The organism is Bartonella sp. MR100HLJHH, assembly GCF_042194215.1.
Taxonomy (GTDB): Bacteria; Pseudomonadota; Alphaproteobacteria; order Rhizobiales; family Rhizobiaceae; genus Bartonella; species Bartonella grahamii.
In genome coordinates this window covers 1-115343 of record NZ_JBHIMR010000007.1, presented here as the reverse complement: position 1 = coordinate 115343, position 115343 = coordinate 1, and the positions used below count along the sequence as shown (strand labels likewise).

The 115343-nt window shown below is 37.5% G+C and carries 91 protein-coding genes, 4 tRNA genes, 2 other RNA genes and 5 pseudogenes (1 of these 102 running past the window's edge); 61 read left to right on the top strand and 41 right to left on the bottom strand.

What is annotated here, in order from left to right; genetic code table 11:
- Both ACFIJ7_RS05765 and ACFIJ7_RS05760 read right to left on the bottom strand, forming a co-directional pair.
- Positions 1 to 332, bottom strand: the beginning of a protein-coding gene (locus tag ACFIJ7_RS05765) for a Na/Pi cotransporter family protein (protein ID WP_375636142.1). It extends 1360 nt beyond the left edge of the window; only the first 332 of its 1692 coding nucleotides appear in the window; its start codon is at positions 330 to 332; its stop codon lies off the left edge, out of view.
- A 70-nt stretch (positions 333 to 402) separates the two neighbouring features.
- Complete coding sequence (locus ACFIJ7_RS05760) at positions 403 to 1620, bottom strand: mechanosensitive ion channel family protein (protein ID WP_375636143.1); 1218 nt, start codon at positions 1618 to 1620, stop codon at positions 403 to 405.
- A gap of 135 nt (positions 1621 to 1755) precedes the next feature.
- Here ACFIJ7_RS05760 and dnaG point away from each other — a divergent pair, with 135 nt between their 5' ends.
- The 3 genes from dnaG (at position 1756) to ACFIJ7_RS05745 (ending at position 7151) form a co-directional block, all read left to right on the top strand.
- A complete protein-coding gene (gene dnaG, locus ACFIJ7_RS05755; RefSeq protein ID WP_015856663.1) occupies positions 1756 to 3693 on the top strand; it encodes a DNA primase in 1938 nt (645 codons plus the stop codon).
- A 390-nt stretch (positions 3694 to 4083) separates the two neighbouring features.
- Positions 4084 to 6099 carry an RNA polymerase sigma factor RpoD gene (gene rpoD / locus ACFIJ7_RS05750; protein ID WP_273788086.1) on the top strand — a complete coding sequence of 672 codons (2016 nt, stop codon included), beginning with the start codon at positions 4084 to 4086 and terminating at the stop codon, positions 6097 to 6099.
- A 590-nt stretch (positions 6100 to 6689) separates the two neighbouring features.
- Complete coding sequence (locus ACFIJ7_RS05745; RefSeq protein WP_015856661.1) at positions 6690 to 7151, top strand: YcgN family cysteine cluster protein; 462 nt, start codon at positions 6690 to 6692, stop codon at positions 7149 to 7151.
- Positions 7152 to 7179: 28 nt separating this feature from the next.
- Here ACFIJ7_RS05745 and ACFIJ7_RS05740 read toward each other — a convergent pair whose 3' ends face one another.
- Entirely contained in the window at positions 7180 to 7923 is a 744-nt protein-coding gene (locus ACFIJ7_RS05740; protein WP_015856660.1) for an SIMPL domain-containing protein, read from the bottom strand.
- A 172-nt stretch (positions 7924 to 8095) separates the two neighbouring features.
- Between ACFIJ7_RS05740 and ACFIJ7_RS05735 the strand changes: the two genes are divergently transcribed.
- Together ACFIJ7_RS05735 and ACFIJ7_RS05730 are read left to right on the top strand one after the other, a co-directional pair.
- Positions 8096 to 8172: transfer RNA gene (locus tag ACFIJ7_RS05735), tRNA-Ile, on the top strand.
- A gap of 1705 nt (positions 8173 to 9877) precedes the next feature.
- Positions 9878 to 10060, top strand: coding sequence for a hypothetical protein (locus ACFIJ7_RS05730; protein ID WP_015856659.1), 183 nt, complete (start codon positions 9878 to 9880; stop codon positions 10058 to 10060).
- Here ACFIJ7_RS05730 and ACFIJ7_RS05725 read toward each other — a convergent pair.
- Complete coding sequence (locus ACFIJ7_RS05725; RefSeq protein WP_007347852.1) at positions 9984 to 10298, bottom strand: helix-turn-helix domain-containing protein; 315 nt, start codon at positions 10296 to 10298, stop codon at positions 9984 to 9986. The genes ACFIJ7_RS05730 and ACFIJ7_RS05725 overlap by 77 nt on opposite strands.
- 758 nt (positions 10299 to 11056) lie before the next feature.
- Here ACFIJ7_RS05725 and ACFIJ7_RS05720 point away from each other — a divergent pair.
- The 3 genes from ACFIJ7_RS05720 (at position 11057) to ACFIJ7_RS05710 (ending at position 12160) form a co-directional block, all read left to right on the top strand.
- Entirely contained in the window at positions 11057 to 11305 is a 249-nt protein-coding gene (locus ACFIJ7_RS05720; protein ID WP_026500332.1) for a hypothetical protein, read from the top strand.
- A 307-nt stretch (positions 11306 to 11612) separates the two neighbouring features.
- Complete coding sequence (locus tag ACFIJ7_RS05715; RefSeq protein WP_375636146.1) at positions 11613 to 11924, top strand: hypothetical protein; 312 nt, start codon at positions 11613 to 11615, stop codon at positions 11922 to 11924.
- Between the two features lie 53 nt (positions 11925 to 11977).
- Entirely contained in the window at positions 11978 to 12160 is a 183-nt protein-coding gene (locus ACFIJ7_RS05710; protein WP_375644796.1) for a hypothetical protein, read from the top strand.
- Between the two features lie 507 nt (positions 12161 to 12667).
- Here ACFIJ7_RS05710 and ACFIJ7_RS05705 read toward each other — a convergent pair.
- Positions 12668 to 12847 carry a DUF1508 domain-containing protein gene (locus tag ACFIJ7_RS05705; protein WP_015856658.1) on the bottom strand — a complete coding sequence of 60 codons (180 nt, stop codon included), beginning with the start codon at positions 12845 to 12847 and terminating at the stop codon, positions 12668 to 12670.
- Positions 12848 to 13239: 392 nt separating this feature from the next.
- Entirely contained in the window at positions 13240 to 13779 is a 540-nt protein-coding gene (locus tag ACFIJ7_RS05700) for a helix-turn-helix domain-containing protein (RefSeq protein ID WP_375644795.1), read from the bottom strand.
- Positions 13780 to 14140: 361 nt separating this feature from the next.
- Between ACFIJ7_RS05700 and ACFIJ7_RS05695 the strand changes: the two genes are divergently transcribed.
- Positions 14141 to 15193 (top strand): DUF475 domain-containing protein, encoded by a 1053-nt coding sequence (locus tag ACFIJ7_RS05695; RefSeq protein ID WP_375644794.1) that lies wholly within the window; start codon positions 14141 to 14143, stop codon positions 15191 to 15193.
- Positions 15194 to 15653: 460 nt separating this feature from the next.
- Here the strand turns inward: ACFIJ7_RS05695 and pncA are convergent, their stop codons facing one another.
- Positions 15654 to 16262, bottom strand: coding sequence for a bifunctional nicotinamidase/pyrazinamidase (gene pncA, locus ACFIJ7_RS05690; protein ID WP_375636149.1), 609 nt, complete (start codon positions 16260 to 16262; stop codon positions 15654 to 15656).
- 46 nt (positions 16263 to 16308) lie between these two features.
- Positions 16309 to 16845, bottom strand: coding sequence for a hypothetical protein (locus ACFIJ7_RS05685; RefSeq protein WP_375644793.1), 537 nt, complete (start codon positions 16843 to 16845; stop codon positions 16309 to 16311).
- Positions 16846 to 17007: 162 nt separating this feature from the next.
- Between ACFIJ7_RS05685 and ettA the strand changes: the two genes are divergently transcribed.
- The 4 genes from ettA to ACFIJ7_RS05665 all read left to right on the top strand — a co-directional run bounded on the left by ettA (position 17008) and on the right by ACFIJ7_RS05665 (position 23210).
- Entirely contained in the window at positions 17008 to 18657 is a 1650-nt protein-coding gene (gene ettA, locus ACFIJ7_RS05680; RefSeq protein WP_375636151.1) for an energy-dependent translational throttle protein EttA, read from the top strand.
- 676 nt (positions 18658 to 19333) lie between these two features.
- Entirely contained in the window at positions 19334 to 20272 is a 939-nt protein-coding gene (locus ACFIJ7_RS05675; protein ID WP_375636152.1) for an ArsR/SmtB family transcription factor, read from the top strand.
- Between the two features lie 651 nt (positions 20273 to 20923).
- A complete protein-coding gene (locus ACFIJ7_RS05670) occupies positions 20924 to 21184 on the top strand; it encodes a hypothetical protein (protein ID WP_375640432.1) in 261 nt (86 codons plus the stop codon).
- Between the two features lie 1648 nt (positions 21185 to 22832).
- Positions 22833 to 23210, top strand: coding sequence for a hypothetical protein (locus tag ACFIJ7_RS05665; RefSeq protein WP_375644792.1), 378 nt, complete (start codon positions 22833 to 22835; stop codon positions 23208 to 23210).
- 112 nt (positions 23211 to 23322) lie between these two features.
- On the opposite strand, the gene ACFIJ7_RS05660 is transcribed toward ACFIJ7_RS05665, so the two are convergent.
- Positions 23323 to 23478, bottom strand: coding sequence for a hypothetical protein (locus ACFIJ7_RS05660; RefSeq protein WP_375644791.1), 156 nt, complete (start codon positions 23476 to 23478; stop codon positions 23323 to 23325).
- Between the two features lie 1020 nt (positions 23479 to 24498).
- Here ACFIJ7_RS05660 and ACFIJ7_RS05655 point away from each other — a divergent pair.
- The 21 genes from ACFIJ7_RS05655 (at position 24499) to ligA (ending at position 50346) form a co-directional block, all read left to right on the top strand.
- Entirely contained in the window at positions 24499 to 25008 is a 510-nt protein-coding gene (locus ACFIJ7_RS05655; protein WP_375636154.1) for a lytic transglycosylase domain-containing protein, read from the top strand.
- 83 nt (positions 25009 to 25091) lie between these two features.
- An RNA gene (rnpB, locus tag ACFIJ7_RS05650) (RNase P RNA component class A) lies at positions 25092 to 25482 on the top strand.
- Between the two features lie 262 nt (positions 25483 to 25744).
- Positions 25745 to 26743, top strand: coding sequence for a 16S rRNA (cytosine(1402)-N(4))-methyltransferase RsmH (gene rsmH, locus ACFIJ7_RS05645; RefSeq protein ID WP_375644790.1), 999 nt, complete (start codon positions 25745 to 25747; stop codon positions 26741 to 26743).
- Positions 26740 to 27144, top strand: a complete 405-nt coding sequence (locus ACFIJ7_RS05640) for a hypothetical protein (RefSeq protein WP_015856648.1) — start codon at positions 26740 to 26742, stop codon at positions 27142 to 27144. Before rsmH ends, ACFIJ7_RS05640 begins: the two co-directional genes overlap by 4 nt.
- Complete coding sequence (locus tag ACFIJ7_RS05635; protein WP_375644789.1) at positions 27144 to 28886, top strand: peptidoglycan D,D-transpeptidase FtsI family protein; 1743 nt, start codon at positions 27144 to 27146, stop codon at positions 28884 to 28886. Before ACFIJ7_RS05640 ends, ACFIJ7_RS05635 begins: the two co-directional genes overlap by 1 nt.
- Positions 28887 to 28908: 22 nt before the next feature.
- Complete coding sequence (locus ACFIJ7_RS05630) at positions 28909 to 30360, top strand: UDP-N-acetylmuramoyl-L-alanyl-D-glutamate--2,6-diaminopimelate ligase (protein WP_375644788.1); 1452 nt, start codon at positions 28909 to 28911, stop codon at positions 30358 to 30360.
- Positions 30357 to 31778: a UDP-N-acetylmuramoyl-tripeptide--D-alanyl-D-alanine ligase gene (gene murF / locus ACFIJ7_RS05625; RefSeq protein ID WP_375644787.1), complete on the top strand. Its 1422-nt coding sequence runs from the start codon at positions 30357 to 30359 to the stop codon at positions 31776 to 31778. The genes ACFIJ7_RS05630 and murF overlap by 4 nt, the downstream gene beginning before the upstream one ends.
- Before the next feature lie 21 nt (positions 31779 to 31799).
- Complete coding sequence (mraY, locus tag ACFIJ7_RS05620) at positions 31800 to 32870, top strand: phospho-N-acetylmuramoyl-pentapeptide-transferase (RefSeq protein ID WP_015856644.1); 1071 nt, start codon at positions 31800 to 31802, stop codon at positions 32868 to 32870.
- A gap of 4 nt (positions 32871 to 32874) precedes the next feature.
- The gene (gene murD, locus ACFIJ7_RS05615; RefSeq protein WP_375644786.1) at positions 32875 to 34269 is read left to right on the top strand and encodes a UDP-N-acetylmuramoyl-L-alanine--D-glutamate ligase; all 1395 of its coding nucleotides are present in this window, start codon (positions 32875 to 32877) and stop codon (positions 34267 to 34269) included.
- Positions 34270 to 34414: 145 nt separating this feature from the next.
- A complete protein-coding gene (locus ACFIJ7_RS05610) occupies positions 34415 to 35569 on the top strand; it encodes an FtsW/RodA/SpoVE family cell cycle protein (protein WP_375644785.1) in 1155 nt (384 codons plus the stop codon).
- A complete protein-coding gene (locus tag ACFIJ7_RS05605; RefSeq protein WP_375644784.1) occupies positions 35562 to 36698 on the top strand; it encodes a UDP-N-acetylglucosamine--N-acetylmuramyl-(pentapeptide) pyrophosphoryl-undecaprenol N-acetylglucosamine transferase in 1137 nt (378 codons plus the stop codon). Before ACFIJ7_RS05610 ends, ACFIJ7_RS05605 begins: the two co-directional genes overlap by 8 nt.
- On the top strand, positions 36682 to 38109 hold the full coding sequence (gene murC, locus ACFIJ7_RS05600; RefSeq protein ID WP_015856640.1) for a UDP-N-acetylmuramate--L-alanine ligase: 1428 nt from the start codon (positions 36682 to 36684) through the stop codon (positions 38107 to 38109). Before ACFIJ7_RS05605 ends, murC begins: the two co-directional genes overlap by 17 nt.
- Positions 38087 to 39064 (top strand): UDP-N-acetylmuramate dehydrogenase, encoded by a 978-nt coding sequence (murB, locus tag ACFIJ7_RS05595; protein ID WP_375644783.1) that lies wholly within the window; start codon positions 38087 to 38089, stop codon positions 39062 to 39064. Before murC ends, murB begins: the two co-directional genes overlap by 23 nt.
- A gap of 238 nt (positions 39065 to 39302) precedes the next feature.
- Positions 39303 to 40223 carry a D-alanine--D-alanine ligase gene (locus ACFIJ7_RS05590; RefSeq protein ID WP_375644782.1) on the top strand — a complete coding sequence of 307 codons (921 nt, stop codon included), beginning with the start codon at positions 39303 to 39305 and terminating at the stop codon, positions 40221 to 40223.
- Positions 40211 to 41122 carry a cell division protein FtsQ/DivIB gene (locus ACFIJ7_RS05585; RefSeq protein ID WP_375644781.1) on the top strand — a complete coding sequence of 304 codons (912 nt, stop codon included), beginning with the start codon at positions 40211 to 40213 and terminating at the stop codon, positions 41120 to 41122. The genes ACFIJ7_RS05590 and ACFIJ7_RS05585 overlap by 13 nt, the downstream gene beginning before the upstream one ends.
- Positions 41119 to 42420 carry a cell division protein FtsA gene (ftsA, locus tag ACFIJ7_RS05580; protein WP_375644780.1) on the top strand — a complete coding sequence of 434 codons (1302 nt, stop codon included), beginning with the start codon at positions 41119 to 41121 and terminating at the stop codon, positions 42418 to 42420. The genes ACFIJ7_RS05585 and ftsA overlap by 4 nt, the downstream gene beginning before the upstream one ends.
- Positions 42421 to 42483: 63 nt before the next feature.
- Positions 42484 to 44256: a cell division protein FtsZ gene (gene ftsZ / locus ACFIJ7_RS05575; protein ID WP_375644779.1), complete on the top strand. Its 1773-nt coding sequence runs from the start codon at positions 42484 to 42486 to the stop codon at positions 44254 to 44256.
- 212 nt (positions 44257 to 44468) lie between these two features.
- Positions 44469 to 45353, top strand: coding sequence for a UDP-3-O-acyl-N-acetylglucosamine deacetylase (lpxC, locus tag ACFIJ7_RS05570; protein ID WP_375644778.1), 885 nt, complete (start codon positions 44469 to 44471; stop codon positions 45351 to 45353).
- Positions 45354 to 45511: 158 nt separating this feature from the next.
- Positions 45512 to 46405 (top strand): outer membrane protein assembly factor BamD, encoded by an 894-nt coding sequence (locus ACFIJ7_RS05565; RefSeq protein WP_015856633.1) that lies wholly within the window; start codon positions 45512 to 45514, stop codon positions 46403 to 46405.
- A 6-nt stretch (positions 46406 to 46411) separates the two neighbouring features.
- Positions 46412 to 48073, top strand: a complete 1662-nt coding sequence (gene recN / locus ACFIJ7_RS05560; protein ID WP_375636169.1) for a DNA repair protein RecN — start codon at positions 46412 to 46414, stop codon at positions 48071 to 48073.
- A 113-nt stretch (positions 48074 to 48186) separates the two neighbouring features.
- Complete coding sequence (gene ligA / locus ACFIJ7_RS05555) at positions 48187 to 50346, top strand: NAD-dependent DNA ligase LigA (RefSeq protein ID WP_375636170.1); 2160 nt, start codon at positions 48187 to 48189, stop codon at positions 50344 to 50346.
- A gap of 604 nt (positions 50347 to 50950) precedes the next feature.
- Here the strand turns inward: ligA and ACFIJ7_RS05550 are convergent.
- From ACFIJ7_RS05550 to ACFIJ7_RS05540, 3 genes are read right to left on the bottom strand one after another with little or no spacing between them, the layout of a single operon-like run.
- Positions 50951 to 52777, bottom strand: coding sequence for an aminopeptidase P family protein (locus ACFIJ7_RS05550; protein WP_375644777.1), 1827 nt, complete (start codon positions 52775 to 52777; stop codon positions 50951 to 50953).
- A 22-nt stretch (positions 52778 to 52799) separates the two neighbouring features.
- Positions 52800 to 53669 (bottom strand): 50S ribosomal protein L11 methyltransferase, encoded by an 870-nt coding sequence (locus ACFIJ7_RS05545; RefSeq protein WP_375644776.1) that lies wholly within the window; start codon positions 53667 to 53669, stop codon positions 52800 to 52802.
- Between the two features lie 27 nt (positions 53670 to 53696).
- Complete coding sequence (locus ACFIJ7_RS05540; protein ID WP_015856628.1) at positions 53697 to 54278, bottom strand: SCO family protein; 582 nt, start codon at positions 54276 to 54278, stop codon at positions 53697 to 53699.
- 136 nt (positions 54279 to 54414) lie between these two features.
- Here ACFIJ7_RS05540 and ACFIJ7_RS05535 point away from each other — a divergent pair, with 136 nt between their 5' ends.
- Positions 54415 to 55044 (top strand): DapH/DapD/GlmU-related protein, encoded by a 630-nt coding sequence (locus ACFIJ7_RS05535; protein WP_375644775.1) that lies wholly within the window; start codon positions 54415 to 54417, stop codon positions 55042 to 55044.
- Positions 55045 to 55099: 55 nt separating this feature from the next.
- Here the strand turns inward: ACFIJ7_RS05535 and ACFIJ7_RS05530 are convergent, their stop codons facing one another.
- The 5 genes from ACFIJ7_RS05530 to ssrA form a co-directional block, all read right to left on the bottom strand.
- Positions 55100 to 57439, bottom strand: a complete 2340-nt coding sequence (locus ACFIJ7_RS05530; protein WP_375636174.1) for an ATP-dependent helicase — start codon at positions 57437 to 57439, stop codon at positions 55100 to 55102.
- Positions 57440 to 57559: 120 nt separating this feature from the next.
- The gene (locus ACFIJ7_RS05525) at positions 57560 to 57811 is read right to left on the bottom strand and encodes a ribbon-helix-helix domain-containing protein (RefSeq protein WP_273788067.1); all 252 of its coding nucleotides are present in this window, start codon (positions 57809 to 57811) and stop codon (positions 57560 to 57562) included.
- Between the two features lie 10 nt (positions 57812 to 57821).
- Positions 57822 to 58004: a DUF4169 family protein gene (locus tag ACFIJ7_RS05520; protein WP_375636175.1), complete on the bottom strand. Its 183-nt coding sequence runs from the start codon at positions 58002 to 58004 to the stop codon at positions 57822 to 57824.
- A gap of 8 nt (positions 58005 to 58012) precedes the next feature.
- The gene (locus tag ACFIJ7_RS05515) at positions 58013 to 58558 is read right to left on the bottom strand and encodes an SspB family protein (protein WP_015856623.1); all 546 of its coding nucleotides are present in this window, start codon (positions 58556 to 58558) and stop codon (positions 58013 to 58015) included.
- Between the two features lie 197 nt (positions 58559 to 58755).
- Positions 58756 to 59112: a transfer-messenger RNA gene (gene ssrA, locus ACFIJ7_RS05510) on the bottom strand.
- A gap of 97 nt (positions 59113 to 59209) precedes the next feature.
- Here ssrA and ACFIJ7_RS05505 point away from each other — a divergent pair.
- The gene (locus tag ACFIJ7_RS05505) at positions 59210 to 59515 is read left to right on the top strand and encodes a DUF2853 family protein (protein WP_015856622.1); all 306 of its coding nucleotides are present in this window, start codon (positions 59210 to 59212) and stop codon (positions 59513 to 59515) included.
- 74 nt (positions 59516 to 59589) lie between these two features.
- On the opposite strand, the gene ACFIJ7_RS05500 is transcribed toward ACFIJ7_RS05505, so the two are convergent.
- From ACFIJ7_RS05500 to ACFIJ7_RS05490, 3 genes are all read right to left on the bottom strand, one after another.
- Positions 59590 to 60897 carry an MFS family transporter gene (locus tag ACFIJ7_RS05500; protein WP_375644774.1) on the bottom strand — a complete coding sequence of 436 codons (1308 nt, stop codon included), beginning with the start codon at positions 60895 to 60897 and terminating at the stop codon, positions 59590 to 59592.
- 532 nt (positions 60898 to 61429) lie between these two features.
- Complete coding sequence (locus ACFIJ7_RS05495) at positions 61430 to 62737, bottom strand: MFS family transporter (RefSeq protein WP_375644773.1); 1308 nt, start codon at positions 62735 to 62737, stop codon at positions 61430 to 61432.
- Between the two features lie 607 nt (positions 62738 to 63344).
- Positions 63345 to 64652, bottom strand: coding sequence for an MFS family transporter (locus ACFIJ7_RS05490; protein WP_375636179.1), 1308 nt, complete (start codon positions 64650 to 64652; stop codon positions 63345 to 63347).
- Positions 64653 to 64846: 194 nt separating this feature from the next.
- Here ACFIJ7_RS05490 and ACFIJ7_RS05485 point away from each other — a divergent pair, with 194 nt between their 5' ends.
- The 7 genes from ACFIJ7_RS05485 to ACFIJ7_RS05455 all read left to right on the top strand — a co-directional run bounded on the left by ACFIJ7_RS05485 (position 64847) and on the right by ACFIJ7_RS05455 (position 73883).
- Positions 64847 to 65641: a thymidylate synthase gene (locus ACFIJ7_RS05485; RefSeq protein ID WP_015856618.1), complete on the top strand. Its 795-nt coding sequence runs from the start codon at positions 64847 to 64849 to the stop codon at positions 65639 to 65641.
- Positions 65638 to 66147, top strand: a complete 510-nt coding sequence (locus ACFIJ7_RS05480) for a dihydrofolate reductase (protein ID WP_375636180.1) — start codon at positions 65638 to 65640, stop codon at positions 66145 to 66147. Before ACFIJ7_RS05485 ends, ACFIJ7_RS05480 begins: the two co-directional genes overlap by 4 nt.
- A 112-nt stretch (positions 66148 to 66259) precedes the next feature.
- Positions 66260 to 67405 (top strand): FtsH protease activity modulator HflK, encoded by a 1146-nt coding sequence (gene hflK / locus ACFIJ7_RS05475; protein WP_375636181.1) that lies wholly within the window; start codon positions 66260 to 66262, stop codon positions 67403 to 67405.
- 2 nt (positions 67406 to 67407) lie between these two features.
- Positions 67408 to 68343, top strand: coding sequence for a protease modulator HflC (gene hflC / locus ACFIJ7_RS05470; protein WP_375636182.1), 936 nt, complete (start codon positions 67408 to 67410; stop codon positions 68341 to 68343).
- Between the two features lie 133 nt (positions 68344 to 68476).
- A complete protein-coding gene (locus tag ACFIJ7_RS05465) occupies positions 68477 to 70003 on the top strand; it encodes a Do family serine endopeptidase (RefSeq protein ID WP_375636183.1) in 1527 nt (508 codons plus the stop codon).
- Positions 70004 to 70942: 939 nt separating this feature from the next.
- Positions 70943 to 71815: a tRNA (adenosine(37)-N6)-dimethylallyltransferase MiaA gene (gene miaA / locus ACFIJ7_RS05460; RefSeq protein WP_375636184.1), complete on the top strand. Its 873-nt coding sequence runs from the start codon at positions 70943 to 70945 to the stop codon at positions 71813 to 71815.
- 268 nt (positions 71816 to 72083) lie between these two features.
- Entirely contained in the window at positions 72084 to 73883 is a 1800-nt protein-coding gene (locus ACFIJ7_RS05455; protein ID WP_375636185.1) for an acetolactate synthase 3 large subunit, read from the top strand.
- A gap of 628 nt (positions 73884 to 74511) precedes the next feature.
- Here ACFIJ7_RS05455 and ACFIJ7_RS05450 read toward each other — a convergent pair.
- The 4 genes from ACFIJ7_RS05450 to ACFIJ7_RS05435 form a co-directional block, all read right to left on the bottom strand.
- The gene (locus tag ACFIJ7_RS05450; protein WP_375644772.1) at positions 74512 to 74844 is read right to left on the bottom strand and encodes a hypothetical protein; all 333 of its coding nucleotides are present in this window, start codon (positions 74842 to 74844) and stop codon (positions 74512 to 74514) included.
- A 1-nt stretch (position 74845) separates the two neighbouring features.
- A complete protein-coding gene (locus ACFIJ7_RS05445) occupies positions 74846 to 75208 on the bottom strand; it encodes a hypothetical protein (RefSeq protein WP_375636187.1) in 363 nt (120 codons plus the stop codon).
- A 326-nt stretch (positions 75209 to 75534) separates the two neighbouring features.
- Positions 75535 to 76743 (bottom strand): MFS transporter, encoded by a 1209-nt coding sequence (locus ACFIJ7_RS05440; protein WP_375636189.1) that lies wholly within the window; start codon positions 76741 to 76743, stop codon positions 75535 to 75537.
- 234 nt (positions 76744 to 76977) lie between these two features.
- Positions 76978 to 77904: a D-2-hydroxyacid dehydrogenase family protein gene (locus ACFIJ7_RS05435; RefSeq protein WP_375636190.1), complete on the bottom strand. Its 927-nt coding sequence runs from the start codon at positions 77902 to 77904 to the stop codon at positions 76978 to 76980.
- A 1037-nt stretch (positions 77905 to 78941) separates the two neighbouring features.
- Between ACFIJ7_RS05435 and ACFIJ7_RS05430 the strand changes: the two genes are divergently transcribed.
- From ACFIJ7_RS05430 to ilvC, 3 genes are all read left to right on the top strand, one after another.
- Positions 78942 to 80063 (top strand): ATP-dependent RecD-like DNA helicase, encoded by a 1122-nt coding sequence (locus ACFIJ7_RS05430; RefSeq protein WP_375644771.1) that lies wholly within the window; start codon positions 78942 to 78944, stop codon positions 80061 to 80063.
- An 84-nt stretch (positions 80064 to 80147) separates the two neighbouring features.
- Positions 80148 to 80882 carry a pyridoxine 5'-phosphate synthase gene (locus ACFIJ7_RS05425; RefSeq protein ID WP_375644770.1) on the top strand — a complete coding sequence of 245 codons (735 nt, stop codon included), beginning with the start codon at positions 80148 to 80150 and terminating at the stop codon, positions 80880 to 80882.
- A 1154-nt stretch (positions 80883 to 82036) separates the two neighbouring features.
- A complete protein-coding gene (ilvC, locus tag ACFIJ7_RS05420; protein ID WP_375636196.1) occupies positions 82037 to 83056 on the top strand; it encodes a ketol-acid reductoisomerase in 1020 nt (339 codons plus the stop codon).
- A gap of 115 nt (positions 83057 to 83171) precedes the next feature.
- Here the strand turns inward: ilvC and ACFIJ7_RS05415 are convergent, their stop codons facing one another.
- From ACFIJ7_RS05415 to ACFIJ7_RS05400, 4 genes are all read right to left on the bottom strand, one after another.
- Positions 83172 to 84563, bottom strand: coding sequence for an amino acid permease (locus tag ACFIJ7_RS05415; protein WP_375636198.1), 1392 nt, complete (start codon positions 84561 to 84563; stop codon positions 83172 to 83174).
- A 1011-nt stretch (positions 84564 to 85574) separates the two neighbouring features.
- Positions 85575 to 86975: an amino acid permease gene (locus tag ACFIJ7_RS05410; protein ID WP_375636200.1), complete on the bottom strand. Its 1401-nt coding sequence runs from the start codon at positions 86973 to 86975 to the stop codon at positions 85575 to 85577.
- Positions 86976 to 87626: 651 nt separating this feature from the next.
- Positions 87627 to 88127 carry a LysE family translocator gene (locus ACFIJ7_RS05405; protein WP_375644769.1) on the bottom strand — a complete coding sequence of 167 codons (501 nt, stop codon included), beginning with the start codon at positions 88125 to 88127 and terminating at the stop codon, positions 87627 to 87629.
- A gap of 130 nt (positions 88128 to 88257) precedes the next feature.
- Positions 88258 to 88866 carry a fumarylacetoacetate hydrolase family protein gene (locus tag ACFIJ7_RS05400; protein ID WP_375636204.1) on the bottom strand — a complete coding sequence of 203 codons (609 nt, stop codon included), beginning with the start codon at positions 88864 to 88866 and terminating at the stop codon, positions 88258 to 88260.
- Between the two features lie 455 nt (positions 88867 to 89321).
- Between ACFIJ7_RS05400 and ACFIJ7_RS05395 the strand changes: the two are divergent.
- Positions 89322 to 90447, top strand: a pseudogene (locus ACFIJ7_RS05395) (helicase-related protein); the annotation flags it as partial.
- On the opposite strand, the gene ACFIJ7_RS05390 reads toward ACFIJ7_RS05395, so the two are convergent.
- The 6 genes and pseudogenes from ACFIJ7_RS05390 to ACFIJ7_RS05365 form a co-directional block, all read right to left on the bottom strand.
- The gene (locus ACFIJ7_RS05390; RefSeq protein ID WP_375636237.1) at positions 90399 to 90524 is read right to left on the bottom strand and encodes a hypothetical protein; all 126 of its coding nucleotides are present in this window, start codon (positions 90522 to 90524) and stop codon (positions 90399 to 90401) included. The pseudogene ACFIJ7_RS05395 and the gene ACFIJ7_RS05390 overlap by 49 nt on opposite strands.
- A 10-nt stretch (positions 90525 to 90534) precedes the next feature.
- Positions 90535 to 90987 (bottom strand): single-stranded DNA-binding protein, encoded by a 453-nt coding sequence (gene ssb, locus ACFIJ7_RS05385; RefSeq protein ID WP_375636206.1) that lies wholly within the window; start codon positions 90985 to 90987, stop codon positions 90535 to 90537.
- A gap of 171 nt (positions 90988 to 91158) precedes the next feature.
- Positions 91159 to 91397, bottom strand: a pseudogene (locus tag ACFIJ7_RS05380) (hypothetical protein); the annotation flags it as partial.
- A 463-nt stretch (positions 91398 to 91860) separates the two neighbouring features.
- Positions 91861 to 92367 (bottom strand): annotated as a pseudogene (locus ACFIJ7_RS05375) (hypothetical protein).
- Positions 92354 to 92700: pseudogene (locus ACFIJ7_RS05370) on the bottom strand (hypothetical protein). Before ACFIJ7_RS05370 ends, ACFIJ7_RS05375 begins: the two co-directional pseudogenes overlap by 14 nt.
- A gap of 208 nt (positions 92701 to 92908) precedes the next feature.
- Entirely contained in the window at positions 92909 to 93175 is a 267-nt protein-coding gene (locus ACFIJ7_RS05365; protein WP_375644768.1) for a hypothetical protein, read from the bottom strand.
- Positions 93176 to 93700: 525 nt separating this feature from the next.
- Between ACFIJ7_RS05365 and ACFIJ7_RS05360 the strand changes: the two genes are divergently transcribed.
- Positions 93701 to 93853 carry a hypothetical protein gene (locus tag ACFIJ7_RS05360; protein WP_375636210.1) on the top strand — a complete coding sequence of 51 codons (153 nt, stop codon included), beginning with the start codon at positions 93701 to 93703 and terminating at the stop codon, positions 93851 to 93853.
- Positions 93854 to 94108: 255 nt separating this feature from the next.
- On the opposite strand, the gene ACFIJ7_RS05355 is transcribed toward ACFIJ7_RS05360, so the two are convergent.
- Positions 94109 to 94194: transfer RNA gene (locus ACFIJ7_RS05355), tRNA-Leu, on the bottom strand.
- Positions 94195 to 94341: 147 nt separating this feature from the next.
- Here ACFIJ7_RS05355 and ilvA point away from each other — a divergent pair.
- The 3 genes from ilvA (at position 94342) to ACFIJ7_RS05340 (ending at position 97860) form a co-directional block, all read left to right on the top strand.
- Complete coding sequence (gene ilvA / locus ACFIJ7_RS05350; protein WP_375636212.1) at positions 94342 to 95619, top strand: threonine ammonia-lyase IlvA; 1278 nt, start codon at positions 94342 to 94344, stop codon at positions 95617 to 95619.
- A 35-nt stretch (positions 95620 to 95654) separates the two neighbouring features.
- Positions 95655 to 96185: a hypothetical protein gene (locus ACFIJ7_RS05345; RefSeq protein WP_375636234.1), complete on the top strand. Its 531-nt coding sequence runs from the start codon at positions 95655 to 95657 to the stop codon at positions 96183 to 96185.
- A 292-nt stretch (positions 96186 to 96477) separates the two neighbouring features.
- A complete protein-coding gene (locus ACFIJ7_RS05340; RefSeq protein WP_375644767.1) occupies positions 96478 to 97860 on the top strand; it encodes a DEAD/DEAH box helicase in 1383 nt (460 codons plus the stop codon).
- Between the two features lie 1391 nt (positions 97861 to 99251).
- Here the strand turns inward: ACFIJ7_RS05340 and ACFIJ7_RS05335 are convergent.
- Positions 99252 to 99326, bottom strand: a tRNA-Asn gene (locus tag ACFIJ7_RS05335).
- Positions 99327 to 99510: 184 nt separating this feature from the next.
- On the opposite strand from ACFIJ7_RS05335, the gene ACFIJ7_RS05330 reads away from it, so the two are divergent.
- From ACFIJ7_RS05330 to ACFIJ7_RS05305, 6 genes are all read left to right on the top strand, one after another.
- Positions 99511 to 99584, top strand: a tRNA-Cys gene (locus tag ACFIJ7_RS05330).
- 220 nt (positions 99585 to 99804) lie between these two features.
- Entirely contained in the window at positions 99805 to 100479 is a 675-nt protein-coding gene (locus ACFIJ7_RS05325; protein ID WP_375636216.1) for a protein-L-isoaspartate O-methyltransferase, read from the top strand.
- A gap of 108 nt (positions 100480 to 100587) precedes the next feature.
- On the top strand, positions 100588 to 101829 hold the full coding sequence (locus tag ACFIJ7_RS05320; RefSeq protein ID WP_375644804.1) for a TolC family outer membrane protein: 1242 nt from the start codon (positions 100588 to 100590) through the stop codon (positions 101827 to 101829).
- Between the two features lie 260 nt (positions 101830 to 102089).
- A complete protein-coding gene (locus tag ACFIJ7_RS05315; RefSeq protein WP_375619594.1) occupies positions 102090 to 102656 on the top strand; it encodes a DUF2497 domain-containing protein in 567 nt (188 codons plus the stop codon).
- Positions 102657 to 102793: 137 nt separating this feature from the next.
- Positions 102794 to 105517, top strand: a complete 2724-nt coding sequence (locus ACFIJ7_RS05310; protein ID WP_375636219.1) for a valine--tRNA ligase — start codon at positions 102794 to 102796, stop codon at positions 105515 to 105517.
- A 1141-nt stretch (positions 105518 to 106658) separates the two neighbouring features.
- Entirely contained in the window at positions 106659 to 107450 is a 792-nt protein-coding gene (locus tag ACFIJ7_RS05305) for a tetratricopeptide repeat protein (protein ID WP_375644766.1), read from the top strand.
- A gap of 102 nt (positions 107451 to 107552) precedes the next feature.
- Here ACFIJ7_RS05305 and ACFIJ7_RS05300 read toward each other — a convergent pair whose 3' ends face one another.
- The 5 genes from ACFIJ7_RS05300 to xth all read right to left on the bottom strand — a co-directional run bounded on the left by ACFIJ7_RS05300 (position 107553) and on the right by xth (position 111747).
- Positions 107553 to 108299, bottom strand: coding sequence for an amino acid ABC transporter ATP-binding protein (locus ACFIJ7_RS05300; RefSeq protein WP_375644765.1), 747 nt, complete (start codon positions 108297 to 108299; stop codon positions 107553 to 107555).
- A gap of 11 nt (positions 108300 to 108310) precedes the next feature.
- Positions 108311 to 109027, bottom strand: coding sequence for an amino acid ABC transporter permease (locus ACFIJ7_RS05295; protein ID WP_273788550.1), 717 nt, complete (start codon positions 109025 to 109027; stop codon positions 108311 to 108313).
- 2 nt (positions 109028 to 109029) lie between these two features.
- On the bottom strand, positions 109030 to 109782 hold the full coding sequence (locus tag ACFIJ7_RS05290) for an amino acid ABC transporter permease (protein WP_375644764.1): 753 nt from the start codon (positions 109780 to 109782) through the stop codon (positions 109030 to 109032).
- A 141-nt stretch (positions 109783 to 109923) separates the two neighbouring features.
- A complete protein-coding gene (locus tag ACFIJ7_RS05285) occupies positions 109924 to 110829 on the bottom strand; it encodes a transporter substrate-binding domain-containing protein (RefSeq protein WP_375644763.1) in 906 nt (301 codons plus the stop codon).
- A 132-nt stretch (positions 110830 to 110961) separates the two neighbouring features.
- Entirely contained in the window at positions 110962 to 111747 is a 786-nt protein-coding gene (gene xth, locus ACFIJ7_RS05280; protein ID WP_375644762.1) for an exodeoxyribonuclease III, read from the bottom strand.
- A 488-nt stretch (positions 111748 to 112235) separates the two neighbouring features.
- Between xth and rpsL the strand changes: the two genes are divergently transcribed.
- From rpsL to ACFIJ7_RS05260, 4 genes and pseudogenes are all read left to right on the top strand, one after another.
- Complete coding sequence (gene rpsL, locus ACFIJ7_RS05275; protein ID WP_005773262.1) at positions 112236 to 112607, top strand: 30S ribosomal protein S12; 372 nt, start codon at positions 112236 to 112238, stop codon at positions 112605 to 112607.
- Positions 112608 to 112625: 18 nt separating this feature from the next.
- Positions 112626 to 113096, top strand: coding sequence for a 30S ribosomal protein S7 (gene rpsG, locus ACFIJ7_RS05270; RefSeq protein WP_015856589.1), 471 nt, complete (start codon positions 112626 to 112628; stop codon positions 113094 to 113096).
- A 24-nt stretch (positions 113097 to 113120) separates the two neighbouring features.
- Positions 113121 to 115205, top strand: a complete 2085-nt coding sequence (gene fusA, locus ACFIJ7_RS05265; protein WP_015856588.1) for an elongation factor G — start codon at positions 113121 to 113123, stop codon at positions 115203 to 115205.
- Between the two features lie 62 nt (positions 115206 to 115267).
- Positions 115268 to 115343 (top strand): annotated as a pseudogene (locus tag ACFIJ7_RS05260) (elongation factor Tu); the annotation flags it as partial.

Below are 115343 nucleotides of genomic sequence, written 5' to 3'. Positions count from 1 at the left end.
ACAACAAGTGTGAGATCATAGGTGAGAATTTTAACAACGATTGCTGATCCTAATTCTCCTCCGCGTACAGCCATAAGTCCCGCTACTCCAGAGACAAAACCAGATTCAACGAAAGAACCAACAAGGAGCGTTATTGCTGTAGAGCTTTGTAAAATCATTGCTGTAAAAAGCCCAAAACTTACCGCAAACAATGGTTTTGAAATGACGTGGCACATTTTATATTTAAGTCTGTCACCATAGGCGCGTTCAATTCCTGTGCGCACCATGCGTGTGGCCCAGAGAAGTAAAGAAATAGCGCCGGCAAGATGAAGGAGTACCAATGAACCATTCATGATACTTTATTCTTTCTCTGTTGTTATGAGTATGTTTGCCTCAAAATTGATAAATTAAAGTTTATCGTTTTTATTTCGTTTTTGCTTTTAATACTTGATTAAAATCATAACCGCTTGGATTTTGAAAAACCTTTAGACCAAAACAGGGAAGAATGGAATAAAGGTGATCAAAAATATCACCTTGAATTTGTTCGTAGTCTATCCAAACGGTGGTGTTCGTAAAGCAATAAATTTCCAATGGTAAACCATTTTCTGTAGGAGGTAATTGCCGTGCCATAAAGGTCATATTAGGGTTGATGTTTATATGTTGTTGTAGATAAGCAAAAACATAAGCACGAAAAGTTCCAATGTTGGTTAAACGGCGCGTATTGGCTAAGACATCATGATTTTTATCTAATTGAGCATTCCATTGGTCAATTTCTGCTAATTTTTGCGTGAAATAATTTTCTAATAAATTAAATCGGGAAAGATATTTTTGTTCTTCTTCTGTGAGAAAATGGATACTTGATTGATCAATAAAAAGGGAGCGTTTGATGCGTCTTCCACCCGATTCTTGCATTCCACGCCAATTTTTAAAAGGGTCGGTCACAAGTTTACGGATAGGAACTGAGGTGATGGTATTGTCGAAATTTTGAACTTTGACAGTATGCAGGGCAATTTCAATAACATCACCATCGGCACCGAGATTAGGGATTTCAATCCAATCACCAACGCGAACCATATCAGTGGATGAAATTTGAATACCGGCAACGAGAGAAAGAAGCGTATCTTGAAAAATTAACATGAGAACCGCGGCCATTGCACCAAGACCGGAGAAAAGAATAAGAGGGGAGCGGTCAATCAATGTAGCGACCATTAAAACTGTCGCAACAGCAAAAAGTGCAATTTTAGCAATTTGAATATAACCTTTTATTGGTTTTAACCGTGCTGTTGGTCGTTGTTCGTAGAGGATGTTAATGACATTCAGACAGGCAGAAATTGTCAGAACAACAAAAAAGATAATGAAGGCGTTAGCAACATTACCGATGATAGTACTGAATGCATTGGGCAATGTTGGTATAAAATTAACACCAACCGAAATAATAAAGGCTGAAATGATATCCGCTATGTATTGAATAGCATTATTAATATCGATCGTTGTATTTTTGGGGAGAAAAGAAGAGAGTTTTTTGGCTCCGTGAATAAGTAATTTTCGTCCTAGAAAGTTGACTAAAAGGGCAAATATAGTAAGAATAATAAGCCAAGAAATAGCCTCTAACCACGGATATTGAACAATAAATTCGATCACTTTTCCACTCTCCATTTCTAAAGTTATATGCAGTTAAGAGTTTAAAATTTTACAACTACTTAAGAGGAAGTATTGGAATTATGCTCTAAAGTCGTTAAATATGCAAAAAAGAATTTTCAAACTCTGTGAGAGATAATGCGTTTCCCGCCCGATTTCCTTAATGAACTGCGTACTAGACTCCCAATTTCAACAGTGATTGGTCAACGGGTGGATTTTGATCCTCGAAAAAGTAAGCCTTCACGGGGAGACTTTTGGTGTTGTTGTCCATTTCATGGTGAAAAAACGCCAAGTTTTCATTGTGATGATCATAAAGGGCGCTATTATTGTTTTGGTTGTGGTGTAAGTGGAGATATTTTTACCTTTTTGTGTGAGCTTGATGGATTGCACTTTTCAGAAAGTGTAGAGCGTTTGGCTGATTTTGCGGGAATGAAACTCCCTATTTTGGATTCACAAAGTCATAAACGTCAACTGGAAAAAGCTGAGCTTTATGATGTAATGAAAATTGCTACAGATTTTTTTCAATATAATTTACGCGATAAAGGAGGTGTGCAAGCACGTCGTTATTTGGATGCACGTGGTGTGACACCAGAGCTCGTAGAGCGTTTCCGCATTGGTTTTGCACCGGTAAGGCGTACAGCTTTGAAAGAAGCTTTGAGTGCACGGGGCATTTCAATAAAGCAAATGGAAGAATGTGGACTTCTCACAGTGCGTGAGGGGAGTGCGGATTCTTATGACCGATTTAGAAATCGCATTATGTTTCCTATCGAAGATTTGCGCGGACGTGTGGTGGCTTTCGGAGGGCGTGCATTAGAGAAAGAGACACGAGCAAAATATCTCAATAGCCCTGAAACAGTGCTGTTTCATAAAGGAAATATACTTTATAACGCGGTAGCAGCTCGCAAAAACAGTCGCTTTGTTGGCGATGAAAAAAATCATTCACTCCTTGTTGTTGAGGGGTATATGGATGTCATTGCATTGACTAAAGCTGGTTTTGAAGGAGTTGTAGCGCCCTTGGGGACAGCATTAACGGAAGCGCAAATTGAGCTTTTATGGCAGATGGGGAAGGAGCCCATTTTGTGTTTTGATGGTGATGATGCTGGTTTAAACGCTGCTTTTCGTGTTGCTGATCGTGTGTTGCCTCTTTTAAAGGCTGGGGTTTGTGTACGCTTTGTTTTGTTGCCACAAGGAAAAGATCCTGATGAAATTGTTTGTGCTGGTGGAGCACAACTTTTTTCTTCTTTTTTGCAAAAAGCAATTCCTTTGAGTGAGCTTTTATGGTGGCGAGCTACCTATGGAAAGCATTTTGAAACTCCAGAGACACGAGCAGCGCTAGAAAAACAACTAAAACAACAAATTTTTACGATTAAGGATGAAGATGTCCGTCGTTATTATTTGCAAGATGTAAAAAAACGTCTTTTTGATTTTTTTCGTCCCTCTTTTTCGAAAAAAAAGGGAGAAGGGCGATATGATCAATCTTCATCAAATAGGATCTTTAAAGATCAATCCTTTTCTCTGTTAGCAAATTCTGAAATAGTACGAAATTCTTCGCAATCTATTCCTTTGCGAGAAGCAGTGATTTTACTCACTTTAGCTTACTATCCTGAGTTGTGGTATGAAAATTTTGAAATTCTTTCTGAGTTAGAATTAAAAAATACTCAATTGATGTGCTTTCATCAAGCTATGTTGGAAATTCTTGGGAATCAACAGCTTCATGATAAGGAGACGATGATTGCGCTCTTAGAAAAAAGAGGGCAAAAGGCTCTGTTAGAGCGTATGAAACATCTTGTGCAAAATATTGGTATGCGTATTATCTTTGGTAGAGCTTCTATAGAGGATGCACGTGCGATATTAAAACAAGCTGTCTACTTGCATCTTCAAGAACACCACCTACATAAGAGATTACAGGATATTAAAGAGCAACTTGTAGAAAATCCTAAGAGTGAGGTTTTTGATCTGCTTCGTGAGGTAAAAAATGAGCTGGAGCAGATGCAGGCAACAGAAGCGTTAATTGAAGGGTTTGGAAGTTGGTTGGATGAAAAAATAGACGGGAATACACAAGATACGATAAAATGATTCGCTTTTTTAATGCGAATCAGTCACTTAAATTTTAGATGAGGAAGTTTATGGGAGTGACATTTTCATAAAGATGGCAATTAAATTTTAGGAAAAGCGGGTAAATTTTAGGAAAAGCGGGAAATTGGTTCTTACGATAGGGTACAGAGATTATCTCAGAAGGGCTGAGAGGTGTCGGGGAAACTTCTGGAGTTTTCCCGCGTTTTTGTCTGGATGTCAAGCTTGTCTGGATGTTAAGGCGTATACAAAATGTATTCTTTCCAATAGTAATCTCTTAAAAGGAAGTCTATATGAGAAACTATTGGTAGATTTTAGTGAGAGCAAAAAAAACTGGTCACATGGAAACTATGGTTACATGGAAACTGTGAAGTGGTCGAGTGGAGTTATGGTATGGCAACAAAGGTTAAACAGAAAGATAATGCAGAAGTAACAAGCCAAGCAAGTTTGGATGGTCCTCTTCTTGATTTTTCTGATGATGCCATCAAGAAAATGATTAAACTTGCCAAAAAAAATGGCTACGTAACAATGGATGAACTCAATGCTGTTCTTCCTTCTGACGAGGTTACATCCGAACAAATTGAAGATATCTTGGCGATGTTCTCTGAGATGGGGGTTAATGTTGTGGATGATGAGGATGAAGTTGAGTCTGAAAATTATGAAGAAGAAGTTACAGTAGAGGGTGGTGATTTAGTAGAGGCCTCTAGCCACGCAATTGCAACGACAACGAATAAACGCGAAGTAACAGATCGTACGGATGATCCGGTGCGTATGTATTTGCGTGAAATGGGAGCTGTTGAGCTTCTTTCACGGGAAGGTGAAATTGCCATTGCTAAGCGTATTGAAGCAGGGCGTGAGACAATGATTGCGGGACTTTGTGAGAGTCCTTTAACTTTTCAGGCTCTTATTATATGGCGTGACGAGTTAAAAGAACAGCGTATTCTTCTTCGTGAAATTATTGATCTTGAAACGACTTATGCTGGTCCAGAAGCAAAGCAGGCTCCTGTTATTGAGCGAAGTGAAGTGAATAAGACAGAAGAAGAAAAAATGTCTTCTGGTATACGTAATATGGGGGAGAGCGCAGGAGAGAGAAACATTGAAGACGATGATGAAGAAGACGATGACGATGTTAACTTATCGCTTGCTGCAATGGAAAATGAACTTTGTCCTCAAGTTATGGAAACATTGGATTTTATTGCTCAAACCTATGTGAAATTACGAAAATTACAAGATCAGCATGTTGAAAGCAGTTTGGCAGAGCGTAAAGAGGGGGCCCTTACATCTTCTCAGAAGAAGAAATATATTCAATTAAAGGGTGAGTTGATTCAAGCAGTAAAATCTCTTTCTTTAAACCAAAATCGTATCGAAGCTTTGGTTGAACAGCTTTATGACATCAATAAGAGATTGATTCATAATGAAGGTAAGCTAAAACGGATTGCCAACAGTTATGGCATTGGCCACGAGGATTTTTTAAAAGAATACCAAGGGCGTGAATTGGACGCAGATTGGATGAATTATATTGCTGCTTTGCCTACACCTGGTTGGAAAGAATTTTCGATGCGTGAAGCAAAAGAAATCCAAAAACTGCGAAGTGAGATACAAAATCTTGCGCAAGAAACGGCTATTTCGATTGGTGAATTTCGTCGGATTGTTATGCAGGTGCAGAAAGGTGAACGCGAATCAACAATTGCGAAAAAAGAGATGGTAGAATCTAATTTGCGTCTTGTCATTTCAATTGCAAAAAAATACACTAATCGTGGTTTGCAGTTTCTTGATCTTATTCAAGAGGGTAATATCGGTTTGATGAAGGCTGTGGATAAGTTTGAATATCGGCGCGGCTACAAGTTTTCAACTTATGCAACATGGTGGATTCGTCAGGCTATTACACGTTCAATAGCTGATCAGGCGCGTACTATTCGTATCCCTGTTCATATGATTGAAACAATTAATAAAATCGTTCGTACATCGCGTCAGATTCTCCATGAAATTGGACGAGAACCAACACCAGAAGAATTGTCTAGCAAGCTTTCTATGCCGTTGGAAAAAGTACGAAAAGTTCTTAAAATTGCAAAAGAACCCATTTCACTCGAAACGCCTGTTGGTGATGAAGATGATTCCCATTTAGGTGATTTTATTGAGGATAGGAATGCGTTATTACCAATTGATGCAGCTATCCAAGCTAATCTGCGAGATACGACGACACGCGTTCTTGCTTCATTAACACCGCGGGAAGAACGTGTTTTGCGGATGCGTTTTGGAATAGGGATGAATACAGATCACACGTTGGAAGAAGTAGGACAACAATTTTCAGTTACAAGAGAGCGTATTCGTCAGATTGAAGCAAAGGCACTTCGTAAATTAAAACATCCTAGCCGTTCACGAAAATTGCGTAGTTTTCTCGATTCTTAAATAAAGAAATTCGTGTGTATTTTAATAAATCCCTCTTTCTTCTTAATGAAGGGGAGGTGTGTCACATTGTACTTTGATGCTTTTTTGAGAAAATATGGGAAGAATTTGAATAATCCAGAAAGTTTACGATGTTTAATGTTTTTCTTAGCTTTTGAATTTTGTATTTCTCTTTCTGAAAATAACAGATGTAGGGTAAATACTGGTGTGGTAGTCATTTGAAAAAATGAACGAAAAACATTATCTTGCGTGTAGCGGCTCGTTTATTAAGAAATAGGATCTATTAAGAATAAACTTATATTGCAACATACGGACTTTTTGATGAGAAATGTGTATTCGTTGCGGAATTTTTATCATTTTAGGTGACGCATTTTATTCTTCGTCAGTTTATAAAGGAATGTTTCAATAGATTATGTTCATTTATATGCGCTATTTTTTGAATATTCTCTTTTTATTCAGATAGATTTTAAGAAAACGGTTTAAAGCATACATTGAGTTGAATCTTTTTAAGAGACAGAAATAGATGAAATTATAGAAATTAAACGTTTCATTTTTTATAGATCGTCTTAATTAAAAAAGGTGTGTCTGAGTTTATGAGTGGAGAGCTTCCCTTTTGGAAAGTAAAAAAATTAGAAGAGATTTCCATTTCTGAGTGGGAGAGCCTTTGTGATGGCTGTGGTCGTTGTTGTCTCCATAAAGTTGAGGACGATGATACGGGTGACCTTTATGCAACCAGTATTGCTTGTCGTCTTTTAGATGGGGAAACTTGTAGGTGTCGAGATTATGCTCATCGCAAATCAATTGTACCAGATTGTATATCGCTAGACATTACGACAGTTAAAACAGCGCGTTGGCTTCCAGAAAGTTGTGCTTATAGATTAATTTATGAGGGAAAAGATCTTCATTGGTGGCATCCATTGGTATCAGGAGATTGCCAGACGGTACATACAGCGCATATTTCTGCACGCGGACAGATAGAGGTTTACGAAGACGAATTATTATCTGAGGAAGATTATCTTCATCACATTACTGGTCTTCTATGTAAAGGCCAGTAATATGATTTTTTATACAACAGTTGGCGACTTAATCGATCGCAAAGACGACAGTGACGCTCACATTATAAGTTAATTCACCACCTGCAAAATTTGTATTTTCGTAGCTTGCATCTGCTGCTCTACTCATGAGACGTGGTGTTGGGTGGTAGTAATCATCCCTTTCATTGATTTCAATAATTTTTCCTAATTTTAAATCGGCTGCTTGCGCTATCGTTTGCGCTTTTTCAATGGCTTCAGTAATGGCTTTTTTACGTGCTTCTTGATAAAACGGCTTTGTATCTGCGTTGGTAAAAGTAATGCCGTTGACTGAATTAACACCTAGAGTCATCGCTTGATCAAAGATTTTACCAGCATTATTAAGATCACGAATGCGCACGGTTAAAGAATTTGAAACATGATAGAGTTTTTCATTATTCTTTTTTTCGTGGTGTTTATCAGAAGTCGACTGATAAATGGATAAACCTGATGTTTGCAAATCATTTGCTTGGATGCCATCGTTTTTAAAAGCTTTTATAATATCATTGATGGATTGATTATTGGAAGCTAATGCCTTTTGGGCAGTTTTGTCATAGGTAACAACGGCTAGATTAATAATTGCCATATCCGGTGCAGCTTGACTTTCTCCGATTGCAGTCACTGTAATAGTTGCATTTTTCATTTTATTTTCTTCAGCATAAGCACGTACAGTCAACGATGTGGCTAAGAGTGTAAATGCTAATATAACTGCTTTAACCAGAGAACCCTTCAGTGGTTGAATTTTCTTTTCTATCATATCTATACCTTTATATTTGTCAGTTAACTATTCTCTCATTTTTAAGAGTTCTTGTAAAGAAATTAGGGCACTGAAAAAAAAACCAATAGAAAAGAGAAAAAGATGGGTTATAATCTTCGTCAGCTCTTGTATCATAGGGCATTTTAGTTTAGAGAGAAACAACCTATATATGGGGCCTGTAGCTCAATTGGTTAGAGCCAGCGGCTCATAACCGCTTGGTTGGGGGTTCGAGTCCCTCCGGGCCCACCAATAGGGAAATGGCCAATAGAAAAATGGGTAGCTTATATAAAAATTTTGGGATTCTACCTTTTTCGTTTTTTATTTATTTTTCTGTTTGTTCTAAAATCCTTTGTCATTGTTTATTGCTGTTTTTTTCTATCAGTCGCTTTAATATAAAGTGATAGTATGTTTTTTAGTCTCATTAAAGAAGTGCTCTCATTTGAAACATTGTAGCATTTGGATTAACTGATATGTGGCGCTATTTACTTTCTTAATTCATATACTGTTTTGTACTTTTTCTGTATGATGTTCTTCATAAAATAGAAGACTAAAAGCTTCATTGGATAAGTTTATTTATGCTTGTTCTATAAATAAACAGATCCCAATAAAACCAATTTTAAAGATTGTATCTGTTTAGAACAAATGGCTCAAAAAACATTTAGTGTAAATTTGCTTTTTTCTGAGTGATGTTAATGTCTTTTAGACGTTCGAATAGCATTATCGTGATGAAAGGTTGTATATAAGAGGATGTAATCCATAGGTGCTCATATGTATCATGGGGTCAACGATAATAACATTTGTTGATATTTTCTTTTTCCCAAGAGAGGAGTTCTATTTGATTTTTGAGAAATATTGTTCATAGTGACGTTGGCGTGTTCTCTGAAAAGAATCTCATCAATTGTTCTTTGAAAAGTCAATTGAGTGGTTTTTTCTATCGCTTTGCATCATCCAGATTTTATTGTAATAAGCATTTTATTTATTCTGTAAAAAATGTTTTCTATGATATTGGAAAATTCGTTAAAATGCCATTTTCTGTTTTTGTGTATTTTTCGCTTAATGCTCAAATTATAGAGTTTTCATGTAAGCCAAATTATTATTGAAGAGCAGAAGTCTTTTTTGATTTTACTCTCATAGGGGATTGGCAATATTTAGGTCAACCTAGCACTTTTGGGTATTGCTAACATTTTTCTCGTATTGATTGTGTAGAGAGTTTTATCTTTGTTGTGAGTTTTCTCTCTTATGAAAAATTATTGGCAGAGAGGGTAATTTTTTTTGGAAAAGTATACTTTTCTTCAAAATCATACTTTGAAAATATAATTCTTCATTTACATAAGGGAATTTCTCTCTTGTTGTAAATCTGCAATACAATTTACGTACAAGGATTATGCGTGGTGATTCGTTTTATTTTTTAATAGTATCATTTTTGCTTATGATAGAGACTTAATATTAGTATTTACAAGGTGCGTTTAGAGGGGAGGTTACCTATAAACGTGTTACAGAGTTTTAGGTAGTGTGGCTCTGTTTATAAGAATTTATTCCTATAACATTGTTATATTCTTGCTTTGCAATATTGTTTAAAAAACATAGACGGTGCTATGTAGAATAAAATTGTGATATATTTTTTTTCAAAAAAGCTTTTTCGTGTTCTCTTATATAGAGTTCAGGAGTGTCTTCAGGGATATTTTCACATTAGTTTGTTACTGGTCCGAATCACAAGATATGCGTAACATTATTCGCATTTTTGATAGATTATACCAATTTTCATAAGAAGATCTGGATCGTGTGATGCTTTCTGTTTCACCATGGTACATGACTAATAGAACTTCATCTGATTTTGTAAAATAAGTTTGTACACAATTGCTTCCATACTGCCTATTGCAAATATTTTTTTCTAAGGTATGAGATATATTTAAACGCTTTAGCGTTATATAGTTTGACTACATGGAGTATGACTATGAAGAATGATAAAAAATTTGAAACAACTTTATCTGATATTATTGTAAAATGGGAGTCTTTATCGACGTCTCAAAAGCAAGCGATATTGGATAGAGTAGAAAATTCTACAGATTCTGCTCATTCAACAGAACATTTAAGGCTTCAATCTTCTTTTTATCTCCAGACGAAATCAAAGTTATGAGTTTTAAGTCTTCATCGGAGATGTTGAAACCAGTTATTACATATATGGCACTAGCATTTCCCAGTGTGTTCAAAATAGCCATGAGTTTATCTACTGAAGGCCTCTTTCCTCCATTTATCATTTGTTGGACGTAATTTTGTCCACAGCCTGCAGCTCTGCTTATTTCAATCATTGTTCGTCCGTCACTTTTAATCAATTCAACTAAGCGTTGGAACCAATCTTTTTCAGTCTTTGTCATTTTTAGACCTTTACATATTTACGCTATAGCGTTAATATTGCGTTGCGAATCCAGAATATATGATACAAGGAGCGTGAAAATATCCATGTGTAGCTCTTCGCTAATGAAGCATATAGAGTTGTTTTTAACTAATAACAAAATGTCCCCATACACTTTCAGATTCGAATCAATAAAAAATGGTTGCTTAGTTCCACGGTTGTGAAAAAATAAACGTGTATACCAGAAATGGCGATACACACTCGTATGTTTATGAGATTTCACTGTGATAGTATACGTAGCAGCATTATAAATCAAGATATACCCCAACATCAGAATTTGTAAAAAAATTCTGTGTTGAGGCGATGTGTGAGTATAACGAAGCTTTAGAGCCTTAAGAGATAGGATAATGGCTGTAGAAAAAATGTAAATTCATAGGCAAAGAATACTGATTTCTCCTTTATTGTAATAAATTAGATCACTATCAGATGGTATATCGTATATATGCGTTAAAAAATTTGGAAAATATCAAAAAAGTGATCTTGGATATTTTATTAAACAGGAAGGTAATCTGAGTCACATAGGTGGTTGTTTGGTAGGGTGTATACATTCGATCAATGCCCTTACGGGGATGAGTGTGTTTTAAGGCAGCTGCAGTTTATAATGAAGTCTGTGTTTACAATGATATTGTTATTTATAACAATGCATTAACATATGGTTGTGTAGTCGTTCGTAAGAGTTTGCATGTTTATGAAAGATAAGAACTTTATAGTTATTCGAATATGAGTGGAGATGCATATGTTTACGCTAATGCGGTCTTTTTTGATCAAGTTTTGAATGCTCAATGTATTGAATTTTATGGTGATACTCGTGATTATAGAAAGGCTCGAGTTTATAGTGATGCTTTAATTTATGGTGATGTAAAGATTTTTGGGAAGGCAAAATTTTACAGAAATGCTGTGCTTTGTGACACTGATGATTTTTGTAATAATGAAAAACTTTCATATATAGCCGCATTCCCCATGGCGTAAAAAGGAAGATAGGAACGATTTGGGCAAGGCTTGTACGATTGCGTTGCGTCGTTAGTTTTATTTGACGTTCTTTATTTTTGTTTTTTGTGTCAATAAATGTGTCGCAAATAATTGGTGTAAGCGTGTAGATTTAGCCGCTTTCAGAGATTTTTTTGCGTCATTTATCAATGGCTTTAATGGAGAAAATAAGAATGCCGAGAGTGATTGTTCACACTTGGAACATGCGGTTTATTGCATTCTTTTTTTGATTGAGGATGAAACAAATTGGTCAAGATGATCACTTGAGCGACAATTAAGGGAGATCCAAATGAGTGTAAACGAAATTTTATTGGGAGCAATGGTTGTTGTTTTGTTGTGCAGCGGGGTTATATTTCGGTTTTCTTTATATTATCGCAGTCAAGTGAAAGTTTTAAAAGATGAATCTAGAAGAATAAAGCATGAGTTTTTAAGAGATTCTATGAAGATGACTGAAGAACGAGATAGAGCTATTAGAGAGCAAAGTATGGTGATTAAAAGACGAGACCAAGCAATTGAAAAACTGAAAAAACAAATTAAACAATATGAAAAAAATGAAAAGAAATATCAAAAAATGCTTAAATCTGAAGATGATAAAGAGTGATATGTATTCATATTTTGCATTAAAGGGCTTGGAAACGTGTTAGGAAGATTGGAATGACGAGAGAGATAAACCTTAATGAAGCCAATTATGGTGCTGATGGAGAGATTGTATTGAAAGAGAATATTCAAGTTTACTCTGATTTTATGAAAACATTTAAGTTTATAAGACAGAGCGTCTTTGATTATAAAATAAGAGGTTATGGTGATAAACCAGTTTATAGGTATGCTGGTTATTAAAAAGCGCGTCTATACAATCCAGTATGCTGGAAACAATTTTGCACGTTCCTTTTAGATATAAGGTATAAATGCTACGATAGTTTCAGCTAATATGTCTAAAAAATTGCATGATAATAGAAAGAAAGAGATATTTGCTTTTTATGAAGATGAAATGGGTAAGTCAGTTATGATTATCAAATGCAGAAGAGGAATATGAACATAAAAGATATTAATATCTTGTAAAGTAATTATATTATCATTGATAAATTATCTTTTCTTCATGTGTGTTTATTTTTTATGAAAAATACAAGACTTAAGAGACTTTCTTTTTGATAAATGCTATAGAGACTTAAGTATGATTGAAAGCAAACATAATAAACTGCAAGAATGTGATTGTTATTTGTGAGTATCAGAAATAACACAAAAACCTCCTCCCGTTGAGGGAAAAACGACCACTTTTTATTTGTTACAAAAACAACTCACCATACCATTACACAAAATAAACGTTTGTTTTAATGGTAAAGAACGTCAGGACTGTAGTTCTCTAATAAGAGCCTTATGTGTAATTTCTTTGATTTGTTCAATATTGACTAGGATATCTTGTTTTGTTGGATAACCTTTACTAGAAAAAGCAATTTTTTGTGCATCTCCTGAGATTAAACGCCAGTACCATTGATTGTGAACTCCTTGAAACACCTCAAAATACATGCTTCCCACCTCATAAAATAGCTGATAATTTTCAGGATAAATATTTAACTAATCCGTCTGTGAACACTAATGTATGTCTCTATAGGAAGTCGTCAATATATTCCCCTTAAATTTTCTGACCTTAAAAAATAATTTCTATGAGAGCTATTATTCTTTTAACAAGAAAAAAATTCTTGTCAATAAGATATGAATGAGAATTTTATACTATAAAATTATTTTTTTTAATTTAAAGACACTATACTTTCATTTAAAATGCGAATATTTTTATTGTCAGTACAGAAATAAATTTTATAAATTATACAAAATTTCACCAGCATGGATAAAGTAAAAAATACTCTTCTCCATACTGGTAGAGTTTTATCATTTCTTGCTTTTTCTTTTGAAACAGACGTTTATTGATTGGCTATAACCTCTTTTTGGGATACGCTTCGAATGAGTAAATCAATGAATAAGCTAAGAGTATAAGAATTGGCCATTTTAGCTTTCATATCGATCAGAGAGGTTGTAGTCTTGGGGTTAAGTCCATTTGATAAACCTTGTCTTGACAAATATTGCTGCAATTTTTCATAAGAACTGTCGATTTTTTCTTGATTCGGTTTTTCATCACGATCACTATTGGCAAGTGTTTCTTCCAGTCCTTCGATTTTTTTAATAAAATAATTCCAGTCAAAATCACCTTTTGTATATTCGGTGTCAAACATTTTTCCTTGTCCAGTTAAAAGCCAATTAATATTGACACCATATAACGTGCGGTATGTTTGTAAGACACTAAGATTGGGTTCTCTCTCTCCACGCTCATAAAAAGCAATGGAATTTTTTGTCATGCTAAAATTTTTAGCTAAGGTTTCACGTGATGGATCGCCTAAAGCAAGACGTACATAACGTAAACGTTTTCCAAATATGGTTTTTGATTCAGTTTCAGGACGTGCCACGAATTATCTCCCTCAGTAAATCATCATGGTATAAATCATTAAATAATAAAAGCACACTATGTATTAATATTCTATGATATAATGTCAATATTTATAGCTTTAATTTCTTTTTATTTTTTTATTTTCGTGGATAGAAAGAAATCTTTCGCTTGTTGTATTGACAATTGATATTCATTTCAAAACAAAATTCTCTGTTTGCTACATTTGTCTCTTGCTTTTTTTGAGAGAATTTTCATGTAACTTTACCATATACATTCTATACACTTCTGCATCAATAGATGCAACTTTAAAGAGATGCAAACTTTGGATTTGGACTGGGTGTGTTTTAGATGAATGAGAAAATAAACTTTGAGGAATGATCATGGCCCTATTACGCTATTTTGGGTTTGCTTTTTTTTTCACGATTATTGGTGTTTTTTTAGGAGGGGTTATTGGTTGGTTTGAAACGGAAAGTATTACTGGTTTTCTTAAATATTTTTTTATTTGCTTTGTTTTAGGAGTTTTGGAAATTTCTTTATCTTTTGATAATTCTATTATCAATGCGCGTGTTCTTAGTAGAATGGATCCGTTGTGGCGTCGTCGTTTTCTTATATGGGGCATTTTGATAGCTGTATTTGGGATGCGAATTGTTTTTCCATTATTGGTGGTTGTCGTTGCTGTTGGGATTAATCCAATTGCGGCAGTCAAATTAGCGATATGGGAACCACACCGATATGCGGAAGTTTTAACCGATGCACATATGGGGATTGCTGCTTTTGGAGGCACTTTCCTTATGATGGTTGGCTTAAAATATTTTTTTGATTCTGAAAAAGAGGTACATTGGCTTAATGTTATAGAGAGACCTGCTCAAAAGTTTGGGGCGCTTGTTGGGATTGATATTGCAATTGTTTTGATTTTGATCTTATTTGTTTCAGGTCAGATTGACACAGAAGATAAAATAACTTTTTTATTGGCAGCCCTTTATGGACTTTTGACCTTTATCGGTGTTGAAGTTGTCGGTCATCTCTTGGATACCCCTCAAAAGACTTTAACAACAGTAACTCACGGGGGAGTAGGGGCGTTTCTTTATTTAGAAGTTCTTGATGCTAGTTTTTCTTTCGATGGCGTGGTTGGTGCTTTTGCCTTTTCACACAACCTTTTTATTATTGCGATAGGTCTTGGTATCGGTGCATTTTACGTTCGTTCTATGACAATTATGTTGGTTGAATCAGGAACATTATTGCATTATCGTTATTTGGAACATGGTGCTTTTTATGCAATTTTAGTTCTTGCAGTGATTATGTATCTGCAGACGATTATATCGGTTCCTGAAGTCTTAACAGGACTTGTGGGAGTCTGTATTATTGGAATGGCATTATATTCTTCGATTCGTTTTAAGCATCGTCAGGTGGATAAACATGTTGTGTCTAAGTAATGGAGATTTCTTATTTTCTTACGCTTTTGTTTATCGCATATCTTTGAATAGAAAGAGGTCTTTTATGCAAAATAAAATACTATTCTATTTTATTGCTTATTTGCGTTTTTGTTTTAAAGTTGAGTCCATTGCATGATACTACTCATGAAGGGAATAGTGTACAATCTCTAAGGTGCTTTTTGACCTAAATTTAAGACAGAAAGCTGATGCTATACTTTTTACTAGCTTTCAATATTATGACAAGCTCTTGCATCTAATGGTTCATAAGAAGTGTTTTTACTGTTTTTTTGAATGATTTTTATTCATACATTGATTCTCTTTGTAACGTGTAGGAGAATGGTTTTGAAACAGGTTTGAAATGAGAGAATTTACGATATTCTAGACTCTCACTTAAATATGTGAAAAATAATTTATCCTTTATAAATCAGTATATTATAGTAGTAGATTAGAGAAGAATATTTTAAGAGACCATTAAAAGCTCTATACCAGCTTCGTTCATAGTTTTAAGCATAGTGTTTAGTGATCCATTTACATCAATACCAGCACAGGCATTTAATGAAACACTGACTTTAAAACCGCATTGTATAGCGTGAAGAGCAGAAAATCCGACACAAAAATCAGTTGCTAAGCCACACATAATGAGCTTGGTAAAACCATGTTCTTTGAGATAAACTTGTAAACCTGTTGGTGTTTTTTGATCATTTTCAAGAAAAGCAGAATAGCTATCCATTTTTTGATTATAGCCTTTTCTAAGGATAAGTTGTGCCTTTTCCACTCTAAGAGATGGATGAAATTCTGCTCCTTGTGTTCCTCGTATGCAATGATCAGGCCAGAGTATTTGAGGACCATAGTCAAGAATGATGGTATCATAGGGCTTTTTTTCAGGATAGCAGGAAGCAAAGCTGCAATGGTTTTTTGGGTGCCAGTCTTGGGTTAAGATAACGTGGTCAAAATGATTTATGAGATTATTGATGGCGGGTAAAATAGCATCACCTTGTGGTACGGCAAGTGCTCCACCTAGTAAGAAGTCATTTTGAACATCAATGACGATTAAGGCTTTTTTTTCCATAAATATATTCCTATATGAGATGATCTTTTATCGTATTTTTAAAAAGCTATATTTCGTCTTGAAGTTTTGAAATGATTTGCTGAATATTGATATTATTTTTATAATTATCAAGCCAAAAGAGGGGGATGGATAAGTTTTTACAATTGGTTTTATAGTTTTTTACGAATTGTAACCACGTACCAATGGGAAGTGCACTGTAGTCATTTGTTGCTACGTGTTGATGCAAAGCTTTCATGATCATTGGGCTTGGGACGTCAGATCCCATAAGGCGGCGATCATTTTGTAAACGTAATTTAAGCCATATCAAGGCAAGGGGGGAAGACCATTGTTTTCCGTAGCAAAAAATCGATGAAAAAAGGGAAGGATTTTTTACTGCGTAATATAAAGCCCATAAAGCGAAAAAAGAAGGTGCATAGAGAATTGCTTTTCTTTTTGGTACTATATTACATTGATAAGTTGGTTTAATACGATAAAAATACAATGTTATATCTGGTATGGAAAAGAGAGGCAATGTTTGATAACAGGTTTCAGGTACAGCTAAAAAGATTTGCTTTTTGCTTTTTTTGGGGATGTTTTTTTGCATTCAGGACCATACTGGGGCTTGTGAGATTAGAAAAAATATACCAATATAAAGCGAAAAGCTTTTGATACGATGTAAGTGCTATTTACTGTACAGTTTCAAAAAGCAAAAGCAGTTTTTTTCAAAATCCTAATCTTTAATATCGCACAATATAAAGAGAAATTTATGGCACGTCAATTTATCTATCATATGGCTGGGCTTAATAAGTCTTACGGCAATAAAAAAGTTCTAGAAAATATTCATTTGTCTTTTTACCCAGATGCGAAGATCGGTATTTTAGGGCCGAATGGTGCAGGGAAGTCAACTATTTTACGTATTATGGCTGGGCTAGATAAGGAATATACGGGAGAAGCATGGATTTCTGAAGGAGCACGCTGTGGCTATCTACCACAAGAACCTTTGCTTGATGCGAGCAAAGATGTGCGTGGCAATGTGATGGAAGGTGTTGCAGATAAACAAGAAATTCTTGAGCGTTATAACGAATTGATGATGAATTATAGCGAGGAAACGGCTGATGAAAGTGCACGGCTTCAGGACATTATTGATAGTCAGAATCTTTGGGATTTAGAAAGTCAAGTGGAAATGGCTATGGCTGCTCTTGGTTGTCCGCCAGCCGATGGGGATGTAACAAAACTTTCGGGTGGTGAGAAGCGGCGTGTTGCACTTTGTAAATTGCTTTTGTCAAAACCTGATTTGTTACTTTTGGATGAACCGACAAACCATTTAGATGCTGAAACGACGGCTTGGCTTGAAAGGCATCTACGTGAATATCCTGGGGCTGTGCTTTTGATAACCCATGATCGTTATTTTCTCGACAATGTAACGGGTTGGATTTTAGAGTTAGATCGCGGGAGAGGTATTCCTTATGAGGGAAACTATTCTGCTTATTTGGGGGCTAAAGCCAAGCGTTTGGCTCAAGAAGGACGTGAAGAGGCAGCGCGTCAACGTGCTTTATCACGTGAGCAAGAATGGATCGCTTCTAGTCCAAAAGGGCGACAAGCAAAGTCAAAAGCTCGGATTAAGGCTTATGATGAGTTGGTTCAAGCAGCACGTGAGCGTCGTCCTGGAGAGGCACAAATTATTATCCCTATTGGAGAAAGATTAGGACAGGTTGTTATTGAAGTTGATAATCTCTCTAAAGCTTATGGTGAGCGTGTATTGATTGATTCTCTTTCTTTTAAACTTCCTGCTGGTGGTATTGTCGGCGTTATTGGGGCCAATGGTATGGGAAAGTCGACCTTGTTTAAAATGTTGACGGGACAGGAACAGCCCGATTCAGGTCAAATACGTATCGGTGAAACAGTTCACATGAGTTATGTGGATCAGAGTCGCGATTCCTTGGTGGGGAATAAAACTGTTTGGGAGGAAATTTCTGGTGGAAATGACATTATTAAATTAGGCAAATATGAGATGAATAGTCGCGCTTATTGCGGGGCTTTTAATTTCAAGGGGGCAGATCAACAGCAGAAGGTGGCAAATTTATCAGGAGGGCAGCGCAATCGCGTACATTTGGCAAAACTTCTAAAAGAGGGGGGGAATGTGCTTCTTCTTGATGAACCGACAAATGATCTTGATACTGAAACATTGGGTGCATTGGAAGATGCATTGGAAAATTTCGCTGGTTGTGCAGTTATCATATCGCATGACCGTATGTTTCTTGATCGATTGGCAACACATATTTTAGCCTTTGAAGGTGATGGCCATGTAGAATGGTTTGAAGGTAATTTTGCTGAATATGAGGCTGATAAAGTTCGTCGTCTTGGGGCGGAATCTCTTAATCCTAAGCATGCAAATTATAAACCTCTTACACGCTAGAATTTTTTATCTTATCTCAACGTTTTTGAAAAAATGGTGTATTTTATTGCATTTGTTATTTCATAAATAAAGTGTGAGTGTACTCTGTGGAAGTTTTTATTCATTGAAAATAGTAAGAGATACTTTATGAAATTACGACCTAGATAGGGTTATTCTACTCATGATATATAACCGACTATTGCTTGTAAAATTGTATTGTAATGAAAAGGAGGGGATGAAGAGTATAGCGCTATTTCTACAAATGCTCTAGTCATTGAGCATTATCATTTTTACTTAATAAAAATGCAAGCTGGCACCATCATGTTATTTATTTTCTCTCAATAGTGTGCAGTTCTTGTTTTGAGATGACCATAAAAGGTATTTTTATCCATATGTCTCCTCTGTTTATGAGCTGTAAGAGAATAATTTGGATTGATTTATCATGAATAGGTTTGAAATGAGAAAAATTTACGGTACTCCGATGTTTTATTCAAGTTGAAAATGATGAATTGTTATTATAAATCAATGCATTATCATTATAACGAGAAGCAGGGGGATAATCTGTTCGTTTTTTACAGTAGCCTATTTTTTTCATAGTATAATAAAATAGAGAGAACAAAATAGATGAGAATATGCGTTTTATGCTTGACTTTTTTTTCTGTAAACAAATGTTTATAGGAATGTTTAAGGGATAATTATGAAAAAAAGTGCAAGTTTAGATGCAATGATTGTGCTGCTAAAAGCGGTCGCAGAAATAAACCATTTACGTGTTCTTACGCTCTTGCGTCATGAAGATTTAACAATTTCTGATTTTATTTTTATTCTTGATCAGTCGCAAGCGTGTATATCACGATATTTACGTTTGTTGTACGAAGCACGATTGATTGAGCGTTATCAGAAGGGAGATAGCCTTTATTTTAAGCTTTGTCATGATTTTTTGGGTAAAGACATTGTGATGGGTGTTCTTTCGGCTTTGCCAAAGCATGATATGTTGTTAGCGCATGATTTAGAACGTTTGAAGGATGTTAAAAAGCAGCGTCAAAAAACGAGGAAGAAGCATTTTTTACAAAATACGTTGCAATGGGATGTATTACGGTCATCCTATATGGCAGATCATGGTGTGGAAAACGCTTTACTTGAAATCATTGGCGATAAACCATTTCAAACGATGCTGAATATTGGAATAGGTGGAGACTCTGTCTTAAAATTGTTTTCTAATCTTTATACGCATGCGGTTGAAGTTGTGCTTGATAGCAATGTTTTTCACTTGTCTGTTGGAGATACAACTTTTGATTTAGTTATTCTTCATTGGGTTTTACATTTTCTTGAAAATCCTGAAATGTTTCTTCATGAGATATCAAGTGTTTTGCGTCCTCATGGACGTTTATTGATTGTGGATTTTGGTTATCATGAAATTGAGTCTTCATATTCTGATCAAGCACATATACGTTTTGGATTTTCGGCTTTACAAATAGAACAATGGCTTAAAAATACGGGACTTGTTCTAGAACAAACGGTTTGTCTTACTCCTATACAAAATGAAAACAGTGAGAAGGGTATGGTTACGCTTTGGCTTGCTCGTGATCCGCGTTTATTAGTTGACGATATCAAAGATAAACAAGTCGATTTTGCATAAATCGCATTTGTTGACCTGCTTTATTCTCTGATTTTTCTTAAGGAATAGCGTAGAGATAAACCTTTATTCAATCATTGATAATCTATTGTTTTTTACATGTGTATTATGTTTTTATATGAGAGTATTGGTGTTTTACAGGGGCTTGGTGGCTGTGTACTGTGTAATGAAAGCACCTTCTATAGAGATAAGCCTATGAGGATCGTTATTTAAGGTGTCTTGATATCATATTTGTTTTATTAGCCAATATATTGATTTTTTAGACTTCAATGAGAGGCTCGAATATAGGAATATTTTTTCATTTCAAATTTCCTGTTTCAGAATCCAAAAGAGTCTGTTTGTTTGTTACAAGAGAAGATATTTATCTAAATAATACCGTTTGTAAAAGGAAATACATATTTCTAAATATGAGAGCGGCGGCGATATGATGTAACAGCGCACAATACAATATAGTGATGGCTCATACCTTCATAAATGTCAAAAATGGTGGTACCCAATAGATCTTACGATGTCTCTTTAAAACAGGTGCTTAGATAAGAAGTACCTTGGAATTTTTAGTGAGGGGTGCAAAAAGATGCTCTAAAAAGACGAAGGGGTAAAAGGGTAAGACAATGCATGATTTTCATTATTTAAAACACAGCGTTATGAGCGTGTTTGAAAGTCGTAAAGGCAAATGAAAGGGATGGTAAAGATGGCAATAGGTTTTTATCTTTGGGCTTTTATGTTTCGTTCAAAATAAATGATGGCTTTTTTAAGATTACTCAAACAGACGTAAATATTTTTACTCTAATTGGGCATATAAAAGCTGGGACTGTTTACATGGTTCTCATTTGCTCTAGTCTTTATCTCAAGCATATTGCCATGTTAGGAGCAGGTGTTGATTTACAAGTAATAGCAAACGTAAAAGCTTGGTAGATGACGCCATAAAATTACTCATAAATTAGTAATGGATTGGAGTGATATTCTGAATTTTAAAAACATTTTGTACAACAATGGTTATAATAGCGTATCTGACTTTACGTTTATTTCTTCTTACAAGCTTCATATATGGCGTTCGTCTATGTGTTTTTCATTATATTCATAAAAATAAGATTGACGATAATCTATGGATAGTCCGTGGCTGAAAGTAGAAAAGAAAAGCGTGATATTACACTAAAGTTTCGTATCTCTTTATCATGAGAAGTATGAAGGTTATTAAAAAGGTTATTAAATAAGTCCATTTTTCTTGCCAAAAGTGATTTTTTCTTTTTATGCTTACTGCTCATTTTATGACGCAGCCCGTTAGTATAGCGTAAAATTGATAGGGCATCATCGTTTTATGTTTTTTATCCATATGCTTTTTCTTGTTTGTGATGTGCCATAGTATGGCTATTCATTGATTCAATAGACGAAGATTTAAAATAAGGGAATCTTACGTTCTTGAGATCTCTCATGTAAGTTGTAAAATGATGAGTTATGATTGTAAATCAATGCATTATTTACGGTAGAAGAACAGACTATAACAATTTTTGAGCATAGAAACTACTGTGTGTATTATTTTACGGGATCATTTAAATGATAGAGATTAAGAGAAACTGTCTGCATTGATCTCGGTTTGTTATGTTAAAATGCGTTAGAGCCTGTTGGTTATTGTAAAATAGTTTATCGTTATTTGGAATGATTATAGGACGTGATTCGAAACAAATACCTTCAGAGTTCTCATTTTTTCATAAAATTAAGCTGTTTAAATTCTTCATTGATTGTTACATGAGAGATGCGACGATATTTTAATGATCATTTACAGAATTTTTTATGAAGATGGATAAGATTTTATTTCTCTAAATTTATTGTTTTCTTGCAAGAAGATGTTTTTCATTTTTTACGGTTATTTGTGTAAGATTTTAAAAATCTACATTTTTATTTTTGTGGTGATTGCTGTTGGAAAAGTGATTCTACTTTTACATGGTTTGATTTTTATAGGGTGGATACGTAGAAATTACGGTTTTTTTAATTATGATCATCAGAGTTATGAAAGAAACTATTTAAAAGTTATAATGATCGTAGATTCTAATTGGTGCTTCTTGAAATAAAATTGCTTCAAATTGGGTCATTTTAAACTTTTTTTGCCTAAATTTAAACATTTTTAAACAATTTATAACTCTTTTATGTTTTTTTGCGTAGAAGATGATAAGAATTTCTTGTTGTTTAAAGAATTTTATTCCATAGCAAGAATATTGCATCGGCTATCTTAGTGGTTGATGTGAGAGGACGATCGGGGAACCTCCTCCCCCCCCCCCCGCGTGGATCCCCTAGATTGTCTGGCCTGACTGAGGATTTCCTCAGTCAGGCTTTTTGTAATTGTTTTTGGGGGTGTTGTAGCGTGTTATTAGGGGGAAGTGTAAGATCTGTTATTGTTTCGCCTATACTACCTAAAACATAGAGGGGCGGTTCTTATTGGGCGGATAGTGTTAGCGTATTCATTTTCAATAATTTGATTTTTCTTTATTGAGACATTGTTGAATGTTATAAGGGGAATCATAAAAGGAATCTATGTTTGTGTTCTGTGATCTTTAGGTAAGAGATAATGGAATCTTTTTCGCATCGTATTGTTTTTATTTTATTTATGTTTTTTATTTTTGGCGCTGTCTTTTTTGCTTCTCGAAGCGGTGCTGTTTATCAGTTTTTTTCCGGCCGCTCTTCTTTTTCTTCTCAGAAGCTTGATGTAACAGAGGAGGAGTTGTTAGAGAGATTGTCTGTATCTTTTCCAGATATTATCAAGCATCTTTCTAAGATGAGTCCTCAACAGCAAGAGTTGTTTATTGCGCAGCTGCGTCGTGATGTCATTGCGCTTGCTTTTAAAAGTGGTCAGAGTCGTGAGCAGGCTCACAAATCTGGTGAAACTGTTGCTATGGCTCTTTCAAAAGCGATTTCTCGTCCTTCCATTGCTAATGCTTATTTTTAGCTGTTTTTTTAATCGCGCTTTTGGGTTTTATTTTGAGGAGAAAGAGCTTTTTGTGAATTTTTGAAAAGTGCGAGGAGATAATCAATTTGTAAGATAGTTAGCAAAATTTATCTTACTCAAAAGGTAAGCAATCGAAGTATAGGGATAATGGTGCAATCATTACAGGAGTGATAGAAAGTCTATCAAGGGTGTTGGTCAAGTTAATTGCATTATCAATCGCTACAATGACAAAAGCAGTATTGACTATAATAAAACACGTTAATCGCATTTTATATGCCAGTTGTTTTTTATTTGATATGGGCAAATAAAAAAATTTTAAAGGATTTAGGCTTCCTTTGTTCTACGGATTTTAGGATATTTATTCACTTGTATGATTTCTGAAAATGGGGTGCAAGGCTGATAAGATGATAGTCTGTGGCAAAGAAAAAAATATTTGAATGAAGATGAGAAGTCTATTTTTATTTAAAAAGGCTTTGGGGGTATTGAGTTTTCTAACATTTTCAAAAAACAGACAAAAGTAATTGTTAAGCTTTGTTGTAGGGACAAAGACGGATATAACTTTTTTAGCATATTGTTTTATAATGAGAATTTGTCATTTTCATATTGAGTGAGAATCTTAGGAATTGTAAAATTCTCTCGTTTTAAATTTATTCATGGTGAAAAAATCAAAATCAGCTTCTTGTGCACTACAAGTGAGAGGCTTGTGTGAATAGAGGCTCTTAAAAAAAAGAAGTAAAAAGCTTATTTGAGGAATCTTGAGAGCTAAAAGCCTGTTGCAATATTTTGAATTGGTAAAGAGTATGATGGTTTTAGTATATTTATGAATTTTTTATTGCGCAATGATGGGGGTAGGGATTTGTTTTGTGATTTGTTGAGGTTTTATCGGACATAAAGAGTGCTGTGGGTGTTTATTAACCAGAGAGAAGCGTTGATAACGGTTTATATTTTTTGTGAAACTTTTTTGATATTGAGGATCTTCGGTAAAAAGATGCTATTTTTTTAATATAAAAATTGAGTGATACAATAGTGATAGCAGAAATTTGTAGGTTATATCATTTTATTTAATACGCTATAAGATTAATTATATTCTCTTTATTTTTTTTATTTTATGATATAGAGAAATCTATAATTTGTGCATAAAGAGATTTTCTTTTGTTGCAGAATTTTATCTTGAAATTGTCTTACTCTTTCCTTTTTCAAGCCGTTCTTTTGCTTTCTTTTTTTGTACAATACATTTGCAAATTATTTGCAGCTAGAATTTGAGAATGTTTGAGTGAAGAGAAAGAAAATGCAATTTTTGAAAATCTTGTTAAGTACAGCGTGTGCTGTATTTTTTGTAATTGATATAAGTTGGACTCATAGTGTCTTAAATGTTGCGGAATCAGGAGAAGCTTCAGTAATTGTTGCTTCTAAGATTTCTGATCGTCCTTATGAGTTTCTTATTCAGAAACTTGCGAATAAATATAATGTTCCCGTTAATTTAGCACATGCTGTTGTAAAAGTTGAAAGTAATTATAAGGCAGGTATAAAGGGGGCTGCTGGCGAAATAGGTTTGATGCAAATTAAACCCTCTACGGCACGAGGGTTGGGCTTTAGTGGTTCTGTACAGGATTTGTACGATCCTGCGACCAACCTTGAATATGGTATGCGTTATTTGGCACGGGCGTATAAACTCAGTGGTGGAAGTACGTGTGGTACAATCCTTAAATATAACGCAGGTCATGCTGCAAAAAAAATGAATTCCATTTCGGCGAAATATTGCGCAAAAGTGAAAACTTATCTGGCTTCATTAAAATAAAAACATCTTTTTAGACAGGTTTGTTGTAAAATATTTTAAGATGCTATTTTCACGGAGCTGAAAATGTTTTATAAATTAATGCGTCAGTCGGCTGGGCAGCCGCGCTTGTCTAATGCTAAAATGCGGCAGGTGAGGAAAGTCCGGGCTCCATGGAAAGACGGTGCCGGGTAACACCCGGCGGGGGTGACCCTAGGGAAAGTGCCACAGAAAGTAAACCGCCTATTTTTATAGGTAAGGGTGAAAGGGTGGAGTAAGAGCCCACCGCGCATTCAGTAATGAATGTGGCAAGGTAAACCCCACCGGGAGCAAGACCAAATAGAAATGACGTGCAAAATTTAATTTGCAGCCGATTTCCGGGCGAGTCATTCGGGTAGGTTGCACGAGGCGGATGGTAACATCCGTCCCAGATGAATGGTTGCCATGTAAAGTGTAAGCTTTACTCTACAGAACCCGGCTTATAGGCCGACTGATATTTCATGATGATACGCGATATTTTATAAGATCGATTATATGATCTTTTATGGAGTCTATGTGTTTGAAATGGACACTTGAGAAAAGAGTATTTTAAAAAATTATAACATTTCTTTAAGTATAATGCGTTAGGATCTGTCTTGGGATAACTTTAGTTTTTTCGTTCATTGTGATTAATATGAAAGTTGAAGACTAGGTTACTCTAAAATCAGTTGCTATGAGAGAGCTGTTGATTTGAGACAGCATAACTTCAAGACGGATTATTTTGATAAAGCAGGATCAAAGAGCTGAACGCCATATTCCAGTGTTGTTGCAGCCAGTTTTGGCTGGGCTTATGCCATTGGTTGGAGCAAAAGTGATTGATGGCACCTTTGGTGCTGGTGGTTACACGTGCGCTTTGTTAAAGGCAGGGGCGGAGGTGATCGCTCTTGATCGTGATCCTCATGCTATTAGTGCGGGACAATCGCTTGTTGAAGAATTTTTTCCACGACTTCGTTTGGTGCAAATGGAATTTTCACAGTTGGATCGCGTTGTTGAAGAGAAGGTAGACGCTGTTATTTTGGATATTGGTGTCTCTTCAATGCAGCTTGATGAAGCTGAAAGGGGATTTTCTTTTCAAAAAGATGGTCCATTAGATATGCGAATGGCTCAGACTGGTTTTACTGCTGGCGATGTTGTAAATCACTTAAAAGCAAGGGATTTGGCACGTATCTTTAAGATATTAGGAGAAGAGCGTTATGCGGGGCGAATTGCACGGATGATTGAAAAGCGTCGTGTTGTTCAGCCTTTTTTGCGTACAGGTGATTTGGCGTATGCTATCGAAGCGTTGATAGGACGTAAGCCGGGAGATCGCATTCATCCTGCAACACGTGTATTTCAGGCTCTTCGCATTTATGTTAATGATGAAATTGGTGAACTTGCACGTGGCTTATTTGCTGCTGAACGCATTTTGAAACCGGGTGGTCGTTTGGGTGTTGTCAGTTTTCATTCTCTTGAAGATCGTATGGTCAAAAGATTTTTTTCTTTTCGTTCTGGAGAGTGTATGAGATCACGCTATCTTCCTGAAATAAAAACGGCTCCAGCAACATTTTTCCCTTTGTTTAAAGGGGGGATAACTGCAAGTGAAGAGGAGTTACAGCAAAATCCTCGTTCACGTTCTGCGCGGTTGCGTATTGGTGTACGAACTGAAGCAGAGGCTCTTGCAGCAGATATGAAATCATTTGGTTTAGCAGAGATTGCCAGTTTTGAAGGCGGCAAGAAATGACAGTTTTTCGTACATTTGATATGATCTTAGTGATGATTATGATTTGTATGGCAGGTCTTACTTATAAAGTAAAATATGATGTTCAAAAACGAATGAACGAAGTTCGTCATCTTGAGCATGAAATTGCTGCAGCAAAAAATACGGTAAGTTTGCTTCGTGCTGAGTGGGCTGTGATGATAAGGCCTTCACGCATGCAAAAACTTGCAAAACGTTATCAAAAAGAACTTGAGTTAGAGGTTATACAGCCGCGTCAAATCGTGGCGTTTAAAGATATTCCGGTACGGATACATGATCAAATTGAAGAAGTGATTAAACAAAATATCTTGGAAGATAATCAGGATATTTTGACAAATAATCGGGCTTCTCAGATAAATGGTGTTGTCCAAAAAGGCGCGCAGTAATGAAATCGACTTTTTTATTCTCACAGAAGAAAAAGCGCTTAAAGAATTCGTTGAATAATCATAATGTTTCTGTTCGTCGTCCCTATTCTAGTCGTCCACGTTTGCTTTTTTCGTTGTTCTGCTTTTTAATTTTATATGGCATCATGGGAGCTTGCCTTATTTCTTATGGGTTGGAAGGTGGACAGATTGAAGAAGCAAAGGGGCCAGGAGTTCTTCAATTGATGGCACGGCCTGATATTGTTGATCGTAATGGTCGTTTATTGGCAACAGATATTAAAACTTATTCACTTTTTGCTGAGCCACGACGTATTATTGATGTGGATGAAACAATTGAATTGCTCTCAACAGTTTTGCCTGATCTTAATTGGCAGGAAACCTATAAGCGCTTAAAAAGAAAATCTGGTTTTTCTTGGATCCAGCGTGGGTTAACACCAATGCAGAAGACGAAAATTATGGCTCTTGGTATACCAGGAATTGGTTTTCGGACTGAAATTCGTCGTTTTTATCCTGATGGACCTGTAACTTCCCATATTCTCGGTATGGTGAATGTTGATAATCAGGGCATTGCAGGTATGGAAAAATATATTGATGATACGGAGTTGAGTGCTTTGCGTGCCGCTGGTCTTGCTATGGAAGAATCATTAAAACAAGTTCAGCTTTCGATTGATGTGCGTGTTCAGGCAATTGTTCATGATGAACTTATTCAGGCTATGAAGCGTTATAGGGCAATTGCTGCGGGAGCTGTTATTTTAAATATACATACGGGGGAAGTTTTGGCTTTGGCATCACTACCAGATTTTGATCCTGGAAATCCTATTGAAGCTTTAAAAAGTGATCGTCTCAATCGGATGACGGCAGGAGCTTTTGAAATGGGATCGATCATTAAAAGTTTTACAACTGCCATGGCTCTTGATTCCGATATTTTTCATTTAAACAGTATTATTGATGCTTCAAAGCCAATAAAAGCAAGTAGTGGGTATACTATTCATGATTTTCATGGGAAAAATCGTCCCTTAACGTTATGGGAGGTTTTTATTTATTCCTCCAATATTGGTTCTGCTAAAGAGGCATTGGCGATAGGGATTGATAAACATCGTGGTTTTTTGCAAAAACTTGGGTTACTGGATCGTCTTACAACAGAGTTGCCTGAAGTTGCCCATCCTATTGTACCACATCATTGGAAGGATATCCATTCTATGACGATTTCTTTTGGGCATGGTATGGCAACAACACCTTTGCAAACAGCTGTCGGGGCTGCTGCTTTAATGAATGGTGGTTGGTTAATTGCTCCGACATTTTTAAAACGTACAAAAGGACAAACTTTGTACCATGCAAAACGGGTTTTGCAGGCTAAAACAAGTCAAAATATGCGTTACCTTTATAAATTAAATAGTGATATTGGTTCTGGACGTAATGCAAAAGTCGAAGGTTATCGTGTAGGTGGTAAGACAGGAACAGCTGAAAAAGTTGAAAATGGAAAATATTCTAAAACAAAAAATTTCAATAGTTTTCTTGCTGCTTTTCCTATTGATGATCCTGTTTATGTTGTTTTAACAATTATTGATGAACCAAAGCCTGCAGAGGGACAGCGTTTAGCAACAGCGGGGATGAATGCTGGACCAATGCTTGCTAATATTATTCGTCGCACAGCTAGTTTTCTTGGTGTAAAACCCGATTTTAAAAAAGAATATGAGCCTCTTTTAAGTAAAAAGAGCAATTCAAGTTTCGTTAAACAACGGTAAAATGAATAAAAGGTGCATCGTTATGTTGTTTGGAACAGTTTTTACAGAATGTCTTGAAGATCAGAATCTTTCTTCAATGGAAATAACAGGAATCAGTGCAGATTCTCGACAAGTCTTGCCAGGCTATGTTTTTGTCGTTGTTCAAGGAAAAAAAAGTGATGGAAGACACTATATAGATGATGCGATAAAGCGTGGCGCACGAGCAATTGTTACAGATTGTTATGCTGTTCTTGAGGATTTACCTGTTCCCATTTTACGTGTTTCTAATGTTCGTCATAGTTTAGCGTTGGCAGCTGCACGTTTTTACGGTTCTCAGCCTGAAACGGTCGTTGCTGTGACTGGTACAAGTGGTAAAACATCTGTTGTCTCTTTTATTCGGCAAATTTGGACTCATGTTGGATTTTGTGCTGCGAGTATAGGAACGGTTGGTGTTGTTTCTCCTAAACGGAATGTTTATGGTTCTCTCACAACACCTGATCCGGTTGCCTTGCACCGTCTTCTTTGTGAAATTTCTCATGAAGGTGTGACTCATGCAGCTCTTGAAGCTTCTTCGCATGGGCTTGATCAAGGACGACTTGATGGAGTTCGTTTAGCGGCTGGTGCCTTTACCAATTTAGGGCGAGATCACATGGATTATCACACGGGGGTAGAGGATTATTTGCGAGCTAAAATGAAGTTGTTTGATACACTTTTGCCTGTATCTGCTCCTGCTTTGATTTTTGCTGATGATGTCTATTCACAAAAGGTTATTGATGTTGTTACACAAGCGCGCCGCCGTGTCTTGACAATTGGCCGTAAGGGGAAATTTATCACGATTAATCGTGTTGAACATCAACGCTCAAAACAGTGTATTGAGTGTCGTGTGGAAAATAATATTTATACATTTGATTTGCCTTTGGCTGGAGATTTTCAGGTAGCCAATGCGCTTATGGCAGCGGGGTTAGCGATTGCAACGGGTGTTTCACCTCGTAAGGTTTTTTCTGCGCTTGAAACTTTGCAGGGGGCACCTGGGCGGTTAGAATTTGTCGGAAAGACAGAAAATAATGCGCCTGTTTATATTGATTATGCCCATAAACCAGAAGCTTTGGAGCAGGTTTTGCTTTCTGTTCGTCCCTTTACGCAAGGGCGTTTGATCGTTGTTTTTGGTTGTGGAGGAGATCGTGATCAAGGAAAAAGACCTTTGATGGGAAAAATTGCGGCGGATAAAGCGGATATTGTTATTGTAACGGATGATAATCCTCGCACAGAAATGCCAGAAAAAATACGCAAGGATATTTTACAGGCAGTGCCAACAGCAATAGAGATAGCAGATCGTGGTGAGGCTATTTCTTACGCGGTGGAGCTTTTGAAAGTTGGTGATACATTAATCATTGCTGGAAAAGGTCATGAGGATGGCCAAATTATAGGGCAGACAACTTATCCTTTTTCAGATCGTCTGAAAGCGATAGAAGCTCTAGAGAACCGAAAGAAATGACAGCTTTATGGGATAAGAAAGCACTTGTTGCTGCAATTAATGGTGTTGTAATAGGAAGCATGCCAGAAACTTTTTCTGGGGTTTCCATTGATAGCCGTACTCTTGCGGAAGGTGATATTTTTTTCTGCATTAAGGGGCATCATCTTGATGGTCATGATTTTGCTGCGCAAGCTTATGAACGAGGTGCAGGGGTTCTTATCGTTGCGGAACACCGTTTAAGGGATATGAAAAAGATATCGGCTCCACTTATTGTTGTTCCTGATGTTTTGCAAGCCTTGGAAAAACTTGCACAAGCTGCACGCAAACGTTCAAGAGCTAAGATTATTGCGATAACAGGATCGGTGGGAAAAACAACGACAAAAGAAGCTTTGAAACAAGCACTTGCAACGACTGGGAACGTTCATGCGAATCTCGCTTCTTTAAATAATTGCTGGGGGGTTCCACTCACTTTAGCGCGGATGCCTATGGAGAGTGATTATGGTATCTTTGAAATTGGCATGAATCATAGAGATGAAATTCGCCCTCTGGTCAAACTGGTTTGTCCGCATGTTGCTCTCATTACGCATATTTGTGCAGGACATATGGGTTTTTTCAAAAATCTTGAAGAAATAGCAAAGGCAAAAGCTGAAATTTTTGAAGGATTAGATGAGAAAGGCATTGCCGTTTTAAATGCGGATAGTGATTTTTTTTCTTATCTCATTCAAAAAGCAAAGAAATGCGGTGTAAAGAATATCTTAAGCTTTGGTGAGAGCAAAAATGCTGATTATCAAGCGCGAGATATACGTCTTCTAACTGATCGTTCTTCTATGATTGTACGTATTAGGGAGCGGGATAGGGAGGTTCAAATTGGTGCTCCCGGACGCCATATTGTGCAAAATAGTTTAGGGGTTATTGCTGCTTGTGATGCTATGGGAGTTGAGTTAGAGCCTGTTCTTCTTTCTTTTCGCCATTTTTCTTCTCAAAAGGGGCGAGGTGTTCGTTATCGACTGTCTTTATCAAATGGGGGTGAATTTTATCTCATTGATGAAAGCTATAATGCAAATCCTGCTTCTATGCGTGCTGCGCTTGAGCTTCTTGCTACAGGACCAGTCGGGGAAGAGGGGCGGCGAATTGCTATTTTAGGAGATATGCTAGAGTTAGGGGAGTATAGTGAAAAGCTTCATCGTGATTTAATAAAGCCAATACGTCTTTCCGGTGCTAATCCGGTTTTTCTATTTGGTGAGGCGATGAAATCTTTAGTTAGTGATTTGTCTGCTGGTGTTAAGGTTCATTATGCTGAAAATATTGAGAAAATTTTATCTCTCCTTTTAGCAGAAATTTCTTCTGGGGATCTGCTTATGGTTAAATCATCCAATAGCCTTTGTTCATCAAATATTGTGACTGCATTGCTTGACCGCTATAAAGCGGTTTCTTCATAATTTTAAGAGGTTTTTTGTACCATGATGCTGTTTTTTTCTTCGTTTAGTGATTGGCTTCCAGGTGTGAATGTATTTCGTTATATTACTTTTCGCACGATAGCGGCTATGCTTACTTCGGGGCTCATCGTCTTTTTGTTTGGACCTAGCATCATTGCTTCTCTTAAATTGCGGCAGGGTAAGGGGCAACCGATTCGTGCGGATGGTCCTCAAACACATTTTAAAAAGGCTGGAACACCTACAATGGGTGGATTGATGATTTTAACCGGCATTGTGGTATCGGCATTTTTGTGGTGTAATTTATCGAATATTTATTTTTGGGTATCGCTATTGGTTATGCTTTCTTTTGGGGCAATTGGATTTTATGACGATTATCTTAAGGTCACAAAACAAACAGACAAAGGATTTTCTGGGAAAGCACGGTTAAGTTTGGAGTTTTGTGTTGCCGCAATTGCTGCTTTTGTCATCCTACAAATTGGCTCATCTGGATTCGCTTTGCCTTTTTTGAAAGATTATCTTATCAATTTGGGCTGGTTTTTTATTCCTTTTTCTGCTTTTGTTATTGTCGCGACGGGTAATGCGGTTAATTTGACGGATGGACTTGATGGCCTTGCTATTGTTCCTGTGATGGTTGCAGCCTTATCTTTTGCTCTGATTGCTTATCTTTCTGGTAATATGAATTTTGCTGATTATCTCCAAATCCATTATGTATCGGGAGCAGGTGAATTGGCTGTTTTACTGGGAGCTGTTGTTGGGGCAGGGCTTGGTTTTTTATGGTTTAATGCACCACCTGCAGCTATTTTTATGGGAGATACTGGTTCGTTGGCTCTTGGAGGATTATTGGGGACTGTTGCAGTCGCTACGAAGCACGAAATTGTTTTGGCTCTTATTGGTGGGCTTTTTGTTGTGGAAGCTTTTTCGGTCGTTATTCAGGTTGGTTATTTCAAATTAACAAGAAAACGAGTGTTTCTTATGGCACCGATACATCATCATTTTGAGAAAAAAGGCTGGACTGAAAGCCAAGTCGTGATACGCTTTTGGATTATTTCAATTGTTCTTGCTCTTATTGGTCTTTCAACACTTAAATTGCGGTGAGATTTTGATTTCTGTTGCGTGTTATAAAGGACAAAAAGTTGCTTTATTTGGATTAGGAAAGTCTGGACTAGCAACGGCACAAGCATTGATGCGTGGCGGTGCAGAAGTGGTGGCGTGGGATGATAGTCCTTCAAGCGTGCAGATGGCTTTCCGGCACAATATTCCAACGCGAGATCTCCGTTATGAAGATTGGTCAGAATTTGTTGCATTGATTGTAGCTCCTGGAGTTCCTTTAAATTATCCTCAACCCCATTGGGTTGTTGAAAAAGCACGAAAAAAAAATATAGAAATTATCGGTGATATTGAATTATTTGTTCGTGCGCGCCAGCATTTTTTACAGCATTATGGTTTTTGTGACCAAGATGTTCCTTTCATTGCGATTACGGGGACGAATGGAAAGTCAACCACAACGGCTTTACTTGCGCATTTGTTGGAAAAAATGGGTTATGATGTGCAGGTGGGGGGGAATATCGGAAAGGCAATATTGACGCTTAAGCCATTTGTTAAAAAACGTATCTATGTGATTGAATGTTCATCATTTCAAATTGATCTTACACCCTCTCTTCAGCCGACCATTGGACTTTTATTGAATTTAACACCTGATCATATTGATCGACATGGGAGTTTTGCCTGTTATGTGCAAACCAAAAGGCATCTGATTGCTCAGGCTTCTCAGGCTTTTATTTCAGTTGATGATGCAGCTTGTAGGGTTTTATATCAACAGTTGCTTCATGAGGGAAAAAAAATTGGGGCAATTTCTAAGGATCATTTTGTTGAAAATGGTTTTTATGCAGATGAGACTAAGCTCTTTTCTGTTTATCAAGGACAGCGTCATATGCTTGCAGATCTGACGTCTATGACTGCTTTGCGCGGACGTCATAATGCGCAAAATGCCCTTATGGCATTAGCAACGTTGCAGGCTTTAAAAATAACCGATCCTTCTATGAACAAGCATTTAGCAAGTTATAAAGGGCTGGATCATCGTATGCAGCAGGTGCGTAAAATGGGGTCGGTTTTGTTTATCAATGACAGCAAGGCGACTAATGCAGATGCAACAGCTCCTGCGCTTTCCACCTTTAATGATATTTTTTGGATTGTTGGGGGACAGGCAAAAAAGGGAGGAATAGAGTCTCTTAGAGAATTTTTTCCTAAAATTCGTAAAGCCTATTTGATTGGGAGCGCGGCGGAAGAATTTGCTCGCACTATTGGATCTGCTTTTCCCTTTTCTATGAGCTTAACTTTGAAAAATGCGGTGCGTGAAGCAGCTGTTGACGCAATGGGTTGTAAGGAAAAAGAGGTGACGGTTCTTTTGTCACCTGCTTGTGCAAGTTATGACCAATTTAAAAATTATGAAATGCGAGGCGAAGAATTTGTCTCTTTTGTGATGCAGTTACAATAAAAAAAATCATCAGTTATAAAAAAATATTTTTGCGTTAAGACTCCAGAATCTTTTTTTGTGTAATTTAGTTTTTAAAGTGTTTGTTAAATAGGCTGGGGAACCATATCACTTTGAGATAATTTATAAAATGGATAAGGTGGATACCATGGTTACGCGTGCAGATAGAGATCCAATTGCTAATTGGTGGTGGACGATTGATCGCTCTATCTTTGCAGCTTGTTTAATTTTAATGGGAATTGGCATTATGCTGTCTTTTGCTGCCAGCCCTATTATTGCAAAAAAAATCGGAATTTCTGATAGTTTTTATTTTGTTCGGTGGCATATCATTTTTAGCATTTCAGCATTTTTTACGATGGTTACCATTTCCTTTTTTTCGCTTTCTAATATTCGTCGTTTATGTGCTCTTTTGCTCATTGTAACGCTTGCTCTTATGGTTGCAACCTTATTTTGGGGTCCAGAATTAAAGGGAGCACGGAGGTGGATTCTACTATTTGGTTTTTCTGTACAGGCTTCAGAGTTTATGAAGCCAGCTTTTGTGGTTATGTCCGCTTGGCTTTTTTCAGAACAGATACGCAGGAGGGGAATTCTGGGTTATACGTTAGCGATTCTACTTTATGCCATTTGTTGTGTGCTTCTGGTTTTGCAGCCTGATATTGGACAAACAGTTTTAATAAGTGCAACATGGGGGGGGCTGTTTTTTATTGCTGGTGTACCTCTTACTATTATTTTTCTCTTTCTCATTTTAGGCGTTGTAGGAATTATTTTAGCTTATCTTTTTCTGCATCATGTGCGCGAGCGTATCAATGGTTTTTTGACAGGTGAAGGGGATACGTTTCAAGTGGATGTAGGACGTGAGGCTATTTTGAATGGTGGTTGGTTTGGGCAAGGTCCTGGGGAGGGAACAGTAAAACGTATCATTCCTGATAGCCATACAGATTTTGTATTTTCCGTTGCTGCTGAAGAGTATGGTATTATTCTTTGTTTATTAATTATGATGCTTTTTGGCTTTATCGTTATGCGTTCATTGTATATAGCCATGAATACACGTGATTCCTTTATACGTCTTGGTATTACTGGCATAGCAATGATGATTGGCTTTCAATCAGCTATTAATATGGCCGTTAATCTTCACTTAATTCCTCCAAAAGGCATGACATTGCCTTTTATTTCTTATGGTGGTTCTTCGATGGTGGCGATTGCGTTTTCAATGGGCATTTTGCTCAGTTTAACACGTCGTTGGCCAGAAGCACGCCTTTCAGCTTTTTCTTCCTCTTCTGTCTTGGATACTCCTTATGAATGATAAAAAAGTTATTGTTTTGGTGGCTGGTGGTACAGGTGGACATCTTTTTCCTGCTGAAGCCCTTTCTGTTGAATTAAGGCAGCGTGGATATGATGTTCATTTAATAACAGATGAAAGAGCACGACCTTTTGTTCGCTGCTTTGATGAAGAGCATATTCATATCGTTTCATCGGCAACATTTACACGACGCCATCCTTTTGCTCTGATAAAGACGTTTTGGTCTTTGCTAAGGGGTATGGGGCAATCGTTGGCGTTGTTTTATAAATTACGTCCTGTTCTTGTTGGAGGATTTGGAGGGTATCCGAGCTTTCCTCCTCTTTTTATTGCGGCCTTAACGAGGCGTGTAACATTTATTCATGAACAAAATGCTGTTATGGGGCGTGCCAATCGGGTGTTGGCAATTTTTGTGCGTGCAATCGCTGGTGGTTTGTTGTCGCCAAATGGCGCTTATGCTCATAAAATACTTTTGACGGGGAATCCTGTTCGTGAGGCTGTGTTGAAGGCGGCCAAAATTCCTTATCATCCCTCAACTGGTGAAGAGCCATTTCATTTTTTGATTTTTGGAGGTAGCCAAGGGGCTTCTGCTTTTTCACATATTGTTCCAGAAGCTATTGCTTTATTCGATGATAAGAACCGTAAACGTTTACGAATTGTGCAGCAAGTTCGAGGTGAAGCAGAAGGGTTGATCAAAATCTATCGTGATATGGGCGTACAAGCAGAGGTAGCTCCTTTTTTTGATGATATGGCTGAACGTATGGCACATGCCCATTTTATTTTGTCGCGCGCTGGGGCTTCATCTGTTTGTGAGATAGCGGTGATTGGTAGACCTGCTTTGCTTGTTCCCTATCCCCATGCTTTAGACCATGATCAGGCTGCCAATGCAGCTCTGCTTGCTCGTGTAGGTGGTACGCAAATTGTATCAGAAAAAGATTTAAATGCACAAAAGCTTTTTTCTCTTTTAATGCACGCTTGTTGTGCGCCCCATTTATTAGAAAAACAAGCGCTTTCTGCAAAAAAAGTTGGGCAACCTCATGCAACCCGTTGTCTTGCTGATATGGCTGAATCCTTAATTTCAGGGCGATTGTTGTCAGATATAAAAGAGGAGCTTTTTAATGAAAATGCCACTTGATATAGGCGTTATCCATTTTATCGGAATCGGGGGGATCGGTATGAGTGGAATTGCGGAGGTTTTTTATAATCTTGGCTATAAAGTTCAAGGGTCAGATCAAGTTGAGAGTGCGAATGTTGAACGTTTGCGGAGAAAAGGAATTAACGTTCATATAGGTCATTGTGCTGAAAATTTAGGGAATGCAGAGGTTGTTGTTTTTTCTACTGCCGTTAAAAAAACAAATCCTGAGTATATTGCTGCAAAGGAAAGACATTTACCGCTTGTCAGACGTGCAGAAATGCTAGCGGAGCTGATGCGGTTTCGGCGTGCAATTGCGGTGGGTGGTACACATGGTAAAACAACGACCACATCAATGGTCGCAGCTCTCCTTGATGCTGGTCATTTTGATCCAGTGGTGATTAATGGCGGTATTATTAATGCTTATGGTACGAATTCTCGTACAGGAGATGGCGATTGGATGATTGTTGAAGCTGATGAAAGTGATGGTACATTTTTAAAGCTGCCTGCTGATATTGCTGTTATTACTAATATTGACGCTGAGCATTTAGATCATTATGGAAGTTTTGATGCTGTGCGTGAGGCTTTTCGGCAATTCGTAGAAAATGTTCCTTTTTATGGTTTTGCTGTTTTGTGCCTTGATCATCCAGAGGTTCAGTCATTGGCGGGCCGTATTGATGATCGTTGGGTGATCACTTATGGTGCAAATCCACAAGCGGATGTTCGTTTTCTTAATCTTTCGATGGATGGTCAAAAAACGCATTTTGATGTTCTTGTTCGCTCACGCAAAACAGGAAGAAAAATTGAGTTGAAAAATTTGCTTTTGCCCATGGCAGGACAGCATAATGTTGCTAATGCAACGGCGGCGATTGCTATTGCGCATGAACTAGGCATTTCAAATGAAGCTATAAAAAGGGGCTTAGCAGAATTTGGCGGAGTAAAACGGCGTTTTACGCGAACAGGAAGTTGGCGGGGTATTGAAATATTTGATGATTATGGACATCATCCTGTTGAAATAAAGGCTGTTTTGCGTGCAGCACGTGAGAGTGCAAAAGGGCGTGTTATTGCGATTGCACAACCCCATCGGTATTCACGTTTGTATCATTTATTTGATGATTTTTCTGCTTGTTTTAATGATGCAGATACAGTGTTGATTACGCCCGTTTATGCGGCTGGTGAAGAGCCTATTGTAGGATTTGGTTCTCAAGAATTGGTAGAGCATATTAAAATGGCGGGTCATCGTGATGTGCGCTTGATACATAGTCTGGAAGATGTTGTGTCTTTTGTCTCAAAATTTGCTCAGGCAGAGGATTATGTTGTTTTTCTTGGTGCTGGCAATATCACACAATGGGCTTGTGCGTTGCCTCATCAATTAGCGGTATTGGATGGTCATGGTAAATTTTCAGCACATTGATGGTGAGGCGCTATTGGCGCAATTGCAACCGCTGTTGGGTGGCGTGAGAGGCAAACTTACACCTAATGTTGAAATGCGTAAGGTAACGTGGTTTCGCACGGGTGGGTTGGCAGAGCTTTTTTATCAGCCTGTTGATGAACAAGATTTGGCTCTCTTTCTTCAAAATTTGCCTGAATTTGTTCCTGTAACAATTGTCGGTATCGGTTCTAATCTTCTGGTGCGTGATGGGGGCGTTCCTGGTGTTGTGATTCGTCTTTCGCCAAAAAACTTTGGGCAAGTGCAGCAAGTTTCTCCAAAAGGCTTTTTAGTTGGTGCTGGTACGGCGGATAAACATTTAGCTGTTGCCGCTTTAAAGGCAGGAATTGCAGGTTTTCATTTTTATCATGGTATTCCTGGTGCTCTTGGAGGAGCTCTCAAAATGAACGCGGGTGCGAATGGTATTGAAACCGCAGCGCGTGTTGTTGAGGTCTATGCGCTGGATCGTAAAGGGCAACGTCATATCTTGAGTTTGAAAGATATGCATTATTCCTATCGCCATTGTGATATTCCTAAAGATTTTATTTTTACAGCTGCTTTATTGGAAGGAAAACTTGGTAATAAAGATGATATTCGTGCTGCTATGGATGAAGTTTCCCTCCACAGAGAAACAGTACAACCCATTCGTGAAAAGACAGGAGGATCAACGTTCAAAAATCCTGAGAATGGATCTGCGTGGCGCGTGATTGATGAAGCAGGGTGTCGTGGTTTACGGATTGGTGGCGCTCAAATGAGTGAAATGCACTGTAACTTTATGATTAATACAGGGCAAGCAACAGGATATGATCTTGAAGCATTGGGAGAAACAGTGCGTGCGCGTGTTTTTGCAAATTCAGCCCACCTTTTACAGTGGGAAATAGAGCGTATCGGTCAATTTGAGCGTGGTCGAAGTGTTTCTCCTTTTGATCCATTTCATTGATTTATTGTTCACTAAAAAAGTGCAAATAAAAAATTGAGTCATTTCAAAGAGATAATAAAAAATTTCTATTAAGAATCAATAAATTAACAAAGAATCTCTTGCATCAGGCTTTTGAGTCTGATTCATTATGCAAAATGCTAGGTTATTGATTCGCAAGGATAAACCTTGTTTTTTCTGTATGTGGTGCTGATGTATTTTATATAGACTACATATAGTATGCGAAAGAGGGTGATTTATTATGAGAGATAAACATATAGCTGTGTTAATGGGAGGTTTTTCTTCTGAACGGTCTGTAAGTTTATCTTCAGGGGCGGCTTGTGCTGATGTTCTAGAGCTGCAGGGGTATCGCGTGAGCCGCGTGGATGTTGACGCTCATATTGCTTCTGTTCTTGAACAGTTGCAGCCTGATATTGCCTTCAATGCATTGCATGGTCCATTTGGTGAAGATGGCCGGATCCAGGGGATTCTTGAATATTTAAAAATTCCTTACACCCATTCTGGTGTGATGGCATCCGCTTTGGCAATGGATAAGGGACGTGCAAAAATTATCGTTGCAAATGTTGGGGTTTGTGTTGCTCCTTCTCGTATCATGAGCCGCTTTGCTTTGGGACAAACGCATCCCATGGAGCCTCCTTATGTAATTAAACCTGTGTGTGAAGGATCAAGTTTTGGTGTTGTCATTGTCCAGGAAAATGAAGCAGCACCGCCGCATAATATTGGGGGAGCTGAGTGGGGGTATGCCGATGAGGTGATGATTGAAAAATATATTCCTGGTCGTGAATTGACTTGTGCTGTTTTGGGGAATGAAGTGCTGGATGTGTGTGAAATTCTTCCCAATAAACACTTTCCATTCTACGATTATGACTCGAAATATAAAACGGGTGGTTCTCTTCACATTTGTCCTGCACAACTTTCACTAAATATTTACCAAAGTGTGCAAAGAATGTCTTTAGCAGCCCATCAGGCGATAGGGTGTCGAGGTGTTAGCCGTTCTGATTTTCGTTTTGATGAGAAAACGGGAGAATTGGTTTGGCTTGAAATTAATACGCAACCCGGTATGACATCGACGTCTCTTCTTCCTGATATTGCAAAAGCGAGCGGCCGTACTTACGGCGATATTGTTCAATGGATGGTGGAGGACGCATCATGTATGCGTTGAATGTTAATAAAACAAATGTTCCGATGGAGGTGCTTTCAGTGCCGGCTTTGCCACGTCTTTATCGTCGTTTCCTCCGGTTTATGTTTGAGTTTGTTTTTGTCAATATTCATATTCCACGCCATTTCGGTTCTTTTGCGGTGGTATGGTTTTTCTTTGTTACGGCTTTTTATGGACTTTCATCAAGTGGTCAGATGGCTGTGATCGTAAACACGATCATATTAGATAGTAGTTTTGTGGTCACTCATGTCGATATAAGCGGCAATAAGCGCTTGACAAAGCAGGATATTTTTAAAATTTTAAAACTTGATGTTGCGCCTTCTATATTCACTTTTGATGTTGAAAGAGCACGTTCTCTTTTGGAAAAACAGGCTTGGGTGCAATCGGCTAATGTTCAGAAAATTTATCCTAATAGAATGCGCATTTCCATCGTGGAGCGTGAACCCTATGCTATTTGGCAACATGATAGCATAGTGGATATTGTTGATAATACAGGTCGTGTCATTGTGCCCTTTAAAGGGGAAATTGTTCGGGATTTACCTCTTGTGGTTGGGCAGGGTGCGCAAAATGCTGCTAAAGTGTTTATTCAAGCGCTGTCGGTCTATCCGGAAGTATATGATCGTATTCGTGCTTTCGTGCGGGTAGGTGATCGACGTTGGGATCTTGTTTTGGATAATGGAATGCGCGTTATGTTGCCTGAAAATGGTGCCCTTGAAAAGCTTTCTTCTCTTGTTTCGTCCGGTATAATGCAAGATCTTTTATCTCGCGATATTCGCAGTGTTGATTTACGTCTTGCTGATAGAATTACTGTTTCTTTATCAGATGAAACGTTGGAGCGTTATCATGCTACTGTGGAAGAAGAAGAACGTATTTTAAAGACACGAAAGGCAGGAAACCCATGATGTTGCTTAGATCACATCATCTGGGAGGGCGTAAAACACGTTTTTTAACGGTTCTTGATGTCGGTTCAAGTAAGATTGTTTGTCTTATTGCTTGTTTGCGTCCTTTAAAGCATGCACACTATTTACATGGTCGTACACATTCTACGGAAATTCTAGGCTTTGGAGTGCAGCGTTCACGCGGTATTAAATCCGGTGTTGTCATGGATATGTTTGCAGCAGAACAATCAATAAGATTGGCTGTTGATGCGGCAGAAAAAATGGCTGGTTTGGTGGTGGATTCAGTGATTGTGAATTTTTCCTCAAGTCGATTACAAAGTGCTTTGATTAATGGAAAAGTTCATTTGAATGGTCGTGAAGTCACCAAGCGTGATATGCGTATGGCCTTTTCAGATGTTTCGCGTAAAGCTTTTGATGCTGAACGTCATGTTATGCACTCAGTTCCAGTTTCTTATGTATTGGATGGAGATAAAGGAATTTCTGATCCTGTCGGAATGGCAGGGGAAACATTTGGTGTTGACGTGCATGTGGTAACAGCTGAAACAGCTTCTTTGCGTAATTTAGAAGCTTGCATTAATCGTGCACATTTGAGTGTTGAAGCAATGGTTGCTACTCCCTTTGCAAGTGGTCTTTCTGTCTTGATGAATGATGAGGCGCATTTAGGGGCTGCATGTATTGATTTTGGTGGTGGAACAACAACATTTTCAGTGTTTTTTGAGGGAAAATTTATTCATGCGGATGCTCTTGCTGTTGGGGGTCATCATGTCACTCTTGATGTTGCGCGCGGATTTTCTATGTCTCTAACAGAGGCGGAACGTTTAAAAGTTGTTTATGGTTCAGCACTTTTAACAAGTACCGATGAGCGGCAAATGATTAATGTAGCAGAAATTGGGAGTGAACAGCGTGAAACTCAATATCCTCGCGCGGTTCTTGGGCGTATCATTCGTGCGCGTGTTGAAGAAATTTTAGAAATGGTCCGTGATTGTTTAAATCGTTCTGGTTTTGGTCACATCATTGGTAAACGTGTTATTTTGACTGGGGGAGCAAGCCAGTTAACAGGATTGCCAGAAATGGCACGTACTATATTAGGAAGAAATGTTCGTATCGGGCGGCCTTTAGGTATTTCGAGGCTTCCTTCTCTTGCAAAAGGGGCGGCGTTTACATCTGCTGTTGGGTTGTTAATTTATCCGCAATTGGTGGGTTTTGAAGAAAAAACAATGCAGGCGGCAGGAAATCATTTGTCGATGGGCACGCGTGGGTATTTTCAGCGTGTTGGTCAGTGGTTGCGTGAGAGTTTTTAGTTAAGTCTAGTTGGATAAATTTCATCGCTTTGGCTTGCGGTGTCTTATGAGAAGGAAAAGAAAATGACGATTAATCTGCATCGGCCAGATATCGCGGAATTGAAGCCACGCATTACCGTTTTTGGTGTTGGAGGTGGTGGCGGGAATGCCGTGAATAATATGATAAATGCTGGTCTTCAGGGAGTTGACTTTGTTGTTGCAAATACGGATGCACAGGCTTTGGCTATGTCAAAGGCTGAACGTGTTATCCAACTTGGGGCAGCTGTGACAGAAGGTTTGGGTGCTGGTGCTTTACCGGAAGTTGGACAAGCGGCGGCAGAGGAATGTATTGATGAAATTATCGATCATCTTGCAGACTCTCATATGGTTTTCATTACTGCTGGTATGGGGGGAGGAACTGGAACAGGGGCTGCTCCCGTTGTTGCTCGCGCAGCGCGTGAAAAAGGTATTTTGACTGTTGGTGTTGTGACAAAGCCGTTTCAGTTTGAAGGCGCACGTCGTATGAAAACGGCAGAGGCTGGTATTGAAGAATTACAAAAGTCTGTCGATACATTGATTGTTATTCCCAATCAAAATCTTTTCCGTATTGCAAATGATAAGACAACGTTTGCTGATGCTTTTGCTATGGCTGACCAAGTGCTTTATTCTGGTGTTGCTTCCATTACGGATTTGATGATTAAAGAGGGTTTGATTAATCTTGATTTTGCTGATGTTCGCTCTGTTATGCACGAAATGGGTCGAGCTATGATGGGAACGGGTGAGGCATCTGGTGATGGGCGTGCTTTGGCTGCGGCTGAAGCTGCTATTGCAAACCCATTGTTGGATGATACCTCTATGCGTGGGGCGCGTGGTTTATTGATTTCTATTACGGGTGGTCGTGATATGACTCTTTTTGAGGTTGATGAAGCTGCTAATCGTATTCGTGAAGAAGTGGATGCTGATGCGAATGTGATCTTTGGCGCTATTGATGATGAGTCATTGGAAGGTGTTATTCGTGTTTCTGTGGTTGCCACCGGTATTGATCGTGAAGTTAGTGATGTGGTTCAGTCCTCTCATCCTCAGATTCAAAGGCCTGCTTCTTCAATGCGCAAGAGCGATCCTGGAACGTCACACAGTTCTTTTCATGTTCAGTCATCGCCACTGCGTTCTGAGTCAATGGTAGAAGTGATCGAATCACTTGAAATAGAGAAGGGTAAATCAACCGGAGAACAGTTCCGTCCCAAAAGTCAAATTTTTGCACATCCTACAGAAGCAATGACGACACGAAGTGCGACGAATGCTGTTACGTATGGTTCAAATGCTGTTCAGGAACAGAGATCAAATGTGCCCCGTATGCAAGTAAGTCGTGGTTCTCAACAGGCTATGACTGCTCCCGTGAGTATGGAGGCAACAGCGCATGTTCTTGATGAGATGACAGGGGTTGTGAAGCAAAAAGAAAAGCCAGTGCAACCAAAACAAATGCAACAAATGCAAGCGCGCGCTCCAATGCGTATGCCTGAGTTAAAGGATTTTCCTCCTGTTGCTCATGGACAAAGTCAAAGGACATCTGTGACTGATCAAGGTCCTCGTAATCTTTGGCAGCGTTTGAAACAGAGCTTGACGCATCGTGAAGAAGCAGAGCCAGAAGCGAGGCTGGAGCCTGCTGTTAGATCGTCTCAGCAGCAAGAGTCTCATGTTTACAATAAAAATTCTCAGGCGCTTTCTCAAGATGCTTCTGTTTATGTTCCACGTCGTTCTGGTGAGCTGCACCCTCAGGTACCACAAGATCAGCGTACTTTTATAAGTGAAGAAGATCAGTTGGAAATACCAGCATTTTTACGTCGTCAAGCAAATTAATTGATGAAAAATGAGGCAAAGTAAGCAATTTTATTACCTCTTTTATGATCAGTCAAAAATTATACAGTAAAATATATTGCTGTTTTTTTGGATAAAATACTTTTTTAAAAAAAACCGCTTATACTAAGCGGTTTTTTTATTATTTACTATGAATATTTTTTATGATTTTATAAATTTTGTTAAAAGATGTAAAAGCAATTCAATAAAATAATATGATGAACTTGGTGCCAAAATATCAGTCTACTCTTAAAAAAGCAGTAACATTTAAGGGGATTGGCGTTCACAGTGGCTGTTTGTCAGTGGTGAAGGTTTGTCCAGCGGATGTTGGGTGTGGTATTATTTTTAAGCGTTGTGGATTAGACGGAACAGAGAAAATATTTCAAGCCCATGCATCGCAAACAGGAGCAACTGAATTATCAACGGTACTTGGAGATGGAGATGTAAGGGTTGAAACAATTGAACATTTGATGGCAGCAATTGCTGCTTATAATTTGGATAATCTTGTTATTGAAATGTCACATAATGAGATTCCTATTTTGGATGGTTCAGCGTGGCTATATTGCCAAGCTTTTGAAGATGTTGGCATTGTACAGCAAAATGCGTTACGTTCTTATTTCATTATAAAAAAGCCGTTGCGGGTTGAAGAGGCTCATGGTGTTGCAGAGCTTTTGCCATTCGATGGACGTCGTTTTGATATAACGATCTCTTTTCCTTCTTCTGCTATTGGTAAGCAACATTTCAGTTTTGATCTTACCACACGAGGGTTTAGAGATGATTTGTCACGTGCGCGCACGTTTGGTTTTCTCAAAGACGTGGAAAAATTAAGGCTTTCTGGAAAGGCGAGAGGCGCTTCTTTGGAAAATTCTCTTGTTATCGACCTTAATGATAAAATTTTAAATCCCGATGGTCCTTATTGGGAGAATGAATGTGTTCGGCACAAGATGCTTGATGCGATTGGTGATACTGCTTTGCTTGGGGCGCCTTTTATTGGATTATTTCGTTCTTATTGTAGTGGACATAGAATTAATGCGCAATTGGTGAAGGCTGTTTTGGCAGACGAATCACATTACGAAAAAAGCTTTTTAGAGAAAGAGTAAAAAAATTGACAAGATTTTTTTATCGTTTATTTGATTTTTAAGGGGATGATTGACCTAAACTGCTAAATTGGTTATGTGGATTTTAAAGTGATATGGTATAAGACCTTTGATAACTTGTTTTTGCTACAAGGTGATATTCTGTGGAGGCCGGAAAAACTATGAAAAAATCTCATGTGTGCATTGGAAATATGACATATAGAAAATTTAACATTGTACGCAAGATATTGGGGGTGGTGCTTTTGGGAAGCACCTGTATGTTGGCGGGATGCCTCTTTAAAGAGAAAAATACCCTTGATCCATCTGCTTATGTTTTGAAAATAGAGCCACCAGATGTTTTATATAATCAGGCGCTTGCTAGCCTTGAGAGTGGGAAGCTTGGGGATGCATCGAAGAAGTTTTTGAAGATTGAAAAGCAGTATGCTTATACAGACTGGGGGCGTAAATCTTTGGTCATGGGTGCTTTTACTAATTACCGACTCGGAAAGTATGATGATTCAATTAGTATGGCTCAACGCTATATTACTCTTTATCCAGGGTCGACTGACTCGGCTTATGCGTACTATATTATTGGTCTTTCTTCTTTCCGTCGGATTCCTGATGTTACGCGTGATCAACGTGATACGAAACGTGCTATTGCTGCTATGCAGCTCCTTATAGAGCGTTATCCTAATTCTGAATATGTCAAGGATGCTAAGGATAAAATACGTTTTGGGCGCGAACAGCTGGCTGGCAAAGAAATGCAGATTGGTCGTTATTATGAAGAGGGGCGGCGCTATCTTGCGGCAAGTAGACGGTTTCGTACCGTGGTTGAAGAGTATTCCGATACAAATCAAATTGAAGAAGCGCTTTTCCGCTTGACGGAAGTTAATCTTGCTCTTGGCTTAACGGCGGAAGCGCAGACGGCAGCAGCTATTTTAGGACGTAACTATCCCAAAAGTGAGTGGTATAAATTTTCTTATAATCTCTTGCAGAAGAATAAAATATCGCCACGCGAGCATAAATCTTCTTGGATCTCAAATGCTTTAGGTGGTGATAAGAAGAGGGTACGTTGATTCTCTATGCTGGTACAGCTTTCGATTCATAATATTGTTTTGATCGAAACGCTCGATATTCATTTTACGGCGGGGTTGACGGTTTTAACTGGAGAAACAGGTGCGGGGAAGTCTATTCTCCTTGATGCTTTATCACTTGCTCTAGGGGGGCGGGGTGATGCTTCGCTTGTGCGTCATGGTGCTGAGCGCGGGCAGGTCACAGCTGTTTTTGATGTGTCTGTTTCACATCCTGCACGTCAACTTATTCGTGAGAATGGTCTTGATGATGAGGGTGATATTATTTTACGACGTGTGCAATCAAGTGATGGACGCAGCCGTGTTTTTATCAATGATCAGGTGTCTAGTGTTGCATTGATGCGGAGTGTTGGCCGTTTGCTGGTTGAAATCCATGGACAACATGATGATCGTGCGCTTGTTGATGTTGCTACACATCGCCAATTATTAGATGCCTTTGGTGGTCTTGAGGATGAAGTGGAAAATTTGCGTCAGTGTTATTACACATGGCGTGAATTTGAGGAGCGTTTGCAACGGCAGCGTCTTAAAGTAGAGAGTGCTGTACGTGAGGTTGATTATCTTCGTGCGTGTGTAGAAGAGCTTGAAAAGCTTGATTTTAAAGTTGGTGAAGAGGATACTCTTTCTCTTCGTCGTGCCGATATGCTTAAATTAGAAAAAATAGCGACGGATATTAAAGAAGCGGATGATCTTTTAACGGGTCAAAAATCACCAATCCCAGTGCTTTCCAATTTGGTGAGGCGTTTGGAGCGGAAAATTCCTGAAGCACAAGAGCTTATTGCACCAGTGGTGAAATCTATTGATGAGGCATTGCATGCACTTGCAACAGCGCAAGAAGGTATTGAGACGGCAATACGAGCATTAGATTTTGAACCTGATGAATTGGAACGGATAGAAGAGCGTCTTTTTTCTCTTCGGGGTTTTGCTCGTAAATATCAAGTTTCTGCGGATGAATTGGTTCAGTTACACGATAAGATGGATGCTGAATTAGCTGATTTTGAAGAGGCTCAGACTATATTGACACGTTTTGAAGATGAAGCAAAACAAGCACAAAAAAATTACGATACGTTAGCACAAGCGTTGTCAATAAAACGTCAAGAGATTGCAAAGCACTTGTCTGAAAGCGTGATGACTGAGTTACCGGCATTGAAATTAGAGAGGGCTGAATTTATTGTTGAAATGCAAAGTGATATCGAAAAGCGGAGTGCAGAGGGATGTGATCGTATTGAATATTGGGTGCGAACAAATCCTGGAACACGTGCTGGACCAATGCTTAGTGTGGCTTCTGGCGGTGAATTGTCTCGTTTTTTGTTGGCATTAAAAGTTGTTTTATCTGATCGAGGATCAGCACCGACGCTGATCTTTGATGAAATTGATACAGGCGTTGGGGGTGCTGTTGCAGCTGCTATTGGGCAACGGTTGCAACGCTTATCAGAACATGTTCAGGTTTTCGCTATTACGCATGCTCCACAGGTTGCATCGAAAGCGCATGGTCATTTTCTTATTTCAAAAATTGAGAGTCATGATAAAGGACGCTTTGTTACTGCTATTCATAAAATGGAAGAGCATGAGCGTGCAGAAGAAATTGCTCGTATGTTGGCAGGAGAACAGATTACTGAAGAAGCGCGTGCAGCGGCTCAAAAGCTTCTAGCATGAAGGTAATTAGTCAGCGATAAAAATACTGGAAAGCTTGTATTTATTGAGATTCACTTTATGAGGAGGCGCGGAGATCATCCTTGTGGCAGTGCTCGTAATTTGGAATAGATTTTATGAACAAAGATGCAGATAAAAATCTCACAGCTGTTGAAGCAGAAAGTGAATTAGAGTGGTTGGCAAAAGAGATTGCACGTCATGATGTGCTTTATAATCGTGATGATCAGCCTGAAATTTCCGATGCAGAATATGATGCTTTGCGCCGCCGTAATGCAGAAATTGAAGCTCTTTTTCCAGAGCTTATTCGTGTTGATTCTCCTTCACATAAAATTGGGGCACCAATTTCTGAAAAGTTTGAAAAATCTGTTCATGCACAGCCAATGCTTTCACTGGATAATGCGTTTAGCTCTGAAGATGTTACTGAATTTGTTGAGCGTATTCGTCGTTTTTTACGGCTTCCAGAAACACAGGTGTTGGAAATAACAGCGGAGCCAAAAATTGATGGTTTATCTTTGTCTTTACGCTATGAAAAGGGGCGGCTTGTGGGGGCGGCAACGCGTGGGGATGGAACTGTCGGTGAAAATGTGACGGCAAATGCCCGAACCATTGCTGATATTCCACAAGTTTTGCAAGGTGATTTTCCTGATATAATTGAGGTGCGTGGTGAAGTTTATATGGGGCGGGAGGATTTCCAAGCACTTAATATCAGCCAACAAGAGAAGGGCAAGTTAACCTTTGCCAATCCTCGAAATGCGGCAGCTGGTTCACTCCGTCAGCTTGATTCACGGATAACCGCTAGCAGAAAGCTTCAATTTTTTGCTTATGCTTGTGGTGAGGTGAGTGAAATATTGGCAGAAAGTCAAATGGAGATGATGAAAAAGCTAAAAGAATATGGCTTTGTTATCAATCCATTAACAAAAGCCTTTAAGACGTTAGAAGAAATTATTTCTTATTATCACGATATCGAAGAATGCCGTCATTCTTTAAGCTATGATATTGATGGGATTGTTTATAAGGTTAATGATTTGATGCTCCAAAAGCGCTTGGGGTTTGTTTCTCGTTCGCCGCGTTGGGCAATCGCGCATAAATTTCCAGCAGAAAAAGCGATAGCGCTTTTGAAAGATATTGACATTCAAGTTGGTCGCACGGGAGCTTTGACACCTGTTGCACGTCTTACACCTATTACTGTTGGTGGAGTCGTGGTGACCAATGCTAGTTTGCATAATGAGGATTATATTAAGGGAATTGGTCATAAAGGAGAGCCTATTCGTGAAGGACGTGACATCCGTGTAGGCGATAGCGTGATTGTACAACGTGCTGGTGATGTGATCCCTCAAGTTATTGATGTTATTATTGAAAAACGCCCGAAAGATGCTTCTGTCTTTATTTTTCCTCATTTGTGTCCAGCTTGTGGGAGTCATGCTGTTCGTGAAGTGGGAGAAGCCGTGCGTCGCTGTACAGGGGGGCTTATTTGTCCTGCACAGGCGATTGAGCGTATTCGTCATTTTGTTGCGCGTAATGCTTTTGATATTGAGGGCTTGGGTAAAAAACAGGTAGAGTTTTTTTTCTATGCTCAAGATGAAGCGCTTTGTATTCATACACCAGCCGATATTTTTACTTTAGAACGTCGCCAAGAAAAATCTTTGATACGTTTAGAAAATATAGAAGGTTTTGGTACTGTTTCAGTTCGCAAATTGTATGATGCCATTAATGCACGTCGCGAAATTCCTTTAAGCCGTTTTTTGTTTGCATTGGGGATTCGTCATGTTGGAGAGGTGAATGCACGCCGCCTTGCGCGTACTTATAAAAATTATACAGCTTTTGAAACTGCGGCTATGGGAGCACTTATGCCATGTGATAAGGCAAATGAAAAAGGCAATGAAGCTTGGATGGAGCTTACCAATATCGAAGGAATTGGACCACAGGTAGGGAGCGCAATTGTTGATTTTTATCAAGAAGCGCATAATCGTGAGGTTTTGTCTGTTTTACTTGAAGAAGTAACTCCTCTTGATGAAGAGCCTATCACGACAGCTTCTTCCCCAATAGCGGAGAAGACAATTGTTTTTACAGGAACTTTGGCGCATATGTCACGCGATGAAGCAAAAGCATTGGCAGAGCGATTAGGGGCCAAAACATCTGGTTCACTTTCTAAAAAAACAGATCTTCTTGTTGCAGGACCTGGAGCGGGCTCCAAATTGGCTAAAGCTGAAGAATTAGGTGTTGAGGTTATCGATGAAGAGACTTGGCTACAGTTGATTGAGGAACATGATGTTTAGAGGGCGTTTTCTAGAAGATGCGTATGCTGTTTGTATGGTTATCTCTCTTACATTTTGGGGGGCTGGAATCAAAAAGGGGATAATAGGGGTTGTTTTTTTTGCAAAAATAGAGCGCCATATATTTTGATATTTATTAAGTGATTAAAAAACGTTGAATTTAAATATTAAACTTAAACTCTTATGATTAAGAATATACAAGGTTATTATTAGTAAAAGATATACGGTATCACTGTGAATCAAGGTAAAAATTGTAACTAAATATGCAGAATTTTTGAATTTAAACAGTGTAATGAGCTGGTTATAATAGGCGTTTTAGAAATGAGACGCGGAGGATTACAAAATATAATGAAAATTTCTATACAGCAGAATAAGGCTATAACTCATGTGAAGATGGTAGAGGATAGTTGATAAGCATTATCTGTTATAAGTATATCCCGTTCTGTTTCAGTTTGGGAAGAGCTTTTATCCTATCGGTAAAAAAACTTGAAGTATTTTATAGAAGCATTTTTTGTGATTGCTGATGGTAAATATGCATTTCCCTCTTTAAAAGAGAAGGGTGTGGTGTTTTTATAAGAAGCGTTAGAAGATATTTGTGTTGCCTCATTTAAAGGGGTAGTGTTGCCTCTTTTGCCCATTTTTTATCTTCTTCATTTAAGTAAGGTGCATTCATCTGATAAACGCGCGCATGGTAATCATTGAGCCATTGCCGTTCTTCTTGTGTCAAAAGCTCTGGGAGAATGAGTTTTCGATCAATAGGGCAAAGTGTAAGCGTCTCAAACGAAAGCATTTCTATATCCCCGCCATCAATTTTTTGTGCTGGCTTTACAATTATCAAATTTTCAAGACGGATACCAAAAGCACCTTCGCGATAATATCCTGGTTCGTTTGAAAGAATCATACCGGAGATGAGTTCTTGGCATCCTTTGCGGGAAATATTTTGTGGTCCTTCATGAACAGAAAGATAAGACCCGACACCATGACCGGTGCCATGAGCATAATCAAAACCAGCCTTCCACAATGCAATGCGCGCTAGAATATCAATGTCTTGTCCGCGGGTTCCTTTTGGAAAGTAAGCAGTTGAAAGAGCAATCATACCTTTGAGGACAAGCGTGAAACAGCGTTTTTCTTCTTCTCCAATATTCCCAATTGCTACTGTACGTGTGATATCTGTCGTTCCATCACGATATTGTCCGCCTGAATCAACAAGATAAAGTTCACCCGCATTGAGTTGTTTATTTGTTTGTGTTGTTACACGATAATGAATAATGGCGCCATTTTCTCCTGCTGCTGAAATTGTATCAAAAGAAAGATCTTTAAGTTCTTCTCCCATTTCTTTTGCTGTATTTATGCGAAATTCTTCTAATTTTTGCGCAGCAGAAATTTCACTTATTGACCCTGGTATTTGTTTATCTAACCAGGAAAAAAAACGGGTTAGGGCAACACCATCGCGTAGATGCGCTTTGCGTGCGCCATTGAGTTCTGTGTCATTTTTAATGGCACGTGGTAGAGCGGCAGGATCGGTAAGTGTGATGAAAGAGCTATTTTTTTCTTCAATAACAGTTCGTAATTTTTCGCATGTTAGCTGTGGATCTAAGGCAAACACTGTCCCTTTTTGAACATACTCTTTGATCTTTGGAATAAGCAGTTCTGGTTCATATAATTTTGCATAACGTTCCAGATATTGTTTCTGTTCTACACCAAGTTTTTTGCTGTTAATGAATAAGACTGGTGTTTCTTGGATGGGAATGAGAGCAAAACAAAGGGAAAAAGGTGTGTTGGAAACATCATTGCCACGTATATTGAATGTCCATGCAATGGAGGAGGGGTCTGTAAAAATAAAAGCATTTGCATGAGTTTTCTGTATATCTTTGTAAATCAAAGCGAGTTTTTCATCCGTATTGCACCCAGCATATTTGAGAGGGTGAATTGATAGGGCAGCTTGTGGCAATGATGGCTGATCATGCCAAAGCAGATCAATGGGATTGGAGTGAATTGCTACAAGTTTTCCACCTGCTTTCATTTCTAATGCGTTTCTCAATGCATCGGTGGCAGTGATGGTGTGGAGCCATGGATCAAAGCCAATAGAAAGTTTTTGAGCATTTTTTTCAAGCCATTGTGAGGGAGGGCAAGTTATGAGATCTTCATAATCAAAAATATTAGGATCAGTTTGTTGGCGAACTTGGAGCTTATATCGTCCGTCTGTAAATATGATGGCTTTGTTTTTTAAAATCAGTGCAATCCCAGCTGATCCAGTAAAGCCGGTTAGCCAGCTAAGGCGTTGAGCATGGGGAGGGACATACTCTCCTTGATGTTCATCGCACCGCGGAACAAGAAAACCATCGAGACCAAGGCGGTCAAACTCTTTACGCAGAGAGGCAATGCGTTCTAGAGCATGGGCTGGATTTGTTGTCGCCTCAAAAGATTGATACATAATGACGTCCTTTTCTTTTACTTTATTTCAGATGTATCGTAACCCATCCTTGACGGTGGTATGTTTCAATGTGTTTCAGTCCTTGTTTTACATAAGCCTTTAAAACATCTGCATGTTGTTCTTCAAGAACTCCAGAGAGTATCAGTGATCCACCTTTTTGGAGTGCCTTTACCATTTCTTGTGCAAGTGCGATAAGAGGATTGGCAAGGATATTGGCAACAATAAGATCAAAGGGAGCACGTGAAGCAATTTCATCATGGGCAAAATCTGTTGCTGTGACAGCTGTGATATATTTTTTTACGCCATTGAGCTGGATATTGTGTTGTGTAACTTGAATAGCGATTGGATCAATATCAGATGCAAGTATAGCAATAGGTTTGAGCATTGCGATGCCGATGGCGAGTACCCCACTGCCGGTACCAAGATCAAGTGCATTTTGGGGATTTTCATGTTCCATCACTTTGGCAATCATTTCTAAACAACCAGCTGTTGTTCCATGATGTCCGGTGCCAAAAGCTTGATTTGCTTCAATTTCAATAGGAAGAACATTGGCTGGAATGGCGTTTCGGTTGTGACTTCCATGAAGAAAAAAAGGACCGGCTTGCACAGGTTTTAGTCCTTCTAGGCTTTTTTGTACCCAATCAATGTTGGGTAAAATTTCACTGTTAATTTTATTAGGATCTATAGAAAGGATTTGGGCAAAACGTTTCGAAATATGCTCGTAGTTTTCTTGGTCTACATAGAGTGAAAGTTCATATACAGCATTTTGTTCATCTATCTCTGTAAGAGCAAGAGGATAACCTTCTTCGTCAAAGGCTGTGTCTATAAGGGTATAGAACCGTTCTGCTTCATTTTTAGAAGCAGTATAATAGAGGCGAATTTGTTGCGACATGCTGTTCTTTCTTTTGATCGGCTTTTTTTAGTTTAAGATGAGTTTTTTTAACCGTTCAATGGCGATTTCATCTTTTAATTCGCTATCGCTTTCTTTCGTGTCATAACGGATAACGCCAGCTAATTTTCCACCTTTTTTGAGTAAAAAAATTGCTGCTGTATGGTTATATGTATAGTTTCCATCTGTTCCAGGGACTTTTTCAGCAACGATGTTAAAGGAATTGACCATTTTATGAACTTTATCAGGATCTCCACTGATACCCATGATTTTATTGTTAAAATTACTGAGATATTCATGGAGCACTTCTGGTGTATCACGTTCAGGGTCAACAGTAACAAACCATATGCCTAATTTATCGGCATTGGGTCCAAGGGCTGTAAGCCATCGATCAAGATTCATCAATGTCGTAGGGCAGATTTCAGGACACATAGTGAAACCGAAAAAAACTATTGAAGGCTTGCTTCGAATATCAGCCTCAGTGATATTTTTTCCATTAGAATCAGTGAGTGTAAAATTATCACCTAAAGGCTTATTTGTCAGCGCATCATAAATAAAAATACCTGCAAGAAATATGATTGTCAGCCCCAAGATGCGTATTACATTTTTCATAGTTTGACTCTCTTAGATAGATCAAGAAATTGTAACATCGGCAGGTTTGTTTTGCAATCTCTGTTTCATGGTTGATTTTATTGGCTTGATTGGTATGTCTTTCCATATCTATTGATGAAACATTGGTGAGGGATGCATGAATATTGAGAACGATCTTCGATTTCATGAAAGTGAGCCTCGTATCCATACGACAGCACGGCTGCATGGTTGTAAATTAGGGCGCTATGTGGAAATTAATGAGCGGGTGATTTTACGGGATGTAACCGTTGGAGATTTTTCTTATTTAGAACGTAATAGTGAGGCTATTTATAGCGATATTGGGCGTTTTTGTTCTATTGCATCTCATGTACGGATGAATGCGTTGGAGCATCCTATGGAGCGCGTTTCAACGCATAAAATAACCTATCGTCCAAACGAATATTTTCGTTATATGGCTCTTGATCGTTCTTTTCGCGAAAGGCGTTGTGCAAAACGTGTTATTATTGGGCATGATGTGTGGATTGGATATGGCGCGGTTATTATGCCTGGGGTGACAGTTGGACATGGAGCAATTATTGGTGCTAACGCTGTTATAACGAAAGATGTTATGCCTTATGCGGTTGTCGCTGGTGTTCCTGCTAAACGGTTTCGGATGCGTTTTCCCAATCATGTCATAGAATGCCTTTTGGAGATGGCTTGGTGGGATTGGTCGCTTGATAAAATTTACGATGCATTGCCTGATATGCAAAATTTACCCATTGAAGTTTTTGTTCGCAAATGGAAATGATAATCAGAATAAACAAAATGGTCTCTTGCAAAAACTGATCGTGGTTTGCTTTTAGTTAAGCTTTGTTGACAAAATTATCCAGTACACGCTTTTCTCCGGCTTTTTCAAACATTATTGTCAATTTATGATCGTCTATTGCTGTAATATGACCATAACCAAATTTTATGTGAAAAATCCGATCATTGATGGAAAAATCTGATGATGCATGAGAGATTGATTGAGCGATAATTTTCCCTTCAATCGTCTTGTTTTTTTGTGCATGCTTTTGTCTTGCTGTTGCATAGCCAGTATAACAGGAATCGTGATTTTGAAAGGAAGATTTTCCATAACCACCATAAGATGTTTCCATTGCTATGGCTTCTATATGTTCTGCTGGTAATTCATCTAGAAAGCGGGAGGGAAGAGTAGATTGCCAAAGTCCATGAATTCTACGATTAGATACAAACCATATATGCAGGTGTTTTTTTGCTCTTGTGAGTCCAACATAAGCAAGACGCCGTTCTTCTTCTAATCCTGAACGTCCACCTTCATCTAATGAGCGCTGATGGGGAAAAAGTCCTTCTTCCCAGCCAGGAAGAAAAACTGTTTCAAATTCAAGTCCTTTGGCTGAATGAAGTGTCATGATGTTGACTGCATCGGTATTTTCATTGTTTTCAGCATCCATAACGAGTGCAACATGTTCCAAAAAACTTTGAAGATTTTCAAATTGTTCCATGGAACGGATCATTTCTTTAAGATTTTCTAGTCGTGTAGGAGCCTCTGGTGAGCGATCTTCTAACCACATGGTTGTATAACCAGAATCATCAAGGATAATCTCGGCAAGTTCTTTATGAGGAGTATCTTGAAGCATATTTTGCCAGCGGCGGAAGTTTTCAATAAGGCTTCGTAACGCACTGCGTGCCTTAGGCTTTAACTCATCTGTTTCAATGATGTCAGCGGCTGCAGAAAAGAGAGGAACAGCACGTGCTCGCGCACTCTCATAAAGAATGCGCAGGGTTGCATCGCCTATGCCGCGTTTCGGTGTATTAATAACACGCTCAAAAGCTAAATCATCAGCAGGTTGGACAACAACGCGTAAATAAGCCATAGCATCACGTATTTCCATTCGTTCATAAAAACGAGGACCACCAATGACGCGGTAGTTAAGACCAAGCGTTACAAAGCGATCTTCAAATTCACGCATTTGGAATGATGCACGCACCAATATAGCCATATGATTTAATGCATGACCTGTTTGGTGTGCTTGTTCAATTTCTTCTCCGATGGCACGGGCCTCTTCTTGCGAATCCCATGCTGAATGAATTTTTACTTTTTCTTCCTCACTCTTTATTTGTGCAGAAAAAAGGACTTTGCCCAGTCTTTCTTCATTATGAGCAATGAGATGGGAGGCGGTTTTAAGAATATGGGATGTTGAGCGATAATTACGTTCTAGACGAATAATTTTGGCAGAAGGAAAATCTTTTTCAAAACGTAATATATTCTCGACTTTTGCACCACGCCATCCATAAATGGATTGATCATCATCGCCAACACAACAAAGATTAATATGTTGACCTTGGGGATGTTGTGCCAAAAGGCGAAGCCAAAGATATTGTGCTGTATTTGTATCTTGGTATTCATCGACAAGAATATAGCGAAATTGAGAATGGTATTCGCGAAGAATATCTGGATTATGTTGGAAGATAGAGATAGAATGAAGCAGAAGATCACCAAAATCACAAGCATTAAGATCTTTTAATCGATTTTGATAACTGTGATAAAGTTTGCGTCCCATGCCGTTGCCAAAGGAATGAGCATCACTTTTTGAGATATGTTCTGGTGAAAGTCCTTGATTTTTCCAAGAATCAATCATCATGGCAAGGTTTCGTGCGGGCCAACGCTTATCGTCTAGTCCCTCAGCTTGAATAAGCTGTTTTAAAAGTCGAAGAACATCATCGCTATCGAGAATTGTAAAGTTTCTTTTTAAACCAACAAGCTCTGCGTGACGGCGTAAAATTTTAGCACCAGTGGAGTGAAAAGTTCCAAGCCAAGGCATACCTTCAACAACTCCTCCAATAAGTTCACCAATACGTATTTTCATTTCACGTGCTGCTTTGTTGGTGAAAGTAACAGCAAGTATTTGCTGAGGAGAGGCAAGCCCAGAGCGTAAAATATGAGAAATACGGGTTGTTAAAACGCGCGTTTTTCCTGTACCAGCACCTGCAAGAACTAAAAGAGGTCCCTCAGTATTCATAACAGCTTGTTGCTGTTCTGGATTGAGTTGTTTTAAATAGTCTGTGTTATATGATTTTTGTTCTTTTAGAGTATGGGAGGAAAAACCAGAGCTCTTTTTATCATGGTCTGGAGGGGAATCTTCTTCAAAGAAAGGTATGTTGTGATCAGAAAAATTACTCATTATATCTCTTTTGTAGTCTTTTTTTCATTGAAGTTCTAGATTAAAAAAACTTCTCTAAAAAAAGTCACAACAGCTTCAGTTGAATAAACAAAAAGAGAACGTAAAAAATAAGCATAAACATTAAAGGCGTTGGGTGAGAACGCTTTGAAGGGCATAAACGCGTAAAGAAGCCGAAAGATTGACTTGTTGTGGTCTTTTGCTATCAATATCAGTGATAATAAAGGCTAAAGATTGTCCTTTTTTGCGGGCTATATCTTTTAGAATATCTAAAAATGGCGGTTCTAAAGAGACGCTTGTTGCGTGCCCATCAACGCGAACAGATATTTTTCGTGGAATGACTTTTGACCAATCGATAGAATTATTTTCGTGCATTTTTCCACCTTTATTCGTCGTTTCGTAAACGATTTTGATCAAGAAATTTTTGCGTTTTTAAAGATTTTTGTTGCTCAAAAAATTTTTCAGTTTTTGTTCGTCCAAAACGATAACGATTTTGCTCAGCACGAAGAGATTTTTCTATACGTTTTTTTTGTTTTCGAAATCGGCGAAGATTAATCAATTCAGTCATGAGAAAATTTATTTTTTCCGAAAAGAATCTAAAGAGACAACATCAGCACTTTGTTTTGTATCGCTATTTGAAGATTCTTTATTTGTACTGAAATTTTGTTCTTTTGTAAGCGTATTTTCTTTTTTTTGTGTGTTTGATAAGGTAATGGGCGTAGTTGAGGTATTTTCTGAATTTTCACTTTCTCCAGAGGTAAGATTTGAGGGCAGATCAAATGCTGCTTCAAATGCTGCTACAGGATCATAAAAGACCTGAATAGAAGTAAAAGGAATCACGAGCTTTTCGGTTATTTCCCTGAAGGAGAGGGTTACTTCGAAAGCTGTTTCTGAAACACTGAGATCTCTAAACTGATGTTGTAAGACGATTGTCATTTGCTCAGGATAGCGATTTTTTAGCCGAGGAGAAATTTTAACACCTGGGGCATTCGTCAAAAAAGTTATAAAAAAATGATGATTTCCCGGAAGACCTGCTTTGCTAACTTCCGATAAAACTTTACGGATAACTCCACGAAGCGCATCCTGAACGAGAATATCGTAACGGATTTGATCTTTAACCATCGAAGTTTATTCCTTTTATTTCACGTAGCAGAATGGAGCGTATTGATAATGGGGCGTATTGATATTGTGTGATAGAATATATTTTAAAATTAGCAGTATTTTGTCTACGATGCACCTCAATAAATCGAATAAAAACGAAACTCTATGGTAAATAATGTCTGATAATGTCTGAAAGATCAATCAATAACATTTAAAAAAATGAAGGCTTCTGTTGCCAGGTGCCTCCGAACCCCGCTTAAACCTGCGACGGTTTAAGACTTAAATTGAAACATTCGCACTGCATTAAGCAGCGAGACGTGCTTCCGCATAGTTGTCATTTGCAACTACTCATTTAGTCCGATAACGGTGGTACTATGCCGAGTAAAAGAGCAATCTTTACGCCCTTGTCGATCCTATTTCGCCCCCACCAAAATATAACTTTGGTCTCTTATATTTTGGTGGAGGCGCCGGGTACCGCCCCCGGGTCCAATGAGTTTATTTCATTGTCCATTTATTACCATAGCTGGTAAACCAGCTCCTTAAATATAGATGAAGAACAGTCTTAGGAAAAGGGGGGGTTGTTAATATTTTTAATCCTCTAATTATTTATGGAGCTATATGATGCGGCTGTAAAGTATAGGCCGCTCATTTTTGGAGAGGAGATGATGCAAAATGACCAATAATCTAGCAGATATTAAACTATATGATTCAAACCCCGATGAAGCAGCAGTAGAACGGCTTAGCCGTCGTTTAGCTTTGGTGATGAAAAAGCAGGATGCAGCGCTTGTTGCTACATCGGATCCAAAAGAGTTAGAACGCGTTGAAAAATGGGTTCAAGATGTATTAGGCGCGGATGAGCAGAGGGCTAAAATGGCTGTGTCAAAAGTTGCAGAAATGATGTCTGGAGATCGCAGAAAAAGTCGTATGACTTTCTATTATTTGGTAGCTAAACAATTAAACGCACTTGATAAAATTTAAACAATTTTAAAATTCAATTTTGCTCAATAAAAAAGCCCAAAATTCTTTGGGCTTTTTTGTTTAGCATCGAAGGTTTAATCGGTTTCGTTTTCTTGAAGATATCCTCCTTTGCTCATATCCGGTATAAAGAGGGTGGCAATGAATGCAATGATCATTACGCCGATTACGTAAAAATAAAACAGTGATTCATGTCCTATATTTTTTAATCCAAGTGCTACGTATTCGGCAGAACCACCAAATAATGCATTGCCAATAGCATGAGAGAGACCAACTCCCAGTGCTCGTACTGAAGAGGGAAACATTGCTGATTTTACGACACCAGAGATGGATGTATACATGCTCATAATACAGAGTATTCCAATAATGGCTGATAGCGCAATCCATGGATTATGTGCGTGACCGATTATAAGAAGTCCAGGAATTGTAAAGAGAGTAGAGAGTGCACTCCAAAGGATAAGTAAAGTTCTTGTCCCAATTTTATCAGCTAGGATACCAAATATGGGTTGGAGTAATATGAAAATAAAGAGTGCCGCGGTCATTACAGTTGTAGCGGTATGTTTATCAAAACCGGTAGTTGTGATCAGATATTTCTGCATATAAGTCGTACAAGTGTAAAATGTGAGAGATCCTCCAGAGGCGAAGAGAACAATCACAAAAAATGCTTTTGTGTGTTTGCTTAGAAGCTCTTTAAGACTCCCAGTGTGTTTTTGAGAGCGGCTTTCTTTGGTGGTTGTTTCATGAAGTGAACGACGTAGATAAAGTACGACGAATGCTCCCAATCCACCAATAGCAAATGGAATACGCCAGCCCCATGTTCTTAATTGGTCTTCCGTTAGATAAAGTGCCAGAATAAATATAATAAAACTGGCTAAAAGTTGACCAGTAATAAGCGTACCAGATTGGAAAGAAGCGAAGAGACCGCGGTGTTTTTTAAGGGAAACTTCGCTTATATAAGTTGCAGCTGTACCATATTCACCACCTGCTGAAAGTCCCTGCATCATACGGATTAGGAGAAGAAGAATTGCTGCAGTTCTCCCTAAAGTTTCATAAGTGGGAAGTATGGCAATGAGAAAAGAGCCCCCACACATCATAAGAATAGATATGAGCATCGAGTTTTTTCGTCCATAACGATCAGCAATAAAGCCAAAAAGCCAACTTCCAATTGGGCGCATAAGAAAACCAATAAAGAAGATTCCTGCAGTTTTAAAAAATTGGGTAACAACATCGCCATCTGAAGGGAAAAATTGTGGTGCAAAGTAAATAGAAGCAAATGAGTAAACGTAAAAATCATACCACTCTACTAGATTCCCTGATGCGCTAGATATGATAGCGAAGATACGTTTTCTTGTATCATGTTGTACTAAAGTTGTTTCATTTTTCATGAAGTGCTCCCCTTTTAGATCTGTAGTTTATATTTTTTTATTTAAAGTTTTTTACGATTTGTATCGCCAAAACTCAGTTAGTATAATAATAATTTCTTATGAAAGCTATATGAGAGGGCTTATTTTGGTTATAGGATTATGCCTTTTGAGCGTTTTCTTTTTGTAGGCGGATAAAGATCATCACATCGAATCTAAAAGGGGAGCGTGTTGAAAAGTAGGTTTAAGCTGGATGAAATGTTGGTAAAAAAGTGCTTAAATGGCTGTTTTAAAAGTTGCTGATAGGATGTTTGGAGAGTGCAGAAAAGTTGTATAATTTTTTATTATTTAGATACTAACCATTTGATAAATATCTAAACAATACAGATTCTTATACATGTATTCTTCACCTTATAGAGGAGTACAGCATTTTTTCCTGTAGGGTGAGCTATAAGAAGTGAATGGATTTTATATTATTTGCTTCTTTTATTGAATATTTATACATCCATTATAAAAAAGCCCAATTGCTTGGGCTTTTTTATTTTGTATAGAAAATTTAATAGATATCATTGTCTTTAAGATATCCTCCTTTGTCTATATCTGGCATCAAGAGAATTGAGATGAGTGCAATGATCATCATACCAACTATGTAAAAAAAGAAAACAGATTCGTATCCCATATTTTTTAATCCAAGCGCTACATATTCAGCAGAACCGCCAAATAGTGCATTCCCAATGGCAAAAGCAAATCCAACACCAATTGCGCGGATTGAGGCTGGGAACAATTCTGCTTTTATGATACCAGCAATGGACGTATAAAAACTCATAACACAGAGTATTCCAATGATGATTAAGAGTGCTGCCCATGCATTATGGGCATTCCCAATCATTTTAAGTACAGGAATGGTGCAGATAATGGATAAGGTACTCCAACTAATGAGTGAAGCTCTTGCTCCAATTTTATCGGCTATGAAACCAAAAAGGGGTTGGAGTAGCACAAAAATAAAGAGGGCGGCAGTCATTATCGTTGTTGCGGTTTGTTTATCAAAACCCGTGGTTGTGATCAGATATTTTTGCATATAAGTGGTGTATGTATAAAATGTGAGTGATCCACCAGCTGTAAAGCCAACAACCAAAAAGAAAGCTTTTTTATGATTGCGAAAAAGTTCTCTAAGACTACCAGCATGTTGTTCAGAGCGGCTTTTGTGGGTTGTTGTTTCATGGAGCAAACTACGCAGATAAATTGCAACAATTGCTCCAAAGCCACCAATGACAAAAGGAATACGCCAGCCCCATGCTTTTAACTGATCTTCAGTAAGGTAAAGGGATAAAATAAATATTATAAAACTTGCGAGAAGTTGACCTGTGATCGTTGTTGCATATTGAAAAGAAGCAAAGAGTCCACGACGATTTTTGGGTGCAACTTCGCTCATATAAGTTGCTGCTGTACCATATTCACCGCCAACGGAAAGTCCTTGAAACATGCGGACTAAAAGGAGGAGAAATGCTGCTGTTATTCCCAAGGTTTTATAAGTGGGAAGTATGGCAATGAGAAAAGAGCCACCACACATCATAAAAACAGAAATAAGCATTGAGCGTTTACGTCCATAACGATCCGCAACGAATCCAAAGAGCCATGCTCCAATTGGACGCATAAGAAAGCCAATAAAAAAGATTCCTGCAGTTTTTAAAAGTTGTGTAACGATATCTTCATCTTCAGGAAAAAATTGTGATGCAAAATAAACCGATGCAAAGGAGTAAGCATAAAAGTCGTACCATTCTACCAGATTTCCTGATGCACTGGATATGATAGCAAAAATACGTTTCCTTGTATCATGTGGATCTAAAGTTGTTTGATTATTCATGAAGTATTCCCCTTTTAGATTTATAACTTTTCTTCTCTTTAAAGTTGTTTACAGTTTACGCCATAAAAATTCAATCATATTGCGATGTTTCTTAAAAAAAGGGGGGTGGAAGTGGCTTATTTCCATGATGTTTGCAGTTTTTATTTTTGTCATAGAACAAAAACGGTACTCATATTTTTATAGGAAGGTATGTTTTGATTTTTATTGTATCTTTAACGGTGTCATTGATCATCCAGATCAGAAAGGGGTGTTGAGAGAGGATTGATTGGTGATAATAGATGCGGTTTAATTTCTATTATTAGACAAATAAGGAAACGATATTTTGCTTATTTTTGATAAAGAAAAGAGGATCTTAATTAAAACAGATCTGATGTTTTTAAAGCTAAGTATACTGGATTTATTGGGATCATGAAAAATATACGGTTATGATGTGGGATAATTTATTCATCATGGTTTATATCAAAGAAGAGGATACCGCTTCTTTATGATACGAGAGATGTTTATGCTATGAAAGGCGTGTCTATAATAAGTTGTAAATATTGATTTTACAGTATTATCATAATCAAGAAGCCCGAAAAATCGGGATTCTTGATTTAGTTTAGAAAATTTAATGGATACTATCACCTTGAAGATAACCCTCTTTCCGGGCATCGGGCATTAAGAGAACAGAAATGAATGCAATAATCATCATGCCGGTTATATAAAAATAGAAGACAGATTCATATCCAAGATCTTTTAATCCAAGCGCGACATATTCAGCAGAACCGCCAAACAGTGCGTTGGCAATAGCATAAGAGAGCCCAACTCCTATTGCTCGTACTGAAGCGGGAAACATTTCTGATTTTACAATGCCAGAGATGGACGTGTAAAAGCTCATAATGCAGAGCATTCCAATAATGACTGATAAAGCAATCCATGTATTATCAGTACTACCAATCACATTAAGTCCAGGAATGGTAAAGATAATGGATAAGACACTCCAAATAAGGAGTGAAGTTCTTGTTCCAATTTTATCAGCCATAAAACCAAATGCAGGTTGAAGTAACATGAAAACAAAGAGTGCAGCAGTCATCACAGTTGTGGCTGTATGTTTATCAAAGCCGGTGGTTGTAATCAGATATTTCTGCATGTAAGTCGTATAGGTGTAGAATGTGAGCGATCCTCCAGCGGTAAAGCCGATAACTAGAAAAAAAGCTTTTCGGTGGTTGCTTAGAAGTCCTCTAATACTACCAGCTTGTGCACTAGAACGACTTTCTTTGGTCGTTGTCTCATGGAGCGTGCGGCGTAGATAAATCGCAACAATTGCTCCTAGTCCACCAATGGCAAATGGAATACGCCAACCCCATGCTTTTAGCTGATCTTCAGTGAGATAAAGCGCTAAAATGAATATAACAAGACTGGCTAGAAGCTGACCACCAATCAGTGTGGTGTATTGGAAAGAGCTAAAAAATCCTCGGCGATTTTTGAGAGCGATTTCGCTCATATAAGTTGCTGTTGTACCATATTCACCACCGACAGAAAGCCCCTGAAGCATTCTGAGTAAAAGTAAAAGAATTCCTGCTGCTACTCCAATGGTTTCATAGGTAGGAAGTAGGGCGATTAAGAACGAACCACCACACATCATAAAAACAGAGATAAGCATTGAGCGTTTGCGTCCGTAACGATCGGCAATGAAGCCAAAAAGCCATCCGCCGATTGGGCGCATAAGAAAACCAATAGCAAAGACACCAGCAGCCATTAAAAGTTGCGTAACGACATTGCCTTCTGAGGGAAAAAATTGTGATGCAAAGTAAATGGATGTAAAGGAATAAACATAAAAGTCATACCATTCTACTAGATTACCTGATGCACTGGACACGATAGCCCAGATACGTTTTCTTGTATCATGTGGTGCTAAAGTTGGTTCATTCTCCATAAATTTATCCCTTTTATGATCATACCTAACTTGTTTCTTTTAAAATTTATTTACGATTTGATTCATCAAAATGCAATCGTATAATAATGATTTCCTATAAAAGATGTTTGGGAGGAGGATTTTTTTGAATTGTATTTTTATAAATTTTGAAGTTTCTATTTCCTGTAACGTTAAGAATCAACCATAATATTTATATGAAAATCTATCTTGATCTTTTATCGCATGTTTTAAATAACGGCATTGATCGTACAGATCGAACCGGTGTGGGGACACGATCAATTTTTGGGTATCAAATGCGGTTTGATTTGCAGGCTGGCTTTCCTCTGTTAACAACGAAGAAATTGCATTTGCGCTCGATCATTTATGAGCTTTTGTGGTTTTTGAGAGGTGATACAAATATTGCATGGTTGAAGGAACATGGTGTGTCAATTTGGGATGAGTGGGCTGATGAGAAAGGGAACCTTGGTCCTATTTATGGTTATCAGTGGCGCTCTTGGCCTGCTCCCGATGGACGGCATATTGATCAAATCAGTCATCTTTTGACGATGATTAAAGAAACGCCTGATTCTCGTCGCTTAATTGTATCTGCTTGGAACCCCGCACTGATAGAGGAGATGGCTTTGCCTCCTTGTCATTGTTTTTTTCAATTTTATGTTGCTGATGGGAAGCTATCCTGTCAGCTTTATCAGCGTTCAGCAGATATTTTCTTAGGTGTTCCGTTTAATATTGCTTCCTATGCGTTGTTGACGATGATGATTGCCCAAGTAAGTGGACTTAAAGCAGGAGACTTTATTCATACTCTGGGTGACGCTCATCTTTATTCTAACCATTTTGAACAGGCAAGATACCAGTTGTCTCGTATACCAAATGCTTTGCCGTTGATGCTTATAAATTCAGCGGTAACAGATCTTTTTTCTTTTAAATTTGAGGATTTTGAATTGCTTAATTATGAAGCGCAGCCACATATTAAGGCACCGGTAGCAGTATGACTTTTCCAGTTTGTTTAATTGCAGCTGTTGCAGAAAATGGTGTTATAGGTCGTGAAGGTGCGATGCCTTGGCATTTATCCACGGATTTGCAACGCTTTAAAGCTTTGACTTTTGGTAACCCCATTATTATGGGGCGAAAAACATGGGATTCTCTTGGGCGTCCTTTACTAGGGCGTACAAATATTGTTATTACCCGTAATTGTGTATTCACGGCTGAAGGCGCTGTTATTGCTCATTCTTTGTCGCAAGCCTGTTCGATTGCAAAAAGTGTGGCTTCTCAAAATGGTGCAGATGCAGTTTTTATTATTGGGGGTGGTGAAATTTTTCAACAAGGGTTGCATATGGCTGATAAAATATTCCTTACAGAAGTTTTAGCTTCTATAGAAGGTGATAGTTTTTTTCCTGTTTTTGATAAAGAAAAATGGACTATTGTAGAAACACAAGATATTCCAAAAGGAGAAAAAGATAGTCATCCGACACGTTTTGTGGTTTATGAACGAAAATAATCATAAGTGAAAAGAACCTGTCAGTTGTATTGTAATGAGATAAGATAATCCCTATAAGATCCAATTGAATGGTTGGTATTTGAATGAATGGTAGTCAGTTAAAGAGGTGATAATGCCCTGGACAAATCAAAATGGTGGTGGCCCGTGGAGTGGCGATAAAAACAAGAACAGTGGTGACAAAAAAACATCGACTAAGAATCTTTTTGGTTCTGGTGGCAATAATGGGGGCGGAAATGGTCCCAATTTTGATGATATTTTGCGTAAAGGGAAGGATCAGTTTAAACAATTTAGTAGAGGGGGAATTGTTGTTTTGTTCCTTCTGCTTGCTGTGTGTTTTTTGCTCTATCAATCACTTTATATCGTCCAACAAAATGAGCAAGCAGTGGAATTGCGTTTTGGTGTGCCTAAGGCGGGAATTATCGGGGATGGATTGCATTTTCACTTTTGGCCAATTGAGACCTATATGAAAGTGCCTTTAACTGAAAAAACAATTGCAATTGGTGGACAGACTGGACAGAGACAACAAAGTGAAGGTTTGATGCTGTCTAGTGATCAAAATATTGTTAATGTCAATTTTTCTGTTTACTATCGCATTTCACATCCAGGACAATTTTTATTCAATGTGAATGATCAAGAAGGGACAGTTCGTCAGGTTGCTGAAAGTGCAATGCGCGAGGTTATTGGTTCCAGACCTGTTGATGATGTTTTACGCGATAAAAAAGAGGAAGTTGCTAACGATGTGCGAAAGATTACCCAGTTGACTGTCGATAAATATCAACTCGGTGTCGAAATAAGCCGTGTATCGATTAGTGAAGCTGCTCCTCCGACAAAGGTTGCTGCTGCGTTTAATTCTGTTCAGCAGGCAGAGCAGGAACGTGGACGAATGATTGAAGAAGGAAATCGTGTGCGTTTTACGAAGATTGGTTTAGCAAATGGTGAAGCTTCACGTACACGGGAAATCGCAAAAGGTGAAAAAGCACAAATGGTTGAAGAGGCACGCGGGCGTGCTGAACGTTTTCAGGCTATAGCCCGTGAGGCGGCAATATCACCAGAGGCTGCGCGTTATCGTCTTTATATGGAAACGATGGGGCGTATTTTCTCTTCACCAAATAAATTGGTTCTTGATCAAATTAATTCTCCAGCGGTGCCTTATCTTCCTTTGAACGAATTGCTGGGTAACAATTTATCAGAAAAAGCAAAAGCGAAATCAGCACGTTCGACATCGCTCTTGGATGCTCATATTTCTGGAGGACGCTAATAATGCAGCAGTCTCGTTTTTTGTTTATTTTTAGTACCATAATGTTTCTTTTGATCATTTTGTGGATGTCACTTTTTATTGTCTATCCTCGTCAACAAGTGGCAATTAAGCGTTTTGGTCAAATCGTTAAGGTCGAGTCTAATCCTGGAATTTATTCGAAAATGCCCTTTGTGGATAAGATGATTGTGGTGGATAATCGCTTGTTGCGTTATGATGTTCCTACGCAATCGGTACAAGTTCGTGGGGGTGCTTATTACGAAGTGGATGCGTTCTTTATTTATCGTATTACGGATCCTAAATTGTTTTTACAGCGTATTGCTTCAGGGCGTCCGCAAATTGCGGCACGTGAAAATCTTGCACCACGGTTTATTGACGCTTTGCGTGCTGTTTATGGTAAGCGAGAATTTAAAGCTGCCTTATCGGATGAACGAGGCGCAATGATGGCTGAGGTGCAACGGCAATTTTCTATAGATGCAGGTTCGCTGGGTATTACGATTGTTGATGTGCGTATTCGAAAAACCGATTTAACGGATGCTGTTTCAGAAGATGTTTATCGACAAATGGCTGCTGAACGGGAGGCTGTTGCGGAAAATATCCGGGCTCGTGGTCAACAAGAACGAGATCGTATTGTGGCAGAAGCAAATCGTGAATATGAGGAAATTGTGGCAGCCGCAAAGCGTGATGCTGAAATTACTCGCGGTGAAGGACAAGCCGAAAGTATTCGCATTTTATTAAATGCGCGGGAAGCTAATCCATCTTTTTACGATTTTTGGTTAGCGATGGAACAGTATAAGAATTTAGAAAGAGTTTCGATGGTCATTTCACCAAATGAGGATTTCTTTTTTTATTTTCAAAATCCCCTGCAAGTAAAGAAAAAGCTTTCATCAACAATGAGTCCTAGTTTGAGCAAAACTGATTCAAAGTCTGGTGGAGAATAGATGTATACTATTTCATATGAGAAGTATGCTCTATAGCTGCTTTTTTATGATGCATGTAAGAGAGTGTTAAGCCATACTGATTTTGCATAATAAGTTGAGTAAGGCTCTTTGCAGCTTTGGTTAAAGGCATGTCATGGATAGAAGTATCGTGAGTAGAAATACGTTTTTGAAGTCTTTTATCACAAGAGTTGTTTTGTGTGTGATTTTGTTTTTATCAGGATCAGTGAATTTGTCTTGGGGCGCAGAGACAAACAAGACATTGCTTTCTGTTCCTGATTTAGCTTCTGAGCTTTTGGAGACGGTTGTGAATATTTCTACGGCACAGACTGTTGAAGGAACCGAACAGGATGAAAATACTTCGGTACCCGTTATTCCCAAAGATTCATTGCTGGAGGAATATTTTAATGATTTTTTTACACCCAAAGATGGTCAAAAAAATAGTCAATTTCAAAAGGTGCGTTCTTTGGGGTCTGGTTTTGTGATTGATGCGCAAAAAGGGATTATTGTTACAAATTATCATGTTATTGTTGATGCTGATGATATTGAAGTTAATTTTACAGATGGTACAAAACTCAAGGCGAAGCTTCTTGGCAAGGATAGCAAAACTGATTTGGCACTACTTCAAGTGGATGCGGGACGTAAAAAATTAAAAGCTGTGCGTTTTGGTGACTCAGAAAAAGCACGTATTGGTGACTGGGTTATGGCTATTGGTAATCCTTATGGTTTTGGTGGAAGTGTAACGGTTGGTATTATTTCTGCACGTAACCGTGATCTTAATGCTGGTCCCTATGATAATTTTATTCAAACAGATGCAGCAATTAATCGGGGCAATTCTGGTGGTCCGTTATTTGATAGAAATGGTGAAGTCATTGGCATTAATACAGCAATTGTTTCACCTTCTGGAGGATCTATCGGTATTGGGTTTGCTATTCCATCAGATATGGCCCTTTCTGTTATTAGTCAATTGCGTGATTTTGGAGAAATAAGGCGTGGTTGGTTAGCTATTCGTATTCAGCCGGTGACTGAGGATATTGCAAAAAGTTTAAAATTGGACAATGCGGTAGGAGCATTGGTGGCTGGTAAAATAGAACAGACGGAAGAAAATAATGTAGATAATAGCCAGTTACAAACTGGAGATGTTATTCTTTTCTTTGGCAATGCAAAAATTAAGCATGCACGTGATTTGCCGCGTTTAGTGGCGGAAAGTCCGGAAGGAAAAGTGGTAGATGTTACCGTTTTACGGGATGGACAAGAAAAAACAGTAAAAGTTAAGCTTGGACGTTTGATTGAAACAGATGCAAATGAAGATATAGAAGAAGAAGTTGATGATAAAAAAGATAATGATCTGTCGAAAAGCGTGACAATGCAATTTATGGGAATGACGCTATCTGAATTGACAGAGGATTTGCGTCATCGTTATTCAATTTCAGATAAACTTCGAGGACTAGTGGTAACATCTGTTGCACAAAATAGCGCAGCGGATAAAAAGCGTATTCGCGTTGGTGAAGTCATTATTGATATCAATCAGAGTGCTATCACAACAATCGATGAAGCTAAAAAACGGATTCATAAATTACGTGAAGCCGGACGCAAAAATGCTCTATTCATCGTAGCGCGTCCAGATGGAGAGTTACGGTTCGTAACGCTTCTAATGGATTGATACCCCAATAGATTGAGGCTTAAAAATTAATTTTTTGTTTTTTATCAGCCTTGGTATATGGGCTATTTTGTAGCTCAGCCATGTGATGTTCAATATTTTTCAAGCTCATTTCACGACAAAGAGCATGGATTGTATAACATAAAATCCGTTGGGCAGTTCTATTTTTGCATTAAATAAAAGTATAAGTTGGTACCATAATAGATTTGCTAGTTCCCAATATTGCAATAGCCTAGGCTTTGAAATGCTGCATAAGAGATCACTGTCTTGTGTTTAAGTCAATTTTTATCTCTGCTTTTGATGCACAAGTGAATGGTATTGATATGGCACTTTATGAGAAGGATAAAAATGAGAAAATCTTATGATATTGGGAGCTCTTATTCAGATTGCAAAACGCTCAACTATTATAAATAAAGGGTGCAATTATTATTATAAAGAATGTTTTATCTAGTGAGACTTTTAGCACTTTGTGATTGTACTTTGTGTGCTATAGAGAACGTTTTTTTTCACTTCAGTTTGAAAAAAGTTATCCTAGAGAAAAATTATATTAGACTAAATTAGTTATATATATTTATACCTTTCTTGGTGATGGATGAAAAAATAGTTATAAAAAAGAGAGCGTGAAGAAGACAATTTCTGAATCTCTTATTATAAACCGGAGTAGCATGTTGTTTTTATAGGAAAAAAATAAAGCTGTCTGATTGTATAGGTTAAGCTCAGTATTATTTTCATAAATGATGACAAAGAATATGTTTATTTTTAATGGACTAACGGACAGAATGATTATGGATGTAGTTTATTATTGAATTATGATAGCAAAAATGCTTGGAAATTTCTTTGGTGTTGTTATTAAGTCCATTTTTTCTTTTTTTATAAGTTTCATAGGGGCTTTGGGGGGGCTGTGTGTTGCAATAAGTTATTGATTGGGAGAAATTGCTATTCATGACACAGAGAACAGTTACATTAATAGCGGGGCCTACTGCAAGTGGTAAGTCAGCGCTTGCTTTACAAATGGCTCAAGAAAAAAATGCTCTCATCGTTAATACTGATTCAATGCAGGTTTATGATGTTTTAAATATTTTAACAGCACGGCCTACGGAGGCTGATATTGCGATTGTTCCACACTATCTCTATGGCTATGTGAGTCCTACTTTGAATTATTCAGTAGGGCAATGGTTGTGTGATGTCGAGAAGCTATTGGCAACTTTTTCTTTAAGATCGGTTATTTTTGTTGGTGGAACAGGGCTTTATTTTCGTGCTCTTTTAGAAGGGCTTTCGGAAATACCTCATATTCCAGATGCTGTACGGCAGAAATGGCGACTTCGGCTTGATAAAGAGGGAGCTGAAAGCCTTTACCGCCAATTGTTGCAAGTTGATGCTGTTCTTGCTGAGAAAATTTCTTCGCAAGATGGTCAACGTATTGTTCGTGCTTTAGAAGTTTATGAGGCAACTGGTAAGAAGCTCAGTTGGTGGCAGAAGAAAAAAACGCTTCCTCTGATTTCGTCAGATTGTGCAGAAAAAATTCTTCTTATGCCACCACGTCCTCTGCTTTATGAACGTATTCATAAACGTTTGGATTCTATGATTGAAAGAGGAGCTTTAGAAGAGGCGATGATCATGAAGAATCTTAAGCTTTTCCCTTCATTACCAGCAATGAAGGCTATTGGTATACCTGAATTTATAGCTTATTTGGATGGATATAGAAGCTTTGAGAATGCTCTTGAAGCGGTGAAAATACAAACGAGGAGATATGCAAAAAGACAAATGACATGGTTTCGTAATCAATTTGATGAAGAATGGATGCTTACTTTTTGATAAAAGAGCTAGAGCTTTGTAAAGAAACTTTCGAAAGATAAAAGATAATTCGTGAAAAAGAATTTTTTAGAAAATAGAATTTTTTATTGACGAATGGTATCAATGGAATTAGAAATCTTTCTACAAGGAAATTTTTATATATTTTATACGTTGGAATAATGGGGGTGATCATACAGTGTGTGTTGTGTAATGGGCTCCTTTGGGGTCTTTTTTTATGGGCTCCGTTAGGGGCTTTTTTATTGTCCTATCAAGTAGGTGAGTGGGAAAAATGAGAAATGATCCAAGAAAGCAAGAGAGTGCAGATGGAAAAATAATGTCGGGGGCTGAAATAGTGGTTCAGGCTCTTATAGATCAAGGGGTTAAACATATTTTTGGTTACCCTGGTGGGGCTGTTCTGCCTATTTTTGATGTTCTCTATCACCAAGATACACTCCAGCATATTTTGGTGCGCCATGAACAAGCTGCAGGGCATGCTGCTGAAGGTTATGCACGCAGTACTGGAAAGGTAGGTGTTATGCTTGTGACTTCTGGTCCAGGCGCAACGAATGCTGTTACACCTTTGCAAGATGCTCTTATGGATTCTATACCTCTTGTTTGTTTTTCTGGTCAGGTAGCGACAACGATCATTGGAACAAATGGCTTTCAAGAAGCTGATACGGTTGGAATTACAAAGCCCTGTACGAAGCGTAATTGGCTGGTTAAAAACGTCAATGATCTTGCGGCTATTATTCATGAAGCTTTTTCTCTTGCTCAATCAGGTCGTCCTGGACCGGTTTTGATTGATATTCCTAAGGATGTTCAATTTGCTTCAGGAATTTATAGAGCGCCTCAAGTGCCGACATTTATGCATTCTTATTCAAAATCGAAAGGGAATGCGCAGGCTATTGAAGAGGCTGTTTCTCTCTTAGTAGAAGCAAAGCGTCCTGTTATTTATTCTGGTGGTGGTGTTATTTCATCGGGGATGGAAGCTGTAAAGCTTTTGCGCGATTTAGTTCAACTGGGTGATTTTCCGATTACATCAACACTCATGGGGCTTGGTGCTTATCCCGCTTCTGGCAAAAATTGGCTTGGAATGCTTGGGATGCATGGAACCTATGAAGCTAATATGGCCATGCATGATTGTGATGTCATGTTGGCTGTTGGAGCACGATTTGATGATCGTATCACAGGGCGATTGGATGCATTTGCACCTCATGCGCGTATTATTCATATTGATATTGATCCTTCTTCTATTAATAAGATCGTAAAAGCAGAAGTTCCACTTATTGGTGATGTGGCTTGTGTTTTAGGAGATATGACGCAACTCTTAAAGATACAGCAACCAGCGTTTAACAGTGAAGTCCGTGAGGCGTGGTGGACGCAAATTAATCGCTGGAGATCACGCAATTCATTGGCATATATGGAAAAAGAAGATGTTATCATGCCACAATATGCTCTTGAACGGCTTTATGCACTGACCAAAGATGCTCGTGCTTATATCACAACGGATGTCGGACAGCATCAGATGTGGGCAGCACAGTATTATCATTTTGATGAACCAAAACATTGGATGACTTCTGGTGGTCTTGGAACGATGGGGTATGGTCTTCCGGCGGCTATAGGTGTTCAAATAGCCCATCCTGATGCGCTTGTTGTGTGTATTTCTGGTGATGCTTCCATTCAGATGAATATTCAAGAACTTGCAACAGCTATTCAGCATGGCACACCTGTAAAAATTTTCATTTTAAATAATCAGTATATGGGGATGGTTCGCCAGTGGCAGCAATTGCTGCATGGTAATCGTCTTTCTCATTCTTATACGGAATCTATGCCTGACTTTGTGAAATTGGCACAAGCTTATGGAGCCGTGGGAATTCATTGTTCAAAACCCGATGAACTTGATGATAAAATTCAGCAGATGATTGACAGTGATAAGCCTGTTCTTTTTGATTGTCGTGTTTATCATTTAGAAAATTGTTTTCCTATGATCCCATCAGGATGTGCCCATAATGAGATGTTATTACCCGATGAGGCAAGCGAGGAAGCTGTTGCAAATGCTGTTTCTTCCGAGGGAAAGATTCTTGTATAAAATTAATATGTTAACAAAATAGTGAAAGATGGTGATGATGAAGTCTTTGAATTCTTTGAAGTCTTCATCTCTGTCTCTTCTTTGTGGAGAGTTCCTATTATCCTTAGAGCTCATTTTATGATTTTCATTCTTTGTTTAAAGACATGGGGTGTATTATTATTTGTACGCGATGTTTGTTTTTTTAATTCATATGTTCACATTAATAGCTATTTCGTTGCATTTTTTAGATAATACATTGAATTATCTGTTATAAATTAATTATGTTGTCTCATATATGAAAGATTCCATCGTGCAAGAAAAAAAGCCACCGTGCTTGAAGGGTGCGACCATGCAAACCGTCATGCCTATGAAAACAATAGAAAAGTTTGTCACTATGTTTTGGTTTCGCATTATGAAATTGCTCCAAATCGCTCTTTCAAGGGATTGATAGGAAAATCCCCCTAGCGGCTTGAAAGGAAGGGCAAAAATAACGAAGATCAAATGCAGCCATAGAAAATCAATTAGCCACCATAGCTTATAATCAGGTAGTAATCTCACCTGATTATGCGGGGGAGATCTATATATATGAGATGTGTAGTCAATATATATAAACCGGAATAATACTCAACATCGTATCATTATCAGGACATTAACATTGAAAATTAAATATTCTTTCTTTTATTTGTTCTACATATTTATGATTCCATAAATCTACAGACACAAACACTCTTTGAATCCACCGCATTGGATTTTCATAACTATCAAATGATCCAAAAAATTTATCTCTAGAGTGTAGAGCCATTCTGTTATCAATGTATAATAATCTTCTTGGTTGTACATCAATTCCAAAAGATACAGCCTTCATAGCTTCATAAAAATGATTTAAAGCTTCCTTAGCTTTTTTTGACTGTGGCTCTAACATGCCCGGATAAAAAACAGCGCTGATATCTGGGAATTCACCGTCCCCTTGAACTAGGGGCACTTTACTTGTAGAGGTTACCCCATTTTTCTCCTCTATAAGGAATATTAATTATATATAAATTATCGCTTAAGCTACTCAAATCCTTCTCAATTAAAAGTTTTAAAGCTAGACGTGCACCAGATATTCTCGTTAACGGGCCATCAACATCATTGCGAACACCAGATAAAAATATCCCTTTAGGAGATAAATTTAAACCCTTTATAAATTTTAGTGCAGCATTTTCTATATGAAAATCTAACTCAACTTCAGATCCTAATCCTGTATAATCTTTTTTATTATCTTCTAAAGGAACTAGGTTATTTACTATATATTCGCCTTCAAACTTAATTGAATAAGGCTCTCCGATCAATAAAGAAAACATCATAATTAAATTTTTGCTAATATAGCCACTTTTACAAGACGCATCTAAATTATAAGGATTAGGTGACGTATTAATTGGTCTATCAATTGGAAGGTTTTCAAAGATTAAATGGTCTCGGGGTAATAGACACCTTTTGATTCATAAGAATTGTCAATATTCTATGTGATAGCAGCGAAAATGCTATTTTTTAGTTCAACCGAATATTCAATACACCCGTATGGATCATAAATAACGTGGTCTAAAGTCTACCAAAGTTTATCTCTTTCGACATTGCTTAATTCAAAAGCATTTTCATTTATCATTATAATTTCTTCCCCAATTATATTTCCCTATTTTTTTATTAAGAAAAGTGAAAAAACAATAATTAAAATTAAAATCAGCCATGTTAGCAAATAAGTGTCTGTAAAATCTTGGATTAATCCAAATAATGGTGGAGCAGTAATAATTGCGATTTGATTTACAGACATTGCTAAACCCAGAGAAAAGCCAACGCTTTCTTTCGGCGAAGAGTCTACAATATAAGCAACCCAAGGGCCATACCATCCTATTCCAAAAAAACCTAACCAAGCAGATAAAATAGTTAAATAAATTATGGATCCACTCATGCCTAAAATTAATATTAAAAATCCAAAAATTACTGCAATCATGCAAAACAAGACAGGAAAAAATCGTCCTTTTCTACAATGATCACTCCACGCTGCTAAAATAATTCTTCCTAAGGCACCAGAAGCCTGTAAAACAAAAAACAAATAAGCACTTTTATCTAGAGACAGGTGATAGATTCTATAAAAATAGATCGTTATAAAAATGGTTAAAACATATTGAACGATCACAAGTGAAACGCCTGAAAAAATAATATTCTTCATATGCGGTGCAGCCAACATCGCAAGACGAGATCTTATATTTGCATAGAACGAAACTCTTGCCTTGCTTTTTGGAACGATAGCTACAACTTTTGCTGGTGAGTGATAAAAAATAATAAATATACATCCACCTAAAAAAGAAACTATGGCACCGACCAAAAACGCACCTTGTATGCCATAAACAAGCGCACTAGCAGGAAGAACTATCCCAGCTAATGCCCCACCTAATGGTAGTCCCGCCTGCCTTATTCCCATTGCAAATCCGCGCTGCGATTGTGGAAACCATGAAGAAACAGATTTAGCGCCACCGGGTTGAGCAGAACTATAAAATCCCCCTACAATGAGCAAACAAACCAAAAGGGAAATATAGTTATCTGCGATTGCTCCCAACAAAAGAGCAACAGAAACGCCGACCGCGCCAACTCCAACAATATAGCGCTCGTTAAATTTGTCTAGTAATTCACCAGCTACAAGTAACCCAATAATAGGTAGGAACTGTGCTGCTGAAGACAGCAAACCTATCTGAGAGTCACTGAGCGAGAAATTTTTCTTAAAAAATTCAGCTAAAGGACCAATCCCTTGAACAAAGAAGCAGGCTGATGCTTGAGCGATAGTGGCAACAAGCAATACAATCCATCTATAATAATTTTTTTCTATAAATTTATTATTGCTCACTATACTCTCCCTCCAATTAAAGTGTATTCCAATAAAGTGGACTTTTTTCTAATAATGATTGCAACAATAAATCAGGTATTTTATGCTGATTACATAAAAATCTGTCAATACGATTGGTATTAATATGAAAGCTAAGGAATATGCTTAATTTAAGGAAATAAGCTATTATGTGTCGTGCAAATTTGATAGGCTAGCGATATAAGATAAATTTTACAAACATTGGTTCAGCTGGCATTAAACGCTCTTCATAAAAGATGCTATATTTTGGCAAGCTTTTTCAATATAATTCTCAAAGCTTTCTTCAGTCACATAGCCCAGATGCGGCGTGCAAAGAACTCTATCTGATTGCAATAATTTGCTCTCATATACCGGCTCGCTGTCATAAACATCCAGTGCAAAGTAAGTTGAATTTTCCAAACTTAGTATTTTTTCTATCGCCCCTTTTTCAACCAAAGCTGAACGCGCTGTGTTGACAAAAATAGCATGAGGTTTCATGCTCAATAGATCATCTAATTGAATGATTTCTCTGGTTTTATCGCTTAAGCGTAAATGTACGGATATAATGTCAGGACGTGTAAAAAATTCATCTTTTGAATGCGTAAAATGATAACCTAAATTTTTTGCTTCTTGCGTTGAACGCTCGCTCCCATAAACCAAAATGGACATGCCAAAAGCTTGAGCATATTGAGCAACCATTTTACCAATACGCCCAAACCCGAATATTCCAAGAGTAGCCCCTTTCATTTGGTTGCCAAATGTTGTTTGCCATCGTCCTTTTTTCATATCAGACACAGATTTACAGAGTTTTCTACGCGCAGACATAATTAAGAGCCACGCAAATTCAGCAGCAGAAGTTGGATCTCCACCACCGTCTAATATTTCAATTCCTAAGTCTCTACAAGCTTCTATATCAATATGTGAACCTATAGGGCCTGTTTGGCAGATTAATTTTAAATTTGGCAGTTTCAGGAGAAGATTTCTATCAACTATAGTCCGCTCTCTGATTAAGATAAGAATATCTATCTCTTTGAGCTTATCTTCTAAATCACATTCTTTAGCTAGATTATTTATAACCAGCACTTCATGCGATTTCATTAATTTTGTAATAGACTGTAATGTTAGGGTGGCTTTTTGATAGTCATCTGGAATTAATATTTTCAATTTAAATCTCCCGTTTCATTCATCAATATTTGAACTCATTATTTCATTTCTAAAACAACCAAAAAGCAATCTCACCGCTGATATTTTGACATAACGCCAAGCCTATTAACAAATTATACCCCTTGATTTCATTATTATTTCTAGCAATAAGAATAGCATTAATCATTTAGTTTTTATAAACTTTAAAACATTGCGACAAAAAGAAAAAGTTTGACTCAGTAGATGGAGAATTGCGCTTTTCTCATATTCTAGAGGACGGATCTGAAGTGCTACGCTGGACTGAAACCCATGTCCCAATTTTCTTATAATAGACTACCAAGAAGGCCATACTTACGAACCAGATTTTATTGTCGAAACAGAAAAAGCTACATATTTGTGCGAGATAAAGCGCGCTTCATATAAGCGTGATGTCTCTCTTTATTCGTTGAGATATAACTTATTTGTAGCATGAAGAGTAAATTTATTAAAATCATGATAAGAGGGAGATAGGAACTTTATAGGTGTATCATCATAGGATTAAGTAGTTTTGTTGAGAGCTATTTCTGCCAAAAGGTTTTTGATATATGTAATTATTATTTCGTAATAGTGGATGTACTTTATTTTTATGTGCAAGAAAGCTGAGTGATTGTGTAAAATAGTATTCATAAAATTACATTATTCTTATCCTGTTAAGGACATTTTTTCTAGAGAGGGTTTTGCAATTGCAATGCTCTTTTTTTCATTCTAAATTTTGGTTAGAAAGAGCGTATATAGGTATTATTTTAAATTTAAGATATGTATATTCCATTGTTGCTGTTACTGTTGTAGAAAATGATATTTTATTTGATAAGTATAAGGTGTTACCAAGAAGATCGATGTATAGATAAAATTTAGATTTTTACTATATCTTGAAAAAGCAATGGGTAAATAATTGATAATTGTGCTACGAAAGTTGTTAGATGGGCGTGTGTCAGCAATTCTTAATAAAAAAGTTTTTCTTGATAGTCGTTTTTTTTCAAAATACTGCTCTTTTTATGCAAATCTTATGTTGGTAAGCTATGCAGTTTTCACGGGAACAGGATAATGCATTGAAGGCTGTTGCTGCGTGGTTGAAGGAAGGGCGTTCTCCACTTTTTCGCCTTTTTGGCTATGCGGGGACGGGTAAGACAACGCTTGCGCGCTATTTTGCAGAAACAGTTGATGGTTCTGTCCAGTTTGCTGCTTTTACAGGGAAGGCGGCACAGGTTTTACGCTCTAAAGGTGCAAGCAATGCTTGTACAATTCATTCGTTGATTTATTGTCCGCGTGGGGAAGAAGAAGTTTCCGATGAAATTACGGGAAAGAAGTCTATTGCTCCAACATTTACTTTAAATCGAAGGAGTGCAGCTGCACAAGCTAAGCTCATTATTGTCGATGAATGTTCGATGGTAGATGAAAAATTGGCGCGTGATTTAATGAGCTTTCGGACGCCAATTCTTGTTCTGGGTGATCCAGGTCAATTGCCTCCTATATCAGGTGGAGGATTTTTTTCCAATGGAGAACCAGATTTTCTTCTCTCAGAAATTCATCGGCAAGCGCGGGATAATCCGATTATTCGTTTAGCTATGGATGTGCGTGAAGGACGCGATATTGCTTATGGTGACTATGGAGAAGCGCGCGTTGTTACACGTAAAGAGGTCAATCAACAATTGGTTTTGGATGCTGATCAGGTATTGGTAGGGGTTAATCGTACGCGCTACCTTTATAATCAGCGTTTGCGTGTGTTAAAAGGATTTACAGCAGATTATCCGCAAGCAGGAGATAAGCTGGTGTGTTTGCGAAATGATCCTACTAAAGGTTTGTTGAATGGCTCTTTATGGAAGGTGATGACTTCACAGAAGGAAACAGTTAAACCAAGTATTAATCTTCTTGTGAAACCAGAAGAAAGTGAGCGTGGGGTAGCAAAGATTAAACTGTTAAAAGCAGCGTTTGAAAACCCTGATCAAGAAATTTCATGGCAATTAAAAAAGCGATATGATGATTTTGATTATGGGTATGCATTAACGGTTCATAAAGCGCAAGGTTCTCAATGGAATAACGTCGTTTTGTTTGATGAAAGTTTTGCATTTCGTGATATGTATGCGCGCTGGCTTTATACGGGAATTACGCGCGCAGCAGAACGTTTAATGATTGTTCGATAGAAAAAATATGTATATCATCTAAGTTTCAGATGGAAAATGCCTTTTTTCTATCTTGTTACACATTATAGAAAAATGGAAATGGGCATGGCGGTAAAACTTTCGGTTAATCTTAATGCTGTTGCTGTTTTGCGTAATCGACGTAATCTTCCGTGGCCAAGTATCACGAATATGGGGCATATAGCGCTTGCTGCTGGAGCGGCAGGTTTGACGGTTCATCCACGCCCCGATGAAAGGCATATTCGTTTTGCGGATTTGCCAGATATACATCGTTTAATTAACGGTTCTTTTCCTACAGCTGAGTTTAATATTGAAGGTTATCCAAGTGATCAATTTTTGGATATCGCTGAAAAGTATGCTGATCAGATTACCCTTGTTCCTGATGATCCAGATCAGTCAACATCTGATCATGGTTGGAATTTTGCTCATGATGCAGAATTTTTAACACCTATTATTCAGCATTTGAAAAAAAGAAAGATTCGTGTATCACTTTTTGCTAATCCTACTATCGATGGTCTTGATACTGCTAAAGCAATAGGGGCTGATCGTGTGGAGTTTTACACGGGACCTTACGGTGGTGCATTTCAGGATAAGATAAAACAGGATCAAGAGCTCAATAAACTTGTTTTAGCAGCAAGAAGAGCAAAAGAGTTGCAGTTAGGTATGAACGCAGGGCATGATCTGACGCTTATGAATCTTCCTGCTCTTGTCAAAAACATTCCTTGGCTTGATGAAGTTTCTATTGGTCATGGGCTCATTGCCGATGCATTAGAGTATGGAATGCATGATACTGTTCAGCGTTTTATCCGGTTATTATCGTAATCTTTTTCTCTCTATAAAATTGAAAGAGAAATTTTTATAAAGCTTTGCCAATTTATCTTTAAAAAATAATATATGTTTAGATAAATAGCACTATTAGCGTGCATTATAAATATTCTATTGTTGCTCTGTTTATTGGTTGCTTTCTATCTTTTGTTTTGAGTGTATGCGATGTTTTTTATTTGTACTATCTATTAGGGAGAAGAAATAGGGGTTGGAAAGTATTTTCCTTGTAAAGGAGTGCGTAGGGTTTTTATGGATCAATACACAAATTTTCTTGATGTTTGAGCTCATTTTACGGGTTATCTGTAAATAGTATAATGTAAAATCTCCATAGATGATATGAAGTCTATTGCTATCATCATTTTATTGGCTAATTCAATGTTGTGGCAGTTTTTGGCATATAAGGGTTTTGATGATTTCATCATGAATAGATTTAAAATCAGAAAATGCTTTTTATGAATAGGCTTAATGCAATAAGAGCTGTCAAATAGAATGATGATATCGACTTGTAGCTTTATGAAGTAAAGAGAGTGGTGTGTAATAAATCTTAGGCGATTATAGGGGATTCTTGAAAAGGGCTCGAGCACATTAAAAGTTTTTTTATAAGGCGCCATAAATGAATAACATAATGGCAGTATGGGGGTGTTCTTTTTCGCGTGAGAAGCGCGGATATTAAAGAACGTAAAAAGTAAAAACGTCCTCTCTATTATTCTAAAGATATTGTTGTATATGCTTTTGAAGATTGTATTAAAACAACACTTGTTATTTTGTAATTTTTCTTGCTATCCGTATTGATTTGGTTCATGTTAACAATTGTATATTGTATCTTAATTTTTAGAATATAGGGTTTTGTTGCACGATAGAAGAGTAAAATATTAGCAAATATATTTTCTTTAGAAATCTTGTTTTGTGTAATTATTGTTTTTGTGGAATAGCAGTTGAAGTTGATTTGGGGATCCGTATATGTTTTGGGAATGTTTGGGGACTACAGTTTTTTTATGCAATATGTAAACTTTAAAAATTATTCAATTGCTATGTTCTTATAAGCGGTGTTTTTTGCCTTTATAAGTGTGTGATGCACTGAAGATAATGTTTCTTATTTAATAAAAATAATCTGAAATCCAGTTTAAATAGAAAAAGAAGGAAGTTTTTTTATGCGTGTTTATTATGATCGTGATGCGGATGTTAATCTTATTAAAGGGAAAAAAGTAGCCATTGTTGGTTATGGTTCTCAAGGGCGTGCGCACGCTTTAAATTTGAAAGATTCCGGTGTTAAAAATGTGCAAATAGCTTTACGTTCAGGGTCGGAAACAGTTAAGAAGGCTATGGCCGATGGTTTTGAAGTGGTGAGTGTTGCGGAAGCTGCAAAATGGGCAGATCTCATCATGATGGCAACACCAGACGAATTGCAAGCTGATATTTATAAAGAGCATATTCATGATCATTTACGTGATGGGGCGGTGATTGCTTTTGCGCATGGTTTGAGCATTCATTTCGGCTTAATTGAACCTAAAAAAACAGTTGATGTTGTGATGATTGCTCCTAAAGGTCCAGGTCATACAGTGCGCAATGAATACCAACGTGGTCGTGGTGTTCCTTGCTTAATAGCGGTGGCACAAGATGCTTCAGGACATGCTCATAATGTAGCATTGTCTTATGCATGTGGTCTTGGTGGTGGACGTGCTGGGGTAATTGAAACAACATTTAAAGAAGAGTGCGAAACTGATCTTTTTGGTGAACAAGCGGTTCTCTGTGGAGGTCTTGTTGAACTGATTCGAGCAGGTTATGAAACATTAACACAAGCAGGTTATGCACCGGAAATGGCTTATTTCGAGTGTTTACATGAAGTTAAACTGATTGTTGATCTCATGTATGAAGGGGGCATTGCAAATATGAATTATTCGATTTCCAATACGGCTGAATGGGGCGAATATATGTCTGGTCCACGCGTGATTACTGATGAAACAAAAGCAGAAATGAAGCGTATTTTGAAGGATATTCAGACGGGTAAATTTACGTCAAATTGGATTCAAGAGTATAAAGCTGGTGCAGCTCATTTTAAAGGCATGCGGCGTTTAAATGATAATCATCCTATTGAAGAAGTTGGTAAAAAACTTCGTTCTATGATGCCTTGGATAAAGTCTAATGCTTTGGTTGATAAAGAGCGTAATTGAAGCTTCTAAAGAGATATTTTGTTAATAGCTTTTATAATTTTATAGATAAATATCAAAAAAGGGTAACGTTTAGTTACCCTTTTTTATATGTTTTTTGCAACATAAGCTTTATTTTTTAATTTTTTGCATAATTCTTTCTTCCAAAAAGAAAGTATACAATTCCTAAAAATATGAACCACGCTGGAGTGTATTTTAAAGCTATGGCAGTATCAGCTTCTAATGATAATAAATAAATAATGAATGCAAAGAAAACAAGAAGCGCCCAACACATAATAACACCTCCTGGCATTTTATAAGGAGAGACAGTATGCTGGAGAGGACGATTACGACGATAGACGATATAGCTGATCAAAATGATAGACCATACAAATATAAACAAAATTGCGGCAATCGTCGTAACAATTGTAAAAGCAGCTATGAGGGTTTGAGATAACGATACAATTGCATAACCAAATAAGATGCATAAACATGAAAAGAATAATGCGTTGGCTGGAACGTGGTTACGAGAAAGTTTTCCTAGAAATTTAGGAGCACCTTTTTGTGTTGCTAGCCCATATATCATACGGCTGGTAGAAAAAATTCCACTATTTGCTGAAGATGCGGCAGCTGTGAGGACAACAAAGTTCATCAAACCAGCAGCAGTTGGAATACCAATAAGTGCATACATTGTTACAAATGGGCTTTTTTCTGGACTGATTTGATTCCACGGTGTCACAGACATAATCACAAGAAGAGAGAATATATAAAAGAATACAATGCGGATTGGTATTGAATTAACAGCCTGTGGTAAAGCTTTTTGAGGCTCTTGTACTTCAGCAGCAGCTGTTCCAGCGAGTTCAATGCCAACAAAAGCAAAAATAACAATTTGGAATCCAGCAAAAAAGCCTGTAATTCCTCGCGGAAAAATATTTCCACCATTCCATATATGGCTAAGAGAAGCAACCGTGCCGTTTGGAGAGACAAAACCGGTAAAGATCATATAAAATCCTACAACAATTAAGACTAGAATTGCTACGATTTTGATAAAACCAAACCAAAACTCAAGTTCGCCAAATAGTTTTACGGCGACGAGGTTAAGAATTAAAAAGGACATAAGACCAATTATAACAGGAATCCACGAATTGAGTTCAGGCCACCAAAAGTGTGTATAAGTGACAATAGCAATAATTTCAGCAGTTCCGGTGACAATCCAACATAACCAATATGTCCAGCCGATAAAGAATCCGGCACACGGACCTAGAAGATCGGTTGAGAAGTCAATAAAAGATCGATATTGTGTATTAGAAAGCAATAACTCTCCCATAGCACGCATGACAAAGTATAGAGCACAACCAATAATTGCATAAACGAGTAGAATTGAGGGTCCTGCTACACTGATTGTTTTTCCTGATCCCATGAAGAGACCTGTTCCAATAGCACCACCGAGGGCTATAAGTTGTATGTGTCGATTATGTAGTCCACGTTGCAATTTCTTCTTAGGTTTTTTTTCTAAATTTTGTTTGTTCATTTTTGGGAAGTTCCCCTTAGTTATTTTTAAATAAAAATTATCCTAAAAAAGGTAATGCCTTCTATCGGAACACGCTATGGTTAAGGAGTAAAGGAATTTTTTTCTATGACTATATGTCAATAAAGAAAAAACATTATAAATTAATGGAATAATTATTTTATACATAAGAACTAAAATATAAATTATATTATATTTTTTATGTTTTATACATAAATTATAAACATTATATATTATTTATTATTTATAATAAATAATATTATTTATTATAAATAATAATTTATTATTTATATATATTTTATTTGCAATTATTTTGTAATAAATCATTGTATTAAATAGCTTTCATTTAAAATTATTTATTAATAAATATTTTCCTTTACAGAAAAATATAAATAAAATTATAAATTTATTAAATTTAAATATTTGTATATAAATATAATAATATTCAAATTGTTAAAATATTATTTAAATATTAAAAATATATTTTAAATTTAAATTTAAATATTTATATTTAAAATTTATTATAAATAGAAAAATATTTTCATAGAATCTTTTTTTATTGTAGATAGCTATTAAGATATATTCTGTTTAGAGCTGTATTTTTAATTTTGCTAAAAAATTGAATATAACTTTTTGGGGGTGGTTTTAGATAAAAGCTCATGTTTTATTAATAAACAATATCAGTGAAGTTTATAGAGAATTCTTCACAGAATAGCGCGTTTCTTATCCTATAATGCAGTAAAATACTGTTGTTTAGAGTAGTGATATAAAGCATATAAAATTTTACATATTAAGTATTTTTAGAATGTGTGGTGAGTATTCAGGGTAGGGCTAGCCCATAGAGCCTTATGTAGGTGAATCATATAAGTGGTCAGCAGGCATCTCTCTTAACAAAGTCGGATTGTTTACAAACCAAGACTTGCGAGGAATCCTCGTCTTTTGAGGTATGAGGAGGAGGTTAAGTAGAAAAAGGGTAACTTTAGTTACCCCTTTTTGAGATGTTTTGTATAGATTTTATTTGTTCTTTGGAGAGATTTTTTTTCTTATAAATATAAAATACATTATACCTAAGAAAATAAACCAAAAGATACTGTATTTTAAAGCTGTTAGGGTATCATGTTCTAATGTCAATAAATAGAGCATGAAAGCAAAAAAGACTAACACGATCCCGCACATAATGACACCTCCCGGCATTTTGTAGACGGATTCAGCATGTAGATGAGGGTGATTGCGACGATACACAATATAGCTAATCAAAATGACGGACCATACGAATAAAAATGCAATCGCTGAAATGCTCGTCACAATTGTAAAAGCACTTATGATGCTTGGAGATGATGATGCGATTGTGTATCCTACTAAAATACATAGGCAGGAAAAGAACAGAGCATTGGCTGGAACATGGTATTTGGAAAGCTTCCCTAAAATTGGAGGAGCACCTTTTTGTGTTGCAAGCCCGTATATCATGCGGCTAGTCGAAAAAATACCACTATTTGCTGAAGAGGCAGCCGAGGTGAGAACAACAAAATTGACCAAACCAGCAGCTATTGGAATGCCTGCAAGCCAAAACATGGAGACAAAGGGACTTTTTTCTGGAACAATTTGATTCCAAGGAGTAACGGACATAATCACAGTGAGAGAAAGGATGTAAAAGAGTACAATACGCACCGGTATTGCATTAATTGCTTTAGGGAGAACTTTTTTAGGTTCTTTAACTTCAGCTGCCGTTGTTCCAGCAATTTCTATACCAACAAAAGAAAAAATGGCAATTTGAAATCCAGCAAAAAAACCTGTAATTCCTCGCGGGAAGATATTTCCATCGTTCCATACATGGTTAAGAGAGGCAACAGTACCATTCGGAGAGGTAAAGCCTGTGGCGATCATATAAAATCCAACAATAACTAATGCCAAAATTGCTACGACTTTGATAAGACCAAACCAGAATTCAAGTTCACCGAACAATTTTACGGCAAGGAGGTTAAGGATTAAAAAGAAACCAATGCAAGCAAAAACAACAATCCATGGATTAAGTGTTGGCCACCAGAAATGCATATAGTTAATGATAGCAATAATATCTGCAGCTCCAGTTACAACCCAGCTTAACCAATAGTTCCAGCCCACAAAGAAAGCGATTCCTGGTCCTAGCATATCGGTTGAAAAATCAATAAGGGACCGGTATTGTGAATTAGAAAGCAATAATTCTCCCATAGCACGCATTACAAAATATAGGGCACATCCAATAATAGCATAAACGAGTATGATGGAAGGGCCTGCTACACTAATTGTTTTTCCTGATCCCATGAAGAGACCTGTTCCAATAGCTCCACCGAGGGCTATAAGTTGTACGTGACGGTTATCTAGGCCACGTTGTAGTTTCATATGAGGACCATCTTTTAAATTTTGTTTACAGTTCATTTTTTGGGGGTTCCCTTTAATTATTTTGAGATTAAATTACACTAAAAAATGCATCATTCTGTATCGAAGCATGATATAAATGAGGTGTAAAGGAAAAAAACGTTTTTTATGATTTTGTGTGGATAAAGACAAGAATATGGTTTTGAAAAAAGAGGATGTTTTCCTCTTAAATAACGTAACAGATATTTGAATAGGAAGTTTTTTTATTGTTATTATTCACAATGGTGAGAATTTTAATTTTGCTCAAATAGCGCTCAAGAGTTCTCATCTTAGTTTAAGAAACAGTTTTTAATGATAGAAAATTAAAATGATTTTTAAAATCACTTTTTGTTTGTATGATGCTATCATAAATCAAAAAGTTACTTTTGTTTCATAAACGAAAAGAGGAATATCATAGCTTATTTCTTCTAAAGTAATTAATAAGGATTTTGTTTAGATATTGATAACATTTTATAAAACGTTGCGAGAAATTCACATCGTTTACACAAAAATCCTTGAGACTATGATAAAGAAATGCAGCGTAATTCAGTTATACAAAGAAAAAACTGGGGATTGTATAAGCTCTGTTAGAGGTTGAGCTATTCATCGTGAGAGACAGAATCAGAAAAAGATTGCTTTATTAGCTTTGCAATTTGTTATCAAAAGATAAAACTATCCAAAGAAAATGAAAAAAGAAAACAGAGATAAAACTGTTCCTGTCGCTATATTAATCGCACCTTTTATTCGCTGCTTTTTTAAAGCGGAGCTGGCAAATGATATAAAAATGGTCATCAAGGTAAACCATGCAAAGATGTTGAAGGAATGTATGGTTACAAGTTCAAAGCCTTTTTTAATGCCACCACCAGAAGATAAAAATTTCGGGAAGTCCGCTATATAGAATATTGATACTTTGGGGTTTAGTATTTGTGTCAGAAAGCCGTCTCTGTAGCTGGTTAAAAGCTTTGTTTCACTCGTAGCATGCTTTTCATTCGTTGAACTTCTTTCTTTTGAATTTAAGTTGTGTATTCCAGATTTAATTGATTTAAAGCCCATGTATAATAAAGTGCTGCCATCCATGAGTTTTACTAAAAAAAACAGCGTTTTGTTGTTGAGAATGAGCGCTGATACACCTAGTATGGAAAATGCCCCCCATGCACATATGTTGCTGTACACAATCCTAAAACGTTTACAAATGCGTTCTTTCTTCCTAATCTCGTTGCATTATCGATGATAAGGGCCATATTCGGCCCCGGTGAGATGACTAAAAAAAATGAAACAATGAAAAAGGTCAGTATTTGATGATTCATTTTACTTTTAGCTCTGAAATTAATTGATTTTCGAGATACAATTCTATTCTGTCAAACTGAGAAAGTTTTCCGACACCCTGTGGAGTGCCTGTGTATATGAGATCACCACGTCTTAGCTGAATGTAGTGACTTAAAAATGAGATTATCTTCTCAAAGCTAAAGATCATATTTTTCGTATTGCCAACTTGTCTTGTTTCGCCATTCAACTTCATTGCAAAGGTTATTGGGTTGTTTATTTTTTCCTTGTTTATGAAGTCAGAGACGTATGCAGCGCCTTTAAATCCTTTCGATAAAAGCCAGGGAAGCCTTTTTCCTTTCAGTTTTGTTTGCAAATCCCGCGCTGTGAGATCAAGACCTATTGCTACGGCATCATAGCATTTTTCTGCTTCTTCCTCTGTGACCATGAAAGCGTCCTTTGAGATTTTGAGCACAATTTCAGTTTCAAAATGGATTTCTTTGGAAAAATCAGGGAGATAAATTTCATTGCCTAAGATGAGTGAACTGTTTGGCTTGCTAAAGATAACGGGTTCATTTTCAACAGTATTGCCTAGTTCATGAACATGTTCAACATAATTGAGTCCAACACAGTAAATGTCATTTATCATAGGAGCCCTCCAAATTTTTTATTTTTTCTTTGTATAGGCAAGAGAGAACTTTGCAAACAACATTTTTTCTTATCTCGTGTTGTGCGTTTTCTGAACAAGAGGCATTGTGTGGGTTGATAACTAACCACGATGACAGCCCTTAGCATTGTCTCTCTTTTGAAGAGTGCCTAATCTTACAGTTTTTGAGAGATAAGAAACACTGCTTTCATTTTGGTTGCTAATCGCGTGAAATTCCTTTAATACTTTAAAGGTGTTTTTGGTTGTCTAGGCAGCGATCAGTAGGGTCTGAAAGCCCTAAAGTTTGATCATAAAAATGAGCCCACTCTGTGGGTGTATCGGAATTCTGGGAGATTTTGCTATGTCCAAGTGCGATGAGCACTAAAAGCAAAAAAGCTGATTCAAACTCAGTACTTTCAGGCTTCCGGAATACTAATGCGAGGGCGCTTACACCTGCACAAGTCCCCTTGCTTTCCTTTGCGGTATGTTCTGATATATGAATTGGCAAGCGTCGTAAAACACAAGATGATGCTGTCGAACTCGATGTTTCAGATCTCGCTCTACCAGCTACCAACTGATGCTCAAAAACTTTGAGAAAAAGCAAATAAAGCCTTAGCACATGCAATGACCGTGGTGTTTGCTACTTACCAATCAATCCAAGTGATTGCGGATGAGCAAAAGGAATGTGATTTATCCGAATTTGATCTGATCATTTGTGATGAAGTACACCGTACGACTGGGGTTGTGTTGGGAACAGACAAACGTGAATCTGAATTTATCAAGGTTCACGATAACAGCATCATTCGGGGTAAAAAACGTCTGTACATGACAGCAATCCCCAAGGCCTTTACGGATAATGCCAAAAAGCAAGCCAATGAGATCAATGCCGTTCTGGCTTCTATGGATGATGAAGAACTCTATGGAAAAGAGCTTTATATCTATACATTCTCTCAAAAGCCGTTAAGAATGAACTTTTATCTCCTTATAAGATTATTATTTTGGGTGTTGATGAAGAGGAAGTAAGTCAATCCATTCAACATCTGATAACAGATGAGAATTATGGACTTATTCTTGACGATAAAACCAAGATCATAGGCTGTTATCAAGCCCTTGCTAAAATAGATCTGAAGGTTGACTTGAGTGATAACCCAAATCTCATGCGTCGGGCTTTGGCTTTTTGTAAAGATATCAATAGGTCTAAACGTATCCGTGATACATTCAATTCTAAAGAAATACAGAAAGAATTATATGATCTTCATAAGGTCCATAAAGAGACTCCGCCTTTTGACTGTAAATTTGCTCATATTGATGGAACACAAAGTGCCAAAGAACGTAATAAAGCCCTTGATTGGCTTAAGGAAGATGCGGGGGAGAATGTTTGTCCGTGGTTGCTCACCAATGTAAGATATCTCTCTGAAGGAGTAGATGTCCCTGTTTTTGATGCGGGTTATGTTTTTACATCCCCATAAAAGTCATGTAGATGTCATACAGGCGGTGGGGCGTATCATGCGTCGTGCAAGGAGAAAAAAGAGAGGCTATATCATTTTACCCGTTGGGGTACCTGCCAGTGTTTTTGCTCGTGAGATGCGTCCGTTTGGTTCTCTGATACATCCTTTAATTCGAGGACGTCCGCGTTTTGTACGGTTTTTTCTCTTTGCCATATTTTATCAGTCAGAATGGGATAGCATCATTAAGAGATGCACTATGATCAGCAGCACCTGAAACGATAGCATAATTTGGGGTAGTAATGGATGAAGGAGTAGGGGATGCCGATTGATCTTTCTTTGCATCAAGTAAATATAATTCGCCTTTAAATTGTGGCAAGATAATCTCTGTTGAGTAACGGCCATACCCATTTTTATCTTGCCATTTGCGTGTCTGTAATTTGCCTTCTACGTAAACCTTTGAACCTTTGTTTAGATATTGAAGTGCAATTTTTGCCAAATGTGGATTAAAAATCACAACTGAATACCATTCTGTTTTTTCTACTTTTTGATTGGTCTTTTTATCTACATAGCTCTCAGAAGTCGCTATACTAAAATTGACTATTTCTGTACCAGAATTCATTGTTTTGCTTTTGGGATTAGCACCTAAATAGCCAATTAACATCACTTTATTTAGCATGTTTTCACTTACTTTTTTAATAATTTTTTCAATTATTTCAAAATGATATTATTATTTTTTAACATATAAAATTATGTTTTTTATCTTTTGATAAACATAAAGCCACATCACGCAAATGACATGGCTTTCTTTTTGCTGTTTAAAAGCATAGTGTCACAAATGCTAGCATTGACCACAAACCTGAGCATTATCAGAAATATAGGCATCATTATAAATCCATGCATTACCACCAACCCAGCAATTCCCTTCGTGACTTAAATTGCCCTCATGCTCTATAAAACCACCAAGTCATCCGCTTTTACATTACCAAAGTCTCTTAATGCACGTATGCGATAAATGGTTCGAACTCGATCACTTAAAAGATCTTTCACTGTTTTCATTTCATTTGTTAATTCATATTTTTTTTGCAAGAGCGTGCTTTTGAAAGGAGGGGGTATCATTTGCAACAGTAGCAATAATGGAGGTCATTTGATTTTTAACTATAGCGTTCATACTAGTAATCCTTAACGTAATGGAGTTTTCAATTGACACCCTATAAGGGCACTGGGCGTTGAAAACACGGCGTTAAGTCCGTCGCTATGCTTTCCCCTAAAAAGGGTCTTGTATGACATAACCACACCCGACAAAATCATTATATGTCCTCACAAGCACAAAAGATAGTCAGTATTTTAAAGGCATGGGAGAGGCTGTTTCGTAACCTATCCGCTTAACTATAAGTATTTCTACACACTTGATACTTTCTTAATAGCATGACTTTGCAATTTTTTCTTTTTTATACTTACCTAATTGAATATAAATCGCTTTTTCTAGCTTGCTATCTATAAGGTCATAAGAATGAATTCTTTGTAAAAAATTATAAAATCGGAAATTTTACTATGGCTTTTTAACTGAGCACTGTAGTGCGTAAATGGACATGTTTATTAAATTGCGTGTGCTTAACATAAGAAACAATACACAGACTAAAAAGAGTACTAAAGAGCAATATCTAAGTACCAGTATCCAATGGAAAAGAAAGCTTATGCTCCAAGTACTTAGAAATGATAGGTAAAGAGACCGTTTCTTTATAACTACTTGGGAAAATTAAAACGACAAGCGCTAAACTTATTAGCTTTAAGAGTCTGTGCATATACTGGTGTAAATCACGTGTTAGTTTCACCCAACCTGTTGTATTTCCGCATTTGTATTTTGGGTTGCTCTGCAATTCAGAAGGAATATTGGAATTGCATAAAATTGCAAAAACAGTTGTGACTATTACCAAAGAAACAGATGCGAATGTCAAAATACTCTGAATAAAGTAAAGATTTTTTTAATTCCTAAAAAACATAAAAATATAAAAGTTATAATGCCAAACAAGGCTCTTAGCTGCTTATCTGTAAACATATTTATTTCCTGCGGTTTTCGATAATTTTTTGATCTCTCTGTTGATCTCGTCTATAAGAGGTTCGTAATTGAGAATGTTTTTTAGAATAGCACCACCGTAAACTCATGCTTTTACTTGTGCTTTGGTACTAAAATCCGCATTCTTAGGTGTTTTGTAATACTGATCAGCATCAAATTTTTCACACTCTCTTGTACCGTCTTCATATTCGTAGAGCTTGTAAAAATACTCCTCTGCCCCATCCTCCATGGTGTATATCCCACTGCTGTTGTAACAAACCTCTTTCGCATGGGCTGTTTACGGTTTTTTAAGAATAGATGTTTTAAAATGAACATGCTTTAATCCTAATTTTACAAATTTGTCTATTTGCCTCAAATTTGACCGTACAGAGCGTTTTATATTATAAATTTTTTATCATAAAATCTTAAATCGCTGTGTACGGTGCCTTTATGTCGATTTAAATGCACATCTAATCACAAAACGATCAGCACTTTTCACTAGTTTGCTAACCTGCAATGTTTTTCACTGTTCCTCCAAGACCATTTAAATCCCTTCAAGCTTTTGCTTTTCAACCAACGTGAGTGGTCTTGAATCCTCTTTCATTGCCTTTTCTTTCAGCCTTTTTTCACGGGTGTTCAAAACAGCTTTGCGTACAAGATTGGCTTTCGCCAAAAGACTGTTTTCCAAGTGATCTTGTAGCGCATGTCCTTTTGCATACACCGTCTTAATCATTTCTTCTTTTGAGGCATTGCCTTTATCTGTTGTTACCTTCATTTTTGTAAGCCATTGCTGAAAACGCAAATAGCGCATACCATCGCCTTCAAAACGAGAGGATTCAAAATTGACAGTGCTACTTGTTATATTGCTGTCTACACGAGAAATTGTCCAGCCTGTCTAGGTATCTAGATCAAGGCAGAGAATGGTTTGTGCATTGATGATCATATTCCCCCATTAAGGCTGTTGCGTATTTATATGTGCGCTATGACAGAGCGTGTTGTGATTGCCTGTCTTGAAAAAATGTTTGTGAGAAAATACTTGAAACTACTTTTTGGCTAAATTTTTTACTGCCATTCGAGGAAAATAATCTTGGAAGCAGTTAATCTTCGAATTTATTCTTCTTGTTTTTGAGTTACATCTTTTTGTGTACGTATTAATTTCAGCTTCTTTATTATCTTTTTTCTGAGCTTTTGCATTGTTTTACAAGAGTCATGAAGAGTAGGAGCCACCCCAAAATTAGCAATAAAATAGATAACAACTGCTTCTACTAAACTCAGATCTATCTCCGTTTCATACCTCACTTCCTTTTCTTCATATTATCTTACTCCTGTTAAGAGCGTGAATGGTGCTGCTGGTGTTGGAGAAATCTTAGGATTGATGATGAGGCATTTGTTAGATGCAAATGACCTCGAAAAAGAGCTTAAGCATTACAAATCAGTTACAACAGAAGTTAAGCGAATTTTACCAAGCCCTGTTGTGAAAGCTACTTAACGTTAAAAACATGACTCATTTCCTCATCCTTAAGGATGAGGAAATAGAGATTGACTGCCTCTCCACCCTAAAAGACGAGGAGGAGGTCAAAGTGCTAAAAAGGTACTTCAAAAAGCAGCAATGATTCGTATTTTAGCATCATCGCGGTGCCGTCTGATAGCGTTATAATGGAGTTGCGAAAGGTGGTTTAGAAGGTGGTTTAATTTTTGTTGATTTTTAATAAATCATTGGAAAATAAGGGGAATTAAGACAGTCTGGTGCGGACGGCGGGACTTGAACCCGCAAGGTCTTTGACCGGCAGATTTTAAGTCTGCTATGTTTACCGTTTTCATCACGTCCGCGATGAGAGTTCTCTCATAAGCTATATCTTTTATTGAATCAAGAATTAATGACAAAAGAAACATTTTTCATTTTTTTAGTAAAATTTTGACTGACAATAGTTTTCTTTATCGCTAGAAAAAGCTTTTATAATGTAAATAAAGCATGAAATGATTAGTGTTATGAGTCAATTTATTCAAGACGTCACAAAAGCTATGGTGGGATTGCATCACGTGTTTGCTGAAACACCACTTCAAAGAAATGATTTTCTTAGTCAAAAGTATGATGCAGAAATTTATTTAAAGCGTGAAGATTTAACACCGGTGCGGTCTTATAAGATTCGTGGTGCTTTCAATTTTGTTTCAGAAATGCTGAGCAGTCTATCACCAGATTCTGCATTTGTTTGTGCTTCAGCAGGGAATCACGCGCAAGGGGTTTCTTTTGTTTGTCGTTATTTTAAACGTAAAGGCGTGATTTTTATGCCTATGACAACGCCACAACAAAAAATTGAGAAAACACGTATTTTTGGTAAAGAATTCATTGATATTCGTTTGATTGGTGAAACATTTGATCAATGTTATGAAGCTGCGCAATCCTTTGTCGTAGAGAGCGGTGGTGTAATGGCTCCACCTTTTGATGATATTCGCATTATTACAGGGCAGGCAACAGTGCTTTGTGAAGCTGCTTTACAATGGAAAAAACTCAATGGAGAAAGTGAGCCAGATTTGATGATTGTGCCGGTAGGGGGTGGTGGTTTGGCAAGTGGGGTGAGCAAGTTTTTACATGAATATGGTTGGAAAACAAAGCTTCGTTTTGTTGAGCCGCAAAGAGCTGCAAGTTTGCTTGCTTGTTTGGAGAGTGGAAAACGCGTCAAGCTTGAAAATATTGACACTTTTGTAGATGGTGCTGCTGTGGCTGAAATTGGTGCGCTAAACTATACAATTCTAAAGAAATTTTCTCCTGATTCTGTCATTACGGTTCCTGAAAATCGTGTTTGTTCTACGATGGTTGAAATGCTTAATGTTGAAGGTGTGGTCCTTGAACCGGCTGGTGCTTTATCGATTGATGCGCTTAACAGTATTCCTCCTCAAGAGTTAAAGGGGAAAAAAATTCTTCTCGTTATTTCAGGAGGTAATTTTGATTTTGAGCGTTTGCCAGAAATTAGAGAGCGTTCTTTACGTTTCCAAGGGTTGAGAAAATATTTTATTTTTAGTTTTCCGCAACACCCTGGTGCATTGCGTCATTTTCTTTCCACATTATCACCAGATGATGATATCGTACGTTTTGAATATCTTAAAAAATCAGCGAGAAACTTTGGTTCTGTATTGGTTGCGATTGAAACAAAAAAATACGGTAATTTTTGCCTTTTAGAGGAAAAATTTCAAGCGTTAGGTTGGCGTTATCGTGATATTACTGATGATCAAACGTTATTTGATTTCGTTATTTGAGGAACTGAAATTTTACTAAAACAAGAAGTACAATGATGAAACCTATTTTTTATTTGGTGCTGAGTCTATTTTTCTTTTTGATTGTTAATCAACAGAGTTTAGCATCTCAGCCTACAATAATACAAAAAGCTGAACTTTCAAGAGTTGTTGTTGATGTCAATAATGCTATAAAAAATAGGGATTTTACACCTATTTCTCGTTATATGCCTGAGCGACTTTATAAAGAGATGGCACATCGATTGAATACAACAGAGAGTGCTTTACGTAGTGATTTTCTTCAACAGTTGCATAGGAAATTTGAGGATTTGCCTTCTGGTGCTTATTATTTAGATAAAGAAAATATAGAGTATTTACAAACTGATAACGGTACTTTGTATGCTTTAATTCCAACAGTTCTTGAGATGAAGGATCGCATCATTCGATATAAAACTTTGGCGATTTTTGATAAAACTCAATGGTATTTAATTTATGGCGGTCAAAAAACTTTACAAAACCCAGTTTTTCTCGAGATTTATCCTGATTTTATCAAGGTACATTTACCGATGGACACAATCATCAAAAAGTAAACGATCTAAATATTGTTTTTTTATTCATGATAAATGTATTTCGTAAAGTTCTTGCTTTTTTATCATAATCCAAGGATAATGGGGATGAAGGCATTTAGGCTGGTTTGTTGGCTTTTTGTAAAGTGAAATTTATACGCCTTTATCTTGATTTCAAGGTGCTCATGAGTTGCGCAAGCTGCTTTTTAAGCGTTGCTTCATTTAAAATGTCAGGGATTTCTCTTGCGCGGATTCTTGAGTGGAAAGTTCAGCTGGTTACTTGTTTTGAGTTCTTCAGCTGAGGAAAGATTGTATTTTGCCTATAAACGAAGAAAATGTTTTTACAAAGTTAGGTTTGCCTACTCTTTTGATTAAAAATTTACTCATTGCTGGGATGAGTAAACCTAAACCTATACAAGAACAAGCTATTCCAATGATGTTGAAAGGACATGATATTTTAGGTGTTGCTCAGACAGGTTCTGGAAAAACCTTGGCGTTTGGTTTACCTATTTTAAGTCAGATTTTGGCTTTGGGTAATAAACGCTGTCCTAAAACTGCACGCGCTTTGATTTTAGCTCCAACGCGTGAACTTGCTGTCCAGATTGATGAAACGATTCGCACTGCGGCGAAGGGAGCTCATCTTTCAACATGTCTTATTTTTGGGGGCGTGTCACGTTTAAAACAAATTAAACGTATGGAAGCAGGGGTGGATGTTTTGATAGCGACTCCAGGGCGTTTGAGAGATCTTGTTCGTGAAAAGTGTGTTGATCTTTCCCAATCTCGTTTTTTGATTTTGGATGAAGCAGATCGTATGTTGGATATGGGGTTTATTCATGATGTCAAGCAAATTGCAAAGCTTTTGCATCAAGAGCGTCAGACAGCACTCTTTTCTGCAACAATGCCGAGGGAAATTGCTGTGCTTGCAAAATGTTTACTCAATGATCCTGTTAAAATTGAAGTTGTTCCTCAAGGTACTACGGCTGTAGAGATTTGCCAAAAATTATATTGTGTTCCTACGAATGAAAAAAAGAATGTTTTAAGTAAACTTTTGACAAATCCAGCTTTTAATTCGGTTATTGTTTTTACCCGAACTAAACATGGGGCTGATTCTGTTACACGTAGTTTGGCAAAGATAGGATATTCAGTCGCAACGATTCATGGGAATAAATCACAAGGTGCTCGCCAGTCTGCTTTAAAAGCTTTTCGTGAAAGATCTGTGCAGATCCTTGTGGCAACAGATATTGCTGCACGCGGTATTGATATACCAGGGATAAGCCACGTTATTAATTATGACTTACCAGATGAAGCTGAAAGTTATGTACATCGTATCGGTCGTACAGGACGTAATGGTGCATCTGGTGAAGCACTTACACTTTTTGATGAGAAGATAGAAAGGGAACGGTTGCGTGCTATAGAGCGCTTGATTCGTATGAAATTGGTGGCTGAGTCAGTTCCAGAGCAATTTGCAGCGTTTCCAGAAAAGCCAATTGTGCCAGAAAGTAGAGAAAAAGAAAACGATAAGGAACGCCGTTTTAAAAAATCTAAACGTCAAAAACAGTTTTTAGGTCGAAAAGATGATGCCGCACAGTTGCAGCGGAAGAATTCTTCATCTCCAAATGAGAGGCATAAAAAAGCAAAAGCGGTGCCAAAGCGTGCAAAGCCTTTTCGTTTTCGAAAATCAGTTAAGAAGGCTGCCTAGATAAAGTCTTGAGAAAAGATTATGTACTGGAGATTTTTTACTTTTGTTGATTTGTTCTCAATTGAAAAGAGGTATAAAATATTCTTGCCAAAATAAGAAGGTCTTTTAGAGGTTTTCATTTCTAAAAAATGAAAACCTCTAAGTGTTTGGATTATTTAAAAATCTTTTAAAAAGAAATTATTACTGTAGAGGCGATTATTTATTTTCTTTATTTCCATTTTTTAAAATGGGAATGAAAATAGATTTTATTTATATAAAATTATTTTTTAAAAGATGTGTTTTATCTTTAATGATAACTTTTAATTTTAAAAATTTATTTCTAATAATAACTCATTGTTTTATATATTGAATAATTCATTATATCGTAATTTTTTTCATTTTGAAGCTATTTATGTGGATCAATCAAAAGTATTCATTTGCACGTTATATGTGAAATTATCGTATAGATAAACATTTGAGAAATAAATAAAATGATTCTTATAAACTCTTTCAAAGGCAAGGGGTATTGCTAAGATTGAGAGTTGGAAAATAGTATGATGGTATGGCTTTTATTATAAATAAAGATGGGATGATTAATCGATTTCATTTTATATCATTTACGGGAGTCATTGTGAAATGGGCTTGGGGGGAATTTAAGAGACATCTCTTTAGAAAAGCGTGTGACTGCATAATGCAATAGCAAGAATGGCATGATTTCTGAAGGCTTTCTCAGGATTCTTAACAATTTAGCTTGTTATCTTGGTTTTTATTGTAAAACACTATTATTTGGGGGGATATAAAGCCTATAAGACTTTATGTATTAAATGTTTTATGACAGTGGGATGAAATATCCAAGGCAAGGTTGTTTGTAAAGCGTTGAATTGGTTAGCAGGAGGAACAACCTGTTAGATAAGACGCCGGAATGTTTACAGACTTGTTTGATGTTTTTTGCTTTTAAGATGGGGAGGCGGTTATGTGGGGTGTATGGAGATAATATATGCCCTGATTGTTGTTTCTTCCATTTTTCAAAATGATTGTTTCATGAGCAGGTTTTTAAGTTTAATTGCTTTATGGAGTACAAATCATTTTTTCCTTGGACAAAAATTATATGAGATCTTTTTCATTGCTGATGGAGCTTAATAATTCCTTCTCGTGAAAGAAGCCCTATTTTATAATGTGCAAATAATTGCAGTGCTCTCTGATAGAGGCGCGGTAGTTTGAAAAAAGTAATCTTATTTGTGCTATTTTAAAATGAATCAATGGTTTTTTGCGTTCATTGAAAAAAATACATCCCGTAGGATATTGCGTTTCTACTTTATAGTAAAAACCTTATTCCCTCACTTTTATTAACGAATTCCTCACTTAAAAAAACATATGGAAAACCAATAAGTTATTTGTGATAGAAAAGAATGTGGCTCCCCGGGCCGGATTCGAACCAGCGACCAACCGGTTAACAGCCGGTTGCTCTACCGCTGAGCTACCGGGGAATGGTGCCCAATCATTTAGTTGAAAAGGCTATAGCAAAGCAATACTGATTTGCAAAGGATAAAATTACTTTTTTTAAAAAAATATGATAAATTGTGTAATAAGAGGAAAAAAGGCGAGAGAAAATTTCTACACCTTGACGGATGCGTTGCCTTCCCTTATTGAAACCTTTATGTTTGTTGACGAGGCCTCGTGGCGGAATGGTTACGCAGAGGACTGCAAATCCTTGTATCCCGGTTCGATTCCGGGCGAGGCCTCCAGCCGATTTTAAACGAAACGGCTTTTAGGGGAGATGAGGTATAGGAAAATAGATTATTTCCCTCTATAGTTGTGAAGACACTTTTTTATGAGAGATCATACAGTTAAAATCTAATTGTTGACTGGAGCATCCTTTTTCGTAACGCTCATAGTTTGAGAGATCTTCGTCCATCATTGTCGCTGTTTTGTTTGTTTTTTGTAGGTTAGGAGAAAATATTCGTTATGGTTGCAGATTTTGCTGAGCTTCGTCGCAAAATGGTTGACAATCAAATTCGTACAGTTGATGTAACGGATTTATCAGTTCTTGAAGCGTTTTTAACGGTATCTCGTGAAGATTTTGTATCGGAAGATATGAAAGTATTAAGTTATCTTGATACCGACATTGTTCTGTGTCCAGTACAAGATGGGGTTCCTGCACGCTATTTGATGAAACCTGCATCTCTAGCGAAATTACTACAGCTTGCCGCTGTAAAATCATCAGATGTTGTTTTAGATATTGGTGCAAATAGTGGTTATTGTGCAGCGTTGCTTGCAAAACTTGCAGGGTCTGTGATTGCGTTGGAAAGTAATAAATCTCTTTTTGAACGTGCTCTTGAAGCTTTAGAACGTAATCAATGTGATAATGTGGTTGTCGTTCATGGTCCATTAGAGCAAGGATATGCCGTTGAGGGACCTTACGATGTGATTTTCATTGAGGGATCTGTTGATTTTATTCCACAAGGTATCTTTGATCAAATGAAAGACTGTGGACGTCTTGTTGTGGTTGAAGGGTATGGAAATGCTGCTGTTGCACAAATCTATATAAAAGAAGATGGAATCATTTCGGCACGTCGTGCTTTTAACCTCGCTGTAAAGCCTATTCCTTGTTTTTTAAAAACACCTGGTTTTGTGTTTTAGTGCTTGTTTGTTTTGTGAATAAAAGATAATTTTGTAATTTATTTGGGGTTTGTTATTGTGTGTATTGTGTTTAGAGTAAACAAGAAGTTTCAGGTGTGTTTATTACTGGTGTTGAGTATTTTACTATCAGATACTGTTTATGCTGAGACATTGATGGATGCCTTTTCTAAGGCTTATAAGCATAATGCTAAGTTGAATAGTGAACGTGCAGCTGTGCGTATATCCAGTGATGATGTTGTCATTGCGCGATCAGGGTTATTGCCTCAAGTTGAGGGGGTTGGGAGCTATGGTCGGAATAAGTCTTTTACAGGTCCTTATGTCACTTCTGGATCTATAGGCGTGAGATTAAATCAAAGATTATTTGATGGTTTTATCACGCAAAATATCTTTTCTTCAGCTCAAGTTAAGTTGCAGGCTCAGCGTGAATATCTTCGTAATATTGAACAAAATACGTTTCTGGAGACAGTGACCGCTTATGCTAATGTCTATCACGCACGTCGTGTTGCCGATCTTCGGAGAGAAAATTTGGCAGCTCTTGAAGAACAAGTTCGTTCCAATAAAGCAAAATTTGATGTGGGTGAAGGAGGGCATGTTGATCTTGCTCAAGCTCAAGCTGCACGTTCCGTGGCTGTTTCAGAGCTGAGTCTTGCTCGTGCTGATGTAAAAGCAGCAGAGGCAGTGTATCGACAAGTTATTGGTTCTGATCCTGAAAAGTTAAAACGCCCACCCGTAGCCAAAGATTTTCCCGTCAACCTTGATATGGCTTACCAAATGAGCGTTGTGATGCATCCAGCAATCCTTTATGCTAAATATTTAGTCGATGCGAGTGTTTACAATGTAAAGGCGAAAGAAGGAGCATTGCTCCCTAAAGTTGATTTTTCTGCAACAGCATCTTATAATCGAATCTACAGCGGTGCTGGAGAGGATGGAGTTTCTAAATCAATAGGATTGTCAGTAAGTGTCCCAATCTTTGAAGGAGGGCGTACGTCTGCGCAAATTCGTCAATCAAGGGAACAGCTTGGACAGGCGCAGCTTCAACTCGATTTGGCGCATAGTAATACTAGGCAAGTACTTACTTCTGCTTGGTTTCAGTTAGAGGGCGCGTGCTCATCTGTTATTGCTTACCGTGAAAGTGTTCGTGCTGCTGAAATTGCTCTGAAAGGCCGTGTTCAAGAAAATCGCGTAGGGCAAGCAACGACGCTGGATGTTTTAAATTCTCGTACTCAATTGATTAATGCTCAGATTGCGCTTGCAATGGCGGAGCGTAATGCTGTTGTGGCAAGCTATAGTGTTCAATCTTCTATTGGTAGATTGACTGCAAATTATTTAGGTTTAAAAACAATTAAATAATATATCCGATAATGCATAAAAGTATCTCTTTAATCTTAAATTATTTTAGTTTTTAAAAGATTAGTAAATCAATAGTTGAATATGTTTAAAAATAGAATGGTGAGATGTTATTTTTATAAGTGTAGAAAATTGTGTGTAGCGCCCTCTTTATGACAAGCATATTTGAAAATATCGTGGGAGGCATGTTGATCTTATGATTCTTTTGCATACACTGAAAGTATGATTCTATTTGTTGTTGCGTCTTTGAGAGGTTGTAAAGTATGGTACAGAGTTCAAGCGTGTTACGTGAGCCAAGTATGGATGAAATTTTAACATCTATTCGTGAAATAATCGAAGAAAATGCGGTTCAATCTGATCACTTTTTAAATGAAGATGTTGCAGTGAATGCTTCGGAAGGTCGTTCAGAAGCTGCATCAGAGGGTATTTATGATACAACCTTATCGGTTGATGATGCTATGAAAGCTTTAGCTGATCGTATTGGTCTTTCTTCTGAAAATCAAGGGGGGAAGATAACGCAAGAGAAAGAGGATATAGAGGCAGAAAATAATACAGTTGGTATGGATATGCAAAAGATGAAGCTTTCTTCTGAAGAACGGAATTCTGTTTATAAAGCAAAAGAATATGAAGATGAGATAAGGAAATCACAGTCAGAAGCTAGAGGGGATGGTCATGTGGAATTGTCTGCATATTGTATTTCTTCTGCAGAAAAGATTGCAAAGGATGTGTTGCGTCCGGCTATAGCAGAATGGTTACAGTCTAAATTGCCTATTTTGCTGGAAGATATTTTGCGTGAAGAGATTGTGAAAGCGATTAAAAAATCATCTTAATTGTTTTTATGTTTTTCATTTTATGAGAATTTTGTTTGCGATTTTGCGAGCTCTCTAGTGAATGGCTGAAAATCACGGGTTTTTGATCGGGATTTGATCATATATTGTGTTTTTCAGCGGCGTTATGGATGGATAGAATGTTAGAAAAAAACTATGATGCTGCCTCTATAGAGCAACGGGTTGCAAAGAGATGGGAGACTCGTGGGGCCTTTAAAGTGGGAGCTGGTTCTAAAAGCGGTGCAGAACCTTTTTGCGTTATGCTTCCACCTCCTAATGTTACGGGCTCACTTCATATGGGGCACGCGCTCAATACGACAATTCAAGATATAATAGTTAGATTTCAGCGGATGCGTGGCAGAAATGTCTTGTGGCAGCCTGGTATGGATCATGCTGGGATTGCTACACAAATGGTTGTAGAGCGTCAACTTGCAGAACGCCAAGAGCCAACGCGTCAAGAAATGGGGAGAGAAAAGTTTATTGAGCGTATTTGGGAGTGGCGTTATGAAACTGGAGGCGTTATTGCAAACCAGTTGCGTCGCCTTGGGGTTTCATGTGATTGGTCGCGTGAGCGGTTTACAATGGATGAGGGGTTGTCGCAGGCAGTTCGTGAAGTCTTTGTCACGCTTTATAAGCAAGGGTTGATATATAGGGATAAGCGCCTCGTCAATTGGGATCCTAAATTGTTGACAGCTATTTCAGATCTTGAAGTTGAGCAAAAAGAAGTTCAAGGACATTTGTGGCACTTTAGATATCCACTTGAGGGTAAAATTTTTGATCCAAATGATGCGACAACTTTTATAACAGTGGCGACAACACGACCAGAAACAATGCTTGGTGATACAGGAATTGCCGTTAATCCTGAAGATGAGCGTTATAAAAATCTTATCGGTAAAAATGCTCTTTTGCCACTTGTTGGTCGTAGGTTATTAATTGTTGGTGATACGCATGCTGATCCTGAAGCTGGAAGTGGTGCTGTAAAAATCACACCAGCTCATGACTTTAATGATTTTGAAGTAGGACAGCGTAATCATTTACGCTTGATCAATATTTTTACCCAAAAAGCCGAGATTTTTCTCCGTGAAAATGAAGCATTTTTTGATGGTTTGATTTTATCAGATGAATTAAAAATGTTAGTAGAAAATCTCGATAAATCTGATCGTTTTTTTGCGCGCCAGAAGATTGTTTCTTTGATGGAAGAACAGGGATATTTAGCCTCTGTGGACGATCATACCCATATGGTTCCTCATGGAGATCGCAGTGGTGTCCCTATTGAGCCGTTTTTGACAGATCAATGGTATGTTCATGCTGCTAAATTAGCAAAGCCAGCGATAGAGGCTGTTCAACAAGGCAAAACGCAGTTCGTTCCCGATAGCTGGAAAAAGACTTACTTCAATTGGATGGAAAATATTCAACCTTGGTGCATTTCTCGCCAATTGTGGTGGGGACATCAGATTCCTGCTTGGTATGGTCCTGATGGAACGGTTTTTGTTGAAAAAAGTGAAAAAGAGGCTTTAGATTCAGCTTTTGCTCATTATGGTGAGGTTGTTGAATTAATCCGTGATCCGGATGTTTTAGATACTTGGTTTTCATCAGCTCTTTGGCCTTTTTCAACATTAGGATGGCCAAATAAAACGACTGAATTATCTACTTTTTACCCAACATCTTTATCCGTGACAGGATTTGATATTATTTTTTTCTGGGTTGCTCGTATGATGATGATGGGACTTCACTTTATGGGTGACGTTCCTTTTCCAACGGTCTATGTGCACGCTCTTGTTCGGGATCAAAAGGGTGCAAAGATGTCAAAATCAAAGGGAAATATTATTGATCCCTTAGAGCTTATTGATCAATATAGTGCTGATGCACTCCGGTTTACTTTAGCTATTATGGCAGCACAAGGTCGTGATGTAAAACTTGATGCTTCCCGTATTGCTGGTTATCGTAATTTTGCTACGAAATTGTGGAATGCTACCCGATTTGCACAGATGAATGGTGTGAAGCATGATCCAACTTTTAAGCCAGAACAAGCAAAACTGGCGCTTAATCGTTGGATTTTAACAGAATTATCCAAAACGATTTCAGCAGTGACGGCTGGTATTGAACACTATAAATTTAATGAGTCAGCTGCCACACTTTATCGTTTCATTTGGAATACATTATGTGATTGGTATTTGGAGCTTCTCAAACCTATTTTTCAGGGGGGAAATGAAGATGCTAAAAATGAGGCTCAAGCTTGTACTGCTTGGGTTTTAGATGAAGTTTATAAACTTCTTCATCCTTTTATGCCTCATATGACGGAAGAGTTGTGGTCTCTTACAGAAACGCAAGCCATCAAGCGTGAGGATATGCTCGCATTGACAAAATGGCCAGAGGAAACATTGATAGATGAAGAAGCTGCTGATGATATTAATTGGCTTATTGATGTCGTTACAGGGATTCGGTCAGTACGTTTTGAAATGAATATTCCAGTGGCTACACAAGCACCTCTTGTTGTTGTTGAAGGAGGGGAAGTAACGCGAGAGCGTGTGAGGCGTTATGATGCACTTCTTAAAAAATTAGCGCGTATTGAAGTTATTGATTTCTCTGATAAAGTTCCGGAAGTATCGGCACAAATGATTTTGGGAGAGGCTGTTTTTTGTTTACCATTAGGACAGTTGATTGATTTGGAGGCTGAACGTGTTCGTTTGAGGAAGGATGTCAGTAAAATTGAACAAGATATTGAAAAAATATCGCTTAAGTTAAACAATCCCAAATTTATAGCAAATGCAAAAGCAGAAATTGTTGAGCGTGAACGGAACAGGGTTGTAGAACTGCGTGCAGCGCAGAAGAAAATATTTGTTGCTTTAGAGCGGTTGGATTGATTTCAGCTTTTTATTTTTTGATGGATGATTTCATACTATTAGGGCTGGTGTAGATCTTCTTTAAAGAAACTTTTTCTTTTGTTAGTTTTTCATGAACGATCATAAAATCTCTACTGAAATCCATTGTTTTATGTTTATCATTAAAGGAACATCTTTTAAGGTACCCGAGCCTATTTCACGACGGAAATCATGAATGGTATAACGGTAAATCCATTGAGCTCCCCTTCTTTACGCTTGTGAAGTAACAAGCGCTGGCACCATCCCACCCAATCCGGACAAGGACTTGGCACTTAAGACCGTTCATAAGAGGCATTTTTAGTTCTTTCTTATACAGAGTTTTTATCCACATAGCTCTCTCTGCTTGTAATGTGCAAGCGGATGGGTTTGATTGATTCAACATGGAACAGGTTTTGAATGAGAGAATCTTACGATATTCTAGGGACTCATTCAACATACAAAAAAGGTAAATTATCATTATAAATCAATATGTTGTTTTATTACTGTAAAACATCATCATTTAGAGTAGCAATATAAGGCATGTAAAATTACACATGTGGTATTTTTGTTTTATGTAGTGGTGAGTATTCTGAGGTAGGGCTTGTGTGTAAAGTATGAATTAACCCCATGTGAAATGATGTCAGGTGGAATCTGTTAAACAAAAAGCTGTATTGTTTATAGATTGACGGTGGCAAAAAACTTCATCTTTAAGGTGGTAAGGCAGTTGTGAAGTTATAAGTTAACGATCATCATTATATTTATTTATCTTTCGTATTGTTTTTTATGCTTAAACGCTTACCATTCATTATGTATTCTCTTCGTTCTCAAGTTGCTGTTTAATGCACGTTATTTTATTGAGCGACTTTTATTCATACGTATACAATTTTAAAATCAATAAATCCTAGAATGTTAAAGGAGGTGTTACAAAATATAGAATGATGATTTATATTTAAAAATCAATTTGTTATATATAAAAATGGATACTTAATTTTATCGAACATTTTGGATGGTTTTAATTTATTGATCTTTTCTTTTAAAATTTTTACTTTAAAATCGCGTGTGCTTCTTACTAAGAAAAAGGGTTTAAATATCTACAAAGAAATTTGTAACAGATATAATCATTAAAATTGAGATAGGGGGGGAAATGGTTAATAGGTTTCAGATATGGAAAAAAGCCACTATTGTTGTGATTTTAGGGGGATTTTTTTCGACTGTTTATGCAATAGATGTTAATAGCTTGCAAGAAGCGAATGATGGTTCGTTTTATTTTTTTAAACGTGGTATGTCTGCTTATAAAGATGGACATATAAATCAGGCTATTGCAGCATTACGTCGTGCGGCTAAGAGAGGCCATATTGGTGCGAATTGGAAACTTGGCTCTATCTATGCAAACGGTGATGGTGTCCCTAAAAATGATTATAAGGCATATCATTTTTTTGCATATATTGTTGAAAAAGGTGCTGATCTTGGTTCAGAAGATGAAAGTTATGTTTCTGATGCATTGGTTAAACTTGCGGGATATATAAAAAAAGGTATTCCTCAATCACCTGTGAAACCTGATCCTTCTTATGCTGCTCATCTTTATATGCAGGCTGCGGTGAACTATGGAAATCCTAAAGCTCAGTATCATTTAGGAAAAATATTTTTAAAGGGAGAGGGAAGGGAGAAGAATCTTATACAAGCAGCACGATGGTTTCAACTTTCAGCAAAAAAAGGAAATCCTTCCGCCCAAGCAATGCTTGGAAATATGCTGCTTCAAGAAGGAAAAATTGTCCGTGGGGCAGCATTGTTAACTGCTGCCTATGAAAAAGCTAATGTAAAAGACAGAAATTGGATTCGCCCTTTGCAAGAACAGGCTTTTGCTCTTTGTAATGAATTTGAGAGACGTACAGCAATTTCACTGGTTGCTGATATTTTAAAAAATAACAGTTTTTAAACATCTGATTGTAATATTTTTACATTCTCTCATCCGTTATTAAACTCTACTGTCTTGTGTCTAAGTTTACAGTAGAGATAGCTTTTTGTGATAATATAACGGCTAATGACTTAAGATTTTAGACAAAAATTCTTGCGTTCTTGGTGTTCTCGCTTGTGGATCAGAAAAGAACTCTTTAGATGAACAGTCTTCAAGAATTGTTCCTTGATCTATGAAAATAACACGCTCCGAGACTTTTTGTGCAAATCCCATTTCATGGGTTACACAAATCATCGTCATACCTTCTTCTGCTAAGCTAATCATGACATCGAGCACTTCACCTACCATTTCAGGATCTAGAGCAGATGTTGGTTCATCAAAAAGCATGACAAGTGGATCCATAGTTAAGGCACGTGCAATAGCAACACGTTGTTGTTGCCCTCCAGAAAGTTGACCAGGATATTTATCTTTGTGTTCAATCAGCCCAACGCGTTCAAGATACAACAATCCACGTTCAAGTGCTTCTTTTTCGCTTCGTTTTAGGACTTTAATTTGCGCAATTGTCAAATTTTCTGTGACAGATAAATGGGGGAAAAGCTCGAAGTGTTGAAATACCATTCCCACCTGACTTCGCAATTTAGGCAGATTCGTTTTTTTTGAATGAACTGGTACTCCGTTAATCCAAATTTCACCTTTTTGAAAAGGAACGAGAGCGTTAATAGTTTTAATGAGTGTTGATTTTCCTGATCCTGATGGACCACAAACGACAACGACCTCTCCTTTATTAATGTTGGTTGTACAGTTTTTAAGGACTTTAATTTCGCCATACCAATTAGAAACATTTTTTATTTCGATCATATGAGTAGACATTTTTTTTCCTATTAGCGAATAATGGATACTTTTTTTTGTAAATACAAAACTATTTGTGACAGTGTAAAACAGATAACAAAATAGAAAACAGCTGCTAAGATATAAGCTTCTTGCTTTACACCAAAATTATTAGCAGCAATATCAAAACCATTTAAAAGACTGTTGCCACTGATTGCATAAACAAGGGTTGTATCCTGAAAAAGGATAATAACTTGTGTTAAAAAAACTGGTAGCATGTCTCTAAAGGCTTGAGGAAGAATGACAATGTACATACTTTGCCAATATGTCATTCCGAGAGCTTGTCCCGCATATTTTTGTCCTTGCGAAACTGAGTTTATGCCAGCACGCATAATTTCTGCAAAATAAGCCGTTTCAAATGCGGTAAAGGTAATGAGTGCTGATTTATTTGCACCGATGGATGTACCGGTTAAAAAAGGCAAAAGAACGAAAAACCATAAGATAACCATCACAAGTGGTATTGAACGCATAGCTGTTATGTAAACGATTGCAAACCAAGAAAGAAGTTTTATGGAAGAAAGGCGCATCATTGCTAAAAGGGTGCCGAAAACAAACCCCAATACCGTTGCAAAAAGAGTTAGAAAAACGCTAAAGAGCAAACCTGATAAAATGTAAGAACGAAATACATCAAAGGTAAAAAAGGAAAAATCAAAGTCGGAAAAATTGAAAGGAAAATAAAGTCCAAACTGAGAGCTTATGAAATTCATCATTTTCAATTTCCCTTTGTTTGAAAATTAGGAATTTTGAGTATTTGTTCAATGACTGTCATCACAATGAATACGAATAAGGCTATTAGAATATAAAGAATCGTAACAAGCAAATAATTTTCGTAGACATGGCTTACCTCTTCAATTGCTTGGTATTGAAATTGCATGAGCTCATTTATTGAAACGGCGAATGCTATAGACGAATTTTTCACAATGCCCATTGCTTCTGAAGTAAGAGGCGGCATAATTGTACGTATAGCACGTGGTAGTATAATATAGCGATAACTTTGATAAGTTGTAAACCCCATTGCCATAGCAGCATAACGTTGTCCAGAAGGAATCGCTTCAATGCCTGAACGAACCTGTTCTGCAATGCGTGCAGATGTAAAGAATCCCAATGCGCATGTTATTAAGAGAATAGGGGAAAATTTCATCGCTGGTGGATAAATCTTAGGAACAACAAAATACCACAAAAATACTTGTACAAGGAGGGGAATATTACGCATAATCTCTACCCAAATAGCACCGATAGTGCGAAATATATAATTGATTATCGATGTTTTGGGTAAAGTGCGCATTGTTCCTATAATAACACCACACAATACAGCTAAGATAAGTGAAGTGATAGACAATATAACCGTATTTTTTAAGCCATCGAGAAGTGTATCTAAATAGGTATGGCTCACGCCGGGAGCTCCCAGGCATCCTGTTACCAGTGTTTGGGTAAGGTCATCTCTACAAAGGAAAGAAAAGTCCATTAATTGATATTCCCTCAAATTAGTCATTCACAAATAGGACAATAAATTAAGCGCATTTACATAGGCCAAATTTATTAAAAAGTGAATTAAAATATAAACCACACTCAATTTTTAAAGAGTGTGGTTCTTCTTTATTAAATTTTATAAATCTTTTTCTGTGTAGCTTTCTCGAGGCTTATTATTTGGGTGATCCCAAGCATATCTTGTTTGTTTTGACAAGGGAAGGTTCATAACAGTGTTAGCAGGTGGAATCGGTTTCATAAACCACTTATTATAAAGCTTTTCAAGTGATTCATCTTTAATCTGACGTACGATACTATCGTTGATTTTTTGTTCAAATTTTTTGTCATTTAATCTGAGCATACAGGCGATAGGTTCGACTGAAAGTACAGTATCAAGAATGACATAATCAGATGGATTCTTTGATTTAGCAATATGTCCAGCAAGAATTGAAGCATCCATGACAAAAGCATCCGCCTTACCAGATTCTAATAATAAAAAACTATCTCCGTGATCTTTCCCCTTTAAAACTTTAAACTGAATGTTTTTTGCACGTTTGTTTTTACGAATAAGTTGAACAGATGTTGTACCGGTGGTCGTTGCGACTGTTTTTCCATTTAAATCGTCAAGAGATTTAATGTTAGAGTTTTTCTTTACAGCAATCCGAACCTCTTCAATGTATGTCGTATAAGCAAATGCTGCTTCTTTACTGCGGGCAATATCATTTGTTGTTGAGCCGCACTCAAAATCATAGGTTTTATTTTTTAAGAGAGGAATTCTATTTTGAGAAGTGATAGGAAGATAATGAATTTTAATTGGTTTACCAATTTTTTTTGAGATATCATCAATGATACGTTCTGCCATTTCTGTATGAAAACCTACATATTTATTATTACCAAGGGCGTAGGCTAAACCAGATGATTCACGGACACCTAAAGTAATTTCCCCTGTTCGTTTTATTTTTTCAAGAGTATCATGTTCAGCATGCGCGACGCTTGTGAAACCAATGGCCGTTGCTGCAATAAACATTAATAATGATTTCTTCATTTATGTCCTCCATTCATTTATCTTTACTTTAGCTGTTTAAGATATACTGTTTACATGGTGTAGCATAGTTATTATTTTTGAGTGGAATTTTTTTGTTGTTTCATAATGGGGGGTGTACTTTCTTAATTGATATTAAGGTGAATCCAAAAGGTGAATCCAAACAGGAACGTGGTCGGATGGTTTTTGATATCCCCTTACTTCTGTTTGACTATGAGCGCAAATAAGCTGATCAACAGCTTCTGGTGATAATAATAAATGATCAATGCGAATCCCATTATTTTTAGGCCAAGCACCCGCCTGAAAATCCCAAAAACTGAAGGAGGGAGTATCGGTGACATTCCGGATAGCATCGTAAAGACCTAAATTAAGAATACGTTGAAATACTTTTCTTGTTTCTTGAAGAAATAAGGCATCTTGATACCATTCTTGAGGTTTTTTTGCATCTAATGGAGCGGGGATGACATTATAATCACCCGCTAGAATAAGGGGTTCTTCATACGCAAGCAATGATTTTGCATGTGTATATAATCTTTCCATCCATTCTATTTTATAGGAATATTTTTCACTCTCAATAGGATTCCCATTTGGTAAATAGAGAGATGCAACACGAACAACACCTTTGTTTGTTGAATAAACAGCTTCAATGTAACGTGTCTGCTCATCATTATCATTGCCTGGTAATCGACGGATCACTTCATCTGGTGTTCTTTTAGAGAGAATCGCAACACCATTAAAACTTTTTTGTCCGTGTGTTTCTATATGGTAACCTAAATTTTCAATTGCATTGCGTGGAAAATTTTCATCAATACTTTTAATTTCCTGTAAACAGACTATGTCCGGCTGACTCTGCTGCAGCCATTGACATAATGTTTCATGTCGTGCTTTTATTCCAGCAATATTCCACGTTGCTATTTTCATGGCGCTCATCATTAGATATCAAGTATGCAATTTAATTTACTGCATTCATGTTTTATTACAGTCACATTGCTGCTTTTTTATTTTAGGGATATTACTATGGTAAATTGATTTATCAAGAGTAGCGGTAAAAGCAAATTTAAAGTTTTAAAATTTAATTTATTTTCATTTTTAAAAACTTTCTGCTGTTTAGTTCTTGACGAATGTAAGTGTTCTCGCTATTAGAGGTGGACATAACCGATGTGGATGTGATCAGGTGTTTTGGATATGAACCGAAAGATTATTCACAGGTGTTAAGAAGATTAAAAGCAAATGCTAGTGCAAAAGGCTATTGCCTTCTCTGCTTGTGGTCGGGTGAACTGTTTTTTGCAGGTATGCCCGATTTTGTGTGTAAACTTAGATATCTGTTCCGATTCTATTGGAGTGGATAGAAATGAAATAGAAAAGCCCGATTGGGTGAGACGAATGTAGATCGAAAAGAGGAAGGTTACATGCCTACCGTAAACCAGTTGATTCGCAAGCCGCGTGTAGCGCCAGTTAAACGTAATAAGGTTCCTGCTTTGCAGTCGAATCCGCAGAAGCGTGGTGTTTGTACGCGTGTTTATACAACAACACCGAAGAAACCTAATTCTGCTCTTCGTAAAGTTGCTAAGATTCGCTTGACGAATGGATTTGAGGTGATTGGTTATATTCCTGGAGAGGGACATAATCTTCAAGAGCACTCTGTTGTGATGATTCGTGGTGGTCGTGTGAAAGATTTGCCAGGAGTTCGTTATCACATTATTCGTGGTTTGCTTGATACGCAGGGTGTCAAGAATCGTAAACAGCGTCGTTCAAAGTATGGCGCAAAGCGTCCAAAATAATATTGAGAGACAAAGCCAATGTCCCGTCGTCATAGAGCAGAAAAGCGTGAAATTAATCCAGATCCTAAGTTTGGTGATTTGGTTATTATGAAATTTATGAATGCCATTATGTTTGATGGTAAAAAATCAGTTGCAGAGCGTATTGTTTATGGTGCGCTCGATTCTGTAGAAAAAAGAGTAAAAACAGACCCTGTGGCTCTATTTCATCGGGCCTTAGAGAATGTTGCTCCTCATATTGAAGTTCGCTCACGCCGTGTTGGTGGTGCTACTTATCAAGTTCCGATTGATGTTCGTCCTGATCGTCGTCAGGCTCTTGCTATTCGTTGGTTGATTGCTGCGGCACGTGGTCGGAATGAAACGACGATGATTGAGCGTTTATCTGGTGAACTGATGGATGCGGCTAATAATCGCGGTTCTGCCGTGAAAAAGCGTGAAGATGTTCATCGTATGGCTGAGGCTAATCGTGCTTTTTCTCACTATCGCTGGTAGAAGTTTTAAACTAAGGCAAATATAATGGCTCGCGAATATAAAATTGAAGATTATCGTAATTTTGGTATTATGGCGCATATTGATGCTGGTAAGACTACGATGACTGAACGTATTCTGTTCTATACTGGCAAGAATCATAAAATTGGCGAGACCCATGATGGTGCTTCTACGATGGATTGGATGGAGCAGGAGCAGGAGCGCGGTATTACGATTACGTCTGCTGCGACAACGACGTTTTGGGAAGGGCGTGACGGTCGGAAGCGTCGCTTTAATATTATTGATACGCCAGGGCACGTTGATTTTACGATTGAGGTTGAGCGCTCTTTGCGTGTTCTTGATGGTGCAATAGCTTTGTTGGATGCAAATGCTGGTGTGGAGCCTCAGACGGAAACTGTTTGGCGGCAAGCTGAGAAATATCGTGTGCCTCGTATGGTTTTTGTTAATAAAATGGACAAAATAGGAGCTGACTTCTATCGTAGTGTGGAGATGGTTGGTTCTCGGTTGGGTGCTAAAGCGCTTGTTTTGCAGTTGCCGATTGGTGCTGAAAATGACTTTGAAGGCGTTGTTGATCTTGTAGAAATGAAGGCTTTAAAGTGGGATGGTTCTATTGGTGCCTCGGCGGTGATAAGTGAAATTCCCTCTGATTTAAGAGAGAAAGCTGAAGAATATCGCGAGAAATTGATTGAGATGGCTGTGGAGGTTGATGAAGCTGCGACAGAGGCTTATTTAGAAGGTGTTATGCCAACCAATGAACAGCTTGTTTCTCTCATTCGTAGGGGGACAGTAGAAGTTCAGTTTCATCCGGTTCTTTGTGGTACAGCTTTTAAAAACAAGGGAATTCAGCCGCTTTTGGATGCTGTTGTTTCTTATCTTCCTTCTCCAGTTGATGTTCCGGCAATTAGTGGTATTGATGTGAAGACTGAGACTGAGACGACACGCGAATCTTCAGATGATGCTCCACTATCTATGCTTGCTTTTAAAATTATGAATGATCCTTTTGTTGGTTCGTTGACGTTCTGTCGTATTTACTCAGGTAAAGTTCAGAAAGGTATTTCTCTTGAGAATACTGTGAAAAAGAAGAAAGAACGTTTGGGGCGTATGCTTCAAATGCATTCAAATTCTCGTGAGGATATTGAAGAAGCATTTGCTGGTGATATTGTTGCTCTTGCAGGGCTTAAAGAGACGACGACAGGTGATACTCTTTGTGATCCTTTGAAGCCTGTTATTTTGGAGAGGATGGAATTTCCAGAGCCTGTTATTGAGATTGCAATTGAACCGAAAACAAAAGCAGATCAAGAAAAAATGGGTATTGCTCTTAATCGTCTGGCAGCCGAAGATCCTTCATTTCGTGTTAAATCGGATGAGGAATCTGGTCAGACTATTATAGCTGGAATGGGTGAGCTTCATCTTGATATTATTGTTGACCGTATGCGGCGTGAATTTAAGGTTGAAGCAAATGTTGGGCAGCCTCAAGTTGCTTATCGTGAGTCAATTACTAAAATGGCGGAAATTGATTATACGCATAAGAAACAATCGGGTGGTGCCGGTCAGTTTGCTCGTGTGAAAATTGTTTTTGAGCCTCATGATGGTGATGACTTTATTTTTGAGTCGAAGATTGTGGGTGGTGCTGTTCCTAAAGAATATATTCCCGGCGTCCAAAAAGGGATTGAAAGTGTTATGGGGTCAGGTCCTCTTGCAGGCTTTCCTATGCTTGGTGTAAAAGCAACTCTTATTGATGGTGGCTATCACGATGTTGATTCTTCGGTTTTGGCTTTTGAGATTGCTGCTCGTGCAGCTTTTCGTGATGGAGCAAAGAAGGCTGGTGCACAGCTTCTTGAACCGATCATGAAGGTGGAAGTTGTTACACCAGATGATTATGTTGGTGATGTTATTGGTGATCTCAATTCTCGTCGGGGACAGATTTCAGGAACTGAAGCGCGCGGTATTGCAACGGTTGTGAATGCGATGGTTCCTTTGGCAAATATGTTTGGTTATGTGAATACCCTTCGCTCTATGAGTCAGGGGCGTGCACAGTACACAATGCAGTTTGATCATTACGAGCCTGTACCTTCGGCTGTTGCTTTGGAGATTCAAAAGAAATACGCGTAATTTCAGGTTGGTAATTAATTTTTAACTTAGTCCTTGGCTTGGACGGAAAATGGAGAGCTCAGATGGCGAAGAGCAAGTTTGAACGAACAAAACCGCATGTTAATATTGGTACGATTGGTCACGTTGATCATGGGAAGA

What these genes read in the sequence shown, in the direction of transcription:
- ACFIJ7_RS05710 (WP_375644796.1), top strand. Translation starts at nt 11,978, where the DNA reads ATGACGAGAGAGATAAACCTTAATGAAGCCAATTATGGTGCTGATGGA.
- ACFIJ7_RS05505 (WP_015856622.1), top strand. Translation starts at nt 59,210, where the DNA reads ATGACCAATAATCTAGCAGATATTAAACTATATGATTCAAACCCCGAT.
- ACFIJ7_RS05410 (WP_375636200.1), bottom strand. Translation starts at nt 86,975, where the DNA reads ATGAACTGTAAACAAAATTTAAAAGATGGTCCTCATATGAAACTACAA.
- ACFIJ7_RS05520 (WP_375636175.1), bottom strand. Translation starts at nt 58,004, where the DNA reads ATGACTGAATTGATTAATCTTCGCCGATTTCGAAAACAAAAAAAACGT.
- ACFIJ7_RS05485 (WP_015856618.1), top strand. Translation starts at nt 64,847, where the DNA reads ATGAAAATCTATCTTGATCTTTTATCGCATGTTTTAAATAACGGCATT.
- ACFIJ7_RS05610 (WP_375644785.1), top strand. Translation starts at nt 34,415, where the DNA reads ATGGTTACGCGTGCAGATAGAGATCCAATTGCTAATTGGTGGTGGACG.
- ACFIJ7_RS05590 (WP_375644782.1), top strand. Translation starts at nt 39,303, where the DNA reads ATGAGAGATAAACATATAGCTGTGTTAATGGGAGGTTTTTCTTCTGAA.
- ACFIJ7_RS05415 (WP_375636198.1), bottom strand. Translation starts at nt 84,563, where the DNA reads ATGAACAAACAAAATTTAGAAAAAAAACCTAAGAAGAAATTGCAACGT.
- ACFIJ7_RS05315 (WP_375619594.1), top strand. Translation starts at nt 102,090, where the DNA reads ATGGTACAGAGTTCAAGCGTGTTACGTGAGCCAAGTATGGATGAAATT.
- ACFIJ7_RS05480 (WP_375636180.1), top strand. Translation starts at nt 65,638, where the DNA reads ATGACTTTTCCAGTTTGTTTAATTGCAGCTGTTGCAGAAAATGGTGTT.
- ACFIJ7_RS05695 (WP_375644794.1), top strand. Translation starts at nt 14,141, where the DNA reads ATGGCCCTATTACGCTATTTTGGGTTTGCTTTTTTTTTCACGATTATT.
- ACFIJ7_RS05675 (WP_375636152.1), top strand. Translation starts at nt 19,334, where the DNA reads ATGAAAAAAAGTGCAAGTTTAGATGCAATGATTGTGCTGCTAAAAGCG.
- hflK (WP_375636181.1), top strand. Translation starts at nt 66,260, where the DNA reads ATGCCCTGGACAAATCAAAATGGTGGTGGCCCGTGGAGTGGCGATAAA.
- ACFIJ7_RS05465 (WP_375636183.1), top strand. Translation starts at nt 68,477, where the DNA reads ATGGATAGAAGTATCGTGAGTAGAAATACGTTTTTGAAGTCTTTTATC.
- ACFIJ7_RS05455 (WP_375636185.1), top strand. Translation starts at nt 72,084, where the DNA reads ATGAGAAATGATCCAAGAAAGCAAGAGAGTGCAGATGGAAAAATAATG.
- ssb (WP_375636206.1), bottom strand. Translation starts at nt 90,987, where the DNA reads ATGCTAAATAAAGTGATGTTAATTGGCTATTTAGGTGCTAATCCCAAA.
- ACFIJ7_RS05655 (WP_375636154.1), top strand. Translation starts at nt 24,499, where the DNA reads ATGCAATTTTTGAAAATCTTGTTAAGTACAGCGTGTGCTGTATTTTTT.
- mraY (WP_015856644.1), top strand. Translation starts at nt 31,800, where the DNA reads ATGATGCTGTTTTTTTCTTCGTTTAGTGATTGGCTTCCAGGTGTGAAT.
- ACFIJ7_RS05585 (WP_375644781.1), top strand. Translation starts at nt 40,211, where the DNA reads ATGTATGCGTTGAATGTTAATAAAACAAATGTTCCGATGGAGGTGCTT.
- ilvC (WP_375636196.1), top strand. Translation starts at nt 82,037, where the DNA reads ATGCGTGTTTATTATGATCGTGATGCGGATGTTAATCTTATTAAAGGG.
- murB (WP_375644783.1), top strand. Translation starts at nt 38,087, where the DNA reads ATGGTAAATTTTCAGCACATTGATGGTGAGGCGCTATTGGCGCAATTG.
- ACFIJ7_RS05725 (WP_007347852.1), bottom strand. Translation starts at nt 10,298, where the DNA reads ATGACAAAGACTGAAAAAGATTGGTTCCAACGCTTAGTTGAATTGATT.
- ACFIJ7_RS05365 (WP_375644768.1), bottom strand. Translation starts at nt 93,175, where the DNA reads ATGCGCTATTTGCGTTTTCAGCAATGGCTTACAAAAATGAAGGTAACA.
- ftsA (WP_375644780.1), top strand. Translation starts at nt 41,119, where the DNA reads ATGATGTTGCTTAGATCACATCATCTGGGAGGGCGTAAAACACGTTTT.
- murF (WP_375644787.1), top strand. Translation starts at nt 30,357, where the DNA reads ATGACAGCTTTATGGGATAAGAAAGCACTTGTTGCTGCAATTAATGGT.
- ACFIJ7_RS05490 (WP_375636179.1), bottom strand. Translation starts at nt 64,652, where the DNA reads ATGGAGAATGAACCAACTTTAGCACCACATGATACAAGAAAACGTATC.
- ACFIJ7_RS05635 (WP_375644789.1), top strand. Translation starts at nt 27,144, where the DNA reads ATGAAATCGACTTTTTTATTCTCACAGAAGAAAAAGCGCTTAAAGAAT.
- ACFIJ7_RS05305 (WP_375644766.1), top strand. Translation starts at nt 106,659, where the DNA reads ATGGTTAATAGGTTTCAGATATGGAAAAAAGCCACTATTGTTGTGATT.
- lpxC (WP_375644778.1), top strand. Translation starts at nt 44,469, where the DNA reads ATGATGAACTTGGTGCCAAAATATCAGTCTACTCTTAAAAAAGCAGTA.
- ACFIJ7_RS05535 (WP_375644775.1), top strand. Translation starts at nt 54,415, where the DNA reads ATGAATATTGAGAACGATCTTCGATTTCATGAAAGTGAGCCTCGTATC.
- ACFIJ7_RS05640 (WP_015856648.1), top strand. Translation starts at nt 26,740, where the DNA reads ATGACAGTTTTTCGTACATTTGATATGATCTTAGTGATGATTATGATT.
- rpoD (WP_273788086.1), top strand. Translation starts at nt 4,084, where the DNA reads ATGGCAACAAAGGTTAAACAGAAAGATAATGCAGAAGTAACAAGCCAA.
- ilvA (WP_375636212.1), top strand. Translation starts at nt 94,342, where the DNA reads ATGATTAGTGTTATGAGTCAATTTATTCAAGACGTCACAAAAGCTATG.
- ACFIJ7_RS05300 (WP_375644765.1), bottom strand. Translation starts at nt 108,299, where the DNA reads ATGTCTACTCATATGATCGAAATAAAAAATGTTTCTAATTGGTATGGC.
- ACFIJ7_RS05565 (WP_015856633.1), top strand. Translation starts at nt 45,512, where the DNA reads ATGAAAAAATCTCATGTGTGCATTGGAAATATGACATATAGAAAATTT.
- ftsZ (WP_375644779.1), top strand. Translation starts at nt 42,484, where the DNA reads ATGACGATTAATCTGCATCGGCCAGATATCGCGGAATTGAAGCCACGC.
- ACFIJ7_RS05290 (WP_375644764.1), bottom strand. Translation starts at nt 109,782, where the DNA reads ATGGACTTTTCTTTCCTTTGTAGAGATGACCTTACCCAAACACTGGTA.
- ACFIJ7_RS05525 (WP_273788067.1), bottom strand. Translation starts at nt 57,811, where the DNA reads ATGCACGAAAATAATTCTATCGATTGGTCAAAAGTCATTCCACGAAAA.
- ACFIJ7_RS05515 (WP_015856623.1), bottom strand. Translation starts at nt 58,558, where the DNA reads ATGGTTAAAGATCAAATCCGTTACGATATTCTCGTTCAGGATGCGCTT.
- miaA (WP_375636184.1), top strand. Translation starts at nt 70,943, where the DNA reads ATGACACAGAGAACAGTTACATTAATAGCGGGGCCTACTGCAAGTGGT.
- rpsG (WP_015856589.1), top strand. Translation starts at nt 112,626, where the DNA reads ATGTCCCGTCGTCATAGAGCAGAAAAGCGTGAAATTAATCCAGATCCT.
- rpsL (WP_005773262.1), top strand. Translation starts at nt 112,236, where the DNA reads ATGCCTACCGTAAACCAGTTGATTCGCAAGCCGCGTGTAGCGCCAGTT.
- murC (WP_015856640.1), top strand. Translation starts at nt 36,682, where the DNA reads ATGAAAATGCCACTTGATATAGGCGTTATCCATTTTATCGGAATCGGG.
- ACFIJ7_RS05665 (WP_375644792.1), top strand. Translation starts at nt 22,833, where the DNA reads ATGGAATCTTTTTCGCATCGTATTGTTTTTATTTTATTTATGTTTTTT.
- ACFIJ7_RS05495 (WP_375644773.1), bottom strand. Translation starts at nt 62,737, where the DNA reads ATGAATAATCAAACAACTTTAGATCCACATGATACAAGGAAACGTATT.
- ACFIJ7_RS05295 (WP_273788550.1), bottom strand. Translation starts at nt 109,027, where the DNA reads ATGATGAATTTCATAAGCTCTCAGTTTGGACTTTATTTTCCTTTCAAT.
- ACFIJ7_RS05310 (WP_375636219.1), top strand. Translation starts at nt 102,794, where the DNA reads ATGTTAGAAAAAAACTATGATGCTGCCTCTATAGAGCAACGGGTTGCA.
- ACFIJ7_RS05400 (WP_375636204.1), bottom strand. Translation starts at nt 88,866, where the DNA reads ATGATAAATGACATTTACTGTGTTGGACTCAATTATGTTGAACATGTT.
- ACFIJ7_RS05500 (WP_375644774.1), bottom strand. Translation starts at nt 60,897, where the DNA reads ATGAAAAATGAAACAACTTTAGTACAACATGATACAAGAAAACGTATC.
- ACFIJ7_RS05685 (WP_375644793.1), bottom strand. Translation starts at nt 16,845, where the DNA reads ATGCAAAAAAACATCCCCAAAAAAAGCAAAAAGCAAATCTTTTTAGCT.
- ACFIJ7_RS05630 (WP_375644788.1), top strand. Translation starts at nt 28,909, where the DNA reads ATGTTGTTTGGAACAGTTTTTACAGAATGTCTTGAAGATCAGAATCTT.
- xth (WP_375644762.1), bottom strand. Translation starts at nt 111,747, where the DNA reads ATGAAAATAGCAACGTGGAATATTGCTGGAATAAAAGCACGACATGAA.
- ACFIJ7_RS05720 (WP_026500332.1), top strand. Translation starts at nt 11,057, where the DNA reads ATGAGTGGAGATGCATATGTTTACGCTAATGCGGTCTTTTTTGATCAA.
- ACFIJ7_RS05430 (WP_375644771.1), top strand. Translation starts at nt 78,942, where the DNA reads ATGCAGTTTTCACGGGAACAGGATAATGCATTGAAGGCTGTTGCTGCG.
- pncA (WP_375636149.1), bottom strand. Translation starts at nt 16,262, where the DNA reads ATGGAAAAAAAAGCCTTAATCGTCATTGATGTTCAAAATGACTTCTTA.
- ACFIJ7_RS05730 (WP_015856659.1), top strand. Translation starts at nt 9,878, where the DNA reads ATGAAGAATGATAAAAAATTTGAAACAACTTTATCTGATATTATTGTA.
- ligA (WP_375636170.1), top strand. Translation starts at nt 48,187, where the DNA reads ATGAACAAAGATGCAGATAAAAATCTCACAGCTGTTGAAGCAGAAAGT.
- recN (WP_375636169.1), top strand. Translation starts at nt 46,412, where the DNA reads ATGCTGGTACAGCTTTCGATTCATAATATTGTTTTGATCGAAACGCTC.
- ACFIJ7_RS05390 (WP_375636237.1), bottom strand. Translation starts at nt 90,524, where the DNA reads ATGGCAAAGAGAAAAAACCGTACAAAACGCGGACGTCCTCGAATTAAA.
- ACFIJ7_RS05660 (WP_375644791.1), bottom strand. Translation starts at nt 23,478, where the DNA reads ATGCGATTAACGTGTTTTATTATAGTCAATACTGCTTTTGTCATTGTA.
- fusA (WP_015856588.1), top strand. Translation starts at nt 113,121, where the DNA reads ATGGCTCGCGAATATAAAATTGAAGATTATCGTAATTTTGGTATTATG.
- ACFIJ7_RS05545 (WP_375644776.1), bottom strand. Translation starts at nt 53,669, where the DNA reads ATGTCGCAACAAATTCGCCTCTATTATACTGCTTCTAAAAATGAAGCA.
- ettA (WP_375636151.1), top strand. Translation starts at nt 17,008, where the DNA reads ATGGCACGTCAATTTATCTATCATATGGCTGGGCTTAATAAGTCTTAC.
- ACFIJ7_RS05740 (WP_015856660.1), bottom strand. Translation starts at nt 7,923, where the DNA reads ATGATAGAAAAGAAAATTCAACCACTGAAGGGTTCTCTGGTTAAAGCA.
- ACFIJ7_RS05530 (WP_375636174.1), bottom strand. Translation starts at nt 57,439, where the DNA reads ATGAGTAATTTTTCTGATCACAACATACCTTTCTTTGAAGAAGATTCC.
- ACFIJ7_RS05345 (WP_375636234.1), top strand. Translation starts at nt 95,655, where the DNA reads ATGAAACCTATTTTTTATTTGGTGCTGAGTCTATTTTTCTTTTTGATT.
- ACFIJ7_RS05745 (WP_015856661.1), top strand. Translation starts at nt 6,690, where the DNA reads ATGAGTGGAGAGCTTCCCTTTTGGAAAGTAAAAAAATTAGAAGAGATT.
- ACFIJ7_RS05325 (WP_375636216.1), top strand. Translation starts at nt 99,805, where the DNA reads ATGGTTGCAGATTTTGCTGAGCTTCGTCGCAAAATGGTTGACAATCAA.
- ACFIJ7_RS05715 (WP_375636146.1), top strand. Translation starts at nt 11,613, where the DNA reads ATGAGTGTAAACGAAATTTTATTGGGAGCAATGGTTGTTGTTTTGTTG.
- ACFIJ7_RS05285 (WP_375644763.1), bottom strand. Translation starts at nt 110,829, where the DNA reads ATGAAGAAATCATTATTAATGTTTATTGCAGCAACGGCCATTGGTTTC.
- ACFIJ7_RS05550 (WP_375644777.1), bottom strand. Translation starts at nt 52,777, where the DNA reads ATGTATCAATCTTTTGAGGCGACAACAAATCCAGCCCATGCTCTAGAA.
- ACFIJ7_RS05540 (WP_015856628.1), bottom strand. Translation starts at nt 54,278, where the DNA reads ATGAAAAATGTAATACGCATCTTGGGGCTGACAATCATATTTCTTGCA.
- ACFIJ7_RS05445 (WP_375636187.1), bottom strand. Translation starts at nt 75,208, where the DNA reads ATGATGTTTTCTTTATTGATCGGAGAGCCTTATTCAATTAAGTTTGAA.
- ACFIJ7_RS05425 (WP_375644770.1), top strand. Translation starts at nt 80,148, where the DNA reads ATGGCGGTAAAACTTTCGGTTAATCTTAATGCTGTTGCTGTTTTGCGT.
- hflC (WP_375636182.1), top strand. Translation starts at nt 67,408, where the DNA reads ATGCAGCAGTCTCGTTTTTTGTTTATTTTTAGTACCATAATGTTTCTT.
- ACFIJ7_RS05705 (WP_015856658.1), bottom strand. Translation starts at nt 12,847, where the DNA reads ATGTATTTTGAGGTGTTTCAAGGAGTTCACAATCAATGGTACTGGCGT.
- ACFIJ7_RS05605 (WP_375644784.1), top strand. Translation starts at nt 35,562, where the DNA reads ATGAATGATAAAAAAGTTATTGTTTTGGTGGCTGGTGGTACAGGTGGA.
- dnaG (WP_015856663.1), top strand. Translation starts at nt 1,756, where the DNA reads ATGCGTTTCCCGCCCGATTTCCTTAATGAACTGCGTACTAGACTCCCA.